Source organism: Citrobacter sp. LJND-P06, from assembly GCF_058188415.1.
This window is the reverse complement of the sequence record NZ_CP187317.1, coordinates 2817988-2933330: the sequence shown is the minus strand read 5'-3', so window position 1 is coordinate 2933330 and position 115343 is coordinate 2817988. Positions and strand designations below refer to the sequence as shown.

97 protein-coding genes, 1 tRNA gene and 2 pseudogenes (1 of these 100 running past the window's edge) are annotated in these 115343 nt (G+C 52.4%); 58 read left to right on the top strand and 42 right to left on the bottom strand.

Annotated elements, in window-relative coordinates; translation table 11 throughout:
- Positions 1-124: 124 nt before the first annotated feature.
- From cmk to ACO7SM_RS14020, 10 genes are all read left to right on the top strand, one after another.
- Positions 125-808: a (d)CMP kinase gene (gene cmk / locus ACO7SM_RS14065; protein WP_490468055.1), complete on the top strand. Its 684-nt coding sequence runs from the start codon at positions 125-127 to the stop codon at positions 806-808.
- A gap of 113 nt (positions 809-921) precedes the next feature.
- Entirely contained in the window at positions 922-2595 is a 1674-nt protein-coding gene (rpsA, locus tag ACO7SM_RS14060) for a 30S ribosomal protein S1 (protein ID WP_490468054.1), read from the top strand.
- Positions 2596-2755: 160 nt separating this feature from the next.
- Positions 2756-3040, top strand: a complete 285-nt coding sequence (ihfB, locus tag ACO7SM_RS14055) for an integration host factor subunit beta (protein ID WP_002463068.1) — start codon at positions 2756-2758, stop codon at positions 3038-3040.
- Between the two features lie 218 nt (positions 3041-3258).
- Positions 3259-5523: a ComEC family protein gene (locus tag ACO7SM_RS14050; RefSeq protein ID WP_490468053.1), complete on the top strand. Its 2265-nt coding sequence runs from the start codon at positions 3259-3261 to the stop codon at positions 5521-5523.
- Between the two features lie 36 nt (positions 5524-5559).
- Positions 5560-7308: a lipid A ABC transporter ATP-binding protein/permease MsbA gene (gene msbA / locus ACO7SM_RS14045; RefSeq protein WP_490468052.1), complete on the top strand. Its 1749-nt coding sequence runs from the start codon at positions 5560-5562 to the stop codon at positions 7306-7308.
- Complete coding sequence (gene lpxK, locus ACO7SM_RS14040; protein ID WP_490468051.1) at positions 7305-8282, top strand: tetraacyldisaccharide 4'-kinase; 978 nt, start codon at positions 7305-7307, stop codon at positions 8280-8282. Before msbA ends, lpxK begins: the two co-directional genes overlap by 4 nt.
- A 41-nt stretch (positions 8283-8323) precedes the next feature.
- Positions 8324-9556 (top strand): winged helix-turn-helix domain-containing protein, encoded by a 1233-nt coding sequence (locus tag ACO7SM_RS14035; RefSeq protein ID WP_490468050.1) that lies wholly within the window; start codon positions 8324-8326, stop codon positions 9554-9556.
- 51 nt (positions 9557-9607) lie between these two features.
- The gene (gene ycaR / locus ACO7SM_RS14030; RefSeq protein WP_490468049.1) at positions 9608-9790 is read left to right on the top strand and encodes a protein YcaR; all 183 of its coding nucleotides are present in this window, start codon (positions 9608-9610) and stop codon (positions 9788-9790) included.
- Positions 9787-10533, top strand: a complete 747-nt coding sequence (kdsB, locus tag ACO7SM_RS14025) for a 3-deoxy-manno-octulosonate cytidylyltransferase (protein ID WP_490468048.1) — start codon at positions 9787-9789, stop codon at positions 10531-10533. The genes ycaR and kdsB overlap by 4 nt, the downstream gene beginning before the upstream one ends.
- A gap of 154 nt (positions 10534-10687) precedes the next feature.
- Positions 10688-11581, top strand: a complete 894-nt coding sequence (locus ACO7SM_RS14020) for a YcbJ family phosphotransferase (protein WP_490468047.1) — start codon at positions 10688-10690, stop codon at positions 11579-11581.
- On the opposite strand, the gene elyC is transcribed toward ACO7SM_RS14020, so the two are convergent.
- Positions 11558-12337, bottom strand: coding sequence for an envelope biogenesis factor ElyC (gene elyC / locus ACO7SM_RS14015; protein ID WP_490468046.1), 780 nt, complete (start codon positions 12335-12337; stop codon positions 11558-11560). The two genes, ACO7SM_RS14020 and elyC, sit on opposite strands and share 24 nt — an antisense overlap.
- Before the next feature lie 135 nt (positions 12338-12472).
- On the opposite strand from elyC, the gene cmoM reads away from it, so the two are divergent.
- The 7 genes from cmoM (at position 12473) to ACO7SM_RS13980 (ending at position 23198) form a co-directional block, all read left to right on the top strand.
- Positions 12473-13252: a tRNA uridine 5-oxyacetic acid(34) methyltransferase CmoM gene (gene cmoM / locus ACO7SM_RS14010; RefSeq protein WP_490468045.1), complete on the top strand. Its 780-nt coding sequence runs from the start codon at positions 12473-12475 to the stop codon at positions 13250-13252.
- A gap of 3 nt (positions 13253-13255) precedes the next feature.
- The gene (gene mukF, locus ACO7SM_RS14005) at positions 13256-14578 is read left to right on the top strand and encodes a chromosome partition protein MukF (protein ID WP_490468044.1); all 1323 of its coding nucleotides are present in this window, start codon (positions 13256-13258) and stop codon (positions 14576-14578) included.
- The gene (gene mukE / locus ACO7SM_RS14000) at positions 14559-15263 is read left to right on the top strand and encodes a chromosome partition protein MukE (protein ID WP_490468043.1); all 705 of its coding nucleotides are present in this window, start codon (positions 14559-14561) and stop codon (positions 15261-15263) included. Before mukF ends, mukE begins: the two co-directional genes overlap by 20 nt.
- On the top strand, positions 15263-19723 hold the full coding sequence (gene mukB, locus ACO7SM_RS13995; RefSeq protein ID WP_490468042.1) for a chromosome partition protein MukB: 4461 nt from the start codon (positions 15263-15265) through the stop codon (positions 19721-19723). Before mukE ends, mukB begins: the two co-directional genes overlap by 1 nt.
- Before the next feature lie 228 nt (positions 19724-19951).
- Positions 19952-21793 (top strand): L,D-transpeptidase, encoded by a 1842-nt coding sequence (gene ldtD, locus ACO7SM_RS13990; RefSeq protein WP_490468041.1) that lies wholly within the window; start codon positions 19952-19954, stop codon positions 21791-21793.
- Between the two features lie 180 nt (positions 21794-21973).
- Positions 21974-22522 carry a peptidoglycan L,D-endopeptidase MepK gene (mepK, locus tag ACO7SM_RS13985; RefSeq protein WP_276292207.1) on the top strand — a complete coding sequence of 183 codons (549 nt, stop codon included), beginning with the start codon at positions 21974-21976 and terminating at the stop codon, positions 22520-22522.
- A 28-nt stretch (positions 22523-22550) separates the two neighbouring features.
- Positions 22551-23198, top strand: a complete 648-nt coding sequence (locus ACO7SM_RS13980; protein ID WP_203358269.1) for an MBL fold metallo-hydrolase — start codon at positions 22551-22553, stop codon at positions 23196-23198.
- Positions 23199-23245: 47 nt separating this feature from the next.
- On the opposite strand, the gene aspC is transcribed toward ACO7SM_RS13980, so the two are convergent.
- The 4 genes from aspC to pncB form a co-directional block, all read right to left on the bottom strand.
- On the bottom strand, positions 23246-24436 hold the full coding sequence (aspC, locus tag ACO7SM_RS13975; protein ID WP_490468040.1) for an aspartate transaminase: 1191 nt from the start codon (positions 24434-24436) through the stop codon (positions 23246-23248).
- A gap of 183 nt (positions 24437-24619) precedes the next feature.
- A complete protein-coding gene (gene ompF, locus ACO7SM_RS13970) occupies positions 24620-25717 on the bottom strand; it encodes a porin OmpF (protein ID WP_490468039.1) in 1098 nt (365 codons plus the stop codon).
- A 606-nt stretch (positions 25718-26323) separates the two neighbouring features.
- Entirely contained in the window at positions 26324-27724 is a 1401-nt protein-coding gene (gene asnS, locus ACO7SM_RS13965; protein ID WP_490468038.1) for an asparagine--tRNA ligase, read from the bottom strand.
- Positions 27725-27892: 168 nt separating this feature from the next.
- The gene (pncB, locus tag ACO7SM_RS13960; protein WP_490468037.1) at positions 27893-29095 is read right to left on the bottom strand and encodes a nicotinate phosphoribosyltransferase; all 1203 of its coding nucleotides are present in this window, start codon (positions 29093-29095) and stop codon (positions 27893-27895) included.
- 266 nt (positions 29096-29361) lie between these two features.
- On the opposite strand from pncB, the gene pepN reads away from it, so the two are divergent.
- Positions 29362-31974 carry an aminopeptidase N gene (gene pepN / locus ACO7SM_RS13955; protein ID WP_490468036.1) on the top strand — a complete coding sequence of 871 codons (2613 nt, stop codon included), beginning with the start codon at positions 29362-29364 and terminating at the stop codon, positions 31972-31974.
- Between the two features lie 103 nt (positions 31975-32077).
- On the opposite strand, the gene ssuB is transcribed toward pepN, so the two are convergent.
- From ssuB to ssuE, 5 genes are read right to left on the bottom strand one after another with little or no spacing between them, the layout of a single operon-like run.
- Positions 32078-32845 (bottom strand): aliphatic sulfonates ABC transporter ATP-binding protein, encoded by a 768-nt coding sequence (ssuB, locus tag ACO7SM_RS13950; RefSeq protein ID WP_490468035.1) that lies wholly within the window; start codon positions 32843-32845, stop codon positions 32078-32080.
- Positions 32842-33633, bottom strand: coding sequence for an aliphatic sulfonate ABC transporter permease SsuC (gene ssuC / locus ACO7SM_RS13945; protein ID WP_490468034.1), 792 nt, complete (start codon positions 33631-33633; stop codon positions 32842-32844). Before ssuC ends, ssuB begins: the two co-directional genes overlap by 4 nt.
- Positions 33634-33644: 11 nt before the next feature.
- The gene (ssuD, locus tag ACO7SM_RS13940; RefSeq protein WP_490468033.1) at positions 33645-34790 is read right to left on the bottom strand and encodes an FMNH2-dependent alkanesulfonate monooxygenase; all 1146 of its coding nucleotides are present in this window, start codon (positions 34788-34790) and stop codon (positions 33645-33647) included.
- Complete coding sequence (locus ACO7SM_RS13935) at positions 34787-35761, bottom strand: sulfonate ABC transporter substrate-binding protein (RefSeq protein ID WP_490468032.1); 975 nt, start codon at positions 35759-35761, stop codon at positions 34787-34789. Before ACO7SM_RS13935 ends, ssuD begins: the two co-directional genes overlap by 4 nt.
- A complete protein-coding gene (gene ssuE / locus ACO7SM_RS13930; RefSeq protein WP_490468031.1) occupies positions 35754-36329 on the bottom strand; it encodes an NADPH-dependent FMN reductase in 576 nt (191 codons plus the stop codon). Before ssuE ends, ACO7SM_RS13935 begins: the two co-directional genes overlap by 8 nt.
- A gap of 255 nt (positions 36330-36584) precedes the next feature.
- Here ssuE and pyrD point away from each other — a divergent pair, with 255 nt between their 5' ends.
- Together pyrD and zapC are read left to right on the top strand one after the other, a co-directional pair.
- Entirely contained in the window at positions 36585-37595 is a 1011-nt protein-coding gene (gene pyrD, locus ACO7SM_RS13925) for a quinone-dependent dihydroorotate dehydrogenase (RefSeq protein WP_490468030.1), read from the top strand.
- Between the two features lie 166 nt (positions 37596-37761).
- On the top strand, positions 37762-38304 hold the full coding sequence (zapC, locus tag ACO7SM_RS13920; RefSeq protein ID WP_490468029.1) for a cell division protein ZapC: 543 nt from the start codon (positions 37762-37764) through the stop codon (positions 38302-38304).
- Here the strand turns inward: zapC and ACO7SM_RS13915 are convergent.
- Complete coding sequence (locus ACO7SM_RS13915) at positions 38301-39410, bottom strand: YcbX family protein (protein WP_490468028.1); 1110 nt, start codon at positions 39408-39410, stop codon at positions 38301-38303. The two genes, zapC and ACO7SM_RS13915, sit on opposite strands and share 4 nt — an antisense overlap.
- Positions 39411-39507: 97 nt before the next feature.
- On the opposite strand from ACO7SM_RS13915, the gene rlmKL reads away from it, so the two are divergent.
- The 6 genes from rlmKL to rmf all read left to right on the top strand — a co-directional run bounded on the left by rlmKL (position 39508) and on the right by rmf (position 47433).
- Positions 39508-41616 (top strand): bifunctional 23S rRNA (guanine(2069)-N(7))-methyltransferase RlmK/23S rRNA (guanine(2445)-N(2))-methyltransferase RlmL, encoded by a 2109-nt coding sequence (gene rlmKL / locus ACO7SM_RS13910; RefSeq protein ID WP_490468027.1) that lies wholly within the window; start codon positions 39508-39510, stop codon positions 41614-41616.
- A 12-nt stretch (positions 41617-41628) separates the two neighbouring features.
- Entirely contained in the window at positions 41629-43536 is a 1908-nt protein-coding gene (locus tag ACO7SM_RS13905) for an ABC transporter ATP-binding protein (RefSeq protein WP_490468026.1), read from the top strand.
- Positions 43537-43550: 14 nt separating this feature from the next.
- Positions 43551-44804 (top strand): membrane integrity-associated transporter subunit PqiA, encoded by a 1254-nt coding sequence (pqiA, locus tag ACO7SM_RS13900; protein ID WP_490468025.1) that lies wholly within the window; start codon positions 43551-43553, stop codon positions 44802-44804.
- A 4-nt stretch (positions 44805-44808) separates the two neighbouring features.
- A complete protein-coding gene (pqiB, locus tag ACO7SM_RS13895) occupies positions 44809-46449 on the top strand; it encodes an intermembrane transport protein PqiB (protein WP_490468024.1) in 1641 nt (546 codons plus the stop codon).
- A complete protein-coding gene (gene pqiC / locus ACO7SM_RS13890; RefSeq protein WP_490468023.1) occupies positions 46446-47009 on the top strand; it encodes a membrane integrity-associated transporter subunit PqiC in 564 nt (187 codons plus the stop codon). The genes pqiB and pqiC overlap by 4 nt, the downstream gene beginning before the upstream one ends.
- A gap of 256 nt (positions 47010-47265) precedes the next feature.
- Positions 47266-47433 (top strand): ribosome modulation factor, encoded by a 168-nt coding sequence (rmf, locus tag ACO7SM_RS13885; protein WP_192611800.1) that lies wholly within the window; start codon positions 47266-47268, stop codon positions 47431-47433.
- A gap of 94 nt (positions 47434-47527) precedes the next feature.
- On the opposite strand, the gene fabA is transcribed toward rmf, so the two are convergent.
- Positions 47528-48046 carry a bifunctional 3-hydroxydecanoyl-ACP dehydratase/trans-2-decenoyl-ACP isomerase gene (fabA, locus tag ACO7SM_RS13880; protein WP_010429339.1) on the bottom strand — a complete coding sequence of 173 codons (519 nt, stop codon included), beginning with the start codon at positions 48044-48046 and terminating at the stop codon, positions 47528-47530.
- A 68-nt stretch (positions 48047-48114) separates the two neighbouring features.
- Positions 48115-49875, bottom strand: coding sequence for an AAA family ATPase (locus ACO7SM_RS13875; RefSeq protein WP_490468022.1), 1761 nt, complete (start codon positions 49873-49875; stop codon positions 48115-48117).
- A gap of 185 nt (positions 49876-50060) precedes the next feature.
- On the opposite strand from ACO7SM_RS13875, the gene matP reads away from it, so the two are divergent.
- Positions 50061-50513, top strand: coding sequence for a macrodomain Ter protein MatP (gene matP, locus ACO7SM_RS13870; protein WP_490468021.1), 453 nt, complete (start codon positions 50061-50063; stop codon positions 50511-50513).
- 111 nt (positions 50514-50624) lie between these two features.
- On the opposite strand, the gene ompA is transcribed toward matP, so the two are convergent.
- Entirely contained in the window at positions 50625-51671 is a 1047-nt protein-coding gene (gene ompA, locus ACO7SM_RS13865) for a porin OmpA (protein WP_192611803.1), read from the bottom strand.
- 354 nt (positions 51672-52025) lie between these two features.
- Positions 52026-52535 carry an SOS-induced cell division inhibitor SulA gene (gene sulA, locus ACO7SM_RS13860; RefSeq protein WP_490468020.1) on the bottom strand — a complete coding sequence of 170 codons (510 nt, stop codon included), beginning with the start codon at positions 52533-52535 and terminating at the stop codon, positions 52026-52028.
- Between the two features lie 216 nt (positions 52536-52751).
- On the opposite strand from sulA, the gene ACO7SM_RS13855 reads away from it, so the two are divergent.
- Entirely contained in the window at positions 52752-53366 is a 615-nt protein-coding gene (locus ACO7SM_RS13855; protein ID WP_490468019.1) for a TfoX/Sxy family DNA transformation protein, read from the top strand.
- Here the strand turns inward: ACO7SM_RS13855 and yccS are convergent.
- Positions 53344-55497 (bottom strand): YccS family putative transporter, encoded by a 2154-nt coding sequence (yccS, locus tag ACO7SM_RS13850; protein ID WP_490468018.1) that lies wholly within the window; start codon positions 55495-55497, stop codon positions 53344-53346. The two genes, ACO7SM_RS13855 and yccS, sit on opposite strands and share 23 nt — an antisense overlap.
- 18 nt (positions 55498-55515) lie before the next feature.
- On the bottom strand, positions 55516-55962 hold the full coding sequence (locus ACO7SM_RS13845) for a YccF domain-containing protein (RefSeq protein ID WP_276292182.1): 447 nt from the start codon (positions 55960-55962) through the stop codon (positions 55516-55518).
- A 122-nt stretch (positions 55963-56084) separates the two neighbouring features.
- Between ACO7SM_RS13845 and helD the strand changes: the two genes are divergently transcribed.
- A complete protein-coding gene (helD, locus tag ACO7SM_RS13840) occupies positions 56085-58139 on the top strand; it encodes a DNA helicase IV (protein WP_490468017.1) in 2055 nt (684 codons plus the stop codon).
- Positions 58140-58168: 29 nt separating this feature from the next.
- Here the strand turns inward: helD and mgsA are convergent, their stop codons facing one another.
- Positions 58169-58630 carry a methylglyoxal synthase gene (gene mgsA / locus ACO7SM_RS13835; protein ID WP_490468016.1) on the bottom strand — a complete coding sequence of 154 codons (462 nt, stop codon included), beginning with the start codon at positions 58628-58630 and terminating at the stop codon, positions 58169-58171.
- Between the two features lie 93 nt (positions 58631-58723).
- Positions 58724-59386, bottom strand: a complete 663-nt coding sequence (gene csgI, locus ACO7SM_RS13830) for a curli synthesis inhibitor (RefSeq protein ID WP_490468015.1) — start codon at positions 59384-59386, stop codon at positions 58724-58726.
- A 173-nt stretch (positions 59387-59559) separates the two neighbouring features.
- Here csgI and ACO7SM_RS13825 point away from each other — a divergent pair, with 173 nt between their 5' ends.
- The gene (locus ACO7SM_RS13825; protein WP_192614325.1) at positions 59560-59973 is read left to right on the top strand and encodes a CoA-binding protein; all 414 of its coding nucleotides are present in this window, start codon (positions 59560-59562) and stop codon (positions 59971-59973) included.
- Between the two features lie 105 nt (positions 59974-60078).
- Here ACO7SM_RS13825 and hspQ read toward each other — a convergent pair whose 3' ends face one another.
- On the bottom strand, positions 60079-60396 hold the full coding sequence (gene hspQ, locus ACO7SM_RS13820) for a heat shock protein HspQ (protein ID WP_490468014.1): 318 nt from the start codon (positions 60394-60396) through the stop codon (positions 60079-60081).
- 57 nt (positions 60397-60453) lie between these two features.
- On the bottom strand, positions 60454-61644 hold the full coding sequence (gene rlmI, locus ACO7SM_RS13815) for a 23S rRNA (cytosine(1962)-C(5))-methyltransferase RlmI (RefSeq protein WP_490468013.1): 1191 nt from the start codon (positions 61642-61644) through the stop codon (positions 60454-60456).
- A gap of 94 nt (positions 61645-61738) precedes the next feature.
- On the opposite strand from rlmI, the gene yccX reads away from it, so the two are divergent.
- On the top strand, positions 61739-62020 hold the full coding sequence (gene yccX / locus ACO7SM_RS13810; protein WP_490468012.1) for an acylphosphatase: 282 nt from the start codon (positions 61739-61741) through the stop codon (positions 62018-62020).
- On the opposite strand, the gene tusE is transcribed toward yccX, so the two are convergent.
- Both tusE and yccA read right to left on the bottom strand, forming a co-directional pair.
- A complete protein-coding gene (gene tusE / locus ACO7SM_RS13805; RefSeq protein ID WP_162382777.1) occupies positions 62017-62346 on the bottom strand; it encodes a sulfurtransferase TusE in 330 nt (109 codons plus the stop codon). The two genes, yccX and tusE, sit on opposite strands and share 4 nt — an antisense overlap.
- Before the next feature lie 87 nt (positions 62347-62433).
- The gene (yccA, locus tag ACO7SM_RS13800) at positions 62434-63093 is read right to left on the bottom strand and encodes an FtsH protease modulator YccA (protein ID WP_490468011.1); all 660 of its coding nucleotides are present in this window, start codon (positions 63091-63093) and stop codon (positions 62434-62436) included.
- A 267-nt stretch (positions 63094-63360) separates the two neighbouring features.
- Between yccA and ACO7SM_RS13795 the strand changes: the two genes are divergently transcribed.
- Both ACO7SM_RS13795 and ACO7SM_RS13790 read left to right on the top strand, forming a co-directional pair.
- Positions 63361-64989 (top strand): ABC transporter substrate-binding protein, encoded by a 1629-nt coding sequence (locus ACO7SM_RS13795; RefSeq protein WP_490468010.1) that lies wholly within the window; start codon positions 63361-63363, stop codon positions 64987-64989.
- A gap of 131 nt (positions 64990-65120) precedes the next feature.
- Positions 65121-65208 (top strand) — tRNA-Ser (locus tag ACO7SM_RS13790).
- A 437-nt stretch (positions 65209-65645) separates the two neighbouring features.
- On the opposite strand, the pseudogene ACO7SM_RS13785 reads toward ACO7SM_RS13790, so the two are convergent.
- Both ACO7SM_RS13785 and ACO7SM_RS13780 read right to left on the bottom strand, forming a co-directional pair.
- Positions 65646-65783, bottom strand: a pseudogene (locus ACO7SM_RS13785) (tyrosine-type recombinase/integrase); the annotation flags it as partial.
- A 211-nt stretch (positions 65784-65994) separates the two neighbouring features.
- Entirely contained in the window at positions 65995-66255 is a 261-nt protein-coding gene (locus tag ACO7SM_RS13780) for a hypothetical protein (RefSeq protein ID WP_490468009.1), read from the bottom strand.
- Positions 66256-66552: 297 nt separating this feature from the next.
- Here ACO7SM_RS13780 and ACO7SM_RS13775 point away from each other — a divergent pair, with 297 nt between their 5' ends.
- On the top strand, positions 66553-67965 hold the full coding sequence (locus ACO7SM_RS13775) for a tetratricopeptide repeat protein (RefSeq protein WP_490468008.1): 1413 nt from the start codon (positions 66553-66555) through the stop codon (positions 67963-67965).
- Between the two features lie 63 nt (positions 67966-68028).
- Here ACO7SM_RS13775 and dgcJ read toward each other — a convergent pair whose 3' ends face one another.
- The 3 genes from dgcJ to ACO7SM_RS13760 form a co-directional block, all read right to left on the bottom strand.
- The gene (gene dgcJ / locus ACO7SM_RS13770; RefSeq protein ID WP_490468007.1) at positions 68029-69558 is read right to left on the bottom strand and encodes a diguanylate cyclase DgcJ; all 1530 of its coding nucleotides are present in this window, start codon (positions 69556-69558) and stop codon (positions 68029-68031) included.
- A 137-nt stretch (positions 69559-69695) separates the two neighbouring features.
- Complete coding sequence (locus ACO7SM_RS13765) at positions 69696-70793, bottom strand: 4Fe-4S binding protein (protein WP_490468006.1); 1098 nt, start codon at positions 70791-70793, stop codon at positions 69696-69698.
- Between the two features lie 277 nt (positions 70794-71070).
- The gene (locus tag ACO7SM_RS13760; protein ID WP_490468005.1) at positions 71071-72195 is read right to left on the bottom strand and encodes an N-acetyltransferase; all 1125 of its coding nucleotides are present in this window, start codon (positions 72193-72195) and stop codon (positions 71071-71073) included.
- A 386-nt stretch (positions 72196-72581) separates the two neighbouring features.
- Between ACO7SM_RS13760 and ACO7SM_RS13755 the strand changes: the two genes are divergently transcribed.
- The 4 genes from ACO7SM_RS13755 to spt are packed head-to-tail and all read left to right on the top strand — an operon-like array spanning position 72582 to position 76676.
- Complete coding sequence (locus ACO7SM_RS13755; RefSeq protein WP_490468004.1) at positions 72582-74315, top strand: fatty acyl-AMP ligase; 1734 nt, start codon at positions 72582-72584, stop codon at positions 74313-74315.
- Positions 74312-75226 (top strand): NAD-dependent epimerase/dehydratase family protein, encoded by a 915-nt coding sequence (locus ACO7SM_RS13750; RefSeq protein ID WP_490468003.1) that lies wholly within the window; start codon positions 74312-74314, stop codon positions 75224-75226. The genes ACO7SM_RS13755 and ACO7SM_RS13750 overlap by 4 nt, the downstream gene beginning before the upstream one ends.
- Positions 75227-75256: 30 nt before the next feature.
- Positions 75257-75517, top strand: a complete 261-nt coding sequence (locus ACO7SM_RS13745; protein ID WP_490468002.1) for an acyl carrier protein — start codon at positions 75257-75259, stop codon at positions 75515-75517.
- A complete protein-coding gene (spt, locus tag ACO7SM_RS13740) occupies positions 75504-76676 on the top strand; it encodes a serine palmitoyltransferase (protein WP_490468001.1) in 1173 nt (390 codons plus the stop codon). The genes ACO7SM_RS13745 and spt overlap by 14 nt, the downstream gene beginning before the upstream one ends.
- 65 nt (positions 76677-76741) lie before the next feature.
- Here the strand turns inward: spt and lptG are convergent, their stop codons facing one another.
- From lptG to ACO7SM_RS13705, 7 genes are all read right to left on the bottom strand, one after another.
- Positions 76742-77821 carry an LPS export ABC transporter permease LptG gene (lptG, locus tag ACO7SM_RS13735; protein ID WP_490468000.1) on the bottom strand — a complete coding sequence of 360 codons (1080 nt, stop codon included), beginning with the start codon at positions 77819-77821 and terminating at the stop codon, positions 76742-76744.
- Positions 77818-78888: an LPS export ABC transporter permease LptF gene (gene lptF / locus ACO7SM_RS13730; RefSeq protein WP_490467999.1), complete on the bottom strand. Its 1071-nt coding sequence runs from the start codon at positions 78886-78888 to the stop codon at positions 77818-77820. The genes lptG and lptF overlap by 4 nt, the downstream gene beginning before the upstream one ends.
- Complete coding sequence (locus ACO7SM_RS13725) at positions 78885-79457, bottom strand: YtfJ family protein (RefSeq protein WP_490470952.1); 573 nt, start codon at positions 79455-79457, stop codon at positions 78885-78887. Before ACO7SM_RS13725 ends, lptF begins: the two co-directional genes overlap by 4 nt.
- 51 nt (positions 79458-79508) lie before the next feature.
- A complete protein-coding gene (locus tag ACO7SM_RS13720) occupies positions 79509-80333 on the bottom strand; it encodes a hypothetical protein (protein WP_490467998.1) in 825 nt (274 codons plus the stop codon).
- Complete coding sequence (locus tag ACO7SM_RS13715) at positions 80333-81667, bottom strand: lipopolysaccharide biosynthesis protein (RefSeq protein WP_490467997.1); 1335 nt, start codon at positions 81665-81667, stop codon at positions 80333-80335. Before ACO7SM_RS13715 ends, ACO7SM_RS13720 begins: the two co-directional genes overlap by 1 nt.
- A 151-nt stretch (positions 81668-81818) precedes the next feature.
- A complete protein-coding gene (locus ACO7SM_RS13710) occupies positions 81819-82580 on the bottom strand; it encodes a nucleoside/nucleotide kinase family protein (RefSeq protein WP_490470951.1) in 762 nt (253 codons plus the stop codon).
- Entirely contained in the window at positions 82577-83326 is a 750-nt protein-coding gene (locus ACO7SM_RS13705) for a nucleoside/nucleotide kinase family protein (RefSeq protein ID WP_490467996.1), read from the bottom strand. Before ACO7SM_RS13705 ends, ACO7SM_RS13710 begins: the two co-directional genes overlap by 4 nt.
- A 172-nt stretch (positions 83327-83498) precedes the next feature.
- On the opposite strand from ACO7SM_RS13705, the gene ACO7SM_RS13700 reads away from it, so the two are divergent.
- Positions 83499-84203, top strand: coding sequence for a dTMP kinase (locus tag ACO7SM_RS13700; RefSeq protein WP_490467995.1), 705 nt, complete (start codon positions 83499-83501; stop codon positions 84201-84203).
- Between the two features lie 105 nt (positions 84204-84308).
- Here ACO7SM_RS13700 and pitA read toward each other — a convergent pair whose 3' ends face one another.
- The 3 genes from pitA to cbpA all read right to left on the bottom strand — a co-directional run bounded on the left by pitA (position 84309) and on the right by cbpA (position 87755).
- Positions 84309-85808: an inorganic phosphate transporter PitA gene (gene pitA, locus ACO7SM_RS13695; RefSeq protein WP_490467994.1), complete on the bottom strand. Its 1500-nt coding sequence runs from the start codon at positions 85806-85808 to the stop codon at positions 84309-84311.
- A gap of 721 nt (positions 85809-86529) precedes the next feature.
- Complete coding sequence (cbpM, locus tag ACO7SM_RS13690) at positions 86530-86835, bottom strand: chaperone modulator CbpM (RefSeq protein WP_490467993.1); 306 nt, start codon at positions 86833-86835, stop codon at positions 86530-86532.
- Positions 86835-87755, bottom strand: coding sequence for a curved DNA-binding protein (cbpA, locus tag ACO7SM_RS13685; protein ID WP_490467992.1), 921 nt, complete (start codon positions 87753-87755; stop codon positions 86835-86837). Before cbpA ends, cbpM begins: the two co-directional genes overlap by 1 nt.
- A gap of 256 nt (positions 87756-88011) precedes the next feature.
- On the opposite strand from cbpA, the gene ACO7SM_RS13680 reads away from it, so the two are divergent.
- From ACO7SM_RS13680 to agp, 7 genes are all read left to right on the top strand, one after another.
- Positions 88012-88377 (top strand): copper resistance protein, encoded by a 366-nt coding sequence (locus tag ACO7SM_RS13680; protein WP_490467991.1) that lies wholly within the window; start codon positions 88012-88014, stop codon positions 88375-88377.
- 48 nt (positions 88378-88425) lie between these two features.
- Positions 88426-90312 (top strand): protein-disulfide reductase DsbD family protein, encoded by a 1887-nt coding sequence (locus ACO7SM_RS13675; protein ID WP_490467990.1) that lies wholly within the window; start codon positions 88426-88428, stop codon positions 90310-90312.
- Positions 90309-90932, top strand: a complete 624-nt coding sequence (locus ACO7SM_RS13670; protein ID WP_490467989.1) for a DsbA family protein — start codon at positions 90309-90311, stop codon at positions 90930-90932. The genes ACO7SM_RS13675 and ACO7SM_RS13670 overlap by 4 nt, the downstream gene beginning before the upstream one ends.
- Positions 90922-91428, top strand: coding sequence for a protein disulfide oxidoreductase (locus ACO7SM_RS13665; RefSeq protein ID WP_490467988.1), 507 nt, complete (start codon positions 90922-90924; stop codon positions 91426-91428). Before ACO7SM_RS13670 ends, ACO7SM_RS13665 begins: the two co-directional genes overlap by 11 nt.
- 158 nt (positions 91429-91586) lie before the next feature.
- On the top strand, positions 91587-92342 hold the full coding sequence (locus tag ACO7SM_RS13660) for a sulfite exporter TauE/SafE family protein (RefSeq protein ID WP_490467987.1): 756 nt from the start codon (positions 91587-91589) through the stop codon (positions 92340-92342).
- A 192-nt stretch (positions 92343-92534) separates the two neighbouring features.
- Positions 92535-93245 (top strand): ArsR/SmtB family transcription factor, encoded by a 711-nt coding sequence (locus tag ACO7SM_RS13655; RefSeq protein ID WP_490470950.1) that lies wholly within the window; start codon positions 92535-92537, stop codon positions 93243-93245.
- Between the two features lie 87 nt (positions 93246-93332).
- Complete coding sequence (gene agp / locus ACO7SM_RS13650) at positions 93333-94574, top strand: bifunctional glucose-1-phosphatase/inositol phosphatase (protein WP_490467986.1); 1242 nt, start codon at positions 93333-93335, stop codon at positions 94572-94574.
- A gap of 40 nt (positions 94575-94614) precedes the next feature.
- Here the strand turns inward: agp and ACO7SM_RS13645 are convergent, their stop codons facing one another.
- Positions 94615-94842: a YccJ family protein gene (locus ACO7SM_RS13645; RefSeq protein WP_490467985.1), complete on the bottom strand. Its 228-nt coding sequence runs from the start codon at positions 94840-94842 to the stop codon at positions 94615-94617.
- Positions 94843-94862: 20 nt separating this feature from the next.
- The gene (wrbA, locus tag ACO7SM_RS13640) at positions 94863-95459 is read right to left on the bottom strand and encodes an NAD(P)H:quinone oxidoreductase (protein WP_490467984.1); all 597 of its coding nucleotides are present in this window, start codon (positions 95457-95459) and stop codon (positions 94863-94865) included.
- 385 nt (positions 95460-95844) lie between these two features.
- Here wrbA and ACO7SM_RS13635 point away from each other — a divergent pair, with 385 nt between their 5' ends.
- The 3 genes from ACO7SM_RS13635 (at position 95845) to rutR (ending at position 97816) form a co-directional block, all read left to right on the top strand.
- Positions 95845-96018 carry a con-10 family general stress protein gene (locus tag ACO7SM_RS13635; RefSeq protein ID WP_012132907.1) on the top strand — a complete coding sequence of 58 codons (174 nt, stop codon included), beginning with the start codon at positions 95845-95847 and terminating at the stop codon, positions 96016-96018.
- Between the two features lie 153 nt (positions 96019-96171).
- Positions 96172-97107 carry a DMT family transporter gene (locus tag ACO7SM_RS13630; RefSeq protein WP_490467983.1) on the top strand — a complete coding sequence of 312 codons (936 nt, stop codon included), beginning with the start codon at positions 96172-96174 and terminating at the stop codon, positions 97105-97107.
- A 70-nt stretch (positions 97108-97177) separates the two neighbouring features.
- A complete protein-coding gene (rutR, locus tag ACO7SM_RS13625) occupies positions 97178-97816 on the top strand; it encodes an HTH-type transcriptional regulator RutR (protein ID WP_490467982.1) in 639 nt (212 codons plus the stop codon).
- Here rutR and ACO7SM_RS13620 read toward each other — a convergent pair.
- Together ACO7SM_RS13620 and putA are read right to left on the bottom strand one after the other, a co-directional pair.
- Positions 97813-98208 carry a lysozyme inhibitor LprI family protein gene (locus ACO7SM_RS13620; RefSeq protein ID WP_490467981.1) on the bottom strand — a complete coding sequence of 132 codons (396 nt, stop codon included), beginning with the start codon at positions 98206-98208 and terminating at the stop codon, positions 97813-97815. The genes rutR and ACO7SM_RS13620 overlap by 4 nt on opposite strands.
- A 59-nt stretch (positions 98209-98267) precedes the next feature.
- Positions 98268-102230, bottom strand: a complete 3963-nt coding sequence (putA, locus tag ACO7SM_RS13615; RefSeq protein WP_490467980.1) for a trifunctional transcriptional regulator/proline dehydrogenase/L-glutamate gamma-semialdehyde dehydrogenase — start codon at positions 102228-102230, stop codon at positions 98268-98270.
- Positions 102231-102650: 420 nt separating this feature from the next.
- On the opposite strand from putA, the gene putP reads away from it, so the two are divergent.
- From putP to ACO7SM_RS13570, 9 genes and pseudogenes are all read left to right on the top strand, one after another.
- On the top strand, positions 102651-104159 hold the full coding sequence (gene putP, locus ACO7SM_RS13610; protein ID WP_490467979.1) for a sodium/proline symporter PutP: 1509 nt from the start codon (positions 102651-102653) through the stop codon (positions 104157-104159).
- Between the two features lie 260 nt (positions 104160-104419).
- Positions 104420-105253 (top strand): iron uptake transporter permease EfeU, encoded by an 834-nt coding sequence (efeU, locus tag ACO7SM_RS13605; protein WP_490467978.1) that lies wholly within the window; start codon positions 104420-104422, stop codon positions 105251-105253.
- 56 nt (positions 105254-105309) lie between these two features.
- Positions 105310-106437, top strand: coding sequence for an iron uptake system protein EfeO (gene efeO, locus ACO7SM_RS13600; RefSeq protein WP_490467977.1), 1128 nt, complete (start codon positions 105310-105312; stop codon positions 106435-106437).
- A 5-nt stretch (positions 106438-106442) separates the two neighbouring features.
- On the top strand, positions 106443-107726 hold the full coding sequence (gene efeB, locus ACO7SM_RS13595) for an iron uptake transporter deferrochelatase/peroxidase subunit (protein ID WP_490467976.1): 1284 nt from the start codon (positions 106443-106445) through the stop codon (positions 107724-107726).
- Between the two features lie 518 nt (positions 107727-108244).
- On the top strand, positions 108245-109033 hold the full coding sequence (gene phoH, locus ACO7SM_RS13590) for a phosphate starvation-inducible protein PhoH (RefSeq protein WP_490467975.1): 789 nt from the start codon (positions 108245-108247) through the stop codon (positions 109031-109033).
- 729 nt (positions 109034-109762) lie between these two features.
- Positions 109763-114016 carry an RHS element core protein gene (locus ACO7SM_RS13585; RefSeq protein ID WP_490467974.1) on the top strand — a complete coding sequence of 1418 codons (4254 nt, stop codon included), beginning with the start codon at positions 109763-109765 and terminating at the stop codon, positions 114014-114016.
- 8 nt (positions 114017-114024) lie between these two features.
- The gene (locus tag ACO7SM_RS13580) at positions 114025-114453 is read left to right on the top strand and encodes a hypothetical protein (protein ID WP_490467973.1); all 429 of its coding nucleotides are present in this window, start codon (positions 114025-114027) and stop codon (positions 114451-114453) included.
- A 59-nt stretch (positions 114454-114512) separates the two neighbouring features.
- A pseudogene (locus tag ACO7SM_RS13575) lies at positions 114513-114675 on the top strand (RHS repeat-associated core domain-containing protein); the annotation flags it as partial.
- Positions 114676-115112: 437 nt separating this feature from the next.
- On the top strand, positions 115113-115343 hold the 5' portion of the coding sequence (locus ACO7SM_RS13570) for a hypothetical protein (protein ID WP_490467972.1). Its footprint extends 129 nt past the window's final position; 231 of the gene's 360 nt are visible here — the first part of the coding sequence; it begins with the start codon at positions 115113-115115; its stop codon lies off the right edge, out of view.

Below are 115343 nucleotides of genomic sequence, written 5' to 3'. Positions count from 1 at the left end.
TGCGTAATTCTTCTGCATTTCATCTCCTGTTGCCCGTAATTTGCAAGCAATACTCACTTTCCGGCGTACAGACGCGTATAATGCGCGGCGTTCACGTTAACGGTATGCCTTTAAGGAGATAAAGATGACAGCAATTGCCCCGGTAATTACCATTGATGGCCCAAGCGGTGCAGGCAAAGGCACCTTGTGCAAGGCAATGGCGGAAGCATTGCAGTGGCATCTGTTGGACTCTGGTGCGATTTATCGTGTACTGGCGTTGGCAGCATTACATCACCATGTTGATGTAACCTCTGAAGACGCGCTGGTGCCGCTGGCATCGCATCTGGATGTCCGTTTTGTCTCAACGAACGGCACTCTGGAAGTGATACTGGAAGGGGAAGATGTCAGTGGCGAAATACGGACTCAGGACGTCGCCAATGCCGCCTCTCAGGTGGCGGCTTTTCCACGTGTGCGCGAAGCGTTGCTACGCCGTCAGCGTGCGTTCCGTGAGCAGCCAGGTCTTATCGCTGACGGACGTGATATGGGCACGGTGGTATTCCCTGATGCGCCGGTAAAAATTTTTCTTGACGCCTCTTCTGAAGAACGTGCTCATCGCCGTATGCTTCAGTTGCAGGAGAAGGGCTTTAGTGTTAACTTTGATCGCCTTTTGGCCGAGATCAAAGAACGCGACGATCGCGATCGAAATCGTGCTGTAGCGCCGCTGGTTCCCGCTGCTGATGCTTTAGTTTTGGATTCTACCCGATTAAGCATTGAGCAAGTGATTGAAAAAGCGTTACAATACGCGCGCCAAAAACTGGCACTCGCTTAAACGCGACCGAATTTGCAGTACCCCCGTTGCAATGGATTGACAGCGGGTATGTTAAACAACCCCATCCGGCACGGAGCCAGGTGGACGTTAAATATGAAACCTGAAGATTAAACATGACTGAATCTTTTGCTCAACTTTTTGAAGAATCCTTAAAAACAATCGAAACCCGCCCGGGTTCCATCGTTCGTGGCGTTGTTGTCTCTATCGACAAAGACGTTGTGCTGGTTGATGCGGGCCTGAAATCTGAATCTGCTATTCCGGCAGAGCAGTTCAAAAACGCAGCTGGCGAACTGGAAATCCAGGTGGGTGACGAAGTTGACGTTGCTCTGGATGCAGTAGAAGACGGCTTCGGTGAAACCCTGCTGTCCCGTGAAAAAGCTAAACGTCATGAAGCTTGGATCACGCTGGAAAAAGCTTACGAAGACGCTGAAACTGTTGTTGGTATCATCAACGGCAAAGTTAAAGGTGGCTTCACTGTTGAGCTGAACGGTATTCGTGCGTTCCTGCCAGGTTCACTGGTAGACGTTCGTCCGGTTCGCGACACGCTGCACCTGGAAGGCAAAGAGCTTGAATTCAAAGTAATCAAGCTGGACCAGAAGCGTAACAACGTTGTTGTTTCTCGTCGTGCCGTTATCGAATCCGAGAACAGCGCAGAACGCGATCAGCTGCTGGAAAACCTGCAGGAAGGCATGGAAGTTAAAGGTATCGTTAAGAACCTCACTGACTACGGTGCATTCGTTGATCTGGGTGGTGTTGACGGCCTGCTGCACATCACTGACATGGCATGGAAACGCGTTAAGCATCCGAGCGAAATCGTAAACGTGGGCGACGAAATCACTGTTAAAGTGCTGAAGTTCGACCGCGAGCGTACCCGTGTATCCCTGGGCCTGAAACAACTGGGCGAAGATCCGTGGGTAGCTATCGCTAAGCGTTATCCGGAAGGTACCAAACTGACTGGTCGCGTGACCAACCTGACCGACTACGGCTGCTTCGTTGAAATCGAAGAAGGCGTTGAAGGCCTGGTTCACGTTTCCGAAATGGATTGGACCAACAAAAACATCCACCCGTCCAAAGTTGTTAACGTTGGCGATGTAGTGGAAGTTATGGTTCTGGATATCGACGAAGAACGTCGTCGTATCTCCCTGGGTCTGAAGCAGTGCAAAAACAACCCATGGCAGCAGTTCGCGGAAACCCACAACAAGGGCGACCGTGTTGAAGGTAAAATCAAGTCTATCACTGACTTCGGTATCTTCATCGGCCTGGACGGCGGCATCGACGGCCTGGTTCACCTGTCTGACATCTCCTGGAACGTTGCAGGCGAAGAAGCAGTTCGTGAATACAAAAAAGGCGACGAAATCGCAGCAGTTGTTCTGCAGGTTGACGCAGAGCGTGAGCGTATCTCTCTGGGCGTTAAACAGCTCGCAGAAGATCCGTTCAACAACTGGGTTGCACTGAACAAGAAAGGCGCAATCGTAAACGGTAAAGTCACTGCTGTTGACGCTAAAGGCGCAACCGTAGAACTGGCTGACGGCGTTGAAGGTTACCTGCGCGCTTCTGAAGCTTCCCGTGACCGCGTTGAAGATGCAACTCTGGTTCTGAGCGTTGGCGACGACGTTGAAGCTAAATTCACCGGCGTTGATCGTAAAAACCGTGCAATCAGCCTGTCTGTTCGTGCGAAAGACGAAGCTGATGAGAAAGATGCAATCGCAACTGTTAACAAACAGGAAGATGCAAACTTCTCCAACAACGCAATGGCTGAAGCTTTCAAAGCAGCTAAAGGCGAGTAATTCTCTGAAACTTCGGGGTGTTTCATCCTGAAGTATCACGAGTTTACTTGACAGATTGCGGGATTCGTCCTGTAATCAAGCACTAAGGGCGGCTACGGCCGCCCTTAATCAATGCAGCGACAGTAACAGCTAATTTTGCCTTTAAGGAACCGGAGGAATCATGACCAAGTCAGAATTGATTGAAAGACTTGCAACCCAGCAATCTCACATTCCCGCGAAAGCGGTTGAAGATGCAGTGAAAGAGATGCTGGAGCATATGGCCTCGACTCTTGCGCAGGGCGAGCGTATTGAAATCCGCGGTTTCGGCAGTTTTTCTTTGCACTACCGCGCACCTCGTACCGGACGTAACCCGAAGACTGGCGACAAAGTGGATCTGGAAGGAAAATATGTTCCACACTTTAAACCGGGTAAAGAACTGCGCGATCGCGCCAATATTTACGGTTAAGTTTTACGCTAAAACTTGAGCCAGAAAAAAGCACCGTAGAGGTGCTTTTTTCGTTTCTGGAACCTCGTCAAAGATAGGGAACTGGAATCCCCTTCGCATTTGTATTTGTGCGTTTCACCCGCCCTTCGAAAACAGCGGAATCCTTGCTGTAAGTTGTCAAACCGCCACCGGACAACCACACCACAACACGGCACACTTTCTCTAACAGGGAGGTGCCTATGAAAATAACAACGGTGAGCGCGTGCGCAGTGTCTGGCATTCTGCCTTTGCTGCTATTGCCTGCACTACCGGATACGCCGTATCTCGCTGTCGTGTTCCTTCTGGCGTGTGTGTTCTGTTTTATTCCCCGGCGTTGGGCGCGTTATGCCGCACTGACCGTGCTCTTCTTTCTGTGGGGGATCCTCGCTGCAAAACAGTCTCTCTGGCCGGGCAATACATTGCCAGGTGCAACGCAACAGGCTGTTGTGCAAATAACGGCAACGGATCATATGACGACGCATTATGGGCAAATTACGCATGTGCAGGGGAAGCGACTTTTTCCGGCGGTGGGTATCGTTTTAAACGATCAGTATTTGCCAGGCAGCGTGTGCGCCGGACAACGGTGGGCAATGACGTTAAAGATACGCGCGGTACATGGTCAACTGAATGACGGTGGGTTCGATAGCCAACGTTATGCGTTGGCCCAGCATCAACCTCTGACGGGGCGTTTTTTGCAGGCAACGGTGATCGACCCCCAGTGCAGCTTACGCGCTCGCTACTTGTCTTCTCTCACGACGGCGCTGGCAAACTATCCCTGGCAACAGGTCATCCTGGGGCTGGGAATGGGGGAGCGTTTGTCGGTGCCGCAGGAGGTGAAAGATCTCATGCGGGATACTGGCACAACACATCTGATGGCGATTTCCGGGCTGCATATTGCCTTTGCCGCGTTGCTCGCGGGGGGAATTATTCGGGGTCTGCAATGTGTATTTCCAACGGGGTGGATCCGCTGGACGCTTCCCCTTGTGGGTGGAATCGGCAGCGCCCTGTTTTATGCCTGGCTTACGGGGTTGCAGCCACCCGCGTTACGCACGGTTATCGCCTTGAGCGCATGGGGAATACTTAAATTAAGTGGACGGCAATGGAGCGGATGGGAGGTCTGGCTTTGTTGTCTGGCGGCGATTGTTATTGCCGATCCTGTTGCCATTCTGTCGCAGAGTTTGTGGCTGTCGGCATTGGCGGTTGCCGCACTTCTATTTTGGTATCAATGGGGGCCTTCTCCAGCCCGCTCGGTATCACGCGCGGGGCGTTTTATAGGGAGTCTCATCCATCTGCAGTTCGGCATTACGGTGTTGCTCTTACCTGTGCAAATTGCGATGTTTCATGGCATGAGTGTGACCGCATTTCTGGCAAATCTGTTTGCTGTGCCACTGGTGACATTTGTTTCTGTCCCTCTCATTTTGGCCGGTATGGTGATGCACCTGACGGGGCCACTTCTCATTGAAGAAGGATGCTGGTATCTGGCCGATCGTTCACTGGCACTCTTGTTTTGGCTGCTCAGCCATTTACCGGAAGGCTGGATCAGTATTGATAAGCGGTGGCAATGGCTGGCATTGTCTCCCTGGTTAATCATTGTTGTCTGGCGATTTGCGGTCTGGCGTACCTGGCCGGGGGTCTGCCTGGCAGGCGCAATGTTAGTCAGTTGGCCCCTATGGCGTACAGAGTCCAAAGATGAATGGCAGGTTCACATGCTGGATGTCGGGCAGGGGTTGGCGATGGTGATTGCCCGCAATGGCAAGGCGATTCTCTATGATACCGGAGGCGCCTGGCCGGGGGGTGACAGCGGACAGCAGGTGATCATTCCCTGGCTGCGCTGGCACAACCTGAAACCCGAAGGCATTATTCTCAGCCACGAACATCTGGACCATCGTGGCGGATTGCACTCATTACAGAAAGCCTGGCCAACGCTTTGGATAAGAAGCCCGTTAGGATGGGAAGGGCACCAGCCCTGTTTTCGGGCAGAGCAGTGGACATGGCAAGGATTGACGTTTCGCGCGCACTGGCCACTCAAAGGCAATAAAGAAAATGGGAATAACCGTTCCTGCGTCGTCAAAGTCGATGATGGCAAGAACAGTGTAATGCTGACGGGGGATATTGAATCCGGCGCAGAACAAAAAATGCTAAGTCACTATTGGCAGCATTTACAGGCGACATTTATTCAGGTTCCGCATCATGGTAGCAATACGTCTTCGTCGCTGGCATTAATTCAACGTGTTGAGGGGCAGGGGGCGCTGGCCTCGGCATCGCGTTACAACGCCTGGCGACTGCCTTCATGGAAAGTCAGACAGCGATACCGGCAACAGGGATATCAATGGCTGGATACGCCGCATCAGGGGCAGATTTCGCTTATCTTTTCCTCGCAAGGTTGGCAAATTCGCAGTCTACGGGAGCAAATTTTACCTCGTTGGTATCATCAGTGGTTTGGCGTGTCAGAGGATAACGGGTAGAATATGCGGCTATTTCAACAAATGCTGGTTTTTTGAATGCATAACGATAAAGATCTCTCTACGTGGCAGACGTTCCGCCGACTGTGGCCCACTATTGCGCCGTTCAAATTGGGTCTGATCGTGGCGGGGGGCGCGCTAGTCCTCAACGCAGCAAGCGATACCTTCATGTTGTCGCTCCTGAAGCCGTTACTGGATGACGGTTTTGGTAAAACAGACCGTTCGGTGCTGCTTTGGATGCCATTGGTGGTGATTGGTCTGATGGTATTACGTGGCATCACCAGCTATGTCTCCAGCTACTGTCTTTCATGGGTGTCAGGTAAGGTCGTGATGACCATACGTCGTCGCCTGTTCGGCCATATGATGGGGATGCCCGTCTCCTTTTTTGACAAGCAGTCGACAGGCACTTTGCTCTCGCGCATTACCTATGACTCAGAACAGGTCGCCTCTTCCTCTTCCGGAGCGCTGATCACCGTTGTGCGCGAAGGGGCCTCGATTATCGGTCTGTTTATTATGATGTTTTACTACAGCTGGCAATTGTCGATCATTCTGATCGTACTGGCGCCGGTTGTTTCAATTGCGATTCGCGTGGTTTCTAAGCGTTTTCGTAGCATCAGTAAAAACATGCAGAACACGATGGGGCAGGTCACGACCAGCGCTGAGCAGATGCTGAAAGGCCACAAAGAGGTGTTGATTTTTGGTGGTCAGGAAGTCGAAACCAAACGTTTTGACAAAGTCAGCAATAAAATGCGTCTGCAGGGGATGAAGATGGTGTCGGCTTCTGCTATCTCTGATCCCATCATTCAGCTGATTGCGTCTTTGGCGTTGGCCTTTGTCCTGTATGCGGCCAGTTTCCCAAGCGTAATGGAAAACCTGACCGCAGGGACGATTACCGTTGTCTTCTCATCCATGATTGCCCTGATGCGCCCGCTGAAATCGCTGACCAACGTCAACGCGCAGTTCCAGCGTGGGATGGCGGCATGTCAGACACTGTTTGCGATTCTGGACAGCGAGCAAGAGAAAGACGAAGGCAAACGTGTTATTGAACGTGCCAGCGGCGATCTGGAGTTCCGCAACGTCACCTTTACCTACCCGGGACGCGAAGTGCCGGCGCTGCGCAATATCAGTCTGAATATTCCGGCAGGTAAAACCGTGGCGTTAGTCGGCCGTTCAGGCTCAGGTAAATCGACGATTGCCAGCCTTATCACCCGTTTTTATGACATTGATGAAGGCCATATCCTGATGGACGGGCATGACCTGCGTGAATACACGCTGGCATCGTTACGTAACCAGGTTGCTCTGGTTTCGCAGAACGTGCATCTTTTTAACGATACTGTCGCTAACAACATTGCCTACGCACGTAATGAGGAGTACACCCGCGAGCAGATCGAAGAGGCTGCACGTATGGCGTATGCGATGGACTTTATCAACAAAATGGATGACGGTCTGGACACGGTCATTGGTGAGAACGGCGTCCTGTTGTCTGGCGGTCAGCGTCAGCGTATTGCGATTGCGCGTGCTCTGCTGCGCGACAGTCCGATTCTGATTCTGGACGAAGCCACTTCCGCACTGGATACCGAGTCCGAGCGTGCAATCCAGGCTGCGCTGGACGAGTTGCAGAAAAACCGTACATCGCTGGTGATTGCCCACCGTCTCTCTACCATTGAACAGGCTGATGAGATTGTGGTGGTGGAAGACGGGCTGATTGTTGAACGTGGAACCCATACTGAGTTGCTGGAACATCGCGGTGTTTATGCTCAGTTGCACAGAATGCAATTTGGTCAATGATCGCACGCATCTGGTCCGGTGAGTCGCCTTTGTGGCGGCTGTTACTCCCACTCTCCTGGCTATACGGCCTGGTGAGCGGGAGTATCCGCTTGTGCTACAGGCTGGGATTAAAACAAACCTGGCGTGCGCCAGTGCCGGTCGTTGTCGTGGGGAATCTGACCGCGGGCGGCAATGGTAAAACGCCTGTCGTTATCTGGCTGGTTGAACAGCTTCAACAGCGCGGTGTTCGTGTGGGGGTGGTTTCACGGGGTTACGGTGGCAAAGCACCATCCTATCCGTTGCTCCTGACGCACGAGACCACAACCGCAGAAGCGGGTGATGAACCGGTACTGATCTCTCAACGTACCGGCGCGCCGGTTGCCGTTTCGCCCAATCGCAGTGATGCGGTAAAAGCTATTCTGGCTCATCATGATGTGCAAATTATTGTGACCGATGATGGGTTGCAACATTACCGCCTGGCGCGTGATGTTGAAATCGTGGTGGTTGACGGTGTTCGCCGATTTGGCAATGGCTGGTGGCTGCCAGCAGGCCCGATGCGCGAACGCGCGGGGCGGCTTAAGTCGGTGGATGCGGTTATTGTTAATGGCGGCGTCGCAGAACCGGGCGAAATTCCCATGCATCTGGAACCCGGCCTTGCCGTTAATTTGCGCACGGGTGAGCGCTGTGACGTGGCGCAACTGCGTAATATCGTGGCCATGGCGGGCATCGGCCATCCTCCGCGTTTCTTTGCGACGCTCGACGCGTGCGGCGCACACCCGCAAAAATGTGTGGCACTGTCCGATCATCAGTCGCTCAGTTATGGTGACGTCAACGCATTACTCAGCGAAGGTCAGACGCTGGTGATGACGGAAAAGGATGCCGTTAAATGCCGTGCGTTTGCAGACGATAACTGGTGGTATTTGCCCGTTGATGCTCAGCTATCGGGTGAAGAACCGGATGCTTTGCTTAAGCAACTCATTTCGCTGGTTCGTTAGCTGAATCAGGCTGCGGCGGCGAACGATTTATGGAGTGATAAATGTCGTTGCCGCAACTCTCTCTTACCGACGCTCGTCACCTTCACCTTGCCGCCCAGGGGCTGTTAAAAAAATCACGCCGTCGCGCGCAGCCCGGCGATATTCTCGCTGCCATTTCACGCATGTCGCTGTTGCAAATCGACACCATCAACATTGTCGCGCGTAGCCCATATCTGGTGCTATTCAGCCGCCTTGGGAACTATCCACCTCAGTGGCTGGATGACGCATTATTGCGCGGCGAACTGATGGAGTACTGGGCGCATGAGGCCTGTTTTCTGCCGCGTAGCGACTTTGCGCTCATCCGCCACCGAATGCTGTCGCCCGAAAACATGGGCTGGAAGTATAAAGCGGCCTGGATGAAAGAACATGCCCGTGAAATCGAGCAACTGATGCAGCATATTCATCACAACGGCCCGGTACGCTCTGCGGATTTTGAACATCCGCGCAAAGGGGCCAACGGCTGGTGGGAGTGGAAGCCCCATAAACGTCATCTCGAAGGCCTGTTTACCGCCGGAAAAGTGATGGTAGTGGAACGTCGCAACTTTCAGCGGGTGTATGATTTGACGCAACGCGTCATGCCCCACTGGGATGATAACCGTGACCTGCTTTCTCAGGCGCAAGCGGAAACCGCGATGCTGGATAACAGCGCGCGCAGCCTGGGGATATTCCGTGAACCGTGGCTGGCGGACTACTACCGCTTAAAACGTCCCGCGTTGAATGCGTGGCGGGACGCCCGGGCAGAACAACAGCAGATAATCCCGGTAGACGTTGAAACATTAGGCACGTTGTGGCTCCATGCAGACCTTCAACCGTTGCTTGAACAGGCGCTGGCGGGCCAATTAACGGCGACGCACAGCGCCGTGTTGTCGCCGTTTGACCCCGTCGTCTGGGATCGCAAACGGGCAGAGCAACTGTTTGATTTCACCTATCGTCTGGAGTGCTACACCCCGGCGCCTAAACGACAATATGGTTATTTTGTCCTGCCGTTGTTGCATCGGGGGGCGCTGGTCGGGCGGATGGATGCCAAAATGCACCGCAAAACCGGGGTGCTGGAAGTGATTGCGCTGTACCTGCAAGAGGGGATCACGCCCGGTGCAACCCTGCAAAAAGGGCTGTTTCAGGCGATTAGCGATTTTGCGCGTTGGCAGCAGGCAAGGCGCGTTACGCTGGGCGTTTGTCCCCAGGGTTTGTTTGGTGACTGCCGACAGGGCTGGGAAATAGACGCAGAGAGATAGACGATTATGTTAATATTTACAGAATCACAATCCGGTCCATCTGGAGGAACTATGGATCATCGTCTGCTCGAAATCATTGCCTGCCCGGTATGTAACGGCAAACTCTGGTACAACCAGGAAAAACAAGAACTGATTTGCAAACTGGATAACCTTGCTTTCCCATTACGCGAGGGTATTCCGGTATTACTGGAAACCGAAGCCCGTCCTTTGACCTCCGACGAGAGCAAATCATGAGTTTTGTGGTCATTATTCCTGCGCGTTTTGCCTCGACGCGTCTGCCCGGTAAACCCCTGCAGGATATCAACGGCAAGCCGATGATTGTGCACGTACTGGAACGTGCGCGTGAATCCGGGGCCGATCGCATTATTGTGGCGACCGATCATGACGATGTGGCGCGCGCGGTAGAGGCGGCTGGCGGTGAGGTGTGCATGACCCGCGCCGATCATCAGTCGGGTACCGAGCGGCTGGCGGAAGTCGTGGAAAAATGTGGATTCAGCGATGATACCGTCATTGTGAACGTCCAGGGCGATGAGCCGATGATCCCGGCGGTCATTATTCGCCAGGTCGCGGAAAACCTGGCGCAGCGTCAGGTCGGTATGGCAACGCTGGCGGTGCCGATTCACAGTGCAGAAGAGGCCTTCAATCCAAACGCGGTGAAAGTGGTGCTGGATGCGCAAGGCTACGCGCTTTACTTCTCTCGTGCGGCGATCCCCTGGGATCGTGACCGTTTTGCCAACAGCCGTGAGACTATTGGCGATACCTTCCTGCGTCATTTGGGGATCTACGGCTATCGTGCCGGATTTATTCGCCGCTATGTGAACTGGCAGCCAAGTCCGCTGGAACACATTGAGATGCTGGAGCAGCTTCGTGTGTTGTGGTACGGCGAAAAAATCCATGTTGCCGTTGCCAAAGAAGTTCCCGGCACTGGCGTGGATACTGCCGAAGACCTTGAGCGCGTTCGCGCTGAAATGCGTTAAGCTTCAATACCGACACCCCGCTCAGTTATGAGAGGGGTGTCGTACCGTTACGATTTTCCTCCACTTTTCTTTTCATCAATTGATCTCATCAGGGTGACATCTGTCCATACGACGCTCATTATGAAAGCAGTAGCGTTTATGAGGGCAATCTGAAATGGAACAGCTGCGAGCCGAATTGAGTCATTTACTGGGTGAAAAGCTCAGCCGTATAGAGTGCGTGAATGAAAAGGTAGATACGGCGCTGTGGTCACTGTATGACAGTCAGGGAAAACCGATGCCGCTCATGGCGAGAAGTTTCACCACGCCGGGGTTGGCGCAACAACTGGCGTGGAAAACGACCATGCTGGCGCGTAGCGGCACGGTGCGAATGCCGGTTATTTACGGCGTCATGACCCATGAAGAGCATCCAGGCCCCGATATTTTACTGCTGGAAAGGATGCGTGGCGTACCCGTTGAAGCGCCAGCGCGAACGCCTGAACGGTGGGAACATTTAAAAGACCAGATCGTTGAAGGCTTGCTTTCCTGGCATCGTCAGGATAGCCGCGGCTGTGTGGGCGCGGTGGATAATACACAGGAAAATATCTGGCCTTCCTGGTACCGTCAGCGAGTCGAAGTGTTATGGAGCACGTTAAACCAGTTCAACAATACGGGGTTAACGATGCATGACAAGCGCATTCTGTTCCGTACCCGGGAATGCCTGCCAGCGCTGTTTGAAGGATTTAACGACAATTGCGTACTGATTCACGGCAATTTCAGTTTACGCAGTATGCTTAAAGATGCCCGCAACGATCAGCTTCTGGCTATGGTGGGGCCAGGCGTGATGCTGTGGGCGCCACGGGAGTACGAATTATTTCGCCTGATGGACAACGCACTGGCGGAAGGATTGCTCTGGCATTACCTGCAACGCGCGCCAGTCGCAGAATCCTTTATCTGGCGGCGTTGGCTCTATGTATTGTGGGATGAGGTTGCGCAACTGGTCAATACAGGGCGTTTTAATCGCGCTAACTTCGATCTGGCGGCCAAATCACTCCTGCCCTGGCTCGCCTGAAACCCCTTTAAGCCACTGCCAGACGCGGCCTAAGGTTTCATATCCGACGCGATCGCTGTGCATCAACCAGACGGGAGAAGGGATCGCGCGTTCCCACGGATTAAGCGGCGAATCAATCGCCAGTTGATTTGCCGGGGCGGGGAGCGGATGAAGCCCCGCCTGCTGGAAGAAAATCATCGCGCGCGGTAAATGCGACGCGGAGGTGACCAGCAGGAACGGCGCATCGCCGATGGCCTGTTTAACGGCAGCCGCTTCTTCTTCCGTGTCTTTGGGGCTATCCAGGGTGATGATATCGCTTAGCGGCACGCCGAGCGATTGCGCAACTCTGGCTCCGGCTTCAGCCGTACTGACACTATTCGTTTTTGCTCTTGCGCCGGTAAAAATCAGTTTTGCACCCGGATTGGCCAGCCAAAGCCGCACGCCTTCGTTGAGCCGCGGCAGGCTGTTGCTTATCAGGTTGGAACTCGGCGCCCACTGCGGATTCCAGGTATAACCGCCGCCCAGCACCACGACATACTCGACTTTTTGCGTATTTTGCCAGGTGGGATACTGGTCTTCGAGCGGTTTGAGTAAACGATCGGCAACCGGTTGCAGGCTTAACAGCAATAATGCGAGCCAGCTCAGACTCAGACACACCTTCCCGGTTTTTTGAAAGCGACTAAACCACACCAGCGCCAGTCCCACTCCCATGATCAAGAGCATGAGCGGAAGCGGCAGCAGCATACCGCCAATCACTTTCTTCAGTGTAAAAAGCATCCTTTTTGGTTCCTTTTTTAACCATATAGCAAGGGATCTGCAGGGATATTACACCAGACAGGTTCATTCTCGGCGTGGCTGTGACAAAATAGCGGTTTTATCAGATAACCCCTTTGTTAGCCTGTGGAGAGCCCTATGCGGGATCGCAATTTTGATGACATTGCAGAAAAGTTTTCCCGTAACATTTACGGAACCACCAAGGGGCAACTGCGGCAGGCTATTTTGTGGCAAGACCTTGACCGTGTACTGGCGGAAATGGGTGAGCAAAAATTGCACATCCTGGATGCGGGCGGTGGCGAAGGGCAAACCGCGATCAAAATGGCTGAACGGGGTCATCGGGTCACGCTATGCGATCTGTCCGGCGAAATGATTGCGCGCGCGCAACTGGCGGCAGAGGCGAAAGGCGTAAGCGAAAACATGCAATTTATCCAATGCGCCGCTCAGGATGTTGCTTCGCATTTGGAAAGCCCGGTTGATCTGATATTGTTCCATGCTGTGCTTGAGTGGGTCGCTGACCCCATCAGTATGTTACAGACGCTTTGGTCTGTGTTACGTCCCGGCGGCGTACTGTCATTAATGTTCTACAATGCTAACGGCCTGTTGATGCACAACATGGTGGCAGGGAACTTTGACTACGTGCAGGTAGGGATGCCAAAACGTAAAAAACGTACGCTTTCGCCAGACTATCCGCGTGAACCGGGGCAGGTTTACCAGTGGCTGGAAAATATTGGCTGGCAGATTACCGGCAAAACGGGTGTACGTGTGTTTCATGATTATCTGCGTGAGAAGCACCAACAGCGTGACTGTTATGAAATGTTAGTCGAACTAGAAACGCGCTACTGTCGCCAGGAGCCTTACATTAGCCTTGGCCGTTACATTCATGTCACCGCTCGCAAACCGCAGATGCAAGGATAACTTATGAGTGAATTTTCCCAGACAGTCCCCGAACTGGTTGCCTGGGCCAGAAAAAATGACTTCTCCATCTCGCTGCCGGTAGACAGACTTTCGTTCCTGCTGGCGGTGGCCACGCTTAACGGCGAGCGTCTGGACGGTGAGATGAGCGAAGGGGAACTGGTGGATGCATTCCGCCATGTCAGTGATGCGTTTGAGCAAACCAGCGAAACCATCGGCGTGCGCGCCAACAACGCGATCAACGATATGGTTCGTCAACGTCTGCTGAACCGCTTTACCAGTGAGCAGGCGGAAGGGAATGCCATATACCGTCTGACGCCGCTAGGGATAGGCATTACCGACTATTATATTCGTCAGCGCGAGTTTTCCACGCTGCGTCTCTCAATGCAGTTGTCCATTGTGGCGGGTGAATTGAAGCGTGCCGCAGATGCGGCGAGTGAGGGCGGCGATGAGTTCCACTGGCATCGCAATGTCTATGCGCCGTTGAAATATTCCGTGGCGGAAATCTTCGACAGTATCGATCTGACGCAGCGCATCATGGACGAGCAGCAGCAGCAGGTGAAAGACGACATCGCCCAGTTGCTGAACAAAGACTGGCGCGCGGCGATTTCGAGCTGCGAAATGTTGCTGTCTGAAACCTCCGGCACGTTGCGTGAACTCCAGGATACGCTGGAAGCAGCGGGCGATAAGCTGCAAGCCAATCTGTTGCACATTCAGGACGCAATCATGACGCGCGACGATCTGCATTTCGTCGACAGGCTGGTCTTCGACCTTCAGAGCAAACTGGATCGCATTATTAGTTGGGGTCAGCAATCTATCGACTTGTGGATTGGCTACGACCGGCATGTGCATAAATTTATCCGTACCGCCATTGATATGGATAAAAACCGCGTCTTTGCGCAACGTTTACGTCAATCCGTGCAGACCTATTTTGACGATCCGTGGGCGCTAACCTACGCCAATGCCGACCGTCTGCTGGACATGCGCGATGAAGAGATGGTTCTGCGTGACGAAGAGGTGACCGGGGAGCTGCCGCCGGATCTGGAATATGAAGAGTTTAACGAGATTCGGGAACAGTTGGCGGCGATCATCGAAGAACAGTTGGCTGTCTATAAATCCAGACAAACGCCACTGGATCTCGGTCTGGTAGTGCGCGAGTATCTGGCGCAATACCCGCGTGCGCGCCATTTTGATGTCGCGCGTATTGTTATTGATCAAGCGGTACGCCTTGGCGTAGCGCAAGCAGATTTCACCGGACTGCCGCCTAAATGGCAGCCGATTAATGATTACGGAGCCAAGGTACAGGCGCATGTCATTGACAAATATTGAACAAGTGATGCCGGTTAAGCTGGCGCAGGCGCTGGCAAACCCGTTATTTCCGGCGCTGGACAGCGCATTACGCTCGGGCCGACATATTGGTCTGGATGAACTGGATAACCATGCTTTCCTGATGGATTTTCAGGAATATATGGAAGAGTTTTACAGCCGCTATAACGTTGAGTTAATTCGCGCGCCGGAAGGTTTCTTCTATCTTCGCCCGCGTTCCACAACGATTATTCCGCGCTCCGTGTTGTCTGAGCTGGACATGATGGTCGGTAAAATCCTCTGCTATCTCTATCTCAGCCCGGAACGTCTGGCGAATGAAGGGATTTTTACTCAGCAAGAGCTGTACGACGAACTGCTGACGCTGGCTGACGAAGCCAAACTGTTGAAGCTGGTGAACAACCGCTCAACCGGTTCAGACGTTGACCGTCAGAAACTACAGGAAAAGGTACGTTCATCGTTAAACCGTCTGCGTCGCCTGGGCATGGTGTGGTTTATGGGCCACGACAGCAGCAAATTCCGCATCACCGAGTCGGTTTTCCGCTTCGGAGCCGATGTCCGTAGCGGCGACGATCCTCGTGAAGCGCAGCGTCGCTTAATTCGTGATGGCGAAGCGATGCCCGTCGAAAACCATCTACAGCTCAATGATGAGCCCGAAGAGAATCAGGCGGACAGTGGAGAGGAAGAATAATGATTGAACGCGGTAAATTTCGCTCACTAACGCTGATTAACTGGAACGGTTTCTTCGCCCGAACGTTTGATCTCGATGAACTGGTCACCACGTTATCCGGGGGGAACGGGGCAGGGAAATCCACCACCATGGCGGCGTTTGTTACGGCGCTTATCCCGGACTTGACCCTGCTGCACTTTCGTAACACTACCGAGGCGGGGGCGACCAGCGGATCGCGAGACAAAGGTCTGCACGGTAAGCTGAAAGCGGGCGTTTGTTACTCCATGCTGGATGTTCTCAACTCACGCCATCAGCGTGTGGTTGTGGGCGTGCGTTTGCAGCAGGTCGCCGGGCGTGACCGTAAAGTCGACATCAAACCGTTTGCCATTCAGGGGCTGCCGATGTCGGTACAGCCGACGCAACTGGTCACGGAAACCCTCAACGAGCGCCAGGCTCGCGTGCTGTCGCTTGCGGAGCTGAAAGAAAAGCTCGACGAGATTGAAGGCGTGCAGTTTAAGCAGTTCAACTCGATTACCGACTATCACTCGCTGATGTTCGATCTGGGCATTATTGCTCGTCGTCTGCGCTCCGCGTCAGACCGCAGTAAGTTTTATCGCCTCATCGAAGCGTCACTTTATGGCGGTATCTCCAGCGCGATTACGCGCTCGCTGCGCGACTACCTGCTGCCGGAAAACAGCGGTGTACGTAAAGCGTTCCAGGATATGGAAGCCGCGCTGCGTGAAAACCGTATGACGCTGGAAGCAATTCGCGTCACCCAGTCTGACCGCGACTTGTTTAAGCATCTGATCAGCGAAGCCACTAACTATGTGGCGGCTGACTACATGCGCCATGCAAACGAACGGCGGGTTCATCTGGATAAAGCCCTTGAGTATCGCCGTGAATTGCACACCTCGCGTAAGCAACTGGCGGCGGAACAGTACAAGCACGTCGATATGGCGCGTGAACTGGGCGAGCACAACGGTGCAGAGGGCGATCTGGAAGCCGACTATCAGGCGGCGAGCGATCATCTGAATCTGGTGCAAACGGCCCTGCGGCAGCAAGAAAAAATTGAACGTTACGAGTCAGATCTGGATGAATTACAGATCCGCCTTGAAGAACAAAATGAAGTGGTCGCCGAAGCGGTCGATCGTCAGGAAGAGAATGAAGCCCGTGCCGAAGCCGCGGAGCTGGAAGTGGATGAGCTGAAAAGTCAGCTTGCCGATTATCAGCAGGCGTTGGATGTACAGCAAACGCGCGCCATTCAATACAACCAGGCGATTCAGGCGCTTGCCCGGGCTAAAGAAATTTGCCATCTGCCGGATTTAACGGCGGACAGCGCGGCGCAGTGGCTTGAAACCTTCCAGGCCAAAGAGCAGGAAGCGACGGAAAAACTGCTCTCGCTGGAACAAAAAATGAGTGTGGCGCAAACCGCGCACAGTCAGTTTGAACAGGCATATCAGCTGGTGGCGGCGATCAATGGCCCGCTGGCGCGCGGTGAGGCGTGGGATGTCGCACGGGAACTGTTGCGCGATGGCGTCAACCAGCGTCATCTGGCGGAACAGGTTCAGCCGTTGCGTATGCGTCTGAACGAACTGGAACAGCGTCTGCGCGAACAACAGGAAGCCGAACGTCTGTTGGCTGAATTTTGTAAGCGCCAGGGTAAGCATTTCGATATCGACGAACTGGAAGCCCTGCATCAGGAACTGGAAGCACGTATCGCCGACCTTTCTGACAGCGTATCGAATGCGCGTGAACAGCGAATGACGCTGCGCCAGGAGCAGGAACAGGTTGAGTCGCGTATTCAGCATTTGATGCGGCGCGCCCCGGTCTGGCTGGCGGCGCAAAATAGCCTGAACCAGTTGTGCGAGCAGAGCGGCGAAGAGTTTACCTCCGGCCAGGATGTGACCGAGTATCTGCAACAATTGCTCGAACGTGAACGTGAGGCGATTGTTGAGCGCGACGAAGTGGGCGCGCGTAAAAATGCAATTGATGAAGAGATTGAACGCTTAAGCCAGCCGGGCGGTTCGGAAGATCAGCGTCTGAATACGCTGGCCGAACGTTTTGGCGGCGTACTGTTGTCAGAAATTTATGATGACGTCAGCCTGGAAGATGCGCCGTACTTCTCCGCGCTGTATGGGCCTTCGCGTCATGCGATCGTGGTGCCGGATCTGTCTCTCATCAGCGAACAACTGGAAGGGCTGACGGATTGTCCTGAAGACCTCTATTTTATCGAAGGTGACCCGCAGTCGTTTGATGACAGCGTCTTTAGCGTCGATGAACTGGAAAAAGCGGTGGTGGTGAAAACGGCCGAGCGCCAGTGGCGCTACTCCCGCTTCCCGGAAGTGCCTATCTTCGGGCGCGCGGCGCGTGAAAACCGTATTGAAAACCTGCACGCCGAGCGCGAAGGGCTTTCCGAACGTTTCGCGACGCTCTCTTTTGATGTACAGAAAACCCAGCGTCTGCACCAGGCGTTCAGCCGTTTTATCGGCAGCCACTTAAGCGTTGCCTTTGACGATGACCCGGAAGCGGAAATTCGCCAGTTGAATGGTCGCCGTGTGGAACTGGAACGCGCGCTGACCAATCATGAAAATGATAATCAGCAGCAACGTGTTCAGTTTGAACAGGCTAAAGAGGGTGTTTCCGCCCTGAACCGCTTGTTGCCGCGCCTGAATTTGCTGAGTGATGACACGCTGGCGGATCGCGTTGATGAAATTCAGGAACGTCTGGATGAAGCTCAGGAAGCCGCGCGTTTTGTGCAGCAGCACGGTAACCACCTGGCAAAACTGGAACCAATCGTCTCTGTTCTGCAGAGCGACCCGGAACAGTTTGAGCAGTTAAAAGAAGACTACGCGTATTCTCAGCAGGTGCAGCGTGATGCGCGTCAGCAGGCCTTTGCGCTGTCCGAAGTGGTACAGCGTCGTGCCCACTTTAGCTACTCCGACTCGGCGGAAATGCTCAGCGGCAACAGCGATCTGAACGAGAAACTACGTGAACGTCTGGAACATGCTGAAGCTGAGCGAACCCGTGCTCGCGAAGCATTGCGTGGACACGCCGCGCAGTTGAGTCAGTACAATCAGGTTATGGCGTCGTTGAAAAGTTCGTACGACACCAAAAAAGAGCTGCTTAACGATTTGCAGCGCGAATTGCAGGATATCGGTGTTCGTGCTGACAGCGGTGCGGAAGAGCGCGCTCGCATTCGTCGCGATGAGCTGCATGCGCAGTTGAGCAATAACCGCGCCCGTCGTAACCAACTGGAAAAAGCGTTGACCTTCTGCGAAGCGGAAATGGACAACCTGACCCGCAAACTGCGCAAGCTTGAGCGTGATTATCATGAAATGCGTGAGCAGGTAGTGACCGCGAAAGCAGGGTGGTGCGCCGTCATGCGGATGGTGAAAGACAACGGCGTTGAGCGTCGTCTCCACCGTCGCGAACTGGCCTATCTGTCGGCGGATGAACTCCGTTCAATGTCGGATAAGGCGCTCGGTGCGCTGCGTCTGGCCGTGGCGGATAACGAACATCTGCGCGATGTTCTGCGGATGTCCGAAGATCCGAAACGTCCTGAGCGTAAAATTCAGTTCTTCGTGGCGGTCTATCAACACCTGCGCGAACGTATTCGCCAGGATATCATCCGTACTGACGATCCGGTTGAAGCCATTGAACAAATGGAGATCGAACTGAGTCGTCTGACGGAAGAGTTGACCTCCCGCGAACAAAAACTGGCGATCAGTTCACGCAGCGTGGCGAACATTATTCGCAAGACAATCCAGCGTGAGCAGAACCGTATTCGTATGCTGAACCAGGGATTGCAGAGCGTTTCCTTCGGTCAGGTCAACAGCGTGCGTCTGAACGTCAATGTCCGCGAAACCCACGCCACGTTGCTGGATGTCCTTTCTGAGCAGCATGAACAGCATCAGGATCTGTTTAACAGTAACCGTCTGACCTTCTCCGAAGCGTTGGCGAAGCTGTATCAGCGTCTGAATCCGCAGATCGATATGGGGCAGCGTACGCCGCAGACGATTGGCGAGGAGCTGCTGGATTACCGTAACTACCTGGAAATGGAAGTCGAAGTTAACCGTGGATCTGACGGTTGGTTGCGCGCCGAATCCGGCGCCCTGTCTACCGGTGAAGCGATCGGTACCGGGATGTCCATTCTGGTGATGGTGGTACAAAGCTGGGAAGATGAAGGCCGCCGACTGCGCGGAAAAGACATCTCTCCATGCCGTCTGCTGTTCCTTGATGAAGCGGCTCGTCTGGATGCGCGTTCCATCGCAACGCTGTTCGAACTGTGCGAACGCTTGCAGATGCAACTTATCATCGCGGCGCCAGAAAACATCAGCCCAGAGAAAGGCACCACTTACAAACTGGTGCGTAAGGTCTTCCATAATACGGAACACGTTCATGTGGTCGGGTTGCGTGGTTTTGCCCCGCAATTACCCGAGCCTCTTCCAGGCACCGAAGACGCCTCATCGCAGGCAAGCTAGATGAAAAGGGCGGCTGAAAGGCCGCCTTTTCCTTTTCGAAAAAGTGAAATGCTGGGTGAAATATCTTTAAACTTCTTTACATTAGGTCAGGCAAAAACTTTTTGATGTTTATATACTGAAGGTAAGCCTGACGAGTAAGCAGGCTTGCTCGTCATACTTCCGTGTGTATTGGCGTTAAGCAGACGGTCTTGCAATGTAAAGTATGATCAAGAAAACAGGGGGCAAGGGATGTTGCTTAATAAAATATGTGGTCGTCGACTCTCGGCAATCAGTTTATGCCTGGTCGTAATATTTGCTCCACTGTTTAGTGTGCAGGCCGACGAGCCTGAAATGATTCCAGGTGACAGTTCCGCCGCGCTCAGCGAACAGCCTACCGCGCTGTCGCAGCCGCAAGCCCAGTCGCCCGTCACTGCGATGATGGCCGGGATTCAGCCTCTTCCAGAAGGCGCCGCAGATAAAGCCCGCGCCGAAATACAATCACAATTACCGTCCGGGTATACACCGGTCTATATGAATCAGCTCGAGCTTCTGTACGCGGCGCGAGAGATGAAGCCGATGTGGGAGAACCGCGAGGCGGTAAAAGCGTTCCAGCAGCAGTTGGCTGAGGTTGCGATTGCCGGATTTCAACCGCAGTTTACCACCTGGGTTGCGCTGCTGACCGATCCCTCGGTGACGGGCCTGGCACGGGATACCGTCCTCTCTGATGCGATGATGGGCTATCTCCATTTTATCGCCAACATTCCGGTGAAAGGCACGCGTTGGTTGTATAGCGATAAACCCTATGCGCTGGCGACACCGCCCATTTCGGTCATTAACCAGTGGCAGGTCGCGCTGGAAAATGGTCAGCTCACTCCGTTTGTAACGAGTCTGGCGCCTCAGCACCCTCAGTATGCGGAAATGCACGGTGATTTGCTGAAGCTGGTGGGGGATTCTCGCCCGTGGCCGCAGTTGAGCAGCACGGCGACACTGCGACCCGGCCAATGGAGTAATGACGTTCCTGCGCTGCGGGAGATTTTACAGCGGACAGGTATGCTGGACGGTGGGCCAAATATCGCCTTGCCTGGCGATGAAACGCCGGCCAGTGCGGTAGTGAGTCCTTCCGCCGTTGCCGTTGACGCGAAACCGGCAGCGCGCAAAACACATCCGCAACGTAAATCGGCTCCCGCCGTTTACGATCGTGAACTGGTTGAGGGCGTCAAACGTTTTCAGGTGTGGCAGGGGCTGGGGGCTGATGGCTCCGTGGGGCCGGCAACCCGTGACTGGTTAAACGTGACTCCCGCGCAACGTGCAGGTGTCCTGGCGCTGAATATTCAGCGTTTGCGGCTACTGCCGGGTGAATTATCCACCGGTATTATGGTGAATATCCCGGCCTATTCACTGGTCTATTACCAGAACGGCAACCAGGTGTTAGCGTCGCGCGTTATTGTTGGGCGTCCCGATCGCAAAACGCCGATGATGAGCAGCGCATTGAATAACGTGGTTGTTAACCCGCCGTGGAATGTCCCGCCGACGCTGGCGCGTAAAGACATCCTGCCGAAACTGTGGAACGACCCCGGATATCTGGAGCGTCACGGTTATACCGTGATGCGTGGCTGGAACAGCAAACAGGCAATCGACCCCTGGCAGGTCGACTGGGGGACGATTACCGCCTCAAATCTTCCGTTCCGCTTCCAGCAGGCGCCGGGCGCGCGCAACTCATTGGGGCGCTATAAATTCAATATGCCCAGTTCTGAGGCGATTTATCTGCACGATACGCCAAACCACACGTTGTTCCAGAAGGACACGCGCGCGCTCAGTTCCGGATGTGTGCGTGTGAATAAAGCGTCGGAGTTGGCGAATATGCTGCTGCAGGATGCGGGCTGGAATGATACCCGCATCTCCGATGCTCTGAAGCAGGGTGATACACGGTATGTCAACATTCGCCAAAATATTCCGGTTAATCTCTATTATCTGACGGCGTTCGTCGGTGCTGATGGACGCACCCAGTATCGTACAGATATTTACAATTATGATCAGACGGCGCGATCCAGTGCACAGATCATGTCAAAAGCAGAGCAATTAATCAGGTAAATGAAGACGTTCTACTTAATCTGTTGTCGTAATACTTAGCCGCAACGGGGCCGATTGGCTGCAGGCCCCGTCGTTGCTGGGGATGGGTTGTCTTGACGTCGGCTTTTTTGCCAGTTAAGGTGCCCCTCGTGCGCCAGAAGTGCATATTAACGATAACATTTACCTGTAGACCTGATTATCATGGACAAATTCAACGCTAATCGCCGCAAATTGCTGGCGTTAGGTGGTGTTGCCCTCGGTGCAGCCATCTTGCCCACGCCTACGTTTGCAACCCTCTCTACCCCTCGTCCGCGCATTTTGACACTCAATAATCTCCATACCGGAGAGTCGATAAAAGCGGAGTTTTTCGATGGCAGAGCCTATATTCAGGATGAATTAGCAAAACTTAATCATTTTTTCCGTGATTTTCGCGCGAATAAAGTGAAGTCCATCGACCCAGGATTGTTCGACCAGCTCTTTCGCCTTCAGGGGCTCTTAGGAACCCGTAATCCCGTACAGCTCATCTCGGGTTATCGTTCGGCGGATACCAATAACGAATTACGCGCCCGCAGCCGTGGTGTAGCGAAAAAAAGCTATCACACGAAAGGGCAGGCAATGGATTTCCATATAGAAGGCGTTTCATTGAGTAATATTCGCAAAGCTGCGTTATCTATGCGCGCAGGTGGTGTAGGATACTACCCACGCAGTAACTTTGTGCATATTGACACCGGGCCGGCACGGCACTGGTGATCCACAGGCTTAACGAAACAGGAGCAGTATGAACTATCGTATTATTCCGGTCACCGCATTCGCTCAGAATTGCTCATTAATCTGGTGTGAGCAAACCCGTCTGGCCGCGCTGGTTGATCCCGGCGGCGATGCAGAGAAGATCAAACGCGAAGTCGAGGCCAGTGGCGTTACGCTCACGCAGATTCTTCTCACGCACGGTCATCTTGATCATGTTGGTGCGGCGGGTGAACTGGCTGAACATTATGGTGTGCCTGTGATCGGCCCGGAAAAAGAAGATGAGTTCTGGCTGCAGGGTTTACCGGCGCAAAGTCGCATGTTTGGCCTGGGAGAGTGTCAGCCTCTGACGCCTGACCGTTGGCTGAATGAAGGAGATCGTGTGAGCGTAGGGAATGTGACTTTACAGGTGTTGCATTGTCCGGGACACACGCCAGGGCACGTGGTCTTCTTTGATGAACAATCGCAGTTACTGATTGCCGGTGATGTGATTTTCAAAGGCGGCGTTGGGCGCAGTGATTTCCCGCGTGGGGATCACAATCAGCTGATCGACTCGATTAAACGTAAATTGTTGCCATTGGGCGACGATGTGACGTTTATCCCCGGGCACGGTCCGCTTTCCACGCTGGGCAACGAACGGTTGCATAATCCGTTCCTGCAGGACGAAATGCCCGTCTGGTAACCGCATAAAAAAGCCCGCAATTGCGGGCTTTGTTTTTTCCGACTGTTTTACAGTACGGCAACAATGGCTTCGCACAGCGGCGCCATGTTATCTGGCGTCATGCCTGCCACGTTAACACGACCAGAAGCCACAGCGTAGACACCAAACTCTTCACGCAGACGCAGAACCTGTTCTTTGGTCAGACCGCTGAACGAGAACATGCCGTTTTGTTTGATGATGAAGCTGAAGTCGCGGTTCGCGCCTTTCTCTTGCAGGGTATTCACAAACAACAGACGCATACGCTGAATACGCTGGCGCATATCGGTCAGTTCTTGTTCCCAGATAGCACGCAGAGCGTCGTTGCTCAGAATGGTCGCCACTACCGATGCACCGTGCGCCGGTGGGTTAGAGTAGTTCGCGCGAATAACGGACTTCATCTGGCTGAAGGCACGGTCAACGGTTTCAGCATCTGCCGCCACCAGCGTACAGGCACCGACGCGTTCGTTATACAGGCCAAAGTTTTTGGAGTAAGAACTCGCGACGATCAGTTCTTTATGCAGCCCGGCGAAAGCGCGCAGACCTTCTGCATCTTCTTCCAGACCACGGGCAAAGCCCTGATAGGCGAAGTCAAACAGCGGCAGCCAACCTTTCTCAACGGAAAGCTGAGCCAGCGTTTGCCATTGTTCAAGCGTAGGATCAATACCGGTTGGGTTGTGGCAGCAGCCGTGGAACAGAACGACATCGCCCGCCTGAGCGTCGCTCAGACTGCTCAGCAGCGCGTCAAAGTCCAGACAATGGTTTTCAGCGTCGTAATACGCATATTCACGTACTTCCAGACCGGCGGAATTAAAGACGCTCTTATGGTTTGGCCAGCTCGGATTGCTCACCCATACGCGTTTGGCCGTCGTATTTTTTGCCAGGAAATCAGCCGCAACGCGCAGAGCGCCTGTACCACCAGGGGTTTGTGCAGTGCGAGCGCGTTTGTCGTTAATCAGGGCGTTACCTTTGCCAAATAACAGTTCCTGAGTGCAACGGCCAAACTCCTGAATACCGTCAATGCCGAGGTAATTTTTCGTCGTTTCATTTTCGAGTAAATATTGCTCGGCTTTTTTAACGCTGGTTAGCACCGGCGTTTTGCCAGTCTCATCTTTATAGACACCGATACCCAGGTTAATTTTCCCAGGACGGTCATCGGCACGAAACAAATCGGCCAGACCCAGAATGGGGTCGGCAGGAGCGGCGGTAATGTTCTCAAACATGACGAGGTTCCATTGTAGTTACAGAAGGAAAATCCGTAATCAGGTTAACGGGAGATTTACAAAATGCCAACTGTTAGTGACAAAAAGCCTGATTGTTTTTCTAAGACACGAGAATTTGCTGGCAGACATAAAAAAACAGGACCGAAGTCCTGTTTTTTAGGCATTTAACAAAGAGGTCTGCTATTAGAACTGGTAAACGATACCGACAGCAACGGTGTCGTCGGAGCCGATACCCAGTTCGTTATCAGAATCGATCTGGTTGATGATGTAGTCGACGTAGGTGGACATGTTTTTGTTGAAGTAGTAGGTTGCGCCCACTTCGAAGTAGTTCACGAGATCAACATCGCCGATGCCTTCGATATCTTTACCTTTAGATTTGGTATAAGCGATGGACGGACGCAGACCGAAGTCGAACTGATACTGAGCAACCAGCAGGACGTCTTCAGTTTTGTTCGCGTAACCATTAAGGCCATTGATGCCGTTAGAGATACGGGTTGCGTTATGCGTTTCGCTGTAGTTAGCCGCCAGGTAGATGCTGTTCGCATCATATTTCACGCCAGCCGCCCACTGCTCAGCTTTCGCGCCACCGTTAGCATAGGCCAATCCTTCCTGAGCGTTGGTACGGTCAGCCGCGCCGTAGGCACCGACGACACCGAAACCTTCGTACTCATAGCTGATTGAACCGCCAACACCATCACCGTTAGAACGACGAACATCGCTGTCACGCTCGTTTTTACCCAGGTACTGTACAGCGAAGTTCAGACCGTCAACCAGGCCGAAGAAGTTGGCGTTACGGTAAGTCGCCAGACCACCGTTACGCTGAGCGAAGAACATGTCAGAGGCGGCGGTATCACCACCAAACTCTGGCAGCATATCGGTGTAGCCCAGTGCATCGTAAACAACGCCGTAGTTACGACCGTAGTCGAAAGAACCGTAATCGCCGTATTTCAGACCCGCGAAAGCCAGACGGGTTTTGTTACCGTCTTGAGCGTCGCTACCGCCTTCGGAGTTGTTACCGGCAAAGTTATATTCCCACTGACCGTAGCCGGTCAGATCGGAGTTGATCTGTGTTTCCCCTTTGAAACCAAGACGGGCATAAGTTTCGTCGCCGTTGCCGCCGTAACTGTTTTTGCCGTTGTCTTTAGAAAAATAACGTAAACCTACTGCTTTACCGTACAGGTCCAGCTTATTGGCATCTTTGTTGTAGATTTCTGCTGCGTTTGCGGTACCTGCTGCCAGCAGTGCAGGGATAACCACTGCCAGAATGTTGCGCTTCATCATTATTTATTACCCTCATTGGTTTTTTTATGACACCTGCCACTGCCGTCAATAAATTCTGTCAATAATAATTTACGAAACTATTGATGAGAGTTTGGTGTCTTTATGTGTCTGACAGGCATCTTTCCATTCAAACTAACGTTTCGCTACAGCGAAAATGCTACAAATATAAAGATTTTGTTTCTATAAGAAAAAATGTGTAACAAAAAATTAAATTTGATGAACTTTGTGAACGCCGTCAAATTTCAGCGCTTTTTCTCGATTTGAAACGCCGTTTTTAATTCCATTTATATGATTTTCTTATGTTTAATTTAGATAAGAGGACGTATTTTCACGTAATGGAGCCGCTGGCAAGGTGAGTCGTATTTCATTTGAAGACATCTGGACTTCCAAACAGGAGGTCAAAAAATGTGCTATAAGCTAAGGGGAAACTCATCTTCAACATAAATTTGCATATATTTTGTTCATAAATATTGCAGAGAAATATGACGTAACAAGAATGTGGATTTGAGGGGTTGCTATTAAATTTGATTACTTCTCGCTCACAAAACTTGACAATTGCACAGATAAAAAAGGCCAGCGAGGCTGGCCTTTAGAGGTGACGGGGGATTAGAAGCTGGCGTTACGCGGTGTACGCGGGAACGGAATCACATCACGGACGTTTTGCACGCCAGTGACATACGCGATCAGACGTTCGAAGCCCAGACCGAAACCTGAGTGCGGAACAGTACCGTAGCGACGCAGATCGCGATACCACCAGTAATCTTCTTTATTCAGGCCCATTTCAGCCATACGCGCATCCAGCACATCGAGACGCTCTTCACGCTGAGAACCGCCAATAATTTCGCCGATACCCGGCGCTAACACGTCCATTGCGGCCACGGTTTTACCGTCTTCGTTAAGGCGCATATAGAACGCCTTAATGTCTTTCGGGTAGTTTTTAACGACCACAGGCGCTTTAAAGTGTTCTTCCGCAAGGTAACGCTCATGCTCGGAAGACAGGTCTACACCCCAGAACACCGGGTTTTCAAATTTCTTACCGCAGTTTTCCAGAATGGTCACCGCATCGGTGTAATCGACCTGCGCAAAATCAGCTTCGATGAAACGTTCCAGACGGGAAACAGCGTCTTTGTCGACGCGTTCGGCGAAGAACTTCATGTCATCTGCACGTTCTTCCAGTACGGCCTTAAAGGCGTACTTCAACATCGCTTCTGCCAGACCCGCAACATCGTCCAGGTTTGCAAACGCCACTTCCGGTTCCAGCATCCAGAACTCCGCCAGATGGCGGCTGGTGTTGGAGTTTTCCGCACGGAAAGTCGGTCCAAAGGTATAGATTTTGGACAGCGCGCAGGCGTAAGTTTCACCGTTCAACTGACCAGAAACGGTCAGGAACGCTTCTTTACCAAAGAAGTCTTTGTCGAAATCAACTTTACCTTGATCGTTACGCGGCAGGTTTTCCAGATCCAGCGTAGAAACGCGGAACATTTCACCCGCGCCTTCCGTATCGGAAGCCGTGATCAGCGGTGTGGATACCCAAAAGAAACCCTGCTCGTGGAAAAAACGATGCAGCGCTTGTGCCAGCGTATGACGTACACGCGCTACCGCACCAATCATGTTGGTACGTGGACGCATATGCGCGACTTCACGCAGGTATTCAATGCTGTGACGTTTTGCCGCCATCGGATAGGTGTCTGGATCTTCAACCCAACCGGTCACTTCGACTTTGGTGGCCTGGATTTCAAAACTTTGTCCCTGACCTGGCGACGCAACGACATGGCCCGTTACAACCACCGAGCAACCGGTCGTCAGACGTAAAACGTCTTCATTGTAATTGGGCAGAGAATTATTGATGACAGCCTGTACAGGATCAAAGCAGGAACCGTCATAAACGGCGAGGAAGGAGATGCCAGCTTTTGAATCTCGGCGGGTACGTACCCATCCGCGCACGGTGACTTCGCTGTCAACGGCTACGCGGCCCTGGAGTACGTCGGCAACAGGCGCAACGCTCATAATATTCTCTCTGTTAATAGTCGGAAAAAATAAACACTTGTCCACCCTTATTGGGGGGATACCTATGTTACCTGGCATCTGCAATCAGACAAGCAGAATTCACAGGCAAATTGAAAGATTTCGGAAATAAACAAAAAATAAAGGGAGCCGAAACGGCTCCCTGGGAGATTAACTGGCTTTTTTGATATGCGGAAGGTCGAACGCTTTACGCAGCGCGCGCACAAACGCTTTGTCATGACAGATGGTTTTACCCGGGCTGTCTGACAATTTGGCGACGGGTTTACCGTTGCATTCCACCAGCTTAATGACAATATTCAGCGGCTTCACTTGCGGTAAGTCGCAGGTCAGGCGCGTGCCAATGCCAAAACTGAGCTGCACACGCGGTGAGAAATGACGATAAAGATCAATCGCTTTTTTCAAATCAAGATTGTCTGAGAAAACCAACGTTTTGGTTAACGGGTCAATGCCCAGCTTTTCATAATGCGCGATCGCCTTTTCACCCCACTCAACGGGATCGCCAGAGTCATGGCGCAGTCCCTGATAACGCGTCGCAAACTCCATACCAAAATCGCGCAAAAATGCGTCCATGGTGATGCAGTCGGTGAGTGCGATGCCAAGCTGGTCAGGATATTCATTCAGCCAGGCGGCAAGAGCCGCACGCTGACTGGTCGCCAGATCCGGGCTAATTTGCTGGTGCGCCTGGAACCACTCATGCGCCTGCGTGCCCATCGGGGTAAGCGACAACCGGCGAGCGAGGTCGTAGTTACTGGTACCGACAAACCACGGTTCCCGTTGAAGGCGTTCAACAATCGCTTGTTGCACCTCACGCGAGAAACGGCGGCGAGTGCCAAAATCCATCAGATGGAAGCGGGACATATCGAGATCGGCCGTTAACGCAGAGAAATCGACTAGCTTACTTTCCAGCGCATCAAGCGCCTGCGCCACGTTCGCTTCTGGCGTACGATATCGGTGCACCAGTTCACTGATCACCGCCAACAGCGGAACTTCCCACATGATGACTTCACGCCACGGGCCGGTTAAGCGGATATTCAGCTTACCGTCATCATTCGTGACGCTCACCTGTTCGGGGTTGTAGCGGAATTCCCGTAACCAGTTAAGGTAATCAGCATTAAAGAAGGGCAGGTTGGAGAGCCATGTAAACTCGTCCTCCTGAAGTTGCAGGTGCTGCATCGCATCCACCTGCTCGCGAATTGCATCGGCATAAATACCCAGCAGGTCGTCGCCGCGGCAACGAAACTCCGCCGCTACGTGAACATCGTAGTAGCGGTGAAAAACGGCTTGCTGCATATGCAACTTATAAGCGTCTGTATCCAGCAGCGAGTGCAGAACAGGAGAAGCGAATTGTGTCATAGGTGCGCAGTAGCATCCTCTCACGGGAGCGTTTAGTACAATAAACAACTAAGAAAACCGCTGGAGTATACCTTGTTTAGCGATTTATTGAACCCCGATCACAACATAAGCGCTCTTTGGGGTCGAGTACATTTCGTGCCTCGTGTTATAAAAATGTAGCGAAAAGGGTGTTTGTGCCTGAAAAGATGAACATTCTGCGTAGCGTGATTTACACAACAGGAATAGACTGGAGTCGAGACTCTATAGAAGATGCTAAAGGTTTTTTTATGACACAACAGCCACAAGCCAAATACCGTCACGACTATCGTGCGCCGGATTACCAGATTACTGATATTGATTTGACCTTTGACCTGAATGCTGAAAAAACCGTGGTCACTGCCGTGAGCCAGGCTGTTCGTCATGGCGCGTCGGATGCCTCACTTCGCCTCGACGGCGAAGACCTGACGCTGGTGTCAATCCACGTGAATGACCTGCCGTGGACAGCGTATAAAGAAGAAGAGGGTGCGCTGATCCTCAGCGACTTGCCGGAGCGTTTTACCCTGCGCATTGTCAATGAAATCAGCCCCGCGGCGAATACCGCGCTGGAAGGGTTATACCAGTCCGGTGATGCGTTATGTACGCAGTGTGAAGCAGAAGGCTTCCGTCATATTACCTGGTATCTCGACCGCCCGGACGTACTGGCGCGTTTTACCACCAAAATCATTGCTGACAAAAGCAAATATCCGTTCCTGCTCTCCAACGGCAACCGTGTCGGGCAGGGCGAACTGGAAAACGGGCGTCACTGGGTACAGTGGCAAGATCCCTTCCCAAAACCTTGCTACCTCTTTGCGCTGGTCGCCGGGGATTTCGACGTCCTGAGCGACACCTTCACCACCCGTTCCGGGCGGAAAGTGGCGCTGGAGCTGTACGTTGATCGCGGCAATCTGGATCGCGCGCCGTGGGCGATGACGTCGCTGAAAAATTCCATGAAGTGGGATGAAGAGCGCTTCGGTCTCGAATATGACCTCGACATCTATATGATTGTCGCCGTCGACTTCTTTAATATGGGCGCGATGGAGAATAAAGGACTCAACATCTTTAACTCCAAATACGTGCTGGCGCGTACCGATACCGCCACCGATAAAGATTACCTCGACATTGAACGCGTCATCGGACACGAATATTTCCACAACTGGACCGGTAACCGCGTGACCTGCCGCGACTGGTTCCAGTTGAGTCTGAAAGAGGGCTTAACGGTGTTCCGCGATCAGGAGTTCAGCTCCGATCTCGGTTCCCGTGCGGTTAACCGCATCAGTAATGTGCGCACGATGCGCGGTTTACAGTTTGCTGAAGATGCCAGCCCGATGGCGCATCCTATCCGCCCGGACAGTGTCATCGAGATGAACAACTTCTACACCCTGACCGTTTACGAGAAGGGATCAGAAGTCATTCGCATGATCCACACCCTGCTGGGCGAAGCGAATTTCCAGAAGGGGATGCAGCTTTACTTCGAGCGCCACGATGGCAGCGCGGCGACCTGCGATGATTTTGTACAGGCGATGGAAGATGCGTCAAACGTCGACCTCTCTCATTTCCGTCGCTGGTACAGCCAGTCCGGTACACCGGTAGTCACCGTAAAAGACGACTACAACCCGGAAACCGAGCAGTACACCCTGACCATCAGTCAGCGTACGCCTGCAACGGCGGATCAGGCAGAGAAGAAACCGCTGCATATTCCGTTTGCTATCGAACTGTATGATAACAAAGGCAAAGTGATTCCGTTGCAGAAGGGTGGCCATCCGGTCAATTCCGTGCTCAATGTGACGCAATCTGAGCAGACATTTGTCTTCGATAACGTCTACTTCCAGCCGGTTCCCGCACTGCTTTGCGAGTTTTCTGCGCCGGTGAAGCTGGAGTATAAATGGAGCGATCAGCAACTGACCTTCCTGATGCGTCACGCGCGTAATGATTTCTCCCGCTGGGATGCGGCGCAAAGTCTGCTGGCGACCTATATCAAGCTGAACGTTGCGCGTCATCAGCAGGGGCAACCGCTCTCTCTGCCGGTTCATGTTGCTGACGCCTTCCGCGCGGTACTTCTGGATGAGAAGATCGATCCCGCGCTGGCGGCGGAGATCCTGACGCTGCCTTCCGCCAATGAAATGGCCGAACTGTTTGAGATTATCGATCCGCTGGCGATCGCCGCCGTGCGCGAAGCATTAACCCGCACGCTGGCGACGGAACTGGCTGATGAGTTGCTGGCGATTTATAACGCTAACCATCTCGATGAGTACCGGGTTGAGCATGCCGACATCGGCAAGCGTACGCTGCGCAACACCTGTCTGCGATTCCTGGCCTTTGGTGAAACCGAACTCGCAAATACATTAGTGAGCCGACAGTACCAGAAAGCCAACAATATGACCGACGCGCTGGCGGCACTTTCTTCGGCGGTGGCGGCGCAACTGCCGTGTCGCGATGCCCTGATGCAAGAGTACGACGATAAGTGGCATCAGGATGGGTTGGTGATGGATAAATGGTTCATCCTGCAATCCACCAGTCCGGCCGACAACGTGCTGGAGACGGTACGTGGTCTGCTGAAACACCGCTCCTTCACCCTGAGTAACCCGAACCGTATTCGCTCATTGATTGGTGCGTTTGCTGGCAGTAACCCGGCAGCGTTCCACGCCGAAGACGGTAGCGGTTATCAGTTCCTGGTCGAAATGCTGACGGAGCTCAACAGCCGCAACCCGCAGGTGGCTTCACGGTTGATAGAACCGCTGATCCGACTGAAACGTTATGATGCCAAACGTCAGGCGAAAATGCGTGCGGCACTGGAACAGTTGAAAGGTCTGAAGAATCTCTCCGGCGATCTGTTCGAGAAAATCAGTAAGGCGTTAGCCTGAGACATTGACCTGTCGTTTGTAGGCCGGATAAGGCGGTAACGCCGCCATCCGGCAAAATGCCCGGTGGCGCTCACGCTTACCGGGCTTACAACGTTCTGAATGCTTACCCATGCCGACGGATCGGCTGTCCCGTTACCCCACGCTGCATCACCCGGTTTAACACTTCAGCTTCCAGCTCGGCTAAACGCACTGAACCCAGGCGGCGCGGGCGCGGGATATCCACGGTCAGATCCAGACCGATTTTCCCATCCTCAATCAACAGCACGCGGTCGGCCATGGCAACCGCTTCGCTGACGTCATGCGTCACCAGCAGCACGGTGAAACCATGCTCCTGCCACAGCGAGACGATTAAATCCTGCATCTCCAGACGGGTTAAGGCATCCAGTGCGCCGAGCGGTTCATCCAACAGCAACAGGCCGGGACGATGGATCAAGGCGCGCGCCAGCGCCACTCGCTGCTTCTGCCCCCCGGAGAGTGCGGCAGGCCATTCGGATGCGCGGTTTTCCAGACCGACTGCCGCCAGCGCCTTGCGCGCAGCGTCCTGCCAGTTACCTTTCAGCCCCAGCCCGACATTGTCGATAACGGACTTCCACGGGAGCAGCCGCGCATCCTGAAACATCATTCGTGTATCGTCCTGGATTTCTGCCAGCGGGGTGGTTCCGGCGAGCAATTCGCCTGCCGTCGGTGTTTCCAGTCCGGCCAGCAGTCGCAGCAGGGTACTTTTACCCCCGCCGCTACGCCCGACCACGGCGACAAACTGGCCTGCCGGAATATGCAGATCCAATTGATTGAGCACGGTATTGCTGGCGTAGCGCCTGGTGACCGCATTGAGCAGCAGCGGCGTACCCTGATTCAGACGTGCGGTATTCATACGGTTGCCTCCTTCACGTAATAGGCCGGGTTCCAGCGTAACCAGATGCGCTCAAGCAGTTGTGCGCTAACATCGGCGAGTTTACCGAGCAGGGCATAGAGAATAATGGCGACCACGACCACATCCGTTTGCAGAAATTCGCGGGCATTCATCGCCAGGTAGCCAATCCCGGAGTTCGCTGAAATCGTTTCGGCCACAATTAACGTCAGCCACATCAACCCAAGTGCAAAACGAACGCCCACCATAATCGAGGGGAGGGCGCCAGGCAGGATCACATGGATAAACAGCGGGAAGCCCGACAGGCCGTAACTGCGCGCCATCTCCACCAATCCACGATCGATATTGCGGATCCCGTGCCAGGTGTTGATATACAAAGGAAACAGTGTCCCCAGCGCGACCAGAAAGATCTTCGCGGATTCATCAATACCAAACCACAGGATAACCAGTGGGATCAGCGCCAGATGCGGTACGTTACGCAACATCTGAATTGAAGTATCCAGCAGACGTTCCCCCCAGCGGGAAAGACCGCTGATAAGCCCCAGCGTCAGGCCAATCGATCCGCCGATCGAAAAGCCGATCAGCGCACGCCAGGAACTAATCGCTAAATGCTGCCACAGCTCACCGCTGATGGAGAGTGTCCAGAACGCTTCAACCACGCCTTCCGGTGAAGGGAACAGGCGACCGGAGAGCCAGCCGGTTGAAGATGCAAGCTGCCAGAGTGCAACGATGCCCACCGGTAAAAACCAGGGGGCAACGCGCAGCAACCCTTTATGAGTTCGCGTTGCCATCAATGTATTCCTTAACGTTGCGCGACGTTACGCGGGATAAATTCGTTTGCTACCGCTTCACCCTGCTGAAGCAGTGGCTGCGGTTGCGGGATTTCCGGTATCGCGATATCCAGATGCGGGAACAGCAACTCGCCCACTTTGTACGCCTCTTCGAGATGCGGATAACCGGAGAGGACAAAGCTGTCGATGCCGAGCGCCGCATACTCATTAATACGTGCCGCCACCGTGGGGCCATCGCCCACCAGCGCGGTTCCCGCACCGCCACGCACCAGCCCGACGCCCGCCCACAGATTTGGGCTGATTTCCAGCTTATCCCGCTTGCCGTTATGCAGCGCCGCCATACGATGCTGACCGACGGAGTCGGTTCTGGCGAAAGCCGCCTGTGCTTTGGCAATGGTGTCATCGTCCAGATGTGCAATCAGCCGATCCGCGGCCTGCCAGGCTTCTTCATTGGTTTCGCGAACAATGACATGCAAACGAATACCAAAGCGGATCTTGCGCCCGCGCGCGGCGGCTTTGGCGCGTACCTGTTCGATCTTCTCTCTCACCAGCTCTGGCGGTTCGCCCCAGGTGAGATAAAGATCAACCTGTTCGGCGGCCAGATCCTGCGCCACGTCCGATGAACCGCCAAAGTAGAGGGGAGGGTGCGGCTGCTGTATCGGCGGGAAGAACAGCTTTGCCCCGCGAACGTGAATATGTTTGCCGTGAAAATCGACGGTTTCACCCAGCAATAACCGCCGCCAGACCTGAGTAAATTCATCGGAGGCGGCATAGCGGTCGCTGTGATCGAGGAAAACGCCGTCCCCTGCCAGCTCCTGTGGGTCACTGCCGGTGACCAGGTTAAAGAGCGCGCGGCCATTGGAGAGCCTGTCGAGCGTCGCGGCCTGGCGCGCGGCGACCGTGGGTGACGTTACGCTGGGGCGCAACGCCACGAGGAACTTGAGCCGTTGCGTTACCGGGATCATTGACGCCGCAACCAGCCACGCATCTTCGCAGGAGCGCCCGGTAGGGATCAGTACACCGGTAAAGCCCAGACGGTCTGCGGTTTGCGCGATTTGTTGCAGATAACCGTGAGTGACCGGGCGCGAACCTTCTTCTGTTCCCAGATAGTGCCCGTCACCGTGTGTCGGTAAAAACCAGAACATATTCAAACTCATAATTTAGCTCCTTCCTGCGAAGTGGCGTGCCAGATGCGGTCGCGAATATCGATTTTTTTCGGTACCAGGCGGTTGTCGTAAAACAGATCGGCGGTTTGTTGCTGTAGTGCGGCAACCGTGGCGTCAACCGGCGCTATTATGGTTGGGGGGCGGTGATCCAGATAGCTGGCGATCACCGGTGCGGGTAATCCCATCGTTTTGGCAAGCAGCGCAATACTTTGCTCGCGTTGGCTCAGCGTCAGCGCATCGGCCTGACTGAAGGTGTTGAGCACGCCCTGAATAAAGGCGCCATTTTTTTCAGCATACGGGCGTGCCGCCAGATAGAACGACCCGGTTTGTTTCAAGTCAGAGCCGTCCTTCAGTACACGCACGCCGCCTTGCAGCAGGGCGGCTGAATAGTAGGGATCCCAGATAGCCCAGGCATCGACGTTCCCCTGCTGGAAGGCCGCGCGGGCGTCCGCCGGGGTCAGAAAGGTCGGTTGAATATCGGTAAATTTTAACCCGGCCTGCTGCAAAGCCCGGAGCAACAGGTTGTGTGAACTGGAGCCTTTCTGGAAAGCGACCTTGCGCCCTTTTAGATCCGCCACGCTTTTAATGGGGCTGTTTTCAGGCACCAGAATCACTTCCGCTTTCGGTTTAGGCGGTTCGACGCCGACATACACCAGATCGGCCCCAGCGGCCTGCGCGAAGATCGGTGGAATATCGCCAGTGCTGCCCAGGTCGATACTGCCGACATTCAGCGCTTCAAGCATCTGCGGCCCCGCCGGGAATTCTATCCAGGAAATTTTCGTTTGCGGATAGCGTGTTTCCAGAAGCTGGTGGCTTTTTGCCAGCACCATACTGATGCTGCCTTTCTGATAACCGATACGCAGCGTCTCTGGCGCGGAGGTCGCTGCGTGAGACAGGGCTGAAAGTGACAGTAAACCGGTCAGCGCCAGCCAGGGGGAATGACGTTTGAAGAGATTAAGCATGGGCGATCCCCTGCGTTGAGTGAAAGGTGGGAACCTGTACATCCCGACGATGCAGCGCGTGCCAGAACGTCTCGAGAGCGTTGTCCAGGCGCAGTTGTAGATTCGGGGTGAAGTGCGGTTTATGCTGATAATCAATAACCTGAGAGTCATCAGCAAACACGCCATGCAGAATTTCCTGCGCTTTAAGCGCGCTTAATACGGGCTTAAGTGCATAGTCAACGGCCAGTAAATGCGCGACGGTGCCGCCGGTGGCGAGCGGCAACACCACTTTCCCTTCGAGCGCCCGCTCAGGCAGCAGGTCAAGCAACGTTTTTAACGCCCCGGAATAGGCCGCTTTATAAACGGGGGTGGCGACAATCAGTCCATCGGCCTCTTTTAACTGGGCGACCAGGGTTTTCAGCGCGGGGCTGTCGAATCGCGCATATAAAAGATCCTCAGGCGCAAAGTTGTGGAGATTCCAGTGGCAGACCTCGACATCCAGAGCACTGAGTTTTTCACGGGCATATTCCAGTAACGCACTGGAACGAGAGGGAAAACGCGGACTTCCCGCCAGAGTGATAATGCGCATATTCTCAATCTCTCCTTATAACCAATTATTTGCTTTTTACTAACATTGATAACAATTTGTGCAGTCTGACAGAGAGATTTTGTGAATCGAAATGATTTATCCGGCAGAGAAAATCTGAAAAACGCATAATTGCGCAGGGGAGGATGAAAACGATTGCGTGGACATCGTCATTTATTGCCGCAGGTCAATTCCCTTTTGGTTCAACATCGCACATAATACGCCCCCGGTTTGCACACCGGGAATCCAGGAGAGTTCATGTACTACCCCTTCGTTCGTAAAGCCCTTTTTCAGCTCGATCCAGAGCGCGCTCATGAATTAACATTTCAACAATTACGCCGTATCACAGGGACACCGCTGGAAGCGCTTGTGCGCCAGAAAGTGCCAGCAAAGCCTGTTACCTGTATGGGGCTGACTTTTAAGAACCCGCTTGGTCTGGCAGCAGGTCTGGATAAAGATGGGGAGTGCATTGATGCGCTGGGCGCAATGGGGTTTGGCTCGATAGAGGTAGGCACCGTGACGCCACGCCCTCAGCCTGGCAACGATAAACCCCGCCTTTTCCGCCTGGTCGACGCGGAAGGGTTGATCAACCGAATGGGCTTCAATAACCACGGTGTTGATAACCTGGTGGAGAACGTCAAGAAATCGCATTTTGACGGCATCCTGGGGATTAATATCGGTAAAAATAAAGATACGCCGGTAGAACAAGGCAAAGATGACTATCTGATTTGTATGGAAAAAGTCTATGCTTATGCCGGTTATATCGCAGTCAATATCTCGTCACCAAATACGCCGGGATTACGCACGCTGCAATACGGCGATGCGCTGGACGATTTATTGACGGCAATTAAAAATAAACAAAACGATCTGCAGGCGATCCATCAAAAATATGTGCCGGTGGCCGTAAAGATCGCGCCGGATCTTTCTGAAGAAGAACTGATCCAGGTCGCCGACAGTTTAGTCCGTCATAATATTGATGGTGTTATTGCTACCAATACAACGTTGGATCGTTCTCTGGTTCAGGGAATGAAAAACTGTGATCAAATGGGTGGTTTGAGTGGACGACCGCTGCAATTAAAAAGTACAGAAATTATTCGACGTCTGTCGCAGGAATTAAACGGGCAGTTACCGATTATTGGTGTCGGTGGTATTGACTCGGTGATCGCGGCGCGTGAAAAAATGGCGGCTGGTGCTTCACTGGTGCAAATTTATTCCGGCTTTATTTTTAAAGGCCCGCCGCTGATTAAAGAAATCGTTACCCATCTCTAACCTTTTCCCTTAATCGGACAACCAGGGCTTTATTTCCAGCCCTGGTTGTTTTATATTCCTTCACTGTTGCTTATTTAAACATTTTGGTCTTTTCTTATTAAGGCAATAAACGAAGCGGCAATCAGGACAATGTTGCAACAGGATGTTAAGCCCAGGAGATAAACGAATGCGAATTAAACCTGACGATAACTGGCGCTGGTATTATGATGAAGAGCATGATCGAATGATGCTCGATCTGGCCAATGGCATGTTATTTCGCTCGCGTTTTGCTCGCAAAATGCTCACTCCTGATGCTTTTTCACCCGCCGGTTTTTGCGTAGAAGATGCCGCGCTTTATTTTTCCTTTGAAGAAAAATGCCGCGACCTCGAATTATCGAAAGAACAAAAAGCGGAACTGGTGCTTAATGCGCTGGTGGCTATTCGCTATCTCAAACCCCAGATGCCAAAAAGCTGGCACTTTGTTGCGCATGCAGAAGACTGGTCGCCTGTCTGTGGCGATGCGGCCTGCGTCTACTTAAGCGACACCGAAGAGCAGGTCAATTTACTGGTGGTGGAACCGGGTGAAAATGCGGCACTTTGTCTGCTAGCTCAGCCTGGCGTGGTGGTCGCGGGACGCACGATGCAACTGGGAGATGCGATAAAGATAATGAATGACAGACTGAAACCGCAAGCCATGATTGACAGTTTCAGCCTTGAGCAAGCCGTTTAACTTTCCAGTCTGAGCGCCGTTTTCGGTACACAGCTACAGCAAAGAATTGTGCCATCCTCGCCTATCGCTGATTTTTTCAGCGCGCTGACTTCGCCTTCCAGCAACCGTACCCGACAGCAACCGCAAATACCTGCCCGACACGAATAGGGAACCCGAATCCCCTGGTTTTCCAGTTGTTCTAACAACACCTGTTGGTTATTGCCACGAAAAGTCTGTCCATGCCAGTCGATATTCACCGTCGCATCCGGGTGTTGTTCTGCGGTGACGGTATCGTCAGGTGCTGCTGCGCCGTAGGCTTTTGCGGGCCCCGTCGCCAGTATTTCGACCTCATCGCCTGTGCGGATCACGCCGCTGTTGCGGGCAATCAGGTTCTGACCGAAATCAACATCGCCATTATCCAGCGCCGTGCGAAAACGCTGTAGTGTGGCGAGCGGTTCGCCAGACGGATGTTTTTGACCTTTTTCCGGACTGACGGTGGTGAAAATACAGCGGCTGCACGGCTTTGCGACATCAAAAATAACGTCGCCGATGCGGATCACTTTCCAGGTGTCCTCTTCCCAGGCGGCGGCACCGCTCACCACCAGGTTAGGGCGAAACTGTTCCATTTTCACGCTGGCCGGGCAGCGCTGTTGTAAATCACGCAGAGAGGCTTCACTGGTCAACAGGTAGGGGAAGCCATCCGCGAAGGAGAGCGGTACGCCGCTGTGTTGTTTAACGCGTCGCGTCAGGTTTGGCCCGACCCAACGTAATTGCACTTCGCGGGAAAAGAAACCGCTCAGCCACCGATTGACAGCATCGGGTGCGATGCGGGCGGTAAAATGGTTTCCCCAGACTTCGGTTGGAGCATCCTGTTCGGCAAAATCAGCAAATCGCACCAGCGCGCTGCTGCCGTCCGGGGCTGTAAGATGCAGCCCGTCGTGCAACAGGGAAGGGGTAAAGCGAACCATTTGCGGAAACTGGCGGGCAGTGATGAAAGTGCCATCGGGTTCGGTGACCATAAAAATACGATCAAACGCCAGACCGCTGGCGTCAGCCAGTGCATGTGTCAGGCCAATGCCGCGCATTGATTTAACCGGATGAACAAAAAGTCTGGTTAACGTCACCACTGTACAGCCCTCAAATGAAAATAAGCCCTCAACTTTATGACATACAGCCCATATTAGCTATAATGCGCAGCAATTTTCCCCGAGTAAAAGTGACGATATGAATTCTCTGTTTGCCAGTACGGCCCGTGGGCTGGAAGAGCTGTTAAAAACTGAACTGGAAAACCTGGGCGCCGATGAGTGCCAGGTCGTTCAGGGTGGTGTCCATTTTAAGGGCGACACACGGCTTGTTTACCAGAGCCTGATGTGGAGCCGTCTGGCCTCTCGCATCATATTGCCGATGGGGGAATGCAAGGTCTATAGCGATCTGGACTTGTATCTCGGCGTTCAGGCAATCGACTGGACAGAGATTTTTAATCCTGGCGCCACGTTTGCTGTGCACTTCAGCGGCCTGAATGACACCATTCGTAACAGCCAGTACGGCGCAATGAAAGTGAAGGACGCCATTGTGGACGCCTTTACCCGCAAGAGTCTGCCGCGCCCGAATGTGGATCGTGAATCCCCGGATTTACGCATTAATGTCTGGCTGAACAAAGACACCGCCAGTATCGCTCTTGATCTGAGCGGCGACGGTCTGCATCAGCGTGGCTATCGCGATCGCACTGGTCAGGCGCCAATTAAGGAAACGCTGGCCGCGGCGATTGTGATGCGTTCTGGCTGGCAGCCGGGCACGCCACTGCTCGACCCGATGTGCGGTTCGGGTACGCTATTAATTGAAGCGGCAATGTGGGCGACCGATCGTGCGCCTGGATTACACCGTGGATACTGGGGCTTCAGCGGTTGGGCGCAGCATGATGAGGCAGTCTGGCAGGAAGTGAAAGCCGAAGCGCAGGTTCGTGCCCGCAAAGGCCTGGCCGACTACAGCTCGCGCTTTTACGGTTCAGACAGCGATGCTCGCGTGATTGAACGTGCGCGCAGTAACGCCCGCCGCGCAGGTATCGGCGATCTCATCACCTTTGAAGTCAAAGACGTGGCACAACTGAGCAATCCGCTGCCCGAAGGACCGCACGGGACGGTTATCAGTAACCCGCCGTACGGCGAACGTCTGGAGAGCGAACCGGCGCTTATCGCGTTGCATAGCCTGCTCGGTCGTAACATGAAAAACCAGTTCGGCGGCTGGAATTTGTCGTTGTTCAGCGCGTCCCCGGATTTGCTCAGCAGTCTGCAATTGCGCGCCGATAAACAATTCAAGGCGAAAAATGGCCCGCTGGATTGCGTGCAGAAAAACTATCACGTTGCAGAAACCACTTCTGAAAGCAAGCCTGCCACGGTAGCGGAAGATTACGCCAACCGACTGCGTAAAAATGTTAAGAAGCTGGAGAAGTGGGCGCGTCAGGAAGGGATTGAATGCTATCGCCTTTATGATGCTGACCTCCCGGAATACAACGTGGCGGTTGACCGCTACGGTGACTGGGTGGTGATTCAGGAATATGCGCCGCCGAAAACGGTCGATGCGCAGAAAGCGCGCCAGCGTCTGTTTGATATCATCGCGGCGACCCTCTCCGTGCTGGAGATGGCCCCGAACAAGCTGGTGCTGAAAACGCGTGAGCGTCAGAAAGGGAAAAACCAGTACCAGAAGATGAACGAGAAGGGCGAGTTCATCGAAGTGAGCGAGTACAACGCGCGTCTGTGGGTCAACCTGACCGACTATCTGGATACGGGCCTGTTCCTTGATCACCGTATTGCGCGTCGTATGCTGGGGCAAATGAGCCAGGGGAAAGATTTCCTTAACCTCTTCTCCTACACCGGCAGCGCCAGCGTACATGCTGGTTTGGGTGGCGCTCGCAGCACCACGACGGTGGATATGTCGCGCACCTATCTGGAGTGGGCGGAGCGCAACTTGCGTCTGAATGGCCTGAGTGGTCGCGCGCACCGTTTAATCCAGGCGGATTGTCTGGGGTGGCTGCGTGAGGCGAATGAGCAATTCGATCTTATTTTTATCGATCCACCGACGTTTTCTAACTCAAAACGTATGGAAGATTCGTTTGATGTGCAGCGCGATCATCTGGCGCTGATGAAGGATCTGAAACGTCTGCTGCGTAAGGGCGGCACCATCATGTTCTCCAACAACAAACGTGGATTCCGTATGGATCTCGACGGACTGGCGGCACTGGGACTGAAAGCACAAGAAATTACGCAGAAAACGCAATCCCAGGACTTTGCCCGTAACCGCCAGATCCACAACTGCTGGCTGATTACCTCAGCCTGAAAGGAAAAGTAAATGTCATTAATCAGTATGCATGGTGCATGGCTGTCGTTTAGCGATGCGCCGCTTCTTGATAATGCAGAATTGCATATCGAAGATAACGAACGCGTCTGTCTGGTGGGCCGTAACGGCGCCGGAAAGTCGACCCTGATGAAGATCCTCAACCGTGAACAAGGTCTGGATGACGGGCGCATTATTTATGAGCAGGATCTGGTGGTTGCGCGTTTGCAACAGGATCCCCCGCGAAACGTTGCGGGCAGCGTGTATGATTTTGTCGCCGAGGGCATCGAGGAACAGGCGGAATACCTGAAGCGGTATCACGATATTTCTCGCATCGTGATGACTGACCCCAGCGATAAGAACCTCAATGAAATGGCGCGGGTACAGGAACAACTCGACCACCATAACCTGTGGCAGCTCGAAAGCCGTATTAATGAAGTGTTGGAGCAGTTGGGGCTTGATCCTAACGCCGCGCTCTCTTCTCTTTCGGGCGGATGGCTGCGCAAAGCGGCGCTGGGCAGGGCGTTGGTGAGCAACCCGCGCGTATTGCTGCTGGACGAACCGACTAACCACCTGGACATTGAAGCTATCGACTGGCTGGAAGGATTCCTGAAATCCTTCAATGGCACGATCATTTTTATCTCTCACGACCGTTCGTTCATTCGTAACATGGCGACCCGTATTGTCGATCTTGATCGCGGGAAGCTGGTTTCTTATCCTGGCGATTACGATCAGTATCTGCTGGAAAAAGAAGAGGCGCTGCGGGTCGAAGATCTACAGAATGCGGAGTTTGATCGCAAACTGGCTCAGGAAGAGGTGTGGATCCGTCAGGGGATTAAGGCGCGCCGTACGCGTAACGAAGGCCGCGTGCGCGCATTGAAAGCCATGCGTCGCGAACGTGGCGAACGCCGCGAAGTGATGGGCACCGCGAAGATGCAGGTCGAAGAAGCGACACGCTCGGGCAAGATCGTCTTCGAAATGGAGAACGTGGATTACCAGGTTGATGGCAAACAACTGGTGAAAGATTTCTCCGCGCAGGTACAACGCAGCGACAAAATTGCGCTGATTGGGCCAAATGGCTGCGGTAAAACGACGTTGCTGAAACTGATGCTGGGCCAGCTTCAGGCTGACGGCGGCCGTATTCATGTTGGTACAAAACTCGAAGTAGCTTACTTTGATCAGCACCGTGCCGAACTGGATCCCGATAAAACCGTGATGGACAACCTCGCGGAAGGCAAACAAGAGGTGATGGTTAACGGTAAATCCCGCCATGTGCTGGGCTACCTGCAAGACTTTTTGTTTCACCCTAAACGTGCCATGACGCCGGTTCGCGCATTGTCGGGTGGCGAGCGCAACCGTCTGCTGCTGGCGCGTTTATTTCTTAAACCCAGCAATCTTTTAATTCTCGATGAACCAACCAACGATCTCGACGTCGAAACCCTCGAGTTGCTGGAAGAAATGATTGACGGTTATCAGGGGACAGTCCTGCTGGTGAGCCACGATCGCCAGTTTGTGGACAACACCGTGACCGAATGCTGGATCTTCGAAGGTGACGGCAAAATTGGTCGCTATGTCGGCGGCTATCACGATGCGCGTGGACAACAGGTACAGCATCTGGCGTTTAAACAGCCAGTTGTGAAAAAAAATGAGGAACCTGCTGCACTTAAAGCAGAAATTGTAAAACGAGCGAGTGGCAAACTAAGCTATAAACTACAGCGCGAACTGGAACAGCTACCCCAGCAGCTTGAAGAACTGGAAGCTAAACTGGAAACGCTGCAGGCCCAAGTTGCTGACGCCAGCTTTTTTAGCCAGCCGCATGAGCATACACAAAAGGTTCTGGCTAACCTGAGTGAAGCGGAACAAGAGCTTGAGCAAGCCTTTGAGCGCTGGGAGTATCTTGAAGCCTTGAAGAATGGCGCATAATTAAAGGAGCACATATGTGCGAACATCACCATGCTGCGAGGCATATATTATGCTCGCAATGTGACATGCTGGTGGCATTACCCCCGTTAGAGCATGGTCAAAAAGCGGCATGCCCACGATGTGGCACAACATTAACAACCGAGTGGGACGCGCCAAGGCAGCGTCCCACCGCGTATGCAATTGTGGCTTTATTCATGCTGCTACTCTCTAACCTATTCCCTTTCGTGAGTATGAATGTGGCGGGGGTGAGCAGTGAAGTTTCGTTTCTGGAAATTCCGGGCGTTTTATTTTCTGAAGATTACGCCAGTCTCGGTACCTTCTTTTTATTATTCGTTCAGGTGGTGCCCGCTTTTTGCCTGATAACGATATTACTGCTCGTTAATCGTGTTGCCATGCCGGAAAAATTACAGGCCAGGCTGGCGCGCGTTTTGTTCCAGTTAAAATCCTGGGGCATGGCTGAAATATTCCTCGCCGGGATATTGGTGAGTTTTGTCAAACTGATGGCATACGGCGATATTGGCGTAGGCAGCAGTTTTATCCCGTGGTGTCTGTTTTGTATTTTGCAGCTTCGTACGTTTCAGTGTGTGGATCGTCGCTGGCTGTGGGATGACATTGCCCCTGCGCCTAAAATTGCGCAGCCGTTAAAAGTGGGAACGCCGGGGATTCAACAAGGTTTACGTTCCTGTTCCTGCTGTACGGCGGTACTGCCTGCCGATGAGCTGGTGTGTCCACGTTGTAATACTAAAGGGCATGTGCGACGTAAAAACAGTCTGCAATGGACGATGGCATTGTTATTCACGTCGATCATGCTTTACCTTCCAGCCAATATCATGCCGATTATGATTACTGATTTGCTGGGTTCAAAATTACCATCCACCATTATTGCTGGGGTGGTTTTACTGTGGAGTGAGGGATCTTATCCGGTTGCGGCGGTGATATTTATCGCCAGTATTATGGTGCCGACGTTAAAAATGATTGCGATTGCATGGCTGTGCTGGGACGCAAAAGGGTTTGGAAGGCGTGACAGCGAAAGAATGCATTTGATTTACGAAGTCGTGGAATTTGTCGGTCGTTGGTCAATGATCGATGTTTTTGTTATTGCCGTACTCTCTGCGCTGGTGCGCATGGGAGGGTTGATGAACATTTATCCTGCAATGGGTGCATTGATGTTTGCTTTAGTCGTCATTATGACAATGTTTTCTGCGATGACATTTGATCCTCGTCTGTCGTGGGACCGTAAACCAGAACCAGACCATGAGGAGTCCTGACAGCATGGAATCTAAAAGTGGGGAAGCCAAAGTGCAGAAGGTAAAGAACTGGTCTCCCGTGTGGATATTCCCCATCGTCACTGCGCTTATCGGGGCATGGGTTCTGTTTTACCACTACAGTCATCAGGGACCAGAAGTTACCCTGATTACCACCAATGCCGAAGGCATTGAGGGCGGTAAAACCACCATAAAAAGCCGTAGCGTCGATGTTGGCGTGGTCGAAAGCGCGACGCTAACCGATGACTTAACCCATGTAGAAATCAAAGCACGCCTCAATTCCGGTATGGAAAAGTTGCTGCATAAAGATTCTGTCTTCTGGGTGGTTAAGCCGCAGGTAGGGCGTGAGGGGATCAGCGGTTTAGGGACGCTGCTGTCTGGCGCCTATATTGAATTGCAACCGGGTAATAAAGGAAGCCAGCTCAATAAATATGATTTGCTGGATTCGCCGCCGCTGGCGCCGCCGGATGCGAAAGGGATCCGCGTGATTCTGGACAGTAAAAAGGCCGGGCAGTTAAGTCCGGGCGATCCGGTGCTGTTCCGCGGCTATCGTGTCGGTTCGGTTGAAACCAGTACGTTTGATCCGCAAAAGCGCAGCATTAGCTATCAGCTCTTTATCAATGCGCCGAACGATCGCCTGGTCACCAATAATGTGCGTTTCTGGAAAGACAGCGGCATTGCGGTCGATCTCACCTCTGCGGGAATGCGCGTAGAGATGGGTTCGTTGACCACCTTGTTTGGCGGCGGAGTCAGCTTCGACGTCCCGGATGGACTTGAGCAAGGGCAACCCGTCGCGGAAAAATCAGCGTTCGTTCTCTATGACGATCAGAAAAGCATTCAGGACTCGTTGTTTACCGACCATATCGACTATCTGGTGTTCTTTAAAGATTCGGTTCGTGGATTACAACCTGGCGCGCCGCTGGAATTCCGTGGCATTCGTCTGGGTACCGTCAGCAAAGTGCCGTTCTTTGTGCCAAATATGCGTCAGGTATTTAACAACGACTTCCGCATTCCGGTGCTGATCCGTATCGAACCTGAGCGTCTGAAAGCGCAGTTAGGCGAAAATACGGATGTGGGCGCACATCTGCAGGAATTGCTGAACCGTGGCTTACGCGCATCGTTAAAAACGGGGAATCTGGTGACCGGCGCGCTGTATGTCGACCTCGATTTCTATCCGAAGGAACCGCCTATTAAGGGCATCCGTGAGTTTAGCGGCTATCAGATCATTCCAACCGTGAGTGGCGGTCTGGCGCAGATCCAACAACGTCTGATGGAAGCGCTGGATAAAATCAACAATCTGCCATTGAATCCGATGATTGAGCAGGCGACCAATACGCTTACTGAAAGCCAGCGTACGATGAAGCACCTGCAAACCACGCTGGACAACATGAACAAGATTACGTCCAGTGAGTCGATGCAGCAGCTTCCAGCGGATATGCAAACTACGCTACGCGAACTGAACCGCAGTATGCAGGGCTTCCAGCCGGGTTCTGCCGCGTATAACAAGATGGTGGCGGATATGCAGCGTCTTGATCAGGTACTCCGCGAACTGCAGCCGGTTCTGAAAACGCTCAACGATAAGAGCAATGCGCTGGTATTTGAAGCGAAGGACAAGAAAGATCCAGAGCCGAAGAGGGCGAAACAATGAAAAAGTGGCTAGTGGTGATGATGTCGGTCTGGCTGACGGCATGCAGCTCCGGTGGAGAAAGTAAAAGCTATTACCAACTGCCTATTGCGCAGGGGGGCGTGCAAAGTACCGCGAATCAGGGAAACCGTCTGCTGTGGGTGGAACAGGTTTCGGTACCTGATTACCTCGCAGGTAATGGCGTGGTCTATCAGACCAGTGATGTGAAGTACGTGATTGCGAACAACAACCTCTGGGCCAGCCCGCTGGATCAGCAGTTGCGCAATACGCTGGTGGCCAGCCTGAATACCCAGCTTCCGGGTTGGGTTGTCGCCTCACAGCCGCTGGGGAGCACTCAGGACACGCTAAACGTCACGGTGACCGGATTCCACGGTCGCTATGATGGCAAGGTTATCGTGAGCGGTGAGTGGCTTCTGAACCATCAGGGGCAGCTGATTAAGCGTCCATTCCATCTCGAAACGACGCAGCAGCAGGATGGCTATGATGAGATGGTCAAAGTGCTGGGTACGGCATGGAGCCAGGAGGCTGCGTCTATCGCCCAGGAGATAAAACGCCTGCCTTAAAGTTTAAACAATTGTAAATTAAACCGCCTCAGACCTTTCGCTGAGGCGGTTTTTTTTCATTTTTATTCCGACAAAATAGCTGTTCTGGCTCACATTTCTTGTACAAATGATTTATTGGGTAGCTCACAAATATGACACTGGCGTGAATTTTGCGCATTGACGGAACCAATGTTTCGCGGTATTCGTTTTAGTGTGATTGCACACTTCGTAATCACTGTTTTCTTTTCCACCAGATAAAAGATGAGGGAAACGAGGCATGAAGAGACAAAAACGAGATCGCCTGGATCGGGCACATCAACGTGGATATCAGGCCGGCATCGCCGGACGCTCAAAAGAAATGTGTCCCTATCAGACGCTGAATCAGAGGTCATACTGGCTGGGAGGCTGGCGAGAAGCCATGGCGGACAGGGCAGTTTTGGCCTGATTCTGTCTCTTTAGAAAAAAGAAACCTCCGCATCGCGGAGGTTTCGCCTTTTATCACTCAGTCAGCAAAAGTGGCTGGCTGTAAAAGGGCAGGATTAGAACGCGGAAGTGTCCTGGAACAGGCCCACTTTCAGGTCATTAGCGGTGTAGATCAGACGGCCGTCGACCAGAACTTCGCCATCAGCCAGACCCATGATCAGGCGACGGTTAACGATGCGCTTGAAGTGGATACGGTAAGTGACTTTTTTCGCGGTCGGCAGAACCTGGCCGGTAAATTTCACTTCGCCTACGCCCAGGGCGCGGCCTTTACCTTCACCGCCCAACCAGCCGAGATAGAATCCAACCAGTTGCCACATTGCGTCCAGACCTAAACAGCCCGGCATGACCGGATCGCCGATAAAGTGACACCCGAAGAACCACAGGTCCGGGTTAATATCCAGCTCAGCTTCGACATAACCTTTGTCAAAGTTACCACCGGTTTCAGTCATCTTGACGACACGGTCCATCATCAACATGCTTGGTGCTGGCAATTGTGGGCCTTTAGCGCCAAACAGTTCACCGCGACCAGAGGCAAGAAGGTCTTCTTTTGTATAGGATTCGCGTTTATCTACCATGTTCTCTGTAAGCCTTATTTTATTGAAGCACGCAGGATAGCTAACACGTGTACGCTGAACAAGTCCGATCAGTTCGGAACAAACCAATTCAGCCAACGCAGTGGCCAGGGGAAACGGTGACGACCTTCCAGTTGCGTTGCTGCCGCAATACGCTCCTGGATAGTTTGCATCAGCGTAGTCTGACCTTCACCGTCCCACACCAGATTTAACAGAAGCGGCAGGGCGTCTGTCACGTCATCCACCGCCCAGATACTGAATTTCTCTTCTTCAACGGCCTGTAGCAGCGCAGGTTGCAGACTAAGATGCCTGACGTTAGCCGCCGGAATAATCACGCCTTGCTTGCCTGATAATTCTCGCTGCTGACAAATCGTAAAGAAGCCTTCAATCTTCTCGTTTAACCCGCCGACCGGTTGCGCGCGACCGAATTGATCGACAGAACCGGTAATCGCGATACTCTGATTAACAGGAACATCAGCCAGCGCACTGATCAACGCGCACAATTCCGCCATTGATGCGCTGTCGCCATCGACTTCACTGTAGGACTGTTCGAAGGTCAGCGAGGCAGAAAACGGGATCTGCTGTTCAAGCTGCAGCTCAGACATCAGGAAAGCCTGCATGATCATCATGCCCTTGGCATGGATATTTCCGCCAAGTTCCGCTTTTCGCTCAATGTCAGTGAATTCGCCATCGCCAATATGCACCACGCAGCTAATACGTGACGGTTCGCCAAATGCGCGAGGGTGGCCTGGAAACTCAATCACCGAGAGCGCGTTGATTTGACCAATGCGTTCACCTTCGGTTTCGATCAGGATCTGTTCCTGGAGGATTTCATCCTGCATCCGCTCGGCAAGGAACCCCTCGCGCCATTCACGCTGGGCGAGCATCAGGCTAAGTTGTTCTGCACTACAGGTCTCCCCTTCACACAGCGGGGCAACGTCTTTGAACTGGCGGGCAATCCATAGCGGGCAGAGCGGCAAGGTGTCCTGCTCGCCAGTATAGCGTACCGCTTCACGAATCAGGGTCTGCCACGCATCAGGGCCGGGGTAGGGCAGATTATTGCTTCTGGCGACCTGAGTCACCCACTGGCACCACTGCGTCATGGATTCTTCATCCACTATCTGCAGGTTGTCTTCAAATTCGCTATAGATAGCCTGTTCTGCGAGTTCCGGCTCCATTTCCTGGAAGTCCGCTAACGACTCGCGATCACCGACCAGTACCACTTTCATTTTAAGCGGCATAGAGGGCACGGAAACAGGCAGGGGGCGAGACTCATCGAATGCGACCCAGTCAAAGCTTTCGCGGCTCACGATGGCTTTCAGACGCATCCATAACAGAGGCTGGGCCAGAAGCGTGCGCAGAGAAATAACCAAAATGCCGCCGTTAGCCTGATGTACCAGACCGGGTTGCAGGGTGATTTCTCCATTAAACTGACGCAGGCAGCCAAACAGTTGTTCGGCTTCAACCCAGTCGGCACTGACTACCTGAGTTAACGTCGCAAAATTGTCTTCTGCTTTTTCTGCTTCGCGAAAACGAATGTGATGACCTGAAATCTCGTAATGACCGCCGGTCAACTTACCGTCGTCGGTGTGCAGCGTTCGGACTGCATCGGCCAGGAGGTTGATATACTCAAGCTCTTGCGGGGCCTTTGCCAGCATAAAAGATGACGAAGCACGTGGCTGGAGAAGTTGCTCCAGACCAAACTGCAATCGCGGTTGAGTATCACTGAGTAAGGTGTCGTTTTCGTCAGTAAAGTGTGGCTGTGCAAATATCTCCTGATAACTGTCGGTATCAGGAACCAGATCACGCCATGCAAGTTTCGTAATGGTCAAAGTTGAGGTTTTTTAGTCTGTTGTGAAAAACGCGATTATACCGTAACAGGCAACTCTGCACACGCGGAAAGCGAACGGAAACACGCAGTATGACGCGCGACAGTTCACAGGCTGGATATTCTTTTCTTCAGATGCGTAAAAAGCTGATATTCTGATAAGAGTTACACGGTAACATTGAGATCGCAATGAAATATCAACAACTTGAAAATCTTGAAAGCGGCTGGAAGTGGAAATATCTGGTGAAAAAGCAGCGTGAAGGGGAGTTGATTACCCGTTACGTGGAGGCCAGCGCAGCCAAAGAGGCCGTCGATTTGTTGCTAACCCTCGAGAATGAACCGGTTCGGGTCAATACCTGGATTGACGAGCATATGAATCCTGCGCTGCTAAATCGGATGAAACAGACGATACGGGCACGACGCAAACGACACTTTAATGCTGAGCATCAGCATACGCGTAAGAAATCGATCGATTTAGAATTTATCGTCTGGCAACGTCTGGCTGGACTTGCGCAGCGCCGTGGCAAAACGCTCTCAGAGACGATAGTGCAACTGATTGAGGATGCGGAACATAAAGAGAAGTACGCCAGTCAGATGTCTACGCTGAAGCAGGATTTGCAGGCTTTATTGGGTAAAGAATAGCGTGTGACTCTGCCCGCATGTTCTGGGAACAGTCGCTGAGAACAGTAGTCTGAGAACGATGGAATGGCGAAAAAAAACCCCGCAAAGCGGGGTTTTTTATTAGACGGAAACTTAAGCCTGAGGCTGAGTTACAACGTCTTTGATACCTTTAACTTCGATCTCAACACGACGATCCGGAGCCAGGCAGTCGATCAGTGCAGCGCGAGCTTTCACGTTGTCACAGGTGTTGCCAGTAACCGGGTTGGATTCGCCCATGCCACGTGCAGAGATTTTGTCAGAAGGAATACCTTTAGAGATCAGGTAATCAACAACGGACTGAGCACGTTTCTCGGACAGACCCTGGTTGTAAGCGTCAGAACCGATGCGGTCAGTGAAGCCCAGAACAACAACGGAACCGTCTTTCGGATCCAGGTTGCTCAGCTGGCTGTACATCTGATCCAGAGCCTGCTGGCCTTCTGGTTTCAGAGTTGCTTTGTTGAAGTTGAACAGAACGTCAGACTTCAGAGTGAAGTGTTTGGTCTGTACTTCTGGAGCCGGAGCCGGAGCCGGAGCTACAACTGGAGCCGGTTCACCCTGGCCGAAGCGGTAAGAAACACCTACGCTCAGCAGGCCGTTGTCCGGACGACCACCAACGGTGTTAGCGTCACCGATGTTGTTGGTCCACTGGTATTCCAGACGGGTAGCGATTTCAGGAGTAATTGCGTACTCAACACCACCTGCGAATACTGGGGATACGCCAGTGTCGTGGTCTTTGAAGCCGGTGTTGTTTTTAGCGTCTGCACGCCAAACCATACCACCCAGACGAGTATAGATGTCCAGATCGTCAGTGATTGGGTAACCCAGTTTAGCGGTCAGCTGAACGCCCTGAGCTTTGAAGGCGCCGGTCTGAGTGTTGCCTTTGTACGGCATACGACCTAACCAGTCATAACCCATTTCGAAACCAACGTACGGGTTAACCTGATAACCACCGAACGCGCCTGCGCCCAGCTGGCTTTCTTCAGTTGAACCGTTGTTGTTGATTTGGTTGTTGCCAATGTCATGGAACTGAGACCAGCCCAGTTTAGCACCGGTATACCAGGTGTTATCTTTCGGAGCGGCCTGCGCTACGGTAGCGAAACCAGCCAGTGCCACTGCAATCGCGATAGCTGTCTTTTTCATTTTTTGCGCCTCGTTATCATCCAAAATATGCCATGAATATCTCCAACGAGATAACACGGTTAAATCCTTCACCGGGGGACCTGCTCAATAGTTACTCTACCGAATCTGCGGCTTAGGCCGAACACCCCTGGCGATGTAAAGTCTACAACGTAGTGGAAAACTTACAAGTGTGAACTCCGTCAGGCATATGAAAAAAAAAGGCTTGTATACACATTATTTAACATTTAGAGATGAGAAATTGAGCAGTAAAAATCGCTGAAACCGCTTCTGGCAAGCGTTCGCACCAAAAAAGCCTTAGGCTTCAATACGGCGGCAAAGCATGAAAAAAAAATCCAGGATAATTCCGAATTTTACTTAATGATACAAATTAGAGTGAATTTTTAGTCCGGAATGCTGTCTCGGGGCTAAGGAGTGGGCTTGCACCGGACGCATAATAAATCCCATTGCATTCCCCTCATCGGCAGCTTTTACCAGTTGCGTATGCTCTTCTTCTGTCAATTCATCCGACAACCAACCGATCACGACACTGTAATTTCCTGTGCGCAATGCCCGAATCATTGATTCTAAAGTATGGCACGGCGAAAGCTGGTTTATTTGCATCACCTTGGTGAGGGGAAGTCCTGCTGACTGTACCCATTCCCGGCTGAGTTTTTGCTGTGGCGTCAGCCAGAGTTGCCAGCGCGATTGCTGCCCTAATTGTTGCAGAAGGGGCAGAAGGAGCAATTGGGTCATCATAGGCTGGTCTTCGCGGTAGACCACTTCACTGATAAGCCCTGCGGTGGAGTTCTCCGAAGAGACACGCGCAATTCGACCGGAAGTGGAAGAGAGCGCCGAAGAACGATTTGCATAACCTGATGTGTACATAATCAATCCAGCCCTGTGAGTTACTGTATGGATATACAGTAACCCTGTGACCCATAAAGATCAACCTTATTTTCGGAAACAGACTCGCAATTTTTATTCGTCGTCGGCGTAAAAACAAAATTCATCTTGCCCCTTTAGAATAAGTTGCCTATTTTCGTCATTAACGGAGCTGTTACTACAATTTATTTATTTAGCTTATGATTTAAAAGGATTTTTATGAGAACACATTCTTATAGTCGAATCTATAAATCTCAAGAATACCTGGCTTCACTGGGCTCGATTGGCTACCGCTCGCTGTTTGGTAGTTACAGTTTGAGTATTGGGGATACTGTCTTTGCGATGGTTGCGAATGGTGAGTTATACCTTCGTGCCTGCGAGCAAAGCGTACAGTACTGTGTGAAACATCCACCTGTCTGGCTGACGTTTATGAAGCGCGGACGTCAGGTCATACTTCACTATTATCGGGTGGATGAAAGCTTGTGGTGCGACCAGCAACAACTGGTGCGTTTGTCACAGTATTCACTGGATGCGGCGGTAAAGGAAAAACATTCCCGATTTTCGCATCATCGTCTGAAGGATTTACCCAATATGACCTTTCATCTGGAGATCCTCCTGAACGAAGCGGGGATTAAAGATGAGAGCACATTACGCAATCTGGGGGCGAAAATGAGCTGGTTGAGGCTTCGTCACCTTAATAACTCCCTGACGGTGAAAGTTCTCTATTCCCTGGAAGGGGCGATTCTCCGGGTACATGAAGCCGCGCTCCCGGCGGTGCGCCGCCAGGAGCTTGCAGACTGGGTTCAGTCTCTTACGACAGAACAGGGGTCTTAGACGGCAATTGCGTAATTTGTCGTTGCAGACGTCCGATCTCGGGGAGCAGCGCTATCAGCAAGCCAATCTGCTGTACGACAAGCGGTTCTTTGCTGTCCGGGAGCGGTTCCAGATGCTGAATCCGCTGTTTTAGCCCCTCCAGCGCCTGATGTACCCGTTGTTCGTCTGCGGGTTGATGATGAAGCGCATCATCGACATAGCACACCGCATCGTCCAGCAGGGTCAGAACCTCCTGATTGGTTAACTGCTCACGGTGAGCGCCTAACGCAGAAATGTAGCTGGTAAAAGTATGGTTGAGGCAAAGTAACCGAAACGCGGCCTCACGTGTTTCTGCGGTGACATCGGGCTCGCTCGACATATTGGACACCACCGATGCCAGTTCTGCATCGCGATTGTGTGCATCCCGGCGGGCAATACGGTAGGTCAGTCGGTTATCACGCCCCTGGTGATATTGTTCGAGGATTGCATCCAGGTAGCGGCAGTTTGCATCCGTCGCGCGTTCCAGAACTCGTGGAAGATTGCGAAAACGCCAGTCAGGCCAGATGAAGCTGACGGCGGCCCACGCGATGGCACAGCCAATGAGCGTATCAATGACGCGCGGGAGAGCGACCTCAAAACCTTCTCCCAGCAAGTTAAAGCACAGCAACACCAGCAAGGTAATGAAGATCGTGGCGTGGGCATACTGCACATTGCGAAATGCGAAAAACAGCACGCCTGTAATCACCAGAAGGATCAATTGCCCTTCGAGGGAGGGAACGAACCACAATATCGGCAAGCCAATGGCGACACCCACCAACGTGCCGATAATCCTCAACGCCAGACGATGTCGGGTGGCGTTATAGTTTGGCTGGCACACGAACAGGCTGGTAAGCAGGATCCAGTAACCGTGATCCATTCCGGTAATTTGGATCAAGGCATAACCCAGGCAGAGAACTAACGACATTCTTACTGCGTGACGAAACAGGGCGGAATCTGGCGTGAAATTGCGGCTCAACCGTAGCCAGGTATCGCTGAATCCGTGCGGACTATCGTCTGCCAGCAGATTCTCTGATTCATTGCGAGGCATCGCCTGCGCCTGCTCAGATTCAATCGTGGCCAGTTGTGCATCTATTGCGCGTAAGTTTGCGAGTAAAAATCCCAGCGTTTTCAGTAAGTCTGCTGAAGCGCCGCCGGCCCGCATGCGTTCGAGCGCCGCGTCAAGGTGGGTGAACGCTCGTTCAAAATGCGGATCATGCTGGTATGGCGTGCGCAATAAAAGACAGCGCGACAGATGCATACAGGCTTGCCCTTGCATCGACATCAGACGCTGAAAGCGGAACATCACGTCGCTGTGGCGGAAATGATCGCGTAACGTTTGATACTGGATATGCGATGAGCTGGCCCGTTCATGAATATCCTGGGCAACAAAATAGTAGTGCAACGTCCGGCGCGTACCGCGTTGCCCACGGTCGCCACGCAGACGAGTGAGCAGAGAGATTTTAGTCTGGTTTAGCGTTGCCATCAGTTGCCCGTTGGCCAGCGCTAAATCGTACAAAGGCGCCTGACTCTCATCTTCAATATCCGGATCATATAACCGGGATTTTAATTCCAGATAATGCGCGAGCTGCTCATAGCTGCGCGCCAGATTATCCTGCAGTGGGCGAATAGGGAATAACAGATGCCCGGTCAGCGTAAGCAGGTTGTACCATACTGCCCCAGCCAGCAGGAGCAATGGTTGTTGATACCACTGTTCGTACAGCGATGCGCCCAGCATGGTGTAGATGGCGATCAGCAATGCGCCAAAAGCAATGGTCGCGTAGCGCTGCCCAAGGCCGCCGAGCAAAATAAATCCGCTGGTCGATAACGTCAGACCAATAGCGAAAAGCCAGGGCCATGGAAACAACAATTCCACGGAGGCGGAGGCGATGAAAAAACAGATCAGGGTGATTATCAGATTGCGCAGACGTCCTGCAAGGCGATCATCCAGATCGGTCAACGCAGCGGCCACCATACCCAGCGTTAGCGGTATGGTTAGTTTCACATCGCCCAGCCACCAGGGCAGGGCCGTTGTGCCGCACAGCGCGATAAAAATACGCACATAATATAACCAGGTACTATTCCAGGTGTACCGCCTAAGCAAGGGACTCAACATAAAGGCCATCAGTCCTGATCATTCAAAACGGCGACGCGCATTTGCTTCGCGCGCAGCCTGAGCGGTTTCAACAGTGACCACGCGGCGGCCAACCGGCCAGAGTGCGATGGCGGCAATTTTGAAGTTCGCAATGCCGACAGGGATCCCGATTATCGTAATGCACTGGGCAATACCGGCGGCAATATGCATCAGGCATAACCACCAGCCGAACAGAATCAGCCAGAATACATTGAGTAACGTACCGCCCGTATTCATCAGCGCATTTTTGCCCGCCGGGTTAAGTTCATCCACATGAATCGCTTCGTTGCCGTAGGGAAACAGAGAGAGTTTGGTTATTTCCCAGCACGAGCGCGTCAGGGGTAATGTAAAAATCAAAACGATACTGACGAGCGTCGCCAGTAACCAGGCCAGGGTGGTCGCAAAACCCCCCAACACAAAATTTAGGATATTCAGAACGGTACGCATAAAGCCTCGGTCAAATCTGGTTTTCTATGATTCAAGGCAATTGTAACGTTTTTTTGGGCTGGAGCACGTTTTCTCTGGCGGTTACACTGAGAAGTAAACCTCTCGTGTGGATCCACTGAGTCATGGAACTGAAAGCAACTTCTCTTGGAAAACGGCTGGCGCAACACCCTTACGATCGGGCTGTTATTCTTAATGCCGGTATCAAAGTCTCTGGCGATCGCCATGAATATCTTATTCCATTCAATCAGTTACTGGCTATCCATTGCAAACGCGGCCTGGTGTGGGGAGAACTGGAGTTCGTCCTGCCGGATGATAAAGTGGTGCGCTTGCACGGTACAGAATGGATCGAAACGCAACGGTTTCACCATCATCTGGAGGCGCACTGGCAACGCTGGAGCCAGGAGATGAGTGACGTTGCTGCGCAGGTGTTGCAGGAACAGTTAGACCTCATTGCACAGAGTACGGGGGAAAACAGATGGTTGACCCGTGAGCAAACGTCAGGAATTCAGCAGCAAATTCGTCACGCGTTTGCGGCGCTGCCGTTGCCTGTCAACCGGCTAGAATCCTTTGAAAATTGTCGCGATACCTGGCGTAAGTGCCTGGCATGGCTAAAAGATATCGAAGGCTGTCGGCTGGCGCATAATCAGGCTTATACCGATGCCATGCTGACAAAACATGCGGCGTTTTTCGAACAGATAGAATCGTCCCCGTTGAATCCCGCGCAGGCCAGAGCGGTCGTCAACGGCGAGCATTCGCTGTTGGTTCTTGCCGGGGCGGGCAGTGGTAAAACGTCGGTGTTGGTCGCGCGTGCCGGTTGGCTTTTGACCCGAGGAGAGGCGTCGGCTGAACAAATTCTGCTGCTGGCTTTTGGCCGTAAAGCGGCCGAAGAGATGGATCAGCGTATTCGCGAGCGGTTACATACTGAAGAGGTCACTGCACGCACGTTCCATGCGCTTGCGCTGCACATCATCCAGCAGGGGAGCAAAAAAGTCCCCACAGTCAGTAAACTTGAAAACGACACTGACGCGAGGCATCAGCTCTTTATTTCGGCGTGGCGACAGCAGTGCAGTGAGAAAAAGGCGCAGGCAAAAGGCTGGCGGCAATGGCTGGAAGACGAAATGCAGTGGACGGTGCCGGAAGGCAATTTCTGGGATGATGCAAAGCTGCGGCGTCGACTGGCACCGCGACTGGATCGTTGGGTGAGTCTGATGCGGATGCATGGCGGCACACAGGCCGAGATGATCGCCAGCGCACCGGAAGAGATCCGCGATCTGTTCGGCAAACGCATCAAATTGATGGCGCCGCTACTGAAAGCGTGGAAAAGCGCGCTGAAAGAGGAAAGCGCTGTCGATTTCTCCGGGCTTATTCATCAGGCAATTATTACCCTTGAAAAAGGGCGCTTTATTAGCCCGTGGAAGCATATTCTGGTTGACGAGTTTCAGGATATCTCCCCGCAACGCGCGGCATTGCTGGCCGCGTTACGTCGGCAAAACCCTCACAGCACCTTGTTTGCCGTCGGGGATGACTGGCAGGCCATTTATCGTTTCAGTGGGGCGCAGCTTTCGCTCACGACGGCGTTTCATCAAACGTTTGGCGAGGGCGATCGGTGCGATCTTGATACGACCTATCGCTTCAACAGCCGGATCGGTGAAATTGCTAACCGGTTTATCCAACAGAATCCACACCAACTAGCAAAACCGCTCAACAGTCTGACGGCAGGGGATAAGAAGGCGGTTACGCTGCTGGAGGAAAGTCAGTTGGATGCCTTGCTGGATAAGCTTTCTGGCTATGCAAAAGAGGATGAGCGAATTCTGGTGCTGGCGCGCTACCATCATTTGAAACCCGCCTGTCTGGAAAAGGCCGCGACGCGCTGGCCAAAACTACAGCTGGATTTTATGACCATTCATGCCAGTAAAGGCCAGCAGGCAGACTATGCGATCATCGTTGGGTTGCAGGAGGGAAGCGATGGTTTTCCGGCACCGGCGCGAGAGTCAATCATGGAAGAGGCTTTGCTGCCACAGGGAGAAGATTTCCCGAATGCAGAGGAGCGAAGATTGCTGTATGTGGCGTTGACGCGTGCCCGGCATCGCGTGTGGATTTTATTTAATAAAGAAAATCCGTCTTGTTTTGTCGACGATCTGAAGCATCTGGATGTGCCGGTCGCGAGGAAACCCTGAGAAACAGGCGGCAAACGCCGCCTGTAGGCTTATGCCTTGAGGCGTTCGGCCAGGTAGCGCTCATAATCCGGGATCAAAATATCCACTTCATCGCTGAAATTTGACGACTGGATAATAAAATCGGCGGTAGAAACGTTGGTGGCAACCGGGATATTCCACACGGTTGCCAGACGCAGCAGCGCTTTGACATCCGGATCGTGCGGCACCGCATTGAGCGGATCCCAAAAGAAAATCAGGACATCAATTTTCCCTTCAGAAATCAGTGCGCCAACTTGCTGGTCGCCGCCCATCGGGCCGCTCAGCATGGCGGTCACGTCCATGCCTGTCGCGCGTTGAATTAAGTTTCCCGTTGTACCCGTCGCGTAAAGTTCGTGCTTTTCCAGCAACGGCTGGTGGCGTTCAACCCAGTTCATCAACATCTGTTTGCAGTGATCGTGTGCAACCAGCGCAATGTGTTTGCGCGCCGGCAAAGTGCGAGTCGTCAGTTCCATAGTTCAATTCCGTAGTTAACCTTGCTACAGAGTACTGGAAGCACTTGACGCTGCAAGAGAAAGACGTAAAAAATGCGGACAGTTGTCAAAACGCTATGAGGATGGCTGTTTTTCTGCCCATTTCAGGAAGTTAGTCCGGGTTTGCGGATCGGCCTGTTTAAACCAGTATTTGAGTCGTTGCTCGGTGAGCGTCTGGGATTGCGGTGGAATGGCATCCAGCTCTGAGATCCCCGAAAGCAGGGTGCTGTCATCGGCCATCATTGTGGCAAACTGTGGCAGAGAGGCGTGTTTAGACGCTTTATTATAGCGTTCAGTTTCAAGTTCATAATCAATGACTTTGGCCGTTGACGTGATGGCCAGAATATCAAGTTTTACAGGGATTGGCATGGCGTCGCCATCGAGAAGTTCAAGGCGTGGCGCGTTATCGAAATGCGCTGTTTCACGCTCGTTCTCCAGCCGCGGCAAATGAAAATTGACCTGGCCAATAAGCTGAGTATCGAAGCTCACCACCAGAGGGGGTGAGATATAGAGCCGCTCTTCATGGCTGGAGAGGCGAATGGTCTTCTCTACACGAAAAACCAACTGATGTGGACCATTATCCAGCTCAATACTGTCGGCTCCCCGTAACAGCGAACTGGAGACTTTTTTACCATCTAAAACAAGAAGATCAACATCACTGGAGAGGCGTAATGTAGTGGCGAAAACGGTGGCCGGCAAAATCAATGCAATGAAGGTTGTCACAATGCCGGCTTTCATAGGGTTCTCCTGTCCAAAGACCGCATAATGAATAATGTATCAAAATTTTTCTGTAATCATCTTTACTAACATATAGACATATTTTTAACTTTTGCTCTCATACATTCGTATGGGGCGAATGGTTGGGACGTCGGGTTTGTCGTACACTTTGCAAAACAGCCTGGAGAAAGATGATGAAAGAGACCGATATTGCTGGCATTTTGACGTCCACCCGAACTATCGCGCTGGTGGGGGCGAGTGATAAACCCGATCGCCCGAGCTATCGGGTGATGAAATATCTGCTCGATCAGGGCTATCACGTTATTCCTGTGTCCCCCAAGGTTGCCGGGACGACGCTGTTAGGGCAGAAAGGCTACGCGACGCTGGCCGATGTGCCGGAAAAAGTCGATATGGTGGATGTTTTCCGCAATTCAGAAGCCGCGTGGGGCGTCGCGCAGGAGGCGATTGCTATCGGCGCGAAAACGCTGTGGATGCAGTTGGGCGTGATTAATGAGCAGGCAGCGGTACTGGCGCGAGATGCGGGTCTGACTGTCGTGATGGATCGTTGCCCGGCGATTGAAATTCCGCGTCTGGGGCTGGCAAAGTAAATCTGTGCGGTTGCCGGATGGCGCGTTGCTTATCCGGCCCACGGTTCCTGGCCGGATAAGACGCGTAGGCCCGATAAGCGAAGCGCTATCGGGCACGGACTAAAATCAATTGCGAAGGCGTGGTGCCTGGAGTTGTTTACGAATCGTGCGGGCCAGTTCATCCATTGAAGGCTGCTCAGGATGTTCGTCCTGCGTTTCGCTACTTAACTGCGCTTCAGCCAGATACGTATGAACAGCCTGACCATTATCGTCTTCCATCACCACGTGATACCAGGGAGCAGCGCGAAGTTCGTCGTTAACCGCCAACTCATCTGGTGACGGTTCCTCGAGCGAATAGACCGGGTCGATATCCACGACCACTCCGAGATAACCTAACAGGGAATGGCGGACCTGCTGGCCAATACCGAATTTGCTGGCAATCATAGTCACCTCCCGGGAAATTAATACTCTCTATTTGAGGGTAAAATTCCACTTTTCAAGTTACATGACGCGACAGGCAAACCCTTTCAGATACAGCCCTTCCGGGTAGGTAGCGATCACCGGATGATCGGCAGCCTGACGGAACTGCTCTATAAATTGTATATCACGACCAGCATCTATTGCGGCATCGGCGATGATTTTCTGAAATAAATCGGTTGTCATCAACCCGGAACAGGAGAATGTCAGCAACACGCCGCCGGGGTTCAGCAACTGGATTGCCAGCATATTGATGTCTTTATAGCCGCGGCATGCGCCCATCAACTGACTTTTATTTTCGACAAATTTCGGCGGATCCATCACGATCACGTCAAATCTCTCGCCACGATCGCGGTAGGTGCGCAGCAGTTTGAAAACATCATCACGCACAAACTCGGCTTTGCTGAGATCCAGCTTGTTCAGTTCAACGTTTTGTTTCGCAATGTCCAGCGCCTCCTGAGAGGTGTCGACACTCACGACCTGGTGACATCCGCCCATCAACGCCGATACTGCGAACCCACCGGTATAGGAGAAGCAGTTGAGAACGCGTTTGTTTTCGACATAGCGACGCGTCGCCAGGCGGCTGTCACGTTGATCAAGGTAGTAACCGGTTTTATGCCCGCCCTGAATATCCACCAGCAGCTTCATACCGTGTTCTTCAATGGGAAGCAGGGCAGGAGGCAGTTCGCCTGTCACAGGCCCCTGGGTTAACTCCATGCCTTCTTTTTTACGCACTGCAACATCGCTGCGATCATAAATGGCGCATTCGGGATACAGTGTCTGCAATGCGCTGATCAGGGCGGCGCGCTGATACTCTGCGCCAGCGCTCAACAGTTGCAGCACAAGGAAGTTGCCGAAACGGTCGATAGTCACGCCGGGCAGACCGTCAGACTCCCCGGCAATCAGCCGATAGCTGTCCAGCCCGTCTTTCTTCGCCAGCCACTCACGCCACTGCTGCGCTTGTTGCAGACGGCGAGTGAAGAAAGCGATGTCGATGGATTCCGTTTTGTCGAATGTCCAGACGCGCGCACGAATCTGCGACGCAGGCGAATACGCGCCGCGTGCTAACCATTTGCCCTGATGGTCAACAATATCAATGGTTTCACCGAGGTTGGCTTTGCCTTCCATGCGAGCGACCGCACCGGAAAAGACCCACGGATGGCGACGAAGTAAAGATTTTTCGCGCCCTTTGGCTAACACTAAACGTACACTCATAATTTACTATTCTGTCGAATCAAAGAAATGGGCGCCATTGTCCTGAGTTTTGCGAGTATTTGCAACGCGCCCCGCGATGATAAGGAGCACAGCAATGTCAAAAATCTGCATAATCGCCTGGGTGCACGGTCGCGTGCAGGGTGTTGGATTTCGCTATAGCACGCAGCATGAAGCGCAACGACTGGGATTAACCGGCTACGCGAAAAATCTGGATGACGGCAGTGTAGAAGTCGTGGCCTGCGGCGAAGCGGAGCAGGTTGAAAAACTGCTTAAGTGGCTGAAGGAAGGGGGGCCAAGGAGCGCCAGAGTTGACCGGGTTCTCAGCGAACCGCATCGCTCTGGCGACGAATTAAAAGGCTTTAGTATTCGCTATTAAATACACTTCACCGGCTTGGGCAGGCCTGCAATTTTCGTGGCCTGTTTAGCCGGGCCTTTCGGGAACAGGCGATACAGGTAGCGACTGTTACCTTTCTCCTCACCCAGTTTATTTGCCATGGCTTTTACCAGCATACGGATCGCGGGCGACGTATTGAATTCCAGGTAAAAATCACGGACAAAGCGAACCACTTCCCAGTGTTCCGCCGAGAGGGTGATGCCTTCGTTTTGCGCAATGACAACGGCCAGAGGCTCGCTCCATTGCGCCGTCTCTTTCAGATAGCCTTCGCTATCGGTATCGATTTCTTTCCCTTCAAAGATCAACATAATTCTTCATAGCGTGAGTAAAACGGTCGCCAGTTTATCAAAAAAAAAAGCCCCGCATAAGCGGGGCAGGATGACACATGTTGTCTCTTAGTCGCGGCTGGCGAAACCCAGAATGCTCAGCAGGCTGACAAAGATGTTGTAGAGCGAAACGTACAGGCTAACCGTTGCACGGATGTAGTTAGTCTCGCCGCCACGGATAATGTTGCTGGTCTCAAACAGGATGGCACCGGAAGAGATCAGGATAAACACCGCGCTAATCGCAAGATGCAGCGCTGGCAGTTGCAGGAAGATGTTCGCCACCATACCAATCAGTACGACAACCACACCCGCCATCAGCATACCGCCGAGGAAAGACATGTCTTTGCGCGTTGTCAGAACGTAGGCGGAGCAGCAGAAAAAGACCAGTGCGGTTCCACCCAACGCCATCGCGATCACATCGCCCATACCTGCAGACAGATAAGCGTTCAGCATCGGGCCGAGAATGTAGCCCATGAAGCCGGTAAATGCGAAAGCGGCGAGGATACCGGTCGGTTTGTTCGCTGTTTTATAGGTCAGGAACATCAGACCATACATACCCACCAGCGTCAGAATCAGACCCGGAGACGGCAGCATTAATACGGTGCTTGCCGTGGCGGTGATCGCTGAAAACGCCAGAGTCAGGCTCAGCAGAAAATAGGTATTTCTCAGCACTTTATGCGTGCTGAGTAGCGATGTACGGTCGCGCGAAGAAGTAATTATACGATCCATGAGTCACTCTCTTATGACAGATGTAATTAATGACGGAGGATAAAGAAATCGCTGGCAATGACACAGCGGTTTTACCCATCTTTACGCAGTTTTTCTCGAACGGGTTAAGCATTTTATTTCAGAAAAATCAGGTAAACCAGTTTAACACACCGATTATACATCGCAGGGAGATCGACGTCGTATAGGTAACTGAAAATTATTGCTTTATTACATGGCGCCCATTATGAGTGGTGATGTCCTCATCAACAGATCAATAAGGTAAAGGGAATGACTCAACTCAACCCGAGGGTGTTTACGTTTACGCTGTTGGCCGTCAGTCTGACGTCGATAACCAGTGCGGCATGGGCAGCGAATATTCCGGCCGGAACGGTATTGGCAGAAAAACAGGAGCTGGTCAGAAACAACGGTAGCGAACCGGCATCACTGGACCCGCATAAAGTTGAAAGCAATGTCGAGTTCGGTTTAATCAGCGATATGTTCGATGGACTGGTCGCCGTCACTCCAGAAGGGGCGATAGAACCACGACTTGCCGTATCCTGGGAAAATAAAGCCAATACGGTCTGGACGTTCCATTTACGCCCTGGGATCACCTGGTCTGATGGCTCGGCTATCACGGCACAAGATATCGTCTGGAGCTGGCAGCGTTTAGTTTCGCCCAAAACGGCCTCTCCTTATGCGACCTATCTGGGGAATATGCATGTGCTGAACGCCGCAGAGATTGCGCAAGGCAACAAAGCGCCTGATACGCTGGGGGTCAAAGCCGTCAATGACAGAACGCTGGAAATCACGCTAACGCAGCCAACTGCCGCCTTTCTCGCAATGCTGGCCCATCCATCACTGGTGCCGCTGGATAAAGTCCTGATAGGTCGTTTTGGCGATAAGTGGACAAAACCCGAACATTTTGTCAGCAGCGGACCGTACACGCTCTCGCAATGGGTGGTGAACGAACGGATTGTGACGGTGCGCAACCCTCGCTACTGGGATGACCAACATACGGTTATCAATAAAGTCACCTGGCTGCCTATTAGCTCTGAGGCGGCGGACGTTAACCGCTACAAAGCGGGAGAGATAGATATTGTCTATACCGTGCCGGTGAACCAGTTCGCGCAACTGAAGAAAACAATGGGCGATGAGCTACGCGTCGCGCCACAACTGTCTACCTATTACTATCAGTTCAATACCACCCGTGCGCCGTTCAATGATCCGCGGGTACGTCGTGCGCTAAATATGGCGCTGGATAAGGACATTATCGCGCAGAAAGTCATGGGGCAGGGACAACGCGAAGCCTGGGTCATTAGCCAGCCTGAAATTGGCGGCGTGACGCTGCGTGCGCCTGACTATGCCTCCTGGCCACGGGACAAACGTATCGCAGAGGCGAAAAAACTGCTAGCCGACGCGGGATTTGGTCCGCAGCATCCGCTTTCGTTCAATTTGCTTTATAACACCTCGGAAACGCATCAACGCATTGCCATTGCGGCGAGCTCGATGTGGAAGAAGAACCTCGGCGTAGAGGCGAAATTACAGAACCAGGAGTGGAAAACGATGCTCGATACCATGCACACCGGTAATTTCGATGCGGTTCGTTATGCCTGGATAGCGGATTACGATGATGCGGCAAGTTTCCTGAATACTTACCGTACTGGCGACAGTGAAAACACGAGCAAGTACAGTAATCCGGCGTATGACGAGGCATTACGTAATGCTGCGAAAGCCGCAACGGTCGCGGAGCGAGGTAAATATTATCAGCAGGCTGAAGACATGCTGGGGCAGGACGTACCCGCAATCCCGGTTTATCACTACGTTCGCACCCATCTGGTGAAGCCGTGGGTAGGTGGATTCGTCTCTGACAGCCTGGGAAATTACTACAGCAAAGATATGTACATCATAAAACAGTGATGGTTTTGCGATGAATAAATAGTCAATTTGTTGTTATTTCAGGCTATTAACAGCATTTTGACTGTTTTTCAGGCAAACGAACGTTTTGGTGCTTTACAGGCCCGTCCGGGATGTTTATAGTGCGCCTCATTGGAAGCGTGGCCGAGCGGTTGAAGGCACCGGTCTTGAAAACCGGCGACCCGAAAGGGTTCTAGAGTTCGAATCTCTACGCTTCCGCCAAATTAAATAAGGGGTTACCGAAAGGTAACCCCTTATTGCTTTGGGCTGTTGGTAAAGTGTTGGTATATTCACTTGGTATATTTTCCAGTTCAGCCGTCGCTTTAACCCTCTTTAGGGTATGATTTTTTTGCTTTAGGCTAGCGCAGCCAGGGTTAGTTGGTAGCGTACCTACCTGTCTCTTTTGGCTACTCGTCCTCACAGTTCTTTATGTTTTTTATTACATCAAAAACCATTTAGCGCTAACGAATATTGAGGAAAAGGAGAAGCATATGAATAAAAATATACACATCATGGTTTTATCATTTTTTGACACTGTATCAACCGCCATCATGGGGTTAGTGGTCAATTCAGTCAGCGGTGCAACCCCGATAACCTAAAGCTAAAATCGCAGAACCCGCATTTGCGGGTTTGATTCGCTCTCTGTGTTACAAACTTAATTAGTTATCCTGCTCCATTGGAGGAGCATTTAAAGTTGGTGATATCTTCACCTTTCTGTCATATGTGACGATCTGACTTTCTGTCTTGTGTCCGCTAAACATCTGCTTTTCTTTGCTACTTCCCTCGTAATCAGACATTGCTGTAGTGGTCAACAAAAACTGGCCGCCGAGCGCAAGCGTGAAGCCATCAGGCAAGAAATGGCGCAAGGTGCGCGCACCACCACGCACCGGTTTAAGGTGTAACGCAATCAGCCTCACTAATACGGGGCTTAATTTTATCTGTGTATAGCGACTCTATTGAGGGAGTCGTTAATTTTTCAGATGATACATTCTTCCTGTTGATCAAAATTTATTTATAGAGGGTTGCTTTGCCGTAGACCTGCCCAGCATCATTACTCTCAGTAGTCATCGTATATGCTGATGCATCACTGTTCATTGCTTCCCATTTAAGGGTGTTTTCAACTTCTTCAACACTGTTTCCCTTTGCAGTGAGGGTGCCGCTCATGTGACTGGCAGAGTTCCCATTGGTATGAGAATCAACAGCAAAGGTCGTTATCGGAAGAGCTATCAGGATCACAGCTATTGAAAAGTGAAGTAAATTTTTCATCATTACATCCTCCTAGCTTATGAGTGATTAAACATAATCACCTCATAAATTATAGGTGAAATGACACAGAAAAAAGTCAAGATTAGATGGGATAATTCTCATCTACTACCCACACGGCGAGTCAGCCCGATGAGGGGGGATGGAGAGGTAAAGTGGAGTAACAAAACGGATAAAAGAGAGGCAAACTACGTAAAAACGTTACGTTAGTTCTGATACAGATCACAACCATTGGCCAAACGGGTTGGATTGTTAGTATGCCATCTCCATTATGTGCATTTTTCTTAACATGGATTACGTTATATGAACATTCGACCTCTCTTCGCCTTAACTTTCATCGGCTTATTATGGGGCGCAGGCGCATCGCAGGGACACGCAAAAGAGTGGAAAAAAGAGTCGGTGGCTGGCTTACGGCAAGGGGCAGAGGAAGGGAATGCGGAGGCACAGCTCGTACTTGCGGCCCTTTACTTAAAGGGTAAAGAGATACCGCAAAATATCAGCAAAGGCCGCGAGTGGCTTATTAAGTCGGCGGAACAGGGAAACGCAGATGCGCAGCACCTTCTTGCACTGATGTATTACGAGGGAAAGGAGGGGCAGAAGGATGACAAGAAAGCGGCCGAGTGGTTTAGCAAAGCGGCTGAGCAGGGGAAGGTTGATGCACAGTACTACCTTGGCATCATGTACTTTGAAGGTCAGGGCGTAAAGCAGGACGACAAGCAAGCCGTTGATTGGCTGACCCAGGCTGCGGAACAGGGAAATGCCGATGCGCGCTATTTCCTCGCATTGATGTACTTCGATGGTGAGGGAGCGCGGTGGTATGACGGTAAGGTCATTGAGTGGTTCGACAAAGACGCCGAACAGGGAAACAAGAAAGCGGTTGAGTGGCTTAGTCAGGCAGCCGGGCGGGGAAACTATCTTGCGATAGCGTGGCTTAACCGGGCGGTTGAACAAGGAAATCCCGATGCGAAGCATTTTCTTGAAGGCAATAAAGCGCTGTTAGAGGGCTACAACACCCTCAAGGCATTGAGTAAAGCGGCTGGGCAGGGAGATGCTAAGGCGCAGGCATTACTCGGCAGAAAGTACTTTGAGGGTGATGGCGTGGGTATGGATCATAAAAAAGCGCTTGAGCTGTTGACGCAAGCCGCCGGGCACGGTGATGCACTGGGCCAGAGCATGTTGGGCGTTATGTATTACCTCGGTGAGGACGTCGGTGTTGCTCAGGATCACCAGAAAGCGTTTACGTTGTTTAACCAGGCTGCTCCCCAGGGCGATATGCTGGCGCAGGGCATGCTCGGCTCAATGTATTTAAAGGGAGAGGGAACCGCTCAGGACAATAAGAAAGCGCTGGCGTGGTTTAGCAAGGCCGCAGAGCAGGGAGACACGGGCTCTCAGACGGATCTTGGGATGATGTACTTAGACGGTAACGGTGTCGCCCAGGACGATAAAAAGGCCGTTGAGTGGTTTGATAAAGCCGCCAGGAAGGGGAATGCAAGGGCTCAGGGTCTGCTGGGAAGCATGTATCTGGAAGGGAAAGGGGTGAAGCAGGATTATGCACAAGCCTATATCTGGTCTGCGGTGGCTGTCGCCAATGAAAATTCTGATGCGCGGACTGCTATGGAGAGCGCAAAGCAGAATTTAACGCCTGCCGCCTTTAAAGACGCGGACGATAAGGCGAGAAACTATTTCGAACAGCACCGCAATCAATCAGAGATGTAATCCCGTCTGAACCACAGGGCGGCGATGTCAGGCGCGCCGCCCGAAAGTGCCATTATCACGCTCTCAGCGCTTACCCGGCTCCTGAATACCGTATTTATTCCGTTTATGCTGATACAGCAAATCGTCGGCTTTTAACAGTGCGGTTTCCAGCGTGTCATCAGGATGCAGTTGATAGCAGCCATAGGAGAAAGCCACGAGTTTGTCTTCATCCAGTGTGGTCAGGTTTTCCTGAATTCGGGCAATGACATCCCAGGATTTCGCCAGCGTATAATCGATCAAAATCAGGCTGAATTCGTCCCCGCCCAGTCGTATACCGTAGTCACTTTTACGAATGGATTGTGCTATTGCCATGCCCAGAGATTGAATGGCTTTGTCACCCATATGATGTCCCAGGGTGTCGTTGATTTTTTTCAACCCATCGCTGTCGATTGAAATGACCGTGATGGCAATTTTTTTCTGCAGCAGAGTACGGATTTTTTGCTCAAGACTGACGTTCATGATTTTGCGATTGTAGAGACCGGTCATCGCATCGGTCACATTGTCGTGAGACAGTGACATGTGACGTATAAACTGTTGTTTAGCATAACGGCAGAGCAGCCAGGTACTGAATAGATAAAGTACGACTAACCACATATTGCTAAGGATAAGATAAAGCGCATCGAGCTTAATATGCAGAGTGTAATACTGCGTTATCGGCTCTTCATAATTAATGGCGTCTGCCGTTTTAATATACGGGCTATGGAAAATGATATGGTCTCGGGTGGTATTGTCAGTGACGTAAAGCGATAAAAATTTCCACAGCAGAGGGCGATCAAGGGTATGGAACGAGGTTGCCAGATCATTAATGTTGATATCGGTAATCAAGATTCCTTTCACAATATTGTGCCGGAACACCGGAGTCAGCATGCTGATGATATTTTTCTTTGTATAGCCATCATGATAAATATGCGAAACGATGTTTTCACCCTGCATCAAATCATTTAATGCCGCGGCGTCAATATTGATGGTGTGGGCGCTACGAACAATATTGATGCTGTCATCATCGGCAACCAGCCAGTTACTGAATTTATAGTGCCGGGTATCAACTAACTGATTGATATAAATGTAATTATGTGCAAGATCAATATAGTACCGCATGTTTTTGAACACATATCCGTTGTAGTTCGAAAAACTGTACTGTGACGAAATTATTGTGTTTGCATGTTGAATAATGGGCAGCGCGGAAACGTCATGACCCCATTGTGCGCACGAGGGATTGTGAGTTTGTAACGTACCCTCCAGAGCGGGCAGGGTTTTACCCACCAGATTTAAACCGAAAATCGTGTTCTCTGATTCGACATGTTTGCATACGTCAGCCATCCCAGCCGTTTCATTTACTGACGCAGACGCGGTGGATGAAAATGCTCTCGATAGACGAAATGCAATATCCTGGTTTATGAACTCCTCATGGAATAATGCAGACTTTCCGTTTTCAGCAATGTATCCCATGTAGCGTTGAAGGCTACGGTATTCATGAGCGAAGAGGGCAAAAAAAATCGATGTCGTACAGGCAATGATGATGATGACGGCGCTGATATATTTATTCGGAAACAAGCTGGTAACTTCCCTTTTTTAACCCACCCGCAAGTGCCCGTAAGTATAGCATCGATAACCCTAAAATTCCCGCCAGCGAGGATAACCCCCGGTGCAGGGGTTATGATTTATCATGGCGTACCGCCTGCTTCGTTCAATTAATGCCCAATCATGTTTGCTTGCGGAATAAGCCGGAAATAGAGATGGTCGGGAACGGGACTCTCCCAGACACCTGCCAGCATGGCGATGCCGACTGCGGAAAATACGATCCCCAGTACCAGTGCGGCCATGATGGCCCCCGAAAGACCATTCGGCCACCGCGTTTTCTGACGTGGAACGGGTTGTGTTCCGGGAGGGGTACGTCCTGAAAAAACCAGTGTTGATGCGACCGGGCAGGATTCAACGCATGTCATACAGGCAGTACATTCAAGCGTTCTCACCTGGATTAACCGGTCTACCGGTATTTGGGAGGGGCAATTTTTGGCGCATTTCCCACAATCAATACAACTGCTGGCATTACGGCGGATTTTAAACGGAGAAAGCAGAGAAAAAAGGCCAAGTAACGCCCCATAGGGGCACAAATATCGACACCAGACATTACGAATAAACAGACTGGCGATGGCGAAAATGATCACACAAACTAGCGTCGTCGTACCGATGTGACGGAAAAAATTGAGCATTTTAACATCGATAATTATCCCGTAGGGCGACATGAGAAAGAGCTGAATTCCCTGGGCCGGTATTGAAAGCGCGATATACAGAAAAAAACTTAACAGCACATATTTCAATCCGCGTAACGGAATATCCAGCCAGCGGGGGAGCGTAAAATGACGCCCAACGCATTTCATCCCCAGACTGCCAAGCAGTTCCGATAGCGTACCCACGGGGCACAGCCAGGAGCAGAATGCTTTTTTAAGTAACAGACTTATCAGTATGAACGCCGCCAGAAGTAGCATGGACGCGGCGTGAATAGGGGGGAGAAAACCGGTTTCCACGGTGTATCTGGCATTCATCAACCCGGCGATAGGCAGCCATCCTTCAATCCCGCCGGGCCTGGGAATAAACACACTGGCACCGCCCGTTTCATAAAAACGGACCCAGAAATAGAAACTAAAACCGATATAAATATTGATGGCCAACAGCAGATATTGTGTGGCTTTACGCCAGGTCAGGGCATTTCGCCAGTCATTCCAGGGTAATTTCCCGCCTATTGTTCCCTGACGGCGTTGCCAGCGTGTTCTCTTCGTTTCGCTCATGACCGCTCATTTTCCCAAAACGTGCATCCATAATGCTACTATGCTACGGCGGGATCCAACGGCGAAAATTGATTTATATCCTGATAATGGTTCGTGGCGCAGAGAAATAACGTTTTGCGCCACCCTGTACCTATAAAGTGGTATTTAGTGTGAGGCTGTCATTTATTTTGGGAAAAAAGTCAGGGGACAATGTCATGCCCCTGTTTACGACAGGTGTTTGCTTTCGTGAAAAATCCGCCAGCGTGTATCCCCTGAAGCCAGTCGTAAAATGTCGATGTCAGAGTTGTTTTTCGTATAAGCGATAGTGCTTATAAGGAACCCCGCCAACCCGTTCAAGGATCGTTCGCATCCCGGTATTCGACTCCAGAATCCACGACATCTCCACCGCATCAATGCGATGCTTCGCAAAGGGGGCGCGTAACGCTTCGATTAACAGCAAGGCAATGACCGGGCCAATGCGGCTAAACTGATATTCTTGACGAACACCCATTAGCGGTACTCGCGCAGTACGTATGCCGCTCACTTTCAGGCGCCAGAGTAGTTTGGCCCAGCCAAACGGGAACAAACGACCGTTGAGATCGGCGATGGCTTCATTGATATTGGGCATGCCAACGATAAACGCGCACGGCGTTGAATCTATTTCAGCGATATAAATCATATCGTCCGGAACGAGAAACTTCAGTTGCTCGCCCATGGTAGCGAATTCGTGTTCCGTGAAGGGGACAAATCCCCAATTGTGTTGCCATCCGGAGTTAAAAATTTCCCGTAGAATCTGCATCTCTTCAGCAAACCGCTTGCGGCTGATACAGCGGATAGTGACCTTTTTGCGGGCCTGATCCATAAGTTGGGTCAGCGACGAAGAGAAAGAGAGGTCCGTACAGCGCATTCGGTAGGCTAAGAGATCTGTCCCTTTTGTGTATCCTTGTTGCTCGATATTGAGAGCATAATACGGCTTACCATGTGGCATTAACACGCAGGGTGGTGTGTCGAAACCCTCGATCAGTAAGCCGCTTTCCTGGTTAATATTCAGGCTAAAAGGGCCGCTGATTTTTCGCGCCCCCGAGGACTTCAGCCACGCTTCGGCGGCGGTAAATAAAGCACTGAACACTTCAGGGTCGTCAATGGCGTCGATCATGCCAAAATGGCCCGTATCTTTACCATACAATCGGCGATGCAAACTATCCACCTGAGCGGTAATTCTGCCCACCACGATTCCTTCCTTTTTAGCAACCCATGCTTGCCATTTGATATGCTCAGAACCCGGGTTTTTCTCTGACAGATGCTCGGCGCGTTCAAGGAATAAGGGTGGAACCCAACAAGGGTCAGCGTGATAGAGCGAAGAAGGGAAAGAGATGAAGGCATTGAGGTCATGTTTATCCATGACTTTTTCTATATGGATCATAAACACCCTTAAATAAAAGTACGGAAATAAAAATAATCGTGTTTGCAGTAATGCAATAACCTGAGGCAATAAATAAAGTTGCTGAATAATTACCGTCCTATTTTACCACTTAATGCCTATACCGCTGCAATGAAAGAATTCAGTGTTATTTGATTGTGAGTGAGCCATGGAAATGATAAATATCAGCGACATATGCAGAATGAAGTATTTATATTAATGATATTATCATCAAAAATATTGCTACATAGATAAATATTCTTGCGAACGATATCTTTTTTGCAAAAAAAAGATGTACTGCTTTATGACTATTTAATTTATATTATCATCTGACAGTTATTCGTTTCGTATATCCAGTGATTTTAAATTCAAACGTTCTCATGGTGTATATGTCCAATAGAATCTCAACTCATTCTCTTCCTATGCGTTATGCTGACTTTTCAACCCTGGTGGAAGCTTTGGACTATGCTGCACTGGGGAATGCAGGAATGAATTTTTATAACCGCCGCACTCAACTTGAAGCCGTGCTGGAGTATCGTACGCTTAGATTGCGGGCAATAGCAGGGGCGCGGCGATTGTTATCGTTGAATCTCAAGAAAGGGGACCGTGTCGCGCTTATTGCAGAAACCAGCGTGGGTTTTGTCGAGGCTTTTTTTGCCTGTCAGTATGCAGGGCTGGTGGCTGTACCCCTCGCGATTCCTATGGGGGTCGGACAACGTGACTCTTATTCCGCGAAATTACAGGGGCTGTTAGCCAGTTGTAAGCCTGTGGCAATTATTAGCAGTGATGAGTGGTTATCACTTATTAATGTTGTCAATGTTCATGGTACGACAACCCATATTCTCAGCAACGCGGATTTTAATGCATTACCGGAAAGGGATATCGAACCCCCTCTGCCATTACCCGACGATATTGCCTATCTCCAGTATACTTCTGGTAGTACGCGCTTTCCCCGGGGCGTCATTATCACCCATCGTGAAGTGATGTCTAATCTGCACGTCATTAGCCATGATGGGATTAAATTACGTGAAAGCGACCGCTGCGTATCCTGGTTGCCTTTTTATCATGATATGGGGCTGGTGGGTTTTCTGCTTACGCCTGTGGCGACGCAACTCTCCGTGGATTATCTCCGCACCCAGGATTTTGCCATGCGTCCGCTGCAGTGGTTAAAATTAATCAGTCAGAACCGCTGCACCGTCTCCGTGGCCCCGCCTTTTGGATACGATTTATGCTTACGACGTATCAATGAAAAAGAGCTCGTCGGGCTGGATCTCTCCTGCTGGCGTGTCGCTGGCGTGGGGGCAGAACCTATTTCAGCCGAACAACTCAATCACTTTGGTGAATGTTTCAGGAGTGCGGGTTTTGACAGCAGCGCCTTTATGCCGTGCTATGGTTTAGCTGAAAATGCGCTGGCAGTCAGCTTTTCCGATGAAGCATCAGGTTCACAGGTGAACGATGTTGACCGCGATATCCTGGAGTATAAGGGAAAAGCCGCAGCGCCAACCCAAAATACCCGGGCAATTTCCACCTTTGTGAATTGTGGAAAAGCGCTGCCGGGTCACCGCATTGAAATTCGTAGTGAAGTCGGGACGCCGCTTCCTGAACGGGAAGTGGGTCATATCTGTATATCCGGCCCGAGTCTGATGAGCGGTTATTTCGAGGATCTGCCTTCACAAAAAGAAATTCAGTCAACGGGATGGATGGATACCGGGGATCTCGGCTATCTGCTGGATGGCTACCTGTATGTGACAGGGCGAATAAAAGATCTGATTATCATTCGGGGCCGTAATATCTGGCCCCAGGATATCGAGTATATCGCGGAACAGGAGCCGGAAATTCACTCTGGCGATGCGATCGCGTTTGTGACGTCTCAGGAGCGGATAATTTTGCAGATCCAGTGTCGGGTCAGTTCTGAAGAACGCCGCGCGCAAATCGTTCACACTCTGATTGCCCGAATTCAAAGCGAGTTTGGCGTTTCTGTTAGCATCGAGCTCTTGCCGCCACACAGTATTCCGCGAACATCATCCGGGAAACCCGCGCGTGCTGAAGCGAAAAAACGCTATCTGAACCTCTTCGCAGAGACGCTAAATTCACCGCTGCCAGTGACGGGTTACGCGCAATGAGTAACACAGTGGCGGTGACAGGAGGAACCGGTTTTATCGGTAAGCATATCGTTGATGACCTGTTGTCCCGCGGCTTTACGGTTCGTGCGTTAACGCGAACCGCGCGTCACGACTCACGCGATAATCTTGTCTGGATCCGCGGTTCGCTGGAAGAGTACGAAGCCCTTGCGCAATTGGTGTCTGGCGCGGATTTCGTTGTCCATTGTGCCGGACAAGTCCGTGGGCGCAAAGAGGCGACCTTTACCCGGTGCAATGTCGAAGGCAGCCAGCGACTGATGCAGGCGGCAAAAGAGAGCGGACATTGTCGCCGTTTTCTGTTTATCTCTTCCCTCGCCGCACGTCATCCTGAACTCTCCTGGTATGCAAACTCCAAGTTCGTTGCCGAACAGCAGTTAACGGCGATGGCTTCGGAAATTGAGTTGGGCATTTTTCGTCCTACCGCTGTATATGGTACCGGTGATACCGAGTTAAAATCGTTATTTAACGCGATGTTGCGCGGGTTTCTTCCGCGCTTCGGTAGACAAGAAACTCAGTTGTCTTTTTTACACGTAAGTGATTTAGCGACGGCCGTGAGTCAATGGCTCATTGCTGACCGGACGACGGTTTATCCTTACGAGTTGTGTGATGGTGTTGCCGGAGGCTATAGCTGGCAACGCATCCAGGAAATAGCCGCTGCGGTGCGAAATGGCCCTGTGCGGATTATCGGTATTCCATTACCGTTACTCAAATTCATTGCCGATATAAGTACATTAATCAGTCAACTTGGCGGAAAAGAACCTATGTTAACTCGCCATAAAGTGTGTGAATTAACACATCCTGACTGGTCAGCGAATAATAAATGTCTGAGTGAAAGTATTCATTGGATTCCCCGGATTAGCCTGGAATATGCATTGCATCATAGGCTATTTTGATTATTTTAATTACAGGTATGTTACATTTCTATGTTAAATCGTGAAGAAGTAATGGAATACACCCTTTACTGTTTACAGGGTATGGTCGAAAGCGGAACGGATATTCATCCTGACAGCGAGCTTGTTAATGATCTTGGTCTGGAATCTATTAAAGTAATGGATTTGTTAATGCTGCTGGAAGATAAATTCGATATTTCCATCCCCATTAATATATTGCTGGATGTCAGAACGCCTGCGCAACTCATGGATGCCTTAATCCCCTATCTGGAGAGTATCAATGAGTCTGTATGATAAATTTTCGCGCATTGCCAGTGAGCGAGAGCAATTTTGCACGACGGGGATTAACCCATTTGGCACCTGTATTGACGAAGTCTATTCTGCAACGGAAGGGCGCATTGGTAATCAAAAGATTATTCTGGCGGGTACGAATAACTACCTCGGACTGACCTTTAATGCGCAAGCAATTGCCGATGCCCAGACCGCATTAGCAACGCAGGGAACGGGAACGACCGGTTCCCGGATGGCGAACGGCAGTTATGGACCGCATCTGGCATTAGAGCAGGAGATTGCTGCGTTTTTTGGTCGTCCGTCCGCAATAGTCTTTTCTACGGGTTATACCGCGAATTTGGGGGTAATCAGTACGCTTGCCGATTATAATGCCGTGGTATTACTGGATGCAGACAGCCATGCCAGTATTTATGATGCCTGTTCCTTAGGTGGCGCAGAAATTATTCGTTTCCGCCATAACGATGCGAAAGATTTGGAGCGTCGTATGGTACGTCTTGGCGAGCGTGCCAAAAACGCAATCATCATTGTCGAAGGCATTTACAGTATGCTGGGCGATATTGCACCTCTGGCTGAAATTGTGGATATCAAAAAACGGCTGGGTGGTTTTTTGATTGTAGATGAAGCGCATTCCTTCGGCGTGATGGGCTTGATGGGACGGGGACTGGCTGAGGCGGCAGGCGTCGAGCAGGATGTCGATATCATCGTGGGAACGTTCAGCAAAAGTCTGGCTTCCATTGGCGGTTTTGCCGTCGGCGCAAAAGCCCTGGATGTATTGCGCTATGCCAGCCGCCCTTATATTTTTACCGCATCGCCTTCTCCGTCGAGTATTGCTTCAGTACGTTCCGCGTTAAAAACGATTGCCACACAACCGGCGTTGCGCCAAAAACTGTGGGACAACGCAGCACGACTGTATAAAGGGCTTGAGAAACTGGGCTACGAACTGAGCTCACACATCAGCCCGGTGGTTCCGGTTATTATTGGTACTAAAGAAGAAGGGTTGCGTATCTGGCGAGAACTGATTGCGTCAGGTGTTTATGTGAACCTCATTTTACCGCCGGCGGCACCCGCCGGGATCACGTTGTTGCGCTGCAGCGTCAACGCTGCACATAGCTGTGAGCAGATTGATGCCATTATTCATGCGTTTGCGCAGTTGAAAAAGTAATGTTTCACCCACAGCGGTTATCCTGCATGAAGATAACCGCTGCGATTTACTGAACGTCCTGCCTGTTAGTGCTGCCGATCAAATCGATAAACCAAAATTAACGCCACTACTAAAAGAAATACCGGCGGCGCCAGCGTCGTCAACTGCGCATTAAGGGAAAACAGTAACCCCAGGTTGACGATGATTTGATAACTGACATAGGTCAGTAACCCAACGACAACGCCGATGGCTAAGCGACTTCCCAGTCCAGGGGAGCGGGGGGCGCTAAAGGCGAAGGGAATAGCCAGTAAAATCATCGCCAGGGTTAACAGGGGATATCCCAGCTTTTGCCATAACGCCAGCTTAAATTCGTTACTGGGTTGGTTCGTCTTTTTCAGCCAGGCAATATAATGATTGAGTTGCGTAATCGAAAAGCTATTACCGGGCAGGGTGAGTTCCACCAGACTCATGTCCGCAAAAAGGGATTGCCACGGCAAGTTTGCTATTGTTTCTGTCGTCTCTTTCCCATTTATCCATTTTTTCTGATTAACGCCATGCAACACCCACGTCCTGCTATCTGAAATTGTGGCTGTCTGTGCATAAATATAGGTTTCCAGCGAACGGTCGGGCCGGTAGTAAAACAACTCAATGCCAGTAGCCTGGTTCTGCTCATCCAGAGCGTTGATTGTGACAAACTCATTATCTCGCCGTGCCCACAGAATGTTTCCCGCCAGATTGTTACTGCTATCAAGCGCATCGGCGCGGTTTTTTAATTGCACCGCCCGTTGTTGTAGCGGCGACGCAATCCACTCGTCGGTTGCGCTGAGGGCGAAGCTCAACATCAGTCCAGCGCACAGTGCTACCATCGCGATTCTGAAAATGGAGAATCCCGTTGTACGGATTGCGGTTAACTCCATGCTTTTCGACAGTTGGCCTAAACCGACGATACCCCCGAGCAGTGCGATGAAGGGGCCAAGATCGATGAGGGTTCTGGGTAATGTCATTAACACGACAATCACCGCTTGCGTCCAGCGGTATCCACCAGGATTCACGTCATCAAGTTCGTTGATCAGATTGAAGGTGGTAAAGAGCGGAAGCAATAATCCTGCGGCGGCAGCAAATCCAATAAAGATATGGCGGAGTAAATAGCGGCTGAAGATCTTCATCGGCGTAGATTCTCCAGGAGAGCAAAGTCGCGGATCACCAGAATCAACACGCCGACAAGCATGAGTAGGGGAACCAACCACACTCCCGGAATGACGGGAAGCGCACCGTTGGCAACCAGAGTGCGACAAATGTTACCGCCATAAAAAATGACAATAAATAACAGGGTGAGCGGGAAAAGCGTTGAAAACCGGCCCTGGCGCGGCTTGACGCGGCTTAACGAGATCGCCAGCAACGCCATTAAAAATGCACAAACGCCGCGACTTTCCCGCCACTGCCGTTCTGCGATATCCGCGGGAACCGTCGAGTGAGATAGCGTTGCTATGGATTTGGCTTTGCGTTTGACATCCTCATTCTGGTCGAGCGGCTTGAGGTGCAGTCGGAGGTGACGATAAATCTGTTCGTTATCCTCGCTGCCCTGATGCGCCAGCACATAGGCCGTGCCTGAGTGCAGCATGACGGAAGGCGTCGTGGGCGATGCGTCGACAACATCAACAACCTGAGCCCTGAATACATTAGTTTTGTTCCCTGAGGCGGTGTAAATCAGCGCATCATTGAGATGTGCAGAGGCGGGAATGATTTGCTGGGCAAGGATCATCCTCCCGTTGTTATTAATATTAAACTTTTTGGCCTGCAAGTGACGGACATCAAGCTCAGATTGTGACTGTTGCTCTAACTGATAAATTTGCGCGTAGGCCCAGGGTCTGCCGTACATAGAGAGGAGCGTAACCAGAATACTCAACGGAATGGCGAGAAACATCACGGCGATATAAAGGCGTAGCGGACTGGCACCTGAGGCGGATATGGCTGTTATCTCCGAATCGGTATACATCTGGCCGAGGGTCACGCCGACGGAGACATACAGGCCGACGGGTAACAGCATCTCAAGTGCGATCAGTATCTTATAGAAAACAACATCCAATACGACGGCAAGCGCTAACGTACCGTTGGCCGCTTCAGTAAGATAGCGCTGAGCGGAATAGCTGGCGAAAATAAAGATCAGAAAACCAATGATGGTCACCACCAGTCGACGAATGCCGGTCATGATGTAGCGCTCAATTAAATTCATAGAGGGCCCGGTTCACCAATCACGTTTCGTACCATCGAGATGACCTGTTGCACCTCTTTCGGTGTCAGATTGCCATCCTTGGCCCATAAAATGTGCCCCTCTTTATCCAGCACCAGAATGGTTGAACTCATTTCATTAAGTTGCCAGGCTTTTCGCCCTAATCCCTCGCTGTCGATAATAAATTGCGCCCACGGGTAGCGGCGTTTGTTTTTTTCAATTTTACCCAGGACGAAAAAACCGGAACCAAAGATCACATCGTCGGTATTGACGATGGTGGTGGGTTGAAAGCGGTCCTGAGGAAAATTCGCTAACTTGACCGCTTTAATCAGCAGTGAATTTTTCTTTTTGGCGGACGTTCGCCCGGCGATGTATTGAATAATGCGCACTTTTCCCGCCAGTTCGCAGCTATTCCAGTTCCGGTAGCTAAACTCATCGTGATTATCCAGAAGCAGTTCACCGCGATCGGTAATACTGATGGGGTGTACCGACTTGCCGACGACAAAGTTATGCGCGGACGCCAGCAGGGGAGAGAGCAGGAATGAAACAACCAATAATGGACGTAGCAGCATCATATATCCTTTATTTCGCTGGTCAGTAAGGGGAGCCATAAGGCGATAAACCTACAGAGGATAATGTGCGAGAAAATGCGCTATACGCTCACGTATATTGCTGTCCAGTACACAAGGTTCATCGTAGGGGATTCGCATTTCCATATCATCCGCCACCATTTCATCATGCCTGTCTCCCATCAGGCCATTAATCGCGGCCAGATAGCGGGAAACTGAGCGGGCATCCTGATTGTCCGGATCCAGAGAGCGTAAGGTGTCGTAGTAAGAAACCTGCTGGCTAATAATTTTTCGAATAACATGGAATTCGCTTCCCGTCAGTTTCGGTTTAGCAATGAGCGTTTGCAGCGTGCGCAGTTGTGCCTGGCAGTAGGCGATAAATCCACTTGTCGTTTCTAACTGGCTATGGCGCAGGGAATACTGGACGAGCATCCAGACGGGGAGGCTAAGGCAAATACGCAACCGTTTTCCATACGTGGCGATAATATCTTTATTCCCATTACGAAACCCATCCTGAAAATGCCCCAGAAAAACGGTCGTTTTACTGAATAACCGGCCAGAATAGTGACTTTTTCGATAAAGTCGCAGGGCAAAACGTAAATGCTTATAACGTGCGCGAATATATTTGTATTGTATCCGTTCTTTCTCAGATAACCCGGCGCCTTTCAGTTGCTTTAGTACTAAATGCAGTAAGTCCTTTCGGGAAACACCCGTCTCCCAAAACTGCAGGCATAAGGCATAACAGCGTTGAATATTTTCATCAGTGCAATACGGGTGAATAATTTCAGGCAGCCTGGCATGTTGATCGACGATGTCATCTTCTTCTACGGCCACAAACAGGCGTTGCAGAATATCCGGTGAGAATGTTTCGCGTGTCATTAAGGGTTCTCTTTGGCCTTCGTGAATTTCAGCAAATGGCGATGGCGATAGGCGTATAACGTTGGTATCAGGGAAAGCAGCACATCCAGGCTCTGTCCGCCGAAGTAGGCAAAAGCAGCACCGAGCACGCCAAAGTGATGCGACAGTCCCACCAGCAGGACAATATAGGCGATGGAGGCAATCGTCTGCGCGGTCAGGAAAGCACGCTGTTTGCCCGCCATAAGCAGCAACGATTCCTGAGGAAAGCCCAGCATCGACACGATAATCGCGCCAAGCATGACCTGTATGAGGTCATATGCCTGAAGATATTTAATGCCAAAAACGAGCGAAATGAGAGGCTTGCCGACAATCACGACCACAAGCGCTACGGCGATGCCGATCCCACCCGCTAACAACGCTGATTTAATCCCCAGTTGCCACGGCTTTTTGCTGCGCGGATCTAAACGCATGACTTCAGGATAAAAGCTTTTTTCGAGCAGCTTGGCTGGGGTGCCTGTCGCATCAAAAAAGGTCATTGCGATTTTAAACAGCCCGGCGGCGGCGGGGCCCAGAACAATCCCCACTAACACGGTGCTGCACGAATTGCGCGCAGCCCAGATCGAGTGGGCAACGTTGGTCGCCCAGACGAAACTCCACGCGCCTTTAATGCGGCGCGCCGATTCAAACAGACGTGGTCGTAGCGCATTGTGGATGTTCCTGCGGCGAAGTTCCCGCGCGGCGAACCACCAGTACATAGTGCCGCCGACCAGGTTTGAGGCATACCAGGTGATCACGAAACCGGCAAATCCATAGTCGCCGAAATAGGCGATAAGACTGCCAAGCGCGCGCAGAAAGGGTTTTGTTGCCTGCTGGATGGCAATCAAATCAAAGCGGTTCACCGCCCGCAGAATCCCCGTAGGCGTCGATGAGGCCATTGACGGGATCAACGTGCAGTAGAGCATTGCGAGCCAGAAACTGTCTGCATCGAGGCCTAACGACTGCGAAAGAAACGGCAGCAGCAGCATCCCAACGAGTATCGCCACGGCGCCGCTGGCGATATCCAGGCCAAAGGAAAATGAGATAACATCGCGGAACTGCTGCGGATTATTGCTTTCCAGCGCGGGCGTGCCGTACTGAACGACCAGTTGCCACGTCTGGAATTTGGCAAAATCGCTGATGCCTTTGGTATAAGACTGAATAATGACCAGCACACCAAACATCGCCGGTGTCATGCCTTTACCCGCACAGGAAAGTGCCAGTAAACCCAGCAGGGCACTCACCACATTGCTGGAGCCTAAATAGGCGCTGTTACGAATGATGGTGCGAAAAGCGCCATCGGCAAACCACTTTTTCATGGGAAAAAACCGCCAGACCAGGTAGATAATCACTTAGCAGGGACAAACCCGCCCAGCGCACACGTGCAGGCCCGCAACGATTGTCGCGCCTGCGTTCGAAAATCATTGAGCAATGGCAGCAACCCGACTCCGGACGGGGGCGATGGAATCGTCACTTTATGGCGCTCTTGCGCTGAGAATCCGCGGCAGCAACGGATGCGGCTTGCAGCGCTTTCTCCAGTACCTCGCGATAGGGCGCTCTGGCGTCGAGATCGAGAATTCTGGAGCCGTTGTAAGTAATCTTCACCATGACGTCGATTTTGTCGCGCAACTCCTCGAAGTCATGGTCGGGCTTACGGGAGAATGCCGTATCAATATCAATATCAAGGCGAATGATGAGTTCGGGGCGGTAACGCGCCATCTCCCGATACAGCCGGGACTCGCGTTTCGCCATGTGTGTTTTCACCCATCCCTTCGCGCGTTCTACGCCAATGCCCGGCCCGTCATAGTGAAAGCCCGAAATTTCGGCCTGGGGATAGCGATCGCTGATCACCAGCACGCCGCTTTGCGCGAGTCGCCGTACCTTGCGCAGATTGGCCATCCTGCGTAACGAGAAACCGTACATTATTAGCGCCGCCCAGAGCGCGGGCGCGCGAGTACTCATGTTTTGCGTTTTTGACGATTTCGCCGCCAGGCGTCGCTCAAGCCATGTGCCAATCAGCGGCAGACGCTTGATTTTGTCGCCATCCTCTCCGGAGACGAGTCCTAAATATCGGCGTTCGGTCACCCACTTTGTTTGCAGATTTTTGACCAGATCGGTTGTCAGCGTGGATTTGCCGGTACCGTCGCAACCCACCACTGCGATAAGCCCTGGTATGTATTCAGGCGGCGGTGAATTGAGCGAGCTCAACGTGTTCATATCCATGTCGTTCAGTCTCTAAAGGGAAAAGCGAACCCGATCCGGGGATCGCCAAGGACGGTCTGAATTGCGCGTAATGACTCAGCAAGAATGTTGTCTGCCGCACCGCGACCGTCCAGTTCGAGGATCGGCGCCCCGTTGAACGCGAGCTGTGGCGTGACGATGACCTTCTCGTGAAGCACGGAAAGTTGATGGTCAGGCTTTCGCGAGAAGGCGGTTTGTTCATCGATATCCAGCCTGATCAGCAGCAGGGGCAGCCAGGAGGCCATCCACTGATACAATTTGATTTCGTTTGCTTTCAGGAACCGTACCCAGCGATTACCGCCGGGGTTTTTTGCCAACTGCGGCCCGTCAAAACGGAACCCAGGCACTTCTACCTGAGGATAACGATCGACGATGATTAAGGTTCCCTGCCGACTTTGCGTCAACATTTTGCGAAATTTGTACGCTCTCCAGCAGGAGAGCAAAAAGATCACCAATGCCGTCACATTCCCGGGCGGTGCGGAGGGGGCGTCGTGAACGCGCATCGCTTTTGCCCGCAGGTAACGACCAAAACAGGCTCCGATTAATGGCAAATGTTCGATCCATTCACCAATACGACCAGAAGACTGCCCCAGATAAAGCAGTTTTGTCGGCATGTAGGATGCCAAATGATTAACCAGGCTGGTTGCCAGGGTTGATTTACCTGAACCATCGCAGCCGACTATTGCAATCACCCGCGCGAAAGGGGGATTAATAGTAGGAATAGTATATTGACTCACGAAAAATCCAGTATTAAAGAAATGATTGTATATTACCTGTCCTGTGCTCAGAATATCTGTTCGGTAAAGTTGTGACAATAACTAATTGTGGTTTTAGTATTAACAATCATATCCTCGACGATATATTAACAAGGAAATATTCATAACGAATATTTTAAGTGAAGGTGTATTTATGCAATCAATAAAACCTCCGCTAATAGCGGTCATTGGCAGCGATGGTTCAGGGAAGTCAACGGTTTGTGAATATCTTATTACTTGCTTGCAGAAATATGGCCCGGCGGAAAGAGTACATTTAGGTAAGCAGGCGGGAAATGTCGGGCGCGCAGTGGTTAAATTACCCTTAATGGGAAAGTCATTGGGTAAAGCTATTGAGCGTAATAAGGTTAAAACGGCAAAAAAATTGCCCGGCCCGGTTCCCGCTTTCGTTATTATGTCCTTCGTGCTTCGCCGGTTACTGCGTTTTCGTCATATGCTGGCATGTCGCCGTCGCGGGTTAATTGTATTAACTGACCGTTTTCCTCAGGTGCAAATTCCTGGCGCTTACGATGGCACTGTTTTTCCTGCCGATGCTGAAGGGAGTCGTTTTATTTCCTGGCTGGCGGAGCTTGAACGTAAGGCGTTTCACTGGATGGCCAGTCACCAGCCCGACCTGGTGATAAAACTGAATGTTGATCTCAACGTTGCCTGTGCGCGCAAACCCGATCATCGCAGAGAAGCGCTGGCTAAAAAGATAGCGATAACGCCGCAACTGACGTTTGGTGGCGCGAAACTGGTTGATATTGATGCCAATAAGTCGCTGGATGAGGTGCTGATGGATGCGGAAAAAGCGATAGCGGAGTTTATGACCGCCTGCGGTTACCATCACATCCCTCAATAATCTGGCGGTGAGTCGGCCTCTTCATTATGCGTTTATCGCGTTGTATGCCCGGTTTGCGAACCGGGCATACAACGCCTGTCCAGTGCCTTTAAATGGCCCGTAACGTCAGAGAAGTTGCAGGGAAGCCCAGTAAAGGATCCCGGAGAGTAGAATCGCCGCAGGCAACGTGAACACCCAGGCCATAGCAATGCTGGTCACGGTTTTTCGCTGTAAGCCTCCGCCATCGACAATCATCGTTCCCGCGACGGCAGAAGAGAGGACATGCGTTGTGGAAACGGGCATACCGATGTAACTGGCAAGACCGATGGAGACTGCGGCTGTGACCTGTGCGGACATCCCCTGAGCATAGGTCATGCCTTTTTTACCGATCTTTTCGCCGATAGTGGTTGCCACGCGACGCCAGCCAATCATAGTGCCAATACCCAGTGCCAGCGCGACCGCCATGATTATCCAGACTGGTGCATATTCAATTGTGCTCAGTATATCGGTTTTCAACCTCTTCAACCGATGAACGTCGTTACTGTTGAGCGCTGGCAGTTTCGCGATGTTATTCGCCGTATCGGAGATACACAGCATAATGCGCCGCAATTGACCGCGCTGTGGAAGGCTTAACGCGTCGTAACTCTCTAAATTCGCGGGCAGGAGCGTTTTGACGCGGTTAAGGGCATCCATCGTGTTTGCCGGGTGACAATGAAACGCCATCGGCTGTGTGGTATCCGCCGTTGACGCCGCCAGCGGTAGCGCTTTGTCAGTGACCTGCTTCAGCTGATCGGGATGCTGCTGCAAGTAGGTTTCCAGATTGCTAATCGCGTCACGGGTGCGGGTTATTTCGTATCCGGTGGCGTTCATGTTGACGACAAAACCGGCAGGCGCGATCCCCACCAGTACCAGCATCACCAGACCAATTCCTTTCTGACCATCATTTGCGCCATGAGAAAATGCCACGCCAGCAGCGGAGGAAATTAATGAGATACGCGTCCAGAAAGGAGGCTTCTTTTTACCGCCTTTCTTTTTTCGTTCCTCCGGGAGTCGGTGGATGCGCGCGCGTTTTTTGGTGCCGCTCCAGTAGCGACGCAGCAAGAAGATAAGCCCCCCTGCAATCACCATTCCGACAACAGGAGAGGCGACGAGCGAAGCAAAGATATTCATCACCGCCGGGATGTTTAACGCGTCGACCACTGATGTGCCCGTCATCAATGCGTTGGTTAACCCGATCCCGATAATCGCGCCGATCAGCGTGTGGGAACTGGAGGCGGGCAGGCCGAAATACCAGGTGCCCAGGTTCCAGATAATCGCTGCCAGCAACATCGAAAAGACCATCGCGAGTCCATGCGACGAGCCCATGTTGAGCAGCAAGTCTGTCGGTAGCATATGGACAATGGCGTAGGCGACGCTGAGCCCGCCCAGCAGGACGCCACAAAAATTAAAAAACGCAGCCATAATGACCGCCAACTGTGGCCGCATTGCGCGCGTATAGATGACAGTCGCTACCGCATTGGCGGTATCGTGAAATCCGTTAATTGCCTCGTAAAACAGAACAAAGACCAGAGCAAGTAAAAGCATTGACCCGGTATAAAAATCCAGGCCAGCAAATAAATGTAGCATAGAGAATATTACGCCATTTTGGGGGTGCGGACTGACGCATTATCAGTGACTTTAGCGATTCGGGCAAAGTGAAATATCGATTTTTTTAGATTTTGTGTTCGGGTTGTTTTATACAAATAATAAATAATTGGTTCTAATTCAAACGGATGGTTGTAAATCTCACCCTGGTTTTTGTACTGCTGTCAGGGCTTTTTAATTTAAGAAGCGTCGCCTGTGCGTGTCATATTCTGTGAATATCAGAACGACACCGGTGTAATTTTCAAACAACGTAAAAAATAAAGTGATGATAGTGTTTTTGATATTCTTTTTGTGAATGTTTTAGGGGCGGTAAATTCCATTCTTATGCGCTTTCTTTAGGGGGTAGGTATTTAGCGTAATACAGGCTTAATTTTAGGATCTGATAAAAAGAGATTTCATGGCAGTGATATATTCATGCGTAATCATATATTTTATTACTGATTGTCTCTCTCTTCATTGATGCGAAAAAATCGTATTGCAGACTGAGAGGAACGCCATAAATACGGCGGCGCTACAGTATCTGAGAGGCAAGGCGAGTTTTGGTAATGAAACCACACTGGCGGTTTCTGAGGGTGAGTTTCAGAAGTTCCTCGCAACGTCATCACCATGCCCGACAGCGTTCCACAGCCCGTTTCCGTTTTCCTGTCGGTGTGTGCAGCGTAACCGTCCCGATGTAGCAAGGGCAGATTACGCTGCTCTGAAATTATGGATGCGTAATAAAGCGTGAAAGCCTCTGGCGCAGTAATCGGTTTTCCTGCCTTAATTGCGCATTCTCTTCCAGTAAGGTGAGCGCAACGGCAATGCCTGGCCAGTCCAGCGCCAGTTCGTGTCGCAACCGCAAGGCGCGTTGCACGACGGCGGCGGCATGGTCGTCGAATTGCCAGGGAACGGCTTTGTGCTCATAGGGCTCAATCACGCCCAGGCCGACAATTTCGTAAAGTTCGTCTTCTGACACACCGGTATGCAGACAAAATTCGGTGATGGTAAAGGTGACGGTCACGTTCGCCATTATGCTTTCCCCCACTCTTTGCGCGGTTCAAAGGACGGTTGTGTCTGCGCCAGTTGTTGCCAGAGGGCCGCCGCTGCGGCGTCTGGTTTTGGCGGCATCACAATCTTAATTACCGCATACAGGTCGCCAGTATGCTTTTTGCTGACCAGTCCCTTGCCCTTGATGCGCAAACGCTGTCCCGCCTGGCTACCCGGTGGGATCGTTAGCAAAATGCTCTCTTTTAGCCCTGGCACGGTGACTTTGGCGCCCAGTGCGGCTTCCCACGGCGCCAGCGGCAGCACTATCTCCAGATCCTGATTGACGATGTCAAACAGTGGATGCGGCGCAATATGGAAAACCAGCCACAGATCGCCATTGGGGCCGCCGTTTTCACCTGGCGTTCCCTGGCCCTTGAGACGAATACGCTGCCCATTTCCAACACCTGCCGGGATTTTTACGTTCAGCGTTTTGGGAATTTCCCGCTCTACAAGGCCAAATGCGTTATACACCGGCACGGTATAACTGACGGTTCGCGCGTGTTCAGTCAGCGTTTCTTCGAGAAATATTGCCACTTCAATCTCGATATCGTGCCCCCGGGTTGCCGGGCGCTGGCGAGATTGTCGGGCATGCTGACCAAAAATTGACGAGAAAATATCATCGAAATCTTCGGTGTTGTCTCTCTGGTTTTCGCTTTGCTGGAACGAGCGGTTAAATTGTGGGTCGTTGCGATGTTGCCACAACTGGTCATACTCTGCCCGGCGCTGTTCATCACTGAGCACTTCCCACGCCTGAGCAACCTCTTTAAAGCGGGTTTCGGCATCGGGTTCTTTGCTGACATCAGGATGGTACTTACGGGCCAGTCGGCGATAGGCGGTCTTGATAGTCTTGAGATCGTCCGTCGGTTTTACGCCCATAATGGCGTAATAATCCTTTAATTCCATAGCGTTCTCTCTCGTAAATCACGGCATGCAAAGGAAATCCCCTGAAAAGACATCACCGTTAAGTGTAGGGTAATCCTAAGAAACGTGTCTGCAAACAGTAAAACATCATTTTGATGAATGAAATGAATCCACGGGAACAGGGGGCCGAAAGGGGATTGCGGGCACGAAATCAGGCTGTGGACATAACTTTACAGCCCAAAGGTTGCCAAAACCTCCCCAGGGGCTAAGATAACCCGCGTCAATCAGTGAGGGTGTAATGGCGAAACAACAACGGATGGGATGGTGGTTTCTGTGTCTGGCATGTGTCGTGGTGATGATTTGCACCGCGCAGCGCATGGCGGGCCTGCACGCGTTGCAGATGGAAACCGCCGCGACTGTCGTGGCCGTTGTGCCGGATGCACCGTCAGAAGAAGCCACGTCGTCAGTCACACCCTGCGAACTTAGCGCAAAATCACTGCTGGCGTCGCCGCCGGTGATGTTCGAAGGGGCGATTCTGGTTCTTTGCCTGCTCTTTGCGCTGCTGGCGCCCCTGCGGGTTATTCGCCTGCCATTTTTCCCTCCGCGAGCCATCTCGCCCCCCACACTCAGAGTTCATCTCCGCTTTTGCGTTTTCCGTGAATGACAGACCGGTTAGTGCTAACGGTTAGTTAATTATTCATGGAGAAAAAATATGATTCTTGTTTTCAGGCAGATGCTGTTCTGTCTGTTATTGCTATGGCTGCCCGTATCCTGGGCGGCAGACGACGGCTGGCTGCGTTCACCCGAGAATGACCATGCCCGTGTGCAACTGCGTGCCGATACCACCGCGCAGGGCGAAACCCGCCTGTTGCTGGAGGTCAAGCTGGAAAACGGCTGGAAGACCTACTGGCGCTCGCCTGGAGAGGGCGGCGTTGCCCCGGCGATTACCTGGAAAGGTGAGATGCCCGATGTCGACTGGTTCTGGCCAACGCCTTCGCGTTTTGAAGTGGCGAATCTGACCACTCAGGGATATCACGACCAGGTCAGCTTTCCGCTGGTGATTAGGGGAAAAGCGCCGGAGAAGATCGAGGGCATCCTGACGCTCTCAACGTGCAGCAACGTCTGTTTGCTGACCGATTATGCGTTTTCCGTGCCGCCGTCCCACCAGGATACGACCTTTGCCCATGACTTTGCTCAGGCGATGGGGCGAGTCCCTTTGTCTCAGGGACTGACCGATTCCATTACCGTTGGCGCGCGCGCCGGGGAACTGGTGGTTGAAGCCGAGCGTGCAGACGGCTGGTCAACCCCAGGGGTGTATCTCGATACTGTCGATGACGCGGAATTCGGTAAACCTCAGCTCCAGATTTCGGGGACGACACTTCAGGCGACGATCCCTGTGCGCGATAGCTGGGGAGAGGGGGCGCCAGATCTTCGCGGGAAGAGCGTCACGCTGGTATTGGTCAACGAGGGGATTGCGCAGGAGAGCACGCTCCCGGTAGGTGCCGCTTCCGCGCCAGTGACAGAAAACGCTGCCTTGCCGCTCTGGCAAGTGGTTCTGATGGCGTTACTGGGGGGGCTAATTCTCAATTTGATGCCCTGCGTGTTGCCCGTGCTGGGGATGAAACTCGGCTCCGTGTTGCTGGTGGAGGAGAAAAACCGACAACAGGTGCGGCGGCAATTCCTCGCGTCGGTGGCGGGAATTATCACCTCTTTCATGGCGCTGGCGCTGCTGATGACCGTGCTGCGCTTGACGAATCAGGCGCTCGGCTGGGGCATTCAGTTCCAGAATCCGTGGTTTATTGGCGTCATGGTGGTGGTGATGCTGACCTTCAGCGCCAGCCTGTTTGGACTGTTTGAATTCCGGCTTCCTTCGGCAATGACAACCCGACTGGCGACCCAGGGCGGTAACGGGATGTCCGGTCACTTCTGGCAGGGGGCGTTTGCCACTCTGCTGGCAACGCCGTGTAGCGCGCCGTTCCTCGGCACCGCGGTGGCGGTGGCGCTGACCGCGCCGCTTCCGACGCTGTGGGGACTGTTTCTCGCACTTGGATTAGGGATGAGCGTGCCGTGGCTGATGGTCGCGCTGCGCCCCGGCCTGGCGTTGAGTCTGCCCCGTCCCGGTCGCTGGATGAACGGGCTACGACGCCTGCTGGGTTTGATGATGCTGGGATCGGCCATCTGGCTGGCAACGCTTCTGCTGCCGCACTTTGGATTATCTACTCACACCCCGACAAAAGAGAGCGTGGTCTGGCAACCCCTGAGCGAGCAGGCCATTCAGCAGGCGCTGGCACAAAATAAACGGGTGTTTATCGACGTCACCGCAGACTGGTGCATTACCTGTAAGGTCAATAAATACAACGTATTGCAAAAAGAGACAGTGCAGAAGGCGCTGCAACAGCCGGACGTTGTCGCCCTGCGCGGCGACTGGACGCTGCCTTCCGCTGAGTTGTCTGATTTTCTGAAAAAGCGTGGCCGCGTCGCCGTGCCCTTTAACCAAATTTATGGCCCCGGAATACCGGACGGCCAGGCGTTACCTACCTTACTGACGCAGGACATGGTTCTGCAAACGCTGGTAAACGCAAAAGGAGTTATGCCATGAAATACCTGATTATTCTGTTCTTCACTCTGTTTACTGGCCTGAGTCTGGCGCAAGAGGCCGCACCGTTTACCCCTGAGCAAGAAAAGCAGATTGAAGCGCTTATCCAGGAAGCCTTATTTAACGATCCAGCCAGTCCGCGCATTGGCGCGAAAAAGGCGACGCTGACGCTCATCAACTTTACGGACTACAACTGCCCCTACTGCAAACAGCTTGATCCGATGCTGGAAAAGATTGTGCAGAAATATCCTCAGGTCGCGGTGGTGATTAAGCCTTTGCCCTTTAAGGGGGAAAGCTCGGTGCTGTCGGCGCGAACGGCGCTGACGACTTGGCGCGAACATCCTGAACAGTTCCTGGCGCTGCATGAAAAACTGATGCAGAAACGGGGATATCACACCGCCGCCAGCATTGCACAGGCGCAGGAAAAATCCGGCGCGGCAGCGGTAACGCTGGATGAAAAAAGCAACGAAACCCTGAGTACCAACCTGCAACTTGCCCGGCTGGTGGGGGTTCAGGGGACGCCCGCGACCATCATCGGGGACGAAATGATCCCAGGCGCCGTGCCCTGGGAGACGCTGGAAGAGGTCGTCAAAGAGAAACTGGCGGCGGCCAATGGTCAGTAAGTTGCGGCGCTGGCTGCGTGAAGGGCTTATCTTGCTGGCGCTACTGGTCGTCGTCACGGTGCTGGTCGATGTCTGGCGCGCGCCACAGGTTCCGCCTTCCTTTGACAGCACGCCGCTGCAAACGGTGGACGGGGAAACGGTCACCCTGGGGAAACTCAGCGAAGAGAAACCGGTCTTGCTCTATTTTTGGGCAAGCTGGTGCAGCGTTTGTCGTTTCACGACCCCGGATGTTGCACGGCTTCACCAGGAAGGGGTAAACGTGATGACCATTGCGCTACGTTCTGGCAGCGAGGCCGACGTCTCCCGCTGGCTGACGCGCAAAAATGTCACTTTCCCGGTTATCAATGATGCGAGCGGCGAGATATCCCGACGCTGGGAAATCAGCGTAACGCCGACGCTGGTGATCGTCTCAAAGGGTGAGGTTGTTTCGACCACCAGCGGCTGGACCAGCTACTGGGGGATGAAACTTCGATTATGGTGGGCTAACGCGTTCTGAAAGCGTGCCGGGGAAACCCGGCATTTTTCCATGCCTGCCGTATTTCAGCCAGACACTTCATCGCCTCATCCCCGGAAGCCATATTTCGCTCCCCAACGAAGTAAGCCCAGAGAATAACGGACATTATCGCCTATCGGCTTTTTTCTGGAGGACAACGTATGGGCGTATTCTGGGAGTCCGGGTTTTACCTGATGTTGATGATTACCGCTACCTTTGTGCTGGCAGGGATGGTGAAAGGCGTCACCGGTATGGGGCTTCCCACCGTGGCGATGGGGATTCTGGGGGCGCTGGTTTCCCCGGTCGCTGCCGCCGCAATGCTGCTGTTACCGTCACTGGTAAGCAATCTGTTTCAATTCGGCGGTGGAGGCAATACCCGGACACTGCTTAAACGTCTCTGGCCGATGCTTTCGATGGTCGTTGTCGCCACATTGCTTGCCAGCGTCTGGATTGCGGGCGGCGACACCCGGCGTACTCAACTGGCGCTTGGCATCGCGCTGATTATTTACGCGCTGTGGACGCTGGCCGGGAAACGCATCCGGGTCAGCACGCAACGTGAAAAACCGGTTTCGATGATGGTGGGGGCGGTGACGGGGTTGCTGACCGGCGGCACCGGTGTTTTCGTGATGCCCGCAGTGCCGTGGCTCCAGTCCCTCGGTTTTGAGAAAGAGGAACTGGTACAGGCGTTGGGCATCTCTTTCACCTTCTCAACGCTGGCACTGGCGCTCGGATTGTGGTGGCACGGTGCGCTACCGGTTCAGTCTGTCACTTTATCGGCATTCGCCATTATTCCCGCGCTCGTCGGGCAGTGGATCGGCACCCGTGTTCGTCGGGTGATTTCACCGTCAGTGTTTAAACGCTGCTTTTTACTCTGCCTGATGGGATTGGGGCTCGAAATGATACTGCGTGCGGTATAAGTGCCATCGTGACTTTGCGGGGATTCCATGCCAGGGTCAATGCAGATTATCCGGGTTAAAGAGTCACACCGTTTACTTAAGCCAATGATTGAGGGGAAATACCGGAATTTGGTTCCCGGAGGGACGCCAAATCCGGTGGTCGCCCCGAATATTCCGGTCTTAAACTCACGGTGTCAGATTAAAGAGGGGCTTATGACGTCGTTTATTTCAGAAAATGAAGAGGAGTTCGAACTCGAATCAAGGATGGCGCTGACCGCTGCGGTGATGGCGGATAAGTCGCGCTCACGCATGCTGAGCGCCTTAATGGATGGGCGCGCGTGGACGGCGACGGAACTCAGTGCGGTGGCGGATGTTTCAGCCTCCACCGCCAGCGCGCATCTGGCGCGCTTATGTGAGCAGCGATTTGTTGTCTCACTGGCTCAGGGACGGCATCGCTATTTTCGGCTGGCCAGCGCAGAGATTGCACAATTACTGGAACGGCTAATGGGGGTGGCGTGGGCGTCTTCCACACCCCGTAAAATTGCCACGCCACGCAGTTTACGCCATGCCCGCACCTGTTATGACCATCTTGCCGGAGAAATCGCCGTCATGCTTTTTGACACCCTGATTTCCCGACAATGGATAACGGCACAGGGCGATGCGTTAACGCCACTGGGACAGGAAAAACTCGCCGAAATAGGCATTGAGGTCGGCGCTGGCGTGTCGCGCAGAAAGCGCTGTTGTGCCTGTCTGGACTGGAGCGAGCGGCGCTACCACACCGGGGGCGCACTCGGCGCCGCCCTGTTGACCTGGTTCGGGCAACAGCGATGGATAACCACCACAACCGGCAGTCGCCAGGTCACCTTTACACCGCTGGGTATCCGCAAACTCCAGCTTCACTTTGGCATTACGGCGCTGCGGTAAATCTTCCGTTTTGCGAATGCGTTCCCGGAAAAAAGTCATATTTCTGTCACACTTAGAAAAATTTGATAACAACAAGAGGTTGTAGGGATGAAAAAATCGTTACTCGCGACAAGTGTGGCAGGGGTTTTATTGGTGTCTGGTTTTGCACAGGCGCAGGCCACACCGGAAGGTTATCAACTGCAACAAGTGTTAATGATGAGCCGGCATAATTTGCGCGCGCCGTTGGCTAATAATGGCAGCGTCCTTGAACAATCGACGCCCAATAAGTGGCCGGAATGGGATGTGCCTGGCGGTCAACTCACCACCAAAGGTGGGGTGCTGGAAGTGTATATGGGCCATTATATGCGTGAGTGGCTGGCAGAGCAGGGGATGGTGAAGTCAGGCGAATGCCCGGCGCCGGATGCGGTCTACACCTACGCTAACAGCCTGCAACGTACGGTGGCGACAGCGCAGTTCTTTATCACCGGGGCATTCCCGGGGTGCGACATCCCTGTACATCATCAGGAAAAAATGGGCACCATGGACCCAACCTTTAACCCGGTGATCACCGATGAATCTGCCGCGTTTAGCGAGAAAGCGGTTCTCGCGATGGAAAAAGAGCGCAGCCAGATGCATCTTAATGAGAGCTATCAGTTGCTGGAGCAGATGACGAACTACAAAGACTCGCCGTCCTGCAAAGAAAAACAGCAATGTTCGCTTCTCGATGCCAAAGACAGTTTTAGCGCGAAATACCAACAAGAGCCCGGTGTTTCAGGGCCATTGAAGGTGGGGAATTCACTGGTCGATGCCTTTACGTTGCAGTATTACGAAGGGTTCCCGATGGAAAAAGTGGCCTGGGGTGAGATTAAAACCGACCAACAATGGAAAGTGCTGTCGAAACTGAAGAACGGCTATCAGGATAGCCTGTTTACCTCCGGCGAGGTGGCGCGTAATGTGGCCAAACCGTTGGTGAAATACATTGATAAAGCACTGGTGAGTGAGCGTAATAGCGCACCGAAAATCACCGTCCTGGTCGGCCATGACTCAAACATTGCGTCGCTATTGACCGCGCTGGATTTCAAACCGTATCAGCTCCATAACCAGAATGAGCGTACGCCGATTGGCGGTAAGATTGTGTTCCAGCGCTGGCATGACAGCAAAGGCAATCGCGACCTGATGAAGATTGAGTATGTGTACCAGAGTTCGCAGCAGTTGCGTAATGCACAGGTTCTGACGCTTAACTCACCGGCGCAGCGTGTGACGCTGGAGCTTAAAGGGTGCCCGATAGATTCGAATGGATTCTGCCCGATAGACAAGTTTGATCGTGTGCTGAACGACGCGGCAAACTAAATGAAGGAAAGGCTCCCCCGTGTGAACGGGGGAGTGCGTGCTACACGTTTTTACGATCGATGGTTTGCTCGCCCCAATAGAGCGAATCTTTATCTGTTTTATTGAAGGCCTTGATCAACACTTCATCGCTGCCTTCTTCCCAAATCTTTTCCGCCAGTTTTTCGTCGTACCGGGCGACTTCAAAAATGGCCTCGGCTATTTCGGGTGACGTATTACGCAGACTTGCCCATTCGCCGACGCGATGAGCTTTCGCTTCTTGAGTTGGCATTCGAATCCTCCTGTTGAAGATTAGCCGTTAAGTTTTACTGCCAGGCCCGCGACATATTCGCCCTGGTAGCGCGCAATAGAGAGTTCCTGCTGGCTTGGCTGTCGTGAGCCATCACCGCCTGCAATGGTGGTCGCGCCATAAGGCGTTCCCCCGCGAACCTGTGAAACGTCAAACAATTCCTGTGCGGCATAACCGATGGGAACAATCACCATGCCGTGATGCGCCAGAGTGGTCCAGGTCGATGTAATGGTTTGTTCCTGACCGCCGCCGGTTCCGGTTGAACTAAAAACACTGGCGAGTTTGCCGTACAGCGCGCCGGAAGCCCACAGTCCGCCGGTTTGATCCAGGAAGGTGCGCATTTGACCGGACATGTTGCCAAAACGTGTGGGGGTACCAAAAATAATCGCGTCGTATTCTGGCAGTTCCTGTGGGGTTGCAACGGGCGTGTTCTGCGTTTTACCCCCGGCTTTTGCGAAGATGTCAGGTGGCATTGTTTCTGGTACGCGCTTAACGATAACCTCCGCGCCTTGTACCTTGCTTGCCCCTTCAGCCACCGCCTGCGCCATGGTTTCAATGTGTCCGTACATGGAATAATAAAGCACCAGAACTTTAGCCATTTTGCACTACTCCTCGGTTTTATCGTCTCCGTAGCGACTCGCTACCTCTATTTAAAGATATGACGTACTGAGGAGAGTGCAAATTTCACAACCATTCTTTTGATTTATAACAATATTTAAACAACCTCTCTTTGACGCAAAATGATACATTTTTAACCCTGTGACTTTTTTTAGTCATAAGAAAGGCTTATTGATTTCCGTAGGGGATTATTTCTTTTATTCCGCTGATCCTGTTGCAGGATATTACGGTTTACTGGCCGATAAGGGGATTTTCACTAAGCTTAGTTCCACGCAGCGAAAATGATGGCGATGTCCATCTGTTGTGTGAGGAGTCACTCCTCGGTACCTATGCAGTATGATGTCTAATCAATGACGGAGGTCAGTAATGGCAAACCATCGGGGCGGTTCCGGCAACTTTGCGGAAGACCGTGAAAGAGCATCAGAAGCAGGCCGTAAAGGTGGCCAGCACAGCGGGGGGAACTTCAAGAACGATCCGCAACGTGCATCAGAAGCAGGCAAAAAAGGGGGCAAAAGTAGTCACGGCAACCGTAACAGCTAGCCTGTCTGAATCTTCCATGGCGTTGAGTGCTGCTGAGACTCACACGTCATAAGGCCACCGCCGCCGGATATTCCGGCGGTTTTTTTTGTCTGCAAGGTTGAACTGTAACAAAACGCAACGCAGACTAAAGGGATTCTGCTCATTGGGTGTCCCATGTCACGACGTTCAGGTTACTCCTTCTCTATAAAGCCCCAGGAAGCCATTCTCATCATCATCACGATGTTTTGGGGAGGCACCTTTCTGGCTGTGCAATATGCGGTTACCCAGAGCGGGCCGTTTTTCTTTGTCGGTATTCGCTTTGCGACGGCGGCGCTGGCCGTGGCGTTGTTGTCGCTGCGCACATTACGCGGGTTGACCTGGCTTGAATGTAAAGCGGGTGTGGCGATCGGCGTCTCGATAGCGCTTGGCTACAGCCTGCAAACCTGGGGATTGCAGTTCATCCCCAGCAGCAAATCTGCCTTTATCACGGCGATGTATGTGCCGCTGGTGCCCTTGCTGCAATGGCTTTGCCTGGGGCGGATGCCGGGTTTGATGCCCTGTGTGGGCATTGTGCTGGCGTTCATCGGACTGGTTTTTCTTGCGGGGCCAGGTGATAACGTGCTGGCGCTGGGCGAGGGTGAATGGATTACGCTTGCCAGCGCGGTGGCGATTGCGGCTGAAATTATTTTGATCAGCGCATGGGCGGGGAAGGTGGATGTCCGTCGGGTGACGGTGGTGCAACTGGCCACGGCATCGCTGGTGGCGTTTATCGCCATGGTTCCGGCCGGGGAGTCGGTTCCGCCGATGTCCACGGGATTGCTGGTGGTCGCGCTCGGACTGGGGATCTTCAGTGCCATTATCCAGGTGACGATGAACTGGGCGCAGCGCAGCGTTTCGCCGACGCGGGCAACGGTCATTTATACCGGTGAACCGGTATGGGCAGGGATTTTTGGCCGTATTGCCGGAGAGCGTTTACCGTTACTGGCACTGTTGGGCGCAGTCTTTATTATTGCTGGCGTGCTGGTCAGTGAATTGAAGTTGAAACGAAAAACACCCTCAGCACAGAGCACCGCTGACGACGCGCCGCAGGTGCCATCGGACTCTCAGTAAGCCAAACCAATCCTGGGTTAACCCCCGCAAGATTTGTTATGCTCATGGCAAATAAAAAAGGAGAGGGCGCATGGCACAAAGCGCAGTCAAAAAACCAGGTAAACGTTCACAGGCCGTCAGCGCAAAACGCCAGGCCATTCTTAACGCCGCACTAAACACCTTTTCCCAGTATGGCATTCATGGCACCCGGCTTGAGCAGGTCGCTGAACTGGCGGGCGTATCCAAAACCAATCTTCTCTATTATTACCCGTCAAAAGAGGCGCTGTATGTGGCGGTACTGCGCCAGATTCTCGACATCTGGCTGGCGCCGCTGAAGGCGTTTCGTGAGGATTTCGCACCGCTGGCGGCAATCAGAGAGTACATTCGCCTGAAGCTGGAGGTTTCCCGTGATTACCCGCAGGCTTCAAGGCTGTTTTGCATGGAAATGCTGGCTGGCGCGCCGTTACTGATGGAAGAGTTAACGGGTGATCTGAAGAAGCTGATTGACGAGAAATCCGCGTTAATCGCCGGCTGGATCGACAGCGGCAAGCTTGCGCCTGTCGATCCGCACCATCTTATCTTTATGATTTGGGCTTCAACGCAGCATTACGCGGATTTTGCCCCTCAGGTGGAAGCCGTGACGGGCGCAACGCTGCGCGATGAAGCCTTTTTTAACCAAACGGTCGAAAGCGTTCAGCGGATGATCATTGAAGGCATTCGCGTGCGTTAACCGGCGGGCGGCAGCGGGCAGCTTAAATCACCTTCTTCACACTGGAGCAGCGAGGCTAAAAACGCGTCGCGCTCTGCGGTTTTGTCTGCCAGACACTGACTGGCGATCATCGACTGTGCGCTACCGCCTTCTGTACCGGAGCTGAGTAATGCGCAATCGGCATCTCTGAGCGCAATCCACGCGCTCTGTGCTTTTTTCAGCAATTCGCGCTGCGGCGGCGCGGCGCGGGTCAGCGCATTCTGATACGTCTCATTGAGTTTTTTATCGGCTGCCTGAAATTGTGCGGCGGCGCAGGTGTTCATTTCGGTTTGCGTGCTGGCGTTCGCGCAGTCATCGGCCAGCGCCTGACTGCTCAACAGCAGTGCAGCGCACGTCAGTATAATTCGGTTCATGCTTCCCTCTGGCTCCATAAAAAAAGGCTCCGTTACCGGAGCCTTAATTAACCACAGCCTTAGCCAATTGTCATCAGGCTGGCGTTACCTCCCGCTGCCGCGGTGTTAACGCTGAGCGAACGTTCAATGTACAGTCTCTCCAGCAGAATGTTGGTTTCGCCACGGGCAAATCCCTGTACAGAAACGATGGCCCCTTCGCGTGCGGCAACGGCTTCGCACAAGGCGCGAAGCTGATCGGAGTCGCCGTGGAAGATAACCGCATCGAACGGTTGCGACGTCAGTCCATCGCGTTTCGCAAACTGAATACGCGTTGAAACGGCGGCAGGCAGGCGTTTTGCCATCTCACGATGCGCGCTATCATCCGGCCACAAAATCAGACTTCCGACCGACATAACGGCGGCAACCTGAACCAGCGCATCCTGCTCGTCTTCCGCCAGGCATAACACACGCTCCCGTGGCAACAGCGTCCAGGTGTTACGTTCCCCGGTAGGGCCCGGCAGTACGCGTTGAGTCCCGGACTGGCTGAGCTCGCTGAACTGCTGGCAGAGCGCACGCAGCGCCGGGCTGGCTTCCGCCCATTGCGTTAATGCCACCAGCGGCTGAATCAGCGCGGTTTTTACCTGGGTATCGACAGCGTAATGGGCATCCTGACGCGCCAGCGTTGTCCCCAGCGCTTTCTCCGGACGGTGCGCCAGCAGGCGATACAGGTACAGCGGGCCGCCCGCTTTGGGGCCGGTTCCGGATAACCCTTCGCCGCCAAACGGCTGCACGCCGACCACTGCGCCGACCATATTGCGGTTAACGTACAGGTTACCCACGTGTGCCGAGCCGGTGACCTGGGCGATGGTTTCATCAATACGGGTATGTACGCCGAGCGTCAGCCCGTACCCGGAGGCATTAATTTGTTCGATCAACGCATCAAGATTGTTACGGTTGTAGCGCACCACGTGGAGAACCGGGCCGAACACCTCTTTTTGCAACTCGTCGAAACTTTCCAGCTCAATCAACGTCGGTGCGATAAAGGTGCCGGACTGCCATTCGCGGGCATCGTCGCTGTTTTCACGAACGGCCTGGAACACCGGACGGCCTTTGGCGCGCATAGCCTGAATATGGCCTTCAATATTGCTTTTCGCTTCATGGTCGATAACCGGGCCGATGTCTGTGGTCAGACGACCCGGATTGCCCATCCGGCATTCGGCCATCGCTCCGCGCAGCATCTTCAGGGTATGTTCAGCGATGTCGTCCTGCAAACAGAGTACCCGCAGTGCAGAGCAGCGCTGCCCGGCACTGTCAAACGCAGAGGCCAGCACATCCACCACCACCTGTTCGGTGAGGGCCGATGAATCGACGATCATGGCGTTCATTCCGCCGGTTTCCGCAATCAGCGGGATCGGGCGACCCTGGGCATCCAGGCGTGTGGCAAGCGTGCGTTGTAATAATGTGGCGACTTCCGTTGAACCGGTAAACATCACGCCGCGGACACGGTTATCGGCGGTCAGTTGCGCGCCTACCGTTTCCCCCCGACCTGGCAGCAGTTGCACCACCCCGGCAGGTACACCCGCTTCGCGCAGGATAGCAATCCCCTGCGCGGCAATCAGCGGCGTCTGTTCTGCCGGTTTTGCCAGCACACTGTTGCCTGCCGCCAGCGCGGCGGCGACCTGCCCGGTGAAAATGGCCAGCGGGAAGTTCCACGGGCTGATGCAGACCACCGGGCCTAATGGACGGTGTGTTTCGTTGTCGAAATCATCGCGCACCTGGCCTGCGTAATAGTGCAGGAAGTCCACGGCTTCACGTACTTCGGCAATCGCGTTGCTGAAGGTTTTACCGGCTTCGCGCACCAGGATGCCAATCAGTTGCTGCATCTGACTTTCCATCAACACGGCGGCGCGTTGCAAAATCGCGGCGCGCTCCTGCGGCGGGGTGGCAAACCAGATCGGGGCGTTATCTACTGCGCTCTGTAGCGCTTGCCCGACTTCGCCTTTGCTTGCTTCGCGCACGAATCCGACGGTATCTTTGGGCTCAGCAGGGTTAATCACGGGCGCCATTTCCCCGTCGGCAACCGGCTGTTCCAGCATCGGTTTCGCCTGCCATTTTTGCAGGGCGCTATTGAGCAGGGCGGAGGAGAGAGAAGCCAGACGGTGTTCGTTGGCCAGATCCAGACCGCCGGAGTTCTCCCGACCATGACCATAGAGGTCGCGAGGCAGCGCAATTTTCGGGTGCGGCAGGCCAGCCTGTCCTTCCTGTTGTGCCAGTTTTTCGACGGCTTCTACGGGATCGGCCACCAGTTCATCCAGCGGTAACGTGGCGTCGGCGATGCGGTTAACAAAAGAGGTATTCGCCCCGTTTTCCAGCAGGCGGCGTACCAGGTAGGCCAGTAGCGTTTCATGCGTGCCAACCGGCGCATAAATGCGGCAAGGACGGTTGAGTTTACCGTCGGCAACTTTACCGGTGACCTGCTCGTACAGCGGTTCGCCCATGCCATGCAGACACTGGAACTCATACTGACCCGGATAGTAGTTTTGCCCGGCCAGTTGATAAATCGCCGCCAGCGTGTGGGCGTTGTGAGTGGCGAACTGCGGATAAATCAGGTTCGGCACGCCAAGCAGTTTCTTCGCGCAGGCCAGGTAGGAAACATCGGTATACACCTTACGCGTATACACCGGATACCCTTCCAGACCATCCATCTGCGCGCGTTTGATTTCGCTATCCCAGTAGGCGCCTTTCACCAGACGGATCATCAGACGGCGGCGCGAACGGGTCGCCAGGTCAATCAGATAATCAATCACGAACGGGCAGCGTTTCTGGTAAGCCTGGATAACAAAGCCAATACCGTTCCAGCCCGCCAGTTCCGGTTCAAAACAGAGTTTTTCCAGCAGGTCGAGCGAGATCTCCAGACGATCGGCTTCTTCGGCATCGATGTTAATGCCGATATCGTACTGGCGCGCCAGCAGGGTCAGCGATTTCAGACGCGGGTACAGCTCCTCCATCACGCGGTCATACTGCGCGCGGCTGTAGCGCGGATGTAGAGCCGAGAGCTTGATGGAGATGCCTGGACCTTCGTAAATACCGCGACCGTTCGAGGCTTTACCAATGGCGTGGATCGCCTGCTGGTAGGAAACCATATAGGCCTGGGCGTCCACCGCGGTCAGCGCGGCTTCACCGAGCATGTCGTAAGAGTAACGGAAACCTTTATCTTCCAGCTTGCGGGCATTCGCCAGCGCTTCTGCAATGGTTTCTCCGGTGACGAACTGTTCGCCCATCAGGCGCATCGCCATATCCACACCTTTGCGGATCAGCGGTTCGCCGCTCTTGCCGATAATACGGTTCAGCGAACGGGAGAGATTGGCTTCGTTATGCGTTGACACCAGCTTACCGGTGAACAGCAGACCCCAGGTCGCCGCGTTAACAAACAGCGACGGGCTGCGGCCAATGTGTGACTGCCAGTTGCCATTACTGATTTTGTCGCGGATCAGCGCATCGCGCGTGGCTTTATCGGGGATACGCAGCAGCGCTTCCGCGAGGCACATCAACGCCACCCCTTCCTGAGAAGAGAGAGAGAATTCCTGCAACAGGCTCTGAACCATGCCGGCACGACCGCTGGCCGTTTTCTGGTTGCGGAGTTTTTCCGCCAGTTGCCAGGCCAGTTTATGTGCCTGTTCCGCAATAGGTTGCGGCAGGCGGGCCTGCTCCATCAGCATCGCGACGGCATCGGTTTCGGCGCGACGGTATGCGCTGGTAATGGCGGCACGAGAAACCGACTGGGGCAAAATGTGCTCGGCAAACTCAAGGAAAGGCTGGTGGATTTCATCCTGCTGTGCGACGGACTCTTCGCTTTCATTCGCCGCACCGGCCAACAGCGCGGGAAGCTCTGGCAACGCGTCATTGTTTTCCAGTTTTTCCAGATAATTGAATATTGCCTGCTTGATGAGCCAGTGTGGGGTGCGATCGATACGTATTGCTGCTGATTTAATACGTTCGCGCGTCGCGTCATCCAGCTTAACCCCCATCGTGGTGGTTCCCATGCCGTGTGCTCCTGTTGTTCTGGTAAGTAGTACTAATGGTTATCGAGAAATATCCACTATGTTGCAACTTTGTGCAACCTTGTTAAGTGTGATGCGGCTTGCAAGCTTAAAAATGAATTAATTGTTAAATATTGGGCGGGTGTTCTCGCATCAGGAAATAAAAAGTGAAATATTTTCTCTGCGGTAGTTAACACTTTTTAAAGGTGCAACCGTGAAAAGTGTGAGAGAGTGCAACCTATAGAAAAATGGGATGCCACCGAATAAAAAATTGATGTAAATGGTGTGTTAAATCGATTGTGAATGACCACCGCTTCCGGCAGGATACGGTCGCCCTGGTAAACATATACACCACTGCCACGTTCCGGCAGGGGATAAACGGCAAGTATCGATATTGCCGATAAATGATTCTGGAGATTTTTGATGGCTATTAGCACACCGATGCTGGTGACATTTTGTGTCTATATTTTGGGCATGATATTGATTGGGTTTATTGCATGGCGTTCAACGAAGAACTTTGATGATTATATTCTGGGTGGCCGTAGCCTTGGGCCATTTGTCACCGCATTGTCGGCGGGGGCATCGGATATGAGCGGCTGGTTGCTGATGGGACTGCCAGGCGCGATTTTCATTTCAGGCATTTCAGAAAGCTGGATCGCGATTGGCCTGACATTAGGCGCGTGGATCAACTGGAAGCTGGTGGCGGGCCGTCTGCGCGTGCATACCGAATACAACAATAACGCGTTAACTCTGCCGGACTACTTCACCGGACGTTTTGAAGACAACAGCCGCATTCTGCGTATCATCTCCGCCGCGGTTATTCTGCTGTTTTTCACCATCTACTGTGCTTCCGGTATTGTGGCGGGGGCGCGCCTGTTCGAAAGCACCTTCGGCATGAGCTATGAAACGGCGCTGTGGGCGGGTGCGGCCGCGACCATCATTTACACCTTTATTGGCGGTTTCCTCGCGGTAAGCTGGACAGATACCGTTCAGGCCAGCCTGATGATTTTTGCGCTGATCCTGACGCCGGTGATGGTCATTATCGCCGTGGGCGGTTTTGGTGACTCGCTGGAAGTTATCAAACAAAAGAGCATTGAGAATGTGGACATGCTCAAAGGGCTGAATTTTGTCGCCATTATTTCCCTGATGGGTTGGGGGCTGGGTTACTTCGGTCAGCCGCATATCCTGGCGCGCTTTATGGCGGCGGACTCGCATCACAGCATCGTGCATGCGCGTCGTATCAGTATGACCTGGATGATCCTGTGTCTGGCGGGGGCCGTGGCCGTCGGCTTCTTCGGTATCGCGTACTTCAACGATAACCCGGCACTGGCAGGGGCGGTTAACCAGAACTCTGAGCGCGTCTTCATCGAACTGGCGCAAATTCTGTTCAACCCGTGGATTGCCGGTATTCTGCTGTCAGCTATCCTGGCCGCGGTGATGTCGACCCTCAGTTGCCAACTGCTGGTGTGCTCCAGTGCAATTACCGAAGATCTGTACAAAGCCTTCCTGCGCAAAGGTGCAAGCCAGAAAGAGCTGGTGTGGGTAGGGCGTCTGATGGTGCTGGTGGTGGCGCTGGTGTCTATCGCGCTGGCTGCCAACCCTGAAAACCGGGTTCTTGGCCTGGTGAGTTATGCCTGGGCCGGTTTTGGCGCGGCATTTGGCCCGGTGGTACTGTTCTCTGTGATGTGGTCGCGAATGACCCGTAACGGCGCGCTGGCCGGAATGATCATCGGTGCTGTCACGGTCATTGTCTGGAAACAATTCGCCTGGCTGGGTCTGTATGAAATCATTCCGGGCTTTATTTTCGGTAGTCTGGGGATTGTGGTCTTCAGTTTGCTGGACAAAGCGCCGTCTGCCGCCATGCTGGCACGCTTTGCGAAAGCGGATGCCCACTACCATTCGGCACCGCCGTCGCGCCTGCAAGAGCAGTAACAGAGCCTGAAGGCATCGAATTGCTGGTCGGATACGTTCATCATCCGACCAAAACACTCCCCAGCCCGCCGCGTGCGGGCTTTTTCGTCTCAATACCCCACAAAGTATTAATAACTATTAATCAGCCAAATATTTACATTCATTCATCATAATCAAAACATTCTGCTTGAGTTTTCCTTCTCTGTAATGATAATCACTATCACTGTAATTTACTTTTCTTTGCATCAGTTGACTGAGAATAACGTTTAAGGGTTCCCCGCATGTTTGTTCCGTTTCTAATTATGTTACGCGAAGGGTTAGAGGCTGCGCTGATTGTGAGTTTGATCGCCAGCTATCTGAAGCGTACCCAGCGCGGTCGCTGGATTGGTGTGATGTGGATTGGGGTGGTTCTGGCTGCGGGATTGTGCCTGGCGCTGGGGATCTTCATCAATGAAACCACGGGTGAATTTCCGCAGAAGGAACAAGAGCTGTTTGAAGGCATTGTGGCAGTCATTGCCGTGGTGATCCTGACCTGGATGGTGTTCTGGATGCGTAAAGTGTCGCGCAACGTCAAAGTACAACTGGAGCAGGCCGTCGACTCCGCCTTGCAGCGGGGAAATCATCACGGCTGGGCGCTGGTCATGATGGTTTTCTTCGCCGTTGCCCGTGAAGGTCTGGAATCGGTGTTCTTCCTGTTGGCTGCGTTTCAACAGGACGTTGGATTCTGGCCGCCGCTGGGCGCGATGCTGGGACTGGCAACCGCAGTGGTGCTCGGTTTCTTACTGTATTGGGGCGGGATCCGCCTTAATCTTGGCGCTTTTTTCAAATGGACCAGCCTGTTCATTTTGCTGGTTGCGGCCGGGCTTGCCGCCGGTGCTATCCGCGCGTTTCACGAAGCGGGACTGTGGAACCACTTCCAGGATGTGGCATTCGATATGAGCACTATCCTCTCAACCCATTCGCTGTTTGGCACGCTGATGGAAGGTATTTTTGGCTATCAGGAAGCACCGAGCGTAAGTGAAGTCGCGGTCTGGTTTATCTATCTGATTCCGGCGTTGGTGCTGTTTGCGCTGCCGCCTCGTGCAGGTACGACGGCGTCTCGTACGGCACCCTGAAAAATGTGGCGCAGAAAATTACTTAGTTACAACATACTTATTTAAAGGGATGAGTCATGACGATTAGCTTCCGCCGTAACGCGCTGCAGTTGGGTATTGCTGCGCTGTTTGCCTCCGCGTTTTCTGCTCACGCAGCAGATATTCCACAGGTTAAAGTCACTGTTAATGATAAACAGTGCGAACCGATGACCCTCACCGTGAATGCCGGGAAAACGCAGTTCATTATTCTGAACCACAGCCAGAAAGCGCTGGAGTGGGAAATCCTCAAAGGCGTGATGGTGGTGGAAGAACGCGAAAACATCGCCCCCGGTTTCAGTCAGAAAATGACCGTCAATCTGCAACCGGGTGAATATGACATGACCTGCGGTCTGTTGACCAACCCGAAAGGGAAGCTGATCGTGAAAGGCAGCGCAACGGCAGAAGCGGCGCAAAGCGACGCATTATTGAGTCTGAGCGGCGCGATTACTGAGTATAAAGCGTATGTTACGGCAGAAACCGCTCAGCTCGTGACCGGCACAAAAGCGTTTACCGATGCCATTAAAGCGGGTGATATCGAGAAAGCAAAATCACTGTATGCGCCAACGCGTCAGCATTACGAGCGTATTGAACCTATCGCGGAACTGTTCTCCGATCTGGATGGCAGTATCGATGCGCGTGAAGATGATTACGAACAGAAAGCGGCTGACCCGAAATTTACCGGCTTCCACCGTCTGGAAAAAGCCCTGTTCGGCGACAACAGTACGCAGGGCATGGAAAAATATGCTGACCAGCTTTATATCGACGTGGTTGATCTGCAAACGCGGATCGGTGAGTTGGCTTTCCCGCCGTCAAAAGTGGTGGGTGGCGCAGCCGGTCTGATTGAAGAGGTCGCGGCCAGCAAAATCAGCGGCGAAGAAGATCGTTACAGCCACACAGACCTGTGGGACTTCCAGGCAAACGTCGATGGCGCGCAAAAAATCGTCAACCTTCTGCGTCCGCAGCTCCAAAAATCCAATGCGGAATTGCTGGCGAAAGTGGATGCCAACTTTAAGAAAGTGGATACCATCCTGACGAAATATCGCACCAAAGACGGATTTGAAACCTATGACAAGCTGACCGATGCCGATCGTAACGCCCTGAAAGGGCCAATCACGACGCTGGCGGAAGATTTGTCTCAATTGCGCGGCGTACTGGGTCTGGATTAAGCACCATGCAGCAAGATAATGAAAACGGCGTGAGCGAACCGTCACGCCGACGTTTACTGAAAGGGATGGGGGCATTGGGCGGCGCGCTGGCACTGGCGGGGGGCTGCCCGGTGGCTCATGCTCAAAAACCACAAAGTGCGCCGGGGACGTTGTCGCCGAATGCCCGCAGCGAAACGCAACCCTTCTACGGCGAACATCAGGCGGGTATTCTCACGCCGCAGCAGGCGTCTATGATGCTGGTGGCCTTTGATATTCTGGCCAGTGATAAGGCGGATCTCGAACGTCTGTTTCGCCTGTTGACGCGCCGTATCGCCTTCCTGGCGACGGGAGGGCCAGCGCCTGAAACGCCAAATCCTCGCTTGCCGCCTATGGATTCCGGGATCCTCGGCGCCTGGATAGCACCGGACAACCTGACCATGACGCTCTCGGTGGGACACGCGTTGTTTGATGAGCGCTATGGATTGCAGGCTCAGATGCCGAAAAAACTGCAGAAAATGACGCGCTTTCCGAATGATTCACTGGATGCAGGGTTATGCCACGGGGATCTGCTGTTACAGATTTGCGCCAATACCCAGGATACGGTGATTCATGCGCTACGCGACATTATTAAGCACACGCCGGATCTCCTGAGCGTCCGCTGGAAACGGGAAGGGTTTATCTCCGATCACGCTGCACGCAGTAAGGGAAAAGAGACGCCGGTCAATCTGCTGGGCTTTAAAGATGGCACTGCCAATCCCGACAGCTCAGACGCCAGGCTAATGCAGGATGTTGTGTGGGTGACTGCAGAACAACAGGAACCCGCGTGGGCGACAGGGGGCAGTTATCAGGCCGTCCGGCTGATTCAGTTCCGCGTCGAATTCTGGGACAGAACGCCGCTGAAAGAGCAGCAGACCATTTTTGGACGTGATAAACAGAGCGGGGCGCCGCTGGGCATGCAGCACGAGCATGATGTGCCGGATTACGCCAGTGACCCGGAAGGGAATGTGATTGCGCTGGACAGCCATATTCGACTGGCGAATCCACGCACGGCAGAAACCCAATCCAGCCTGATGATGCGTCGTGGTTACAGTTACTCGCTCGGCGTGACCAATTCCGGGCAACTGGATATGGGACTGCTGTTCGTCTGTTATCAGCACGATCTGGAAAAAGGGTTTTTGGCCGTGCAAAAACGGCTGAACGGTGAAGCGCTTGAAGAGTACGTTAAGCCGATCGGCGGCGGCTACTTCTTCGCATTGCCCGGTGTAAAAAACGCCGACCACTATCTGGGACAATCCCTGCTGGAAGCCTGATAGTCAGCCCCGCGTTTCCTGCGGGGCTGTTCCTCTCATCCCCCTGAATGAAAATATTATTTTTTGATCTCACCCATCTTCTGAAATAATTTTGTCATATCCCTGTAAGAGACTGTTGTCGGCACAAGGAATTTTTTTCGTTAACGTAAAGTAAAAATGTTGTTGCGTTAATGATCGATTCTGTTGTAATTATACGTATGAGCGGTAGTTCCCGGCAGTGATGGTCATTCACTATGGAGATCGCGAATGGTAAGGTCCTCAACTGGACATGCTTTTCACAGTAACCGTAGTACCTTACGCGGAAGTTTCTCCTCCGGTAGCCCACTCGTCACCCCTAAATTTCTCTCACTTCTTCTTAGCATTGTTACTGACGCCGTATACGGTGCGCGTAGCCGTGTGTGGTGTCTTGTTAGAAGGCAAGCTATGGCTTACAAGGAAGCCAACCCTCAGATGTGTGTGCGCATAATCGTGCTGCCAGCGGCACGTGTGATGTATACCTACAACTCAAGGTGCTATCCATGGGAAGACAAAAAGCAGTGATCAAAGCTCGTCGCGAAGCAAAGCGTGTGCTGAGACGGGATTCACGTAGCCACAAGCAACGTGAAGAAGAGTCGGTCACCTCGCTTGTGCAGATGAGCGGCGTAGAAGCAATAGGCATGGCGCGCGACAGTCGCGACGCAACACCGATTGCAGCGCGAAATGAGGCTCAGGCGCACTATCTGAATGCCATTGAGAGTAAACAACTGATCTTCGCCACGGGTGAAGCCGGATGTGGTAAAACCTGGATCAGTGCGGCAAAAGCGGCAGAGGCCCTGATACATAAAGATGTAGAAAGGATCATTGTCACCCGCCCAGTCCTGCAGGCCGACGAGGATCTCGGCTTCTTGCCTGGGGATGTATCTGAGAAATTCGCGCCTTATTTTCGCCCGGTCTATGATGTGCTGGTGAAACGTCTGGGGGCGTCTTTTATGCAGTACTGCCTGCGACCTGAGATTGGCAAGGTGGAAATCGCGCCGTTCGCGTATATGCGCGGACGTACATTTGAAAATGCAGTTGTCATTCTCGACGAGGCTCAGAATGTAACTGCTGCGCAGATGAAAATGTTTTTAACTCGCCTCGGGGAAAACGTCACGGTTATCGTAAATGGAGATATTACCCAATGCGATTTACCCGCTCACGTTCAGTCTGGGCTCAGTGACGCGTTAGCGCGTTTTGAAGAAGATGAGATGGTCGGGATTATCCGATTCAACAAAAACGACTGCGTGCGTTCCGCGCTCTGCCAACGTACGCTTAATGCTTACAGCTAGCGGTAGTGTTTTCTCATAGCCCGGGAAACCGGGCTTTGTTTTTTGCAGGGGGAGTATTTGCGTCTATCTCACCAGGGAATTAATTAAGCATGTTTTATTTTTCTGATTATATGAGAGTGCGATTTTGAGCAGGTAAAAGGGGTTCTGAAGCGAAATAACCGTTTGGTCAGACTACCTGTAACGCGATGCGTGCGACATCAAATACAAGCATATCGTGAATTTCCTAAGGTGATTCATTCCCCCTGATAATGCGTCGAATGAAATATTGACAGTCATTACCAAAGATCTGGCCCATTAACCTGAATCATTGATATCAGTCAAAAAAATAAATACAGAAAGGAGTATTTCGTTTCATATAGTAACGTAATTTATTATTTCGTCAGGTGCTGTGCCATCCGGTTTACTTTACCCTCTGTCACAATTCCGCTTCCCGCGAGATACCGTTTTATCTGCATCAGGGGGGTTGTGTCATTAAAAGGACTGCGTTTTACGCTGGAAGTGGACGTTGCCAGCGACTCCTTCGGGCAGCCAGCAGAAAAATTACCGTCGGTCTGAATCAGGCTGAAGCAGTAGGTATTGCCCGCGCCCTGACGATGGGGGTGGTGTACCCCCGCCAAAAGCGCCGGAAGACAGCGACAGCCCGCCGCCGGATATGCGACAGCACCGATTAAACAGCATCACAAATTTGTAAAACAGGGCAGTTAAGCAAAATAAAAGAGGGACAGGTGTATGAGCGGAAAACCGGCCGCGCGTCAGGGCGACGGCACCATGGAGGGTGGCCCGATAATCCAGGGCTCAGCGGGCGTGATGATTGGCGCGCCGACCGGCGTGGCCTGTTCGGTGTGTCCGGGCGGCATGACTTCCGGCAACCCGGTTAACCCGCTGCTGGGTGCGAAAGTGTTGCCGGGCGAAACCGATTTTGCGCTGCCCGCCCCGCTGCCGTTTGTGCTTTCACGTACCTACAGCAGTTACCGCACAAAGACCCCCGCCCCTGTGGGAATATTTGGCCCCGGCTGGAAAGCCCCCTTTGATATCCGCTTACAGATTCGCGACGGGGAACTGATACTCAACGACAATGGCGGCAGAAGCATTCATTTTGACCCGCTGTTTGCAGGGGAAACGGCTTTCAGCCGCAGTGAATCCTTCTGGCTGGCGCGGGGTGGTGCACTGAAGCTGCATGAAAGTAATCCCCTTCATCTTCTCTGGCAGACGCTGCCGGAGAATATCCGGCTCAGCCCACATGTTTACCTGGCAACCAGCAGTCTCCGGGGGCCGTGGTGGATACTCGGCTGGTGTGAGCGCGTGCCCGCGCCGGATGAGGTGCTGCCAGCCCCGCTACCACCGTACCGGGTACTGACCGCACTGGTGGATAATTTTGGTCGCATAATGATTTTCCATCGCGCGGCGTCCGGGGCGTTTGCCGGAGACATCACCGGCGTGACGGACGGCGCAGGACGCCGCTTTCATCTGGTGCTGACCACCCAGGCACAGCGGGCGGAGCAGTACCGGAAACAGGCCGTATCCGGGGCCACAAAACAGACATCCTTCCCGGATACGCTGCCCGCCACGGATTACGGCGCAGACAGCGGTATTCGCCTTGCCGAAGTGTGGCTGACCCATGACCCGGAATACCCGGATAACCTGCCTGCGGAACCTCTGGCGCGTTATACCTATTCACCGCGGGGCGAACTGGTGAGGGCGTATGACCGCAGCGGCACGGCAGTACACGGTTTTACTTATGACGCAAAACAGCCGGGGCGGATGACGGCGCACCGCTATGCCGGCAGGCCGGAGACACAGTACCGCTACGATGCGTCGGGTCGCGTGACGGAGCAGCGTAACGCTGAAGGGTTAAGCTACACCTACGTTTATGAACGAAATACCGTCACCATTACCGACAGCCTGAACCGCCGGGAGGTGCTGCACACCGAAGGCGACGGCGGGCTGAAACGGGTGGTGAAACAGGAGAAAGCGGACGGCAGCACGATTCTCAGCGACTATGACAGCGCGGGCAGACTGCTGGCGCAGACCGACGCGGCAGGCCGCAAAACAGAGTATCGTCTCAGTCCCGGCTCCGGCCTGCCCAAAGAAATCATCACGCCGGACGGCAGACGCACGGAACTGTATTACAACAGCCAGCGCCAGCTGACCAGCACCCTGTTCCCGGACGGACTGCAAAGCCAACAGGAATACGACGCCCACGGCAGGCTGACGGCGGAAACCCTGCGCAACGGCAGCACAACCCGTTATTTTTATGACAGCCCGCGCAGCGAATATCCGTGTGCCACGGAAGATGCCACCGGCAGCCGTAAAGAGATGGCATGGAGTCGTTACGGCCAGTTGCTCACTTTCGCCGACTGTTCCGGGTATGAAACCCGTTATGAATATGACCGTTTCGGGCAGCTAACGGCGGTACACCAGGAGGAAGGTCTCAGCGTTTACCGGGCTTATGATAACCGGGGGCGTTTAACCGTGGTAAAAGATGCGCAGAGCCGTGAAACCCGCTATGAATACAGCGTCGCAGGCGACCTGACAGCGGTGATAACCCCGGACGGCAGACGCCGTGAAACCCGCCATGATGAACAGGGTAACATCCTCAGCGCCACGCAGGACGGGCTGACGCGGCGGATGGAATATGACGCCGCAGGCCGGGTGACACAACTGACCAACGAGAACGGCAGCCATACGACCTTCACTTACGATGTGCTGGACAGGCTGGTACAGGAAACCGGGTTTGACGGCAGGACACAGCGTTACCGTTACAGTGCCACCGGACAGCTTGTCCGCAGCGAGGACGTAAACCAGGTCACGCTCTGGCAGTACGATGAGGCTGACCGTCTGACGCACCGCACCATCAATGACGAACCCGCAGAGCAGTGGCGCTACAACGAGCGTGGCTGGCTGACGGAAATCAGCCATCTCAGCGAAGGCCACCGCGTTGCCGTTCATTACCGACATGACAGACAGGGACGTACTGTCAGCGAGCGCCAGACGGTACATTCCCCGGAAACGGAGGAACTGCTCTGGCAGCATGAAATCCGGCATGGTTACAGCGACAAAGGGTTGCTGAACCGCATCACGCCGGATGCACTTCCTGCGGTGGAGTGGCTGACCTATGGCAGCGGTTATCTGGCAGGCATGAAGCTGGGCGACACGCCGCTGATGGATTTCACCCGCGACCGCCTGCACCGCGAAACGCAGCGCAGTTTTGGCAATTACGAACTGACCACGACCTGGACCCCCGGTGGGCAGTTGCAGAGTCACCATCTTAACAAACCGCAGCTTAACCGCGATTACACGTGGAATACCGGCGGGCAGCTTGTCCGTATCAGCGGGCAGAATGAGCAGCGTGATTATCACTATGCTGAGGCCGGGCGGTTACTCAGTACGCAGATTAAATCGGTGCGCCATGACCTGGAGCAGTGGACCTTCACCGACCCGGCGGGTAACCGGACAGCGGCGCGGGATAAATACCCGATGCTGCCGGAAGCCTGGCAGGATAACCGTATCACTCAGGACGCTGATTACTTTTATCATTACGACGAACACGGCAGGCTCACGGAAAAAGACGAGCGGCGTATCCACCCGCAGGGCAGTCTTTCGCATCTTTACCGCTATGATAATCAGCACCGGCTGGCACACTACCGCCAGATGCAGCAGGGCAACCTGCTGGCGGAAAGTCACTATATTTACGACCCGCTGGGCCGTCGTGTCGGTAAGCGGATGTGGAAGAGCCAGACTGAGCGCAGCCTGAAAGGTGAGACGCATCTCTGGCTGAATCCCACCCCCGAAGTCACGTGGTATGGCTGGGAGGGTGACAGGCTGACCACCACACAGACAGATGCCACCCGTATCCAGACGGTGTATCTGCCGGGGAGTTTCACGCCGTTAATCCGCACAGAAACCGCGACAGCAGAACGGGCTAAAACCCACCGCCGTACGCTGGCGGAAAAGCTCAGCCAGGATGCGGGCATGGTGTTTATGCCGGAACTGGTGGCACTGCTGGATAATCTGGAGCGGGAGCTGAACACGAGCCAGGTCAGCGAACAGAGCCGGCAGTGGCTGGCACAGTGCGGCCTGACGCCTGAGCAGATGAAAAACCAGATGGAGCCGGAATACGTGCCGGTGAGGAAGATCCACCTGTACCACTGCGACCACCGGGGACTACCGCTGGCGTTAACCGATGTTAACGGGGAAATTGCGTGGAGCGCAGCGTTTGATGAATGGGGCAATATGCTGCGGGAGGATAATCCCGACAATCTGCAACAGCTTATCCGTCTGCCAGGACAACAGTATGATAAAGAGACGGGGCTGTATTACAACCGGCACCGTTACTATGACCCGTTGCAGGGACGGTATATTACGCAGGATCCGATTGGGCTTAATGGTGGGTGGAATCTCTATAATTACCCGCTGAATCCGATTATGAAAATAGACCCTCTTGGATTAGATAAGATAGATTTTCCAGGTTATAACACCCCATGGGGAAATGAGGTTGGCTCCGCCGCAAATGCCGTATCTGAGGGTAAAATGTCGTATGAAGATGGGGTGGCTGCAATAGATGCAGCCACAGGCCCTTACTATTCTCCTCTTATATTTTCTTCTTCTCTTGATGTCGGTGTTGCAGCCTATGGGATCACAGGGGGTAGTATTGCACTTGGCATTCTTACCGGGAATGGTGGTAAGGGATTAGATCTGTGTGCATATATTATGGCATGCCAAGGTGTTGGGGCTGGTGCTTCCGGTGCAGCATCTATTTCTGGTACGGTCAGTAATGCACCGCCTAGTTCTGGAGTGTCATATAGCAGTGGAGCAACAACTGATGTTGGATTCTTACTTAATGGTTCTGCAACGGGTTTAGTTGAGATAAATGGTAAGAATGATCCTTTGCATTGGTCGGCAACAGCTGCTGGGGGATTGGGTGCTGGAGAGTTTGCAGGTGTGCTTACTTGCCAGCAATATACTCGTTGTATAGTTAATTAGAGATTCTTATGAAAATTAAAATTATTATTATTATAATGGCTGTCTTTTTTGCAGGGTGTGATAATCATGATGTAAATGATGCCGTAACTGAAATAGTTCGGTTTCATTCAATGTATAACACAAAAGAATTTAATGGAATTTATGACACTATGTTAACAAATGAATTCAGAAACTCAATGACAAAAAACGATTACGTTAAGTTTATGAATCAGACCTATAATATAATAGGTGCATATGACAGCAGCACATTAAAAAAAAGCAATCAAGTTAAATCATTAATTGGCAAAGAAAAAATTGAATTGACATATAATTCAATGTATGAAAAGTATAATTTAGATGAATTCTTTATTGTAGAAAAGGAGGGGGGCGTCTATAAAATAAAAAAAATAGTATATGATGATATTCATGCTATAAAGAAGGAAAGTAATAAATATTAAACGTAGGGTGAAATTGAGTGTGTCGTAACATCCTGTCCAGTCCGAAAATAAACCCGAATCAGTATGACGATGAACCGAGGCTTTACTTATAACTGGCATCGTTACTACGATCCGCAACAGGGACGGTATATTACGCAGGATCCGATTGGGTTAGTGGGGGGATGGAATTTATATCAGTATCCAATTGATCCTGTTCAGAGGATCGATCCTTTAGGCTTAACGTCGATAATAATCGGTAATGGCCCTGTACCTGATAACCCTTTTGGTCATGCTGCTTTGGCTACGACGAGAAATGGAGTAATAAGTTTTGGTACTAAAGATGCAATCGGTCAAACTTCATTAAGTTCATATTTTAATAAAATGCAACCAAGAAGAGATAGTTGGATTTGGATAGTAGATACAACTCCTGAACAAGAAGAATGTATGTTTGATGAAGCGATAAGTTTGGGTAACAATCAAGGATTATTCACAGATAATTGTTTTAGTCGGACAAATAAAATATTTTCAGCATGTGGATACGATAATCCACATATGAATACCAATACACCGGCTAGCTTGCAAGTTTTAGGGGAACTGTACGGTTCTCATAAGATAATGATGCCTAAAGGAGATTTTAAAGGTCTTTCATCAGAATTAAAGGACTTTACGAGGGTGGGTGAATGAGGTACAAAATTGTATTTATGATGTTTCCTGCGATAATTACATTAATATCATGTGACTATTATAATGCAGTAATGGATTATAAAGATAATGACGCGCTTCAACAGATAGACTTACGAGACAATACAATAAATAGAGGAGAAACAGCTAATTTACTTGAACTTAATGGATATTGTTTTTTTAAGAAAAATGATATTTGGGTTTTATTAAACGGCCATTCTAAAGAAAAA

Excerpts from the sequence above, each read along its gene's own strand:
- cmk (WP_490468055.1), top strand. The coding sequence starts at position 125 with ATGACAGCAATTGCCCCGGTAATTACCATTGATGGCCCAAGCGGTGCA.
- rpsA (WP_490468054.1), top strand. The coding sequence starts at position 922 with ATGACTGAATCTTTTGCTCAACTTTTTGAAGAATCCTTAAAAACAATC.
- ihfB (WP_002463068.1), top strand. The coding sequence starts at position 2,756 with ATGACCAAGTCAGAATTGATTGAAAGACTTGCAACCCAGCAATCTCAC.
- ACO7SM_RS14050 (WP_490468053.1), top strand. The coding sequence starts at position 3,259 with ATGAAAATAACAACGGTGAGCGCGTGCGCAGTGTCTGGCATTCTGCCT.
- msbA (WP_490468052.1), top strand. The coding sequence starts at position 5,560 with ATGCATAACGATAAAGATCTCTCTACGTGGCAGACGTTCCGCCGACTG.
- lpxK (WP_490468051.1), top strand. The coding sequence starts at position 7,305 with ATGATCGCACGCATCTGGTCCGGTGAGTCGCCTTTGTGGCGGCTGTTA.
- ACO7SM_RS14035 (WP_490468050.1), top strand. The coding sequence starts at position 8,324 with ATGTCGTTGCCGCAACTCTCTCTTACCGACGCTCGTCACCTTCACCTT.
- ycaR (WP_490468049.1), top strand. The coding sequence starts at position 9,608 with ATGGATCATCGTCTGCTCGAAATCATTGCCTGCCCGGTATGTAACGGC.
- kdsB (WP_490468048.1), top strand. The coding sequence starts at position 9,787 with ATGAGTTTTGTGGTCATTATTCCTGCGCGTTTTGCCTCGACGCGTCTG.
- ACO7SM_RS14020 (WP_490468047.1), top strand. The coding sequence starts at position 10,688 with ATGGAACAGCTGCGAGCCGAATTGAGTCATTTACTGGGTGAAAAGCTC.
- elyC (WP_490468046.1), bottom strand. The coding sequence starts at position 12,337 with ATGCTTTTTACACTGAAGAAAGTGATTGGCGGTATGCTGCTGCCGCTT.
- cmoM (WP_490468045.1), top strand. The coding sequence starts at position 12,473 with ATGCGGGATCGCAATTTTGATGACATTGCAGAAAAGTTTTCCCGTAAC.
- mukF (WP_490468044.1), top strand. The coding sequence starts at position 13,256 with ATGAGTGAATTTTCCCAGACAGTCCCCGAACTGGTTGCCTGGGCCAGA.
- mukE (WP_490468043.1), top strand. The coding sequence starts at position 14,559 with ATGTCATTGACAAATATTGAACAAGTGATGCCGGTTAAGCTGGCGCAG.
- mukB (WP_490468042.1), top strand. The coding sequence starts at position 15,263 with ATGATTGAACGCGGTAAATTTCGCTCACTAACGCTGATTAACTGGAAC.
- ldtD (WP_490468041.1), top strand. The coding sequence starts at position 19,952 with ATGTTGCTTAATAAAATATGTGGTCGTCGACTCTCGGCAATCAGTTTA.
- mepK (WP_276292207.1), top strand. The coding sequence starts at position 21,974 with ATGGACAAATTCAACGCTAATCGCCGCAAATTGCTGGCGTTAGGTGGT.
- ACO7SM_RS13980 (WP_203358269.1), top strand. The coding sequence starts at position 22,551 with ATGAACTATCGTATTATTCCGGTCACCGCATTCGCTCAGAATTGCTCA.
- aspC (WP_490468040.1), bottom strand. The coding sequence starts at position 24,436 with ATGTTTGAGAACATTACCGCCGCTCCTGCCGACCCCATTCTGGGTCTG.
- ompF (WP_490468039.1), bottom strand. The coding sequence starts at position 25,717 with ATGATGAAGCGCAACATTCTGGCAGTGGTTATCCCTGCACTGCTGGCA.
- asnS (WP_490468038.1), bottom strand. The coding sequence starts at position 27,724 with ATGAGCGTTGCGCCTGTTGCCGACGTACTCCAGGGCCGCGTAGCCGTT.
- pncB (WP_490468037.1), bottom strand. The coding sequence starts at position 29,095 with ATGACACAATTCGCTTCTCCTGTTCTGCACTCGCTGCTGGATACAGAC.
- pepN (WP_490468036.1), top strand. The coding sequence starts at position 29,362 with ATGACACAACAGCCACAAGCCAAATACCGTCACGACTATCGTGCGCCG.
- ssuB (WP_490468035.1), bottom strand. The coding sequence starts at position 32,845 with ATGAATACCGCACGTCTGAATCAGGGTACGCCGCTGCTGCTCAATGCG.
- ssuC (WP_490468034.1), bottom strand. The coding sequence starts at position 33,633 with ATGGCAACGCGAACTCATAAAGGGTTGCTGCGCGTTGCCCCCTGGTTT.
- ssuD (WP_490468033.1), bottom strand. The coding sequence starts at position 34,790 with ATGAGTTTGAATATGTTCTGGTTTTTACCGACACACGGTGACGGGCAC.
- ACO7SM_RS13935 (WP_490468032.1), bottom strand. The coding sequence starts at position 35,761 with ATGCTTAATCTCTTCAAACGTCATTCCCCCTGGCTGGCGCTGACCGGT.
- ssuE (WP_490468031.1), bottom strand. The coding sequence starts at position 36,329 with ATGCGCATTATCACTCTGGCGGGAAGTCCGCGTTTTCCCTCTCGTTCC.
- pyrD (WP_490468030.1), top strand. The coding sequence starts at position 36,585 with ATGTACTACCCCTTCGTTCGTAAAGCCCTTTTTCAGCTCGATCCAGAG.
- zapC (WP_490468029.1), top strand. The coding sequence starts at position 37,762 with ATGCGAATTAAACCTGACGATAACTGGCGCTGGTATTATGATGAAGAG.
- rlmKL (WP_490468027.1), top strand. The coding sequence starts at position 39,508 with ATGAATTCTCTGTTTGCCAGTACGGCCCGTGGGCTGGAAGAGCTGTTA.
- ACO7SM_RS13905 (WP_490468026.1), top strand. The coding sequence starts at position 41,629 with ATGTCATTAATCAGTATGCATGGTGCATGGCTGTCGTTTAGCGATGCG.
- pqiA (WP_490468025.1), top strand. The coding sequence starts at position 43,551 with ATGTGCGAACATCACCATGCTGCGAGGCATATATTATGCTCGCAATGT.
- pqiB (WP_490468024.1), top strand. The coding sequence starts at position 44,809 with ATGGAATCTAAAAGTGGGGAAGCCAAAGTGCAGAAGGTAAAGAACTGG.
- pqiC (WP_490468023.1), top strand. The coding sequence starts at position 46,446 with ATGAAAAAGTGGCTAGTGGTGATGATGTCGGTCTGGCTGACGGCATGC.
- rmf (WP_192611800.1), top strand. The coding sequence starts at position 47,266 with ATGAAGAGACAAAAACGAGATCGCCTGGATCGGGCACATCAACGTGGA.
- fabA (WP_010429339.1), bottom strand. The coding sequence starts at position 48,046 with ATGGTAGATAAACGCGAATCCTATACAAAAGAAGACCTTCTTGCCTCT.
- matP (WP_490468021.1), top strand. The coding sequence starts at position 50,061 with ATGAAATATCAACAACTTGAAAATCTTGAAAGCGGCTGGAAGTGGAAA.
- ompA (WP_192611803.1), bottom strand. The coding sequence starts at position 51,671 with ATGAAAAAGACAGCTATCGCGATTGCAGTGGCACTGGCTGGTTTCGCT.
- sulA (WP_490468020.1), bottom strand. The coding sequence starts at position 52,535 with ATGTACACATCAGGTTATGCAAATCGTTCTTCGGCGCTCTCTTCCACT.
- ACO7SM_RS13855 (WP_490468019.1), top strand. The coding sequence starts at position 52,752 with ATGAGAACACATTCTTATAGTCGAATCTATAAATCTCAAGAATACCTG.
- yccS (WP_490468018.1), bottom strand. The coding sequence starts at position 55,497 with ATGTTGAGTCCCTTGCTTAGGCGGTACACCTGGAATAGTACCTGGTTA.
- ACO7SM_RS13845 (WP_276292182.1), bottom strand. The coding sequence starts at position 55,962 with ATGCGTACCGTTCTGAATATCCTAAATTTTGTGTTGGGGGGTTTTGCG.
- helD (WP_490468017.1), top strand. The coding sequence starts at position 56,085 with ATGGAACTGAAAGCAACTTCTCTTGGAAAACGGCTGGCGCAACACCCT.
- mgsA (WP_490468016.1), bottom strand. The coding sequence starts at position 58,630 with ATGGAACTGACGACTCGCACTTTGCCGGCGCGCAAACACATTGCGCTG.
- csgI (WP_490468015.1), bottom strand. The coding sequence starts at position 59,386 with ATGAAAGCCGGCATTGTGACAACCTTCATTGCATTGATTTTGCCGGCC.
- ACO7SM_RS13825 (WP_192614325.1), top strand. The coding sequence starts at position 59,560 with ATGAAAGAGACCGATATTGCTGGCATTTTGACGTCCACCCGAACTATC.
- hspQ (WP_490468014.1), bottom strand. The coding sequence starts at position 60,396 with ATGATTGCCAGCAAATTCGGTATTGGCCAGCAGGTCCGCCATTCCCTG.
- rlmI (WP_490468013.1), bottom strand. The coding sequence starts at position 61,644 with ATGAGTGTACGTTTAGTGTTAGCCAAAGGGCGCGAAAAATCTTTACTT.
- yccX (WP_490468012.1), top strand. The coding sequence starts at position 61,739 with ATGTCAAAAATCTGCATAATCGCCTGGGTGCACGGTCGCGTGCAGGGT.
- tusE (WP_162382777.1), bottom strand. The coding sequence starts at position 62,346 with ATGTTGATCTTTGAAGGGAAAGAAATCGATACCGATAGCGAAGGCTAT.
- yccA (WP_490468011.1), bottom strand. The coding sequence starts at position 63,093 with ATGGATCGTATAATTACTTCTTCGCGCGACCGTACATCGCTACTCAGC.
- ACO7SM_RS13795 (WP_490468010.1), top strand. The coding sequence starts at position 63,361 with ATGACTCAACTCAACCCGAGGGTGTTTACGTTTACGCTGTTGGCCGTC.
- ACO7SM_RS13780 (WP_490468009.1), bottom strand. The coding sequence starts at position 66,255 with ATGATGAAAAATTTACTTCACTTTTCAATAGCTGTGATCCTGATAGCT.
- ACO7SM_RS13775 (WP_490468008.1), top strand. The coding sequence starts at position 66,553 with ATGAACATTCGACCTCTCTTCGCCTTAACTTTCATCGGCTTATTATGG.
- ACO7SM_RS13765 (WP_490468006.1), bottom strand. The coding sequence starts at position 70,793 with ATGAGCGAAACGAAGAGAACACGCTGGCAACGCCGTCAGGGAACAATA.
- ACO7SM_RS13760 (WP_490468005.1), bottom strand. The coding sequence starts at position 72,195 with ATGATCCATATAGAAAAAGTCATGGATAAACATGACCTCAATGCCTTC.
- ACO7SM_RS13755 (WP_490468004.1), top strand. The coding sequence starts at position 72,582 with ATGTCCAATAGAATCTCAACTCATTCTCTTCCTATGCGTTATGCTGAC.
- ACO7SM_RS13750 (WP_490468003.1), top strand. The coding sequence starts at position 74,312 with ATGAGTAACACAGTGGCGGTGACAGGAGGAACCGGTTTTATCGGTAAG.
- ACO7SM_RS13745 (WP_490468002.1), top strand. The coding sequence starts at position 75,257 with ATGTTAAATCGTGAAGAAGTAATGGAATACACCCTTTACTGTTTACAG.
- spt (WP_490468001.1), top strand. The coding sequence starts at position 75,504 with ATGAGTCTGTATGATAAATTTTCGCGCATTGCCAGTGAGCGAGAGCAA.
- lptG (WP_490468000.1), bottom strand. The coding sequence starts at position 77,821 with ATGAAGATCTTCAGCCGCTATTTACTCCGCCATATCTTTATTGGATTT.
- lptF (WP_490467999.1), bottom strand. The coding sequence starts at position 78,888 with ATGAATTTAATTGAGCGCTACATCATGACCGGCATTCGTCGACTGGTG.
- ACO7SM_RS13725 (WP_490470952.1), bottom strand. The coding sequence starts at position 79,457 with ATGCTGCTACGTCCATTATTGGTTGTTTCATTCCTGCTCTCTCCCCTG.
- ACO7SM_RS13720 (WP_490467998.1), bottom strand. The coding sequence starts at position 80,333 with ATGACACGCGAAACATTCTCACCGGATATTCTGCAACGCCTGTTTGTG.
- ACO7SM_RS13715 (WP_490467997.1), bottom strand. The coding sequence starts at position 81,667 with ATGAAAAAGTGGTTTGCCGATGGCGCTTTTCGCACCATCATTCGTAAC.
- ACO7SM_RS13700 (WP_490467995.1), top strand. The coding sequence starts at position 83,499 with ATGCAATCAATAAAACCTCCGCTAATAGCGGTCATTGGCAGCGATGGT.
- pitA (WP_490467994.1), bottom strand. The coding sequence starts at position 85,808 with ATGCTACATTTATTTGCTGGCCTGGATTTTTATACCGGGTCAATGCTT.
- cbpM (WP_490467993.1), bottom strand. The coding sequence starts at position 86,835 with ATGGCGAACGTGACCGTCACCTTTACCATCACCGAATTTTGTCTGCAT.
- cbpA (WP_490467992.1), bottom strand. The coding sequence starts at position 87,755 with ATGGAATTAAAGGATTATTACGCCATTATGGGCGTAAAACCGACGGAC.
- ACO7SM_RS13680 (WP_490467991.1), top strand. The coding sequence starts at position 88,012 with ATGGCGAAACAACAACGGATGGGATGGTGGTTTCTGTGTCTGGCATGT.
- ACO7SM_RS13675 (WP_490467990.1), top strand. The coding sequence starts at position 88,426 with ATGATTCTTGTTTTCAGGCAGATGCTGTTCTGTCTGTTATTGCTATGG.
- ACO7SM_RS13670 (WP_490467989.1), top strand. The coding sequence starts at position 90,309 with ATGAAATACCTGATTATTCTGTTCTTCACTCTGTTTACTGGCCTGAGT.
- ACO7SM_RS13665 (WP_490467988.1), top strand. The coding sequence starts at position 90,922 with ATGGTCAGTAAGTTGCGGCGCTGGCTGCGTGAAGGGCTTATCTTGCTG.
- ACO7SM_RS13660 (WP_490467987.1), top strand. The coding sequence starts at position 91,587 with ATGGGCGTATTCTGGGAGTCCGGGTTTTACCTGATGTTGATGATTACC.
- ACO7SM_RS13655 (WP_490470950.1), top strand. The coding sequence starts at position 92,535 with ATGACGTCGTTTATTTCAGAAAATGAAGAGGAGTTCGAACTCGAATCA.
- agp (WP_490467986.1), top strand. The coding sequence starts at position 93,333 with ATGAAAAAATCGTTACTCGCGACAAGTGTGGCAGGGGTTTTATTGGTG.
- ACO7SM_RS13645 (WP_490467985.1), bottom strand. The coding sequence starts at position 94,842 with ATGCCAACTCAAGAAGCGAAAGCTCATCGCGTCGGCGAATGGGCAAGT.
- wrbA (WP_490467984.1), bottom strand. The coding sequence starts at position 95,459 with ATGGCTAAAGTTCTGGTGCTTTATTATTCCATGTACGGACACATTGAA.
- ACO7SM_RS13635 (WP_012132907.1), top strand. The coding sequence starts at position 95,845 with ATGGCAAACCATCGGGGCGGTTCCGGCAACTTTGCGGAAGACCGTGAA.
- ACO7SM_RS13630 (WP_490467983.1), top strand. The coding sequence starts at position 96,172 with ATGTCACGACGTTCAGGTTACTCCTTCTCTATAAAGCCCCAGGAAGCC.
- rutR (WP_490467982.1), top strand. The coding sequence starts at position 97,178 with ATGGCACAAAGCGCAGTCAAAAAACCAGGTAAACGTTCACAGGCCGTC.
- ACO7SM_RS13620 (WP_490467981.1), bottom strand. The coding sequence starts at position 98,208 with ATGAACCGAATTATACTGACGTGCGCTGCACTGCTGTTGAGCAGTCAG.
- putA (WP_490467980.1), bottom strand. The coding sequence starts at position 102,230 with ATGGGAACCACCACGATGGGGGTTAAGCTGGATGACGCGACGCGCGAA.
- putP (WP_490467979.1), top strand. The coding sequence starts at position 102,651 with ATGGCTATTAGCACACCGATGCTGGTGACATTTTGTGTCTATATTTTG.
- efeU (WP_490467978.1), top strand. The coding sequence starts at position 104,420 with ATGTTTGTTCCGTTTCTAATTATGTTACGCGAAGGGTTAGAGGCTGCG.
- efeO (WP_490467977.1), top strand. The coding sequence starts at position 105,310 with ATGACGATTAGCTTCCGCCGTAACGCGCTGCAGTTGGGTATTGCTGCG.
- efeB (WP_490467976.1), top strand. The coding sequence starts at position 106,443 with ATGCAGCAAGATAATGAAAACGGCGTGAGCGAACCGTCACGCCGACGT.
- phoH (WP_490467975.1), top strand. The coding sequence starts at position 108,245 with ATGGGAAGACAAAAAGCAGTGATCAAAGCTCGTCGCGAAGCAAAGCGT.
- ACO7SM_RS13585 (WP_490467974.1), top strand. The coding sequence starts at position 109,763 with ATGAGCGGAAAACCGGCCGCGCGTCAGGGCGACGGCACCATGGAGGGT.
- ACO7SM_RS13580 (WP_490467973.1), top strand. The coding sequence starts at position 114,025 with ATGAAAATTAAAATTATTATTATTATAATGGCTGTCTTTTTTGCAGGG.